The organism is Pseudomonas sp. MCal1, from assembly GCF_026341415.1.
Taxonomy (GTDB): Bacteria; Pseudomonadota; Gammaproteobacteria; order Pseudomonadales; family Pseudomonadaceae; genus Aquipseudomonas.
In genome coordinates, this window is record NZ_JAKUMP010000014.1 from 113,083 (window position 1) to 212,121 (window position 99,039).

A 99,039-nucleotide genomic window follows, 5' to 3' on the forward strand; every position below is an offset into this window, starting at 1 on the left:
TTGGCGTGAACATTAATGCGACCCTGATTGGCCAGTCCGTTGCGTTCCTGATTTTTGTACTGTTCTGCATGAAGTTCGTATGGCCTCCGGTCATCGCAGCTCTGCACGAACGTCAAAAGAAGATCGCTGATGGTCTGGACGCTGCCAGCCGTGCAGCTCGCGACCTGGAGTTGGCCCAAGAAAAAGCGGGTCAGCAACTGCGCGAAGCGAAAGCTCAGGCAGCTGAAATCATCGAGCAAGCCAAGAAACGCGGTAACCAGATTGTCGAAGAGGCCGTTGAAAAGGCCCGCGTCGATGCTGACCGTGTGAAGGTTCAGGCTCAAGCCGAGATCGAACAGGAACTGAACAGTGTCAAAGACAAGCTGCGCGCCCAAGTGGGCTTGCTGGCTGTCGGCGGCGCCGAGAAGATCCTGGGTGCCACAATCGATCAAAACGCGCACGCAGAGCTGGTTAACCAACTGGCTGCTGAAATCTAAGCGAGGGCGATCATGGCAGAACTGACCACGTTGGCCCGACCTTACGCTAAGGCGGCCTTCGAGCACGCTCAGGCCCACCAGCAACTGGCCAATTGGTCAGCCATGCTCGGCCTGGCAGCAGCGGTGTCGCAAGACGACACCATGCAGCGCGTGCTCAAGGCCCCGCGACTGACGAGCGCAGAAAAGGCCGCCACGTTCATTGACGTGTGCGGCGACAAGTTTGATGCCAAGGCACAGAACTTCATCAATGTCGTTGCCGAGAACGACCGTCTCCCGCTTCTGCCGGAGATTGCCGCTCTTTTCGACCTGTACAAGGCCGAACAAGAGAAATCGGTAGACGTTGAAGTGACCAGTGCTTTTGCATTGAACCAAGAACAGCAAGACAAACTCGCCAAGGTTCTCAGTGCACGACTCAGCCGGGTAGTGCGCCTGCAAGTTGCGGAGGATGCTTCCCTTATAGGGGGTGTCGTCATCCGCGCCGGCGACCTGGTTATCGATGGCTCGATTCGCGGCAAAATCGCGAAACTTGCCGAAGCATTGAAATCTTGAGTTTGAAGGGGCAGCAGAGCAATGCAGCAACTCAATCCTTCCGAAATAAGTGAAATTATCAAGGGCCGCATCGAAAAGCTCGATGTGACCTCCCAAGCCCGTAACGAAGGCACTGTCGTCAGCGTATCTGACGGTATCGTGCGGATTCACGGTCTGGCCGACGTCATGTACGGCGAGATGATCGAGTTTCCGGGCGGCGTCTACGGTATGGCCCTCAACCTGGAGCAAGACTCCGTAGGTGCCGTTGTACTGGGCGCATACACGACTCTGGCTGAAGGCATGAGCGCCAAGTGCACCGGCCGCATCCTCGAAGTTCCGGTTGGTAAGGAACTGCTGGGTCGCGTTGTCGACGCACTGGGTAACCCTGTTGACGGCAAAGGTCCACTGGGCAACACCGAGACCGACGCGGTCGAGAAAGTTGCTCCGGGCGTGATCTGGCGTAAGTCGGTAGACCAGCCTGTACAGACTGGCTACAAGGCTGTCGATGCCATGATCCCTGTCGGCCGTGGCCAGCGTGAGCTGATCATCGGTGACCGTCAGATCGGTAAAACCGCTCTGGCGATCGACGCGATCATCAACCAGAAAGACAGCGGCATTTTCTGCGTCTACGTGGCAATCGGTCAGAAGCAATCGACCATCGCCAACGTGGTTCGCAAGCTGGAAGAAAACGGTGCACTGGCCAACACCATCATCGTTGCAGCGAGCGCTTCGGAATCTGCAGCACTGCAATTCCTGGCTCCGTACTCCGGTTGCACCATGGGTGAATTCTTCCGCGACCGCGGTGAAGACGCGCTGATCGTTTATGACGATCTGTCCAAGCAAGCAGTGGCTTACCGCCAGATTTCCCTGCTGCTGCGCCGTCCACCAGGACGTGAAGCCTACCCAGGCGACGTGTTCTATCTCCACTCCCGTCTGCTGGAGCGCGCATCCCGCGTTTCGGAAGAGTACGTAGAGAAGTTCACCAACGGCGCAGTCACCGGCAAAACCGGTTCCCTGACCGCACTGCCGATCATCGAAACCCAGGCTGGCGACGTTTCCGCGTTCGTTCCGACCAACGTGATTTCCATCACCGACGGTCAGATCTTCCTGGAATCGGCCATGTTCAACTCGGGCATCCGTCCTGCAGTGAACGCCGGTGTTTCGGTATCCCGTGTGGGTGGTGCCGCTCAGACCAAGATCATCAAGAAGCTGTCCGGTGGTATCCGTACCGCTCTGGCTCAGTACCGTGAACTGGCGGCATTCGCCCAGTTCGCTTCTGACCTGGACGAAGCGACCCGCAAGCAACTTGAGCATGGTCAGCGCGTTACCGAGCTGATGAAGCAGAAGCAATACGCGCCAATGTCGATCGCCGACATGTCGCTGTCGCTGTATGCCGCTGAGCGTGGGTTCCTGACTGACATTGAAATCGCCAAAGTCGGCAGCTTCGAGCAAGCGCTGATTGCTTACTTCAACCGCGATCACGCCGATTTGATGGCCAAGATCAACGTTAAAGGTGACTTCAATGACGAAATCGACGCTGGCCTGAAGGCTGGTATCGAGAAGTTCAAGGCCACCCAAACCTGGTAAGCCGCAGCGGGAGCCGCAAGGCTCCCGCTTGCTAACCTGATAGGTGTTACATGGCAGGCGCAAAAGAGATTCGCAGTAAGATTGCGAGCATCAAAAGCACGCAAAAAATTACCAGCGCCATGGAAAAAGTGGCGGTCAGCAAAATGCGCAAGGCACAAATGCGCATGGCTGCTAGCCGCCCTTATGCGGAGCGTATCCGCCAGGTAATTGGGCATCTGGCCAACGCCAACCCGGAATACCGCCATCCGTTCATGATCGACCGCGCCGTCAAGCGCGTCGGCTATGTCGTGGTGAGCAGTGACCGTGGTCTGTGCGGCGGCTTGAACACCAACCTGTTCAAGGCCCTGGTCAAGGACATGGCGGTAAACCGCGAAAACGGCGTCGAGATCGATCTGTGTGTCGTTGGTAGCAAGGGTGCGGCCTTTTTCCGCAACTTCGGCGGTAACGTCGTTGCAGCTATCAGCCACCTGGGTGAAGAACCGTCGATCAATGATCTGATCGGCAGCGTCAAGGTGATGCTGGATGCTTATCTGGACGGCCGTATCGACCGCCTGTCCGTGGTATCCAACAAGTTCATCAACACCATGACGCAACAGCCTACCGTGGAGCAGTTGATTCCACTGGTGGCGACCCCGGATCAAGAACTCAAGCACCACTGGGACTATCTCTACGAACCAGACGCCAAAGAGCTGCTTGACGGCTTGATGGTGCGTTACGTGGAGTCGCAGGTGTACCAGGCGGTGGTCGAGAACAACGCGGCTGAACAGGCTGCGCGGATGATCGCGATGAAGAACGCTACCGACAACGCCGGTGATTTGATCAGCGATTTGCAGCTGATCTACAACAAGGCGCGTCAGGCTGCGATCACCCAAGAGATCTCGGAAATCGTCGGCGGCGCTGCCGCGGTTTAACGGTTCAAATATTCAGAGGATCCAGCTATGAGTAGCGGACGTATCGTTCAAATCATCGGCGCCGTTATCGACGTGGAATTTCCACGCGACAGCGTACCGAGCATCTACGACGCCTTGAAGGTTCAAGGCGCCGAAACCACTCTGGAAGTTCAGCAGCAGCTGGGCGACGGCGTGGTTCGTACCATTGCGATGGGCTCCACCGAAGGCTTGAAGCGCGGTCTGGACGTCAACAACACTGGCGCAGCCATCTCCGTACCGGTCGGTAAAGCGACCCTGGGCCGGATCATGGACGTACTGGGCAACCCGATCGACGAAGCCGGCCCGATCGGCGAAGAAGAGCGCTGGGGTATCCACCGCGCCGCTCCTTCCTTCGCTGAACAGGCAGGTGGCAACGACCTGCTCGAAACCGGTATCAAGGTTATCGACCTGGTCTGCCCGTTCGCCAAGGGCGGTAAAGTCGGTCTGTTCGGTGGTGCCGGTGTAGGCAAGACCGTAAACATGATGGAACTGATCCGCAACATCGCCATCGAGCACAGCGGTTATTCCGTGTTCGCCGGTGTGGGTGAGCGTACTCGTGAGGGTAACGACTTCTACCACGAGATGAAGGACTCCAACGTTCTCGACAAGGTTGCCCTGGTCTACGGTCAGATGAACGAGCCACCGGGAAACCGTCTGCGTGTAGCGCTGACCGGTCTGACCATGGCCGAGAAGTTCCGTGACGAAGGTAACGACGTTCTGCTGTTCGTCGACAACATCTACCGTTACACCCTGGCCGGTACCGAAGTATCCGCACTGCTGGGCCGTATGCCTTCGGCAGTAGGTTACCAGCCGACCCTGGCTGAAGAGATGGGCGTGCTGCAAGAGCGCATCACTTCGACCAAGCAAGGTTCGATTACTTCGATCCAGGCCGTATACGTACCTGCGGACGACTTGACCGACCCGTCGCCAGCAACCACGTTTGCTCACCTGGACGCCACCGTCGTTCTGTCCCGTGACATCGCTTCCCTGGGTATCTACCCGGCGGTAGACCCACTGGACTCGACTTCGCGTCAGCTGGACCCGAACGTGATCGGCAACGAGCACTACGAGACCGCTCGTGGCGTTCAGTACGTGCTGCAGCGTTACAAAGAGCTGAAGGACATCATCGCGATCCTGGGTATGGACGAGCTGTCGGAAACCGACAAGCAGTTGGTAGCCCGTGCTCGTAAGATCCAGCGCTTCTTGTCGCAGCCGTTCTTCGTGGCTGAAGTCTTCACCGGTGCTTCGGGTAAATACGTTTCCCTGAAAGACACCATTGCTGGCTTCAAAGGCATCCTCAACGGTGACTACGACCACCTGCCAGAACAAGCGTTCTACATGGTCGGCGGCATCGAAGAAGCGATCGAGAAAGCCAAGAAACTGTAATCCAGGCGCCCGGCAACGGGCGCTAATTTAGGTTGAGGCAATCAGATGGCTATGACAGTCCATTGCGACATCGTCAGCGCGGAAGGAGAAATCTTTTCCGGCCTGGTCGAGATGGTGATTGCGCACGGTGCTCTGGGTGATCTTGGTATCGCTCTGGGCCACGCGCCGCTGATCACTAATCTGAAGCCAGGTCCGATCCGCCTGATCAAGCAAGGCGGGGAAGCCGAGGTGTTCTACATCTCCGGTGGTTTCCTCGAGGTTCAGCCGAACATGGTCAAGGTGCTTGCCGATACCGTGCAACGTGCCGCCGACCTGGATGAAGCTCAGGCTCAAGCAGCTCTCAAGGCTGCCGAAGCTGCTCTGCATGAGAAGAGCGCAGATTTCGACTACGGAGCTGCATCCGCACGTCTGGCCGAGGCTGCAGCTCAGCTGCGCACCGTCCAGCAGATCCGCAAGAAGTTTGGCGGTTAATCCGTCAGCCACTTGTTGTGCGATTGATAAAAAAGGGTAGCCTCGGCTACCCTTTTTTCTTTTTCGACTTTCAAAACCCCGGTCGCAGTTGCTGACCACCCAGGATTGGTAGCCAGTCATGTCTCTTGAAATCGTTATCCTCGCGGCCGGCCAAGGCACTCGCATGCGTTCCGCGCTGCCAAAAGTGCTGCACCCGATTGCCGGCGACTCCATGCTTGGGCATGTTATCCACAGCGCTCGTCAACTTGATCCACAACGGATTCATGTGGTGATTGGCCACGGCGCCGACGTGGTACGCGAACGTCTGGCCGCCGATGACCTGAATTTCGTGCTGCAGGACAAGCAACTGGGCACTGGTCACGCCACGGCTCAGGCTGTTCCGTTCATCACTGCCGATACCGTACTGATTCTCTACGGTGATGTGCCGTTGATCGAGGTCGAAACCCTGCAACGCCTGCTCAAGCACGTTGTGCCCGGGCAGATGGGTTTGCTCACCGTCGAACTGGATGACCCGACCGGTTATGGCCGCATCGTGCGCGACGCCGACGGCAAGGTTACCGCGATCGTTGAGCACAAGGACGCCAGCGAAGCACAGCGGGCGATTACCGAAGGTAATACCGGCATTCTCGCTGTGCCGGCAAATCGTCTGGCGGACTGGATGAGTCGCCTGTCGAACAACAACGCTCAGGGCGAGTACTACCTGACCGATGTGATCGAGATGGCAGTCAGCGATGGCCTGACCGTCGCCACTGAACAACCGCACGACCCGATGGAAGTGCAGGGCGCCAATGATCGCAAACAACTCTCCGAACTGGAGCGTCACTATCAGTTGCGCGCCGGTCGCCGTCTGATGGCCCAGGGTGTCACTCTGCGTGATCCGGCCCGGTTTGATGTGCGTGGCGAAGTGACCGTGGGTCGCGACGTGCTGATCGACATCAACGTGATTCTCGAAGGCAAGGTCGTCATCGAGGATGACGTGGTCATCGGCCCGAACTGCGTGATCAAGGACAGCACTCTGCGTAAGGGCGTGGTGGTCAAGGCCAACAGCCATATCGAAGGCGCGGTGTTGGGCGAAGGCAGCGATGCCGGCCCGTTTGCCCGTCTGCGACCGGGCACCGTGCTGGAGGCCCGTGCCCATGTGGGTAACTTCGTCGAGCTGAAAAACGCCCGCATGGGTGAAGGCGCCAAGGCCGGGCACCTGACTTATCTGGGCGACGCCGAGATTGGTGCGCGCACCAACATCGGCGCCGGCACCATCACCTGCAACTACGACGGTGCCAACAAGTGGAAAACCGTGTTGGGTGAGGATGTGTTCATCGGTTCCAACAACTCGCTGGTGGCGCCTGTGGATATCTCCGCCGGTGCAACCACTGCGGCCGGTTCGACCATCACCCAGAATGTGGATAACGCGCAATTGGCGGTTGGCCGGGCGCGGCAGAGAAATATCGATGGCTGGAAGCGGCCTGAGAAAATCAAAAAGAACTGAGTTATCCACAACGCTTGAATCTGAAAAGACCGCCGCCGGCGGTCTTTTTTTTGGGCGTTGGCTTGACGACTTGCAACTGATAGGTTTTGATTACTTCCGTTATCTTTCGAATCGAAACTTAATCCACCATGTCGAAACGCAATACACCTCAGCGCCGTCACAACATTCTTGCCTTGCTCAATGAACAGGGCGAAGTGAGTGTCGACGAACTCGCGAAGCGCTTCGAAACTTCGGAAGTTACGATTCGCAAGGATCTCGCCGCGCTGGAAAGTCATGGCCTGCTGCTGCGTCGCTACGGTGGAGCCATCACCATGCCGCATGAGCTGGTGGCGGACGCCAGCCTCAGTGTTTCCAAATACAAACAGGCGATCGCCCGGGCTGCGGTTACACGCATCCGCGAGCATGCGCGCATCATCATCGACAGTGGCAGCACCACCGCCGCGATGATTCCCGAACTCGGCCAGCAGCCGGGTCTTGTGGTGATGACCAACTCCCTGCATGTGGCCAACGCCCTGAGCGAACTCGAACACGAGCCTGTGCTGTTGATGACCGGCGGCACCTGGGATCCGCACTCGGAGTCCTTTCAGGGCCAGGTCGCAGAGCAGGTACTACGCTCTTACGACTTCGACCAGTTGTTTATCGGTGCCGATGGCATCGATCTGGTGCGCGGTACCACCACGTTCAATGAATTGCTCGGCCTCAGCCGGGTGATGGCGGAAGTGGCGCGGGAAGTGATCGTGATGGTCGAGGCCGACAAGATCGGCCGCAAGATTCCCAACCTGGAGCTGCCATGGAGCAGCGTCCATACCCTAATTACCGATGATCGCCTGCCTTCAGACGCACGGGATCAGATTCAGGCTCGCGGTATCAACTTGATTTGCGCGACTGTCAGTCAGGAGAAATAAGCATGTGTGGAATTGTCGGCGCCGTTGCTGAACGTAATATCACCGCCATTCTGGTCGAAGGCCTCAAGCGTCTGGAGTACCGGGGCTATGACAGCGCAGGCGTGGCTGTCTTTACCAATGACGCAACCCTCGAACGCACCCGCCGTGTGGGCAAGGTCAGCGAACTCGACGCCGCTCTGGCCGAACATCCGCTGGTCGGCCGTCTCGGTATCGCCCACACCCGCTGGGCGACCCACGGTGCACCGAGCGAACGCAATGCCCACCCGCATTTCTCCGGTGACATCGCTGTCGTGCACAACGGCATCATCGAAAACCATGAGGCGCTGCGTGAACAACTCAAGGCGCAAGGCTATGTGTTCAGTTCCGATACCGACACTGAAGTCATCGCCCACCTGCTGACTGAGAAACTCAAGACGCTGCCGGACCTGACCGACGCCCTCAAGGCTGCGGTCAAGGAGCTGCATGGCGCTTACGGTCTGGCGGTCATCCACGCGCAGCAGCCGGATCGACTGGTTGCTGCCCGCAGCGGCAGCCCATTGGTCATCGGTCTGGGTCTGGGCGAGAACTTCCTCGCTTCCGACCAACTGGCCCTGCGTCAGGTCACCGACCGTTTCATGTACCTGGAAGAGGGCGATATCGCCGAGATCCAGCGTGACAAGGTGCAGATCTGGGACGTGACCGGTAAAGCCGTCGAGCGCCAGACCGTCCAGTACACCGATGGCGCCGAAGCCGCCGACAAAGGCGAGTTCCGTCACTACATGCTCAAGGAAATCCACGAGCAGCCATCCGTGGTGCAGCGCACCCTGGAAGGTCGATTGAGTTCGGATCAGGTGCTCGTTCAGGCGTTTGGCCCACAAGCCGCTGAACTGTTCGCCAAAGTGCGCAACGTGCAGATCGTGGCGTGCGGCACCAGTTATCACGCCGGGATGGTTGCCCGTTACTGGCTCGAAGAGCTGGCCGGCATTCCTTGTCAGGTCGAGGTCGCCAGCGAGTTCCGCTACCGCAAGGTGGTGGTGCAGCCCGACACTCTGTTCGTCACCATCTCCCAGTCCGGCGAAACCGCCGACACCCTGGCCGCCCTGCGCAACGCCAAGGAACTGGGTTTCCTGGGAAGCCTGGCGATCTGCAACGTCGGCATCAGCTCGCTGGTGCGCGAGTCCGACCTGACTCTGCTGACCCAGGCCGGTCGCGAAATCGGTGTGGCCTCGACCAAGGCGTTCACCACGCAACTGGTTGGTCTGCTGTTGCTGACCCTGTCTCTGGGCCAAGTGCGCGGCACATTGGGCAAAGGCGTTGAAGCCTCGCTGGTCGAGGAACTGCGTCGTCTGCCAACCCGTCTGGGCGAAGCGCTGGCGATGGACAGCACGGTGGAAAAGATCGCAGAGTTGTTTGCCGAGAAGAACCACACGCTGTTCCTGGGCCGTGGCGCGCAATTCCCGGTAGCGATGGAGGGGGCCTTGAAGCTCAAGGAAATCTCTTACATTCACGCCGAAGCCTACCCGGCCGGCGAATTGAAGCACGGTCCGCTGGCGCTTGTGGATAACGACATGCCGGTGGTGACCGTCGCGCCTAACAACGAGCTGCTGGAGAAACTCAAATCCAACCTGCAGGAAGTCCGCGCCCGCGGCGGCGAACTGATCGTGTTCGCCGACGAGAAGGCCGGGATGACCAACGGCGAAGGCACACATGTGGTGCAGATGCCGCACATCCACGACATTCTGTCGCCGATCCTCTATACCATTCCGCTGCAACTGCTTTCGTATTACGTCGCGGTGCTCAAGGGAACTGACGTGGATCAGCCGCGTAACCTGGCGAAGTCGGTGACGGTGGAATAAGTTATCCACAGTGGATCACCCCAATAAAATCGCAGCTTCGGCTGCGATTTTTTTATCCGGATCGAGGACACCATGGATCGCTTCCAGGAAATGCAGGTTTTCGCCATCGTCGCCCAGGAGCAGGGTTTTTCTGCTGCTGCGCGGCGCTTGGGTCTGTCGGCAGCCAGCGTGACCCGGGCGGTGGCGGCGCTGGAGCAGCGGATCGGTACGCAGTTGCTGATTCGTACCACCCGCAGCGTGCATCTGAGCGAAGCGGGTCTGCGTTACCTGGAAGACTGTCGGAGAATTCTCGCCGAGGTGCAGGAAGCGGAGGATTCCGCTGCCGGCAGTCATACCCAGCCCCGTGGGCAGTTGACGGTGACGGCGCCCGTTTTGTTCGGCGAGTTGTTTGTCACACCGGTGATGGCGCTTTATCTGACGCAATACCCGGACGTTGCCATCAACGCCCTGTTGCTCGACCGGGTGGTGAGCATGGTCGAGGAGGGTGTCGACGTCGCGATACGTATCGGCGAGCTACCGGACAGCAATCAGCATGCGATCCGGGTCGGTGAGGTGCGGCGGGTGATTTGTGGCTCGCCGGAGTACTTTGCGGTCCATGGCCGGCCGACCCATCCACAGGCTCTGGCAGGGGCGCCGGTGGTGGCGACGTCGGCCATCGGCCAGCAACGTAGCTGGCCATTCATGGAAAACGGTGAACTCATTGGCGTAAGACCGGAGCCGCGTCTGGTGGTCACCGCCAATCAGGCTGCAATCACGGCAGCGTCGCTGGGCCTGGGGCTGACCCGTGTGCTGTCTTATCAGGTGGCCAGCAAGGTGGCTTCCGGCGAACTGGAAATCGTCCTCGCCGAGTTTGAATTGCCTGCGCTGCCGATCCATGTGGTGTATCAGGGCGGGCGCAAGGCGCCGGCGAGGGTGCGCAGTTTTGTCGACTTCATGGTGAACGCATTGCGTGAGCATCCCGCCTTGAAAAATGCCGCTTTATTTCATCCAGAGAAATAATGGATTGCGTTTGCTGGTGATTCTGTTGTTTTCACGATAGGTGGAAGATGGCTCCCACGGCCGCCGTCCACCCTGAACGGCGCCATCATTCAACGGAGTCGACCATGCAAGCGATCAAACTCTACAACTTCCCGCGTTCCGGCCACGCCCATCGCGTCGAGCTGATGTTGTCCCTGCTGCAATTGCCGACAGAGCTGATCTTTGTCGATCTGGCCAAAGGCGAGCACAAACAGCCCGGCTACCTGGCGATCAACAGCTTCGGGCAAGTACCGGCCATTGATGACAACGGCGTGGTGCTGGCCGACTCCAACGCGATCCTCGTCTACCTGGCACAGAAATACGGCAATGGTCGCTGGCTGCCAAGCGATCCGGTCGGCGCCGCGCACGTACAGCGCTGGTTGTCCGCAGCTGCCGGGCCAATTGCTTTCGGTCCCGCCGCCGCCCGCCTGATCACGGTATTCGGAGCGAAGTTCAACGCCGAGGAAGTGATCACCCGTGCGCATAACTTTCTCAAGGTGATGGATCAGGAACTGGGCAAAACCCCGTACCTGGCGGGTAGCGAGCCGACCATTGCCGATGTCTCGGCCTACAGTTACATCGCCCATGCGCCGGAAGGCAATGTGTCGCTGGACGACTACGCTAACGTTCGCGCCTGGCTCTCGCGCATCGAAGCGCTGCCCGGTTTTGTCGGCATGCCGCGCACTGTCGCCGGCCTGCAAACCACCGCCTGACATTGATCATCCACACTGCGCCGAGGGTGCAGGGGAGAGGCCGAGATGGAACGTTCACCGTGGCACGCTGGCGAGCAACAATTGCAGGCCCATGTCGGCGTTGCCGAACGCATGGAGGAATTCGGTCGTAAGGTGATTCGCACCTGGATGCCGGATCAGCACCGCCAGTTCTATCAGCAATTGCCCTTCATGCTGTACGGCGCGGTGGATGCCGAAGGTCGCCCCTGGGCCAGTGTGCTGGAGGGGGAGCCGGGCTTTGCTCACTCTCCGGAGCCGACGCAACTGCAGTTCGCCAGTCTGCCGGCTGCCGATGATCCGGCGCAGTTGCAGGCCGGCGCCGCGATCGGATTGCTCGGCATCGAGCTGCACACCCGCCGGCGCAATCGGCTCAATGGTCATATTGGCAGCTTCGGGGCGGACGGTTTTGCGCTGACGGTAGATCAGTCGTTCGGCAACTGTCCGCAGTACATCCAATTGCGCCAGTTTCAGCGGGTGCCACTGACGGATCCGCAGACTCGCAAGGCCGAACACCGTGACAGCCTCGATGACGCCGCCATTGCGCTGATTGAAAGCGCCGACACGTTCTTTGTCGCCAGTTACGTTGATGTCGACGGTGAGCGTTCGGTGGATGTTTCTCACCGTGGCGGCCAGCCGGGTTTTGTGCGGATCGAAGGCAATCGCCTGACGATCCCGGATTTTGCCGGCAATCTGCACTTCAACACCCTCGGCAATCTGCTGCTGAATCCCTTGGCCGGCTTGCTGTTTATCGACTTTTCCACAGGCGATGTGTTGCAGCTCAGCGGTCGTACCGAGGTGATTCTCGAAGGGCCGCAGATCGAAGCCTTCCAGGGCGCCGAGCGGTTGTGGACATTTGAAGTGGAGAAACTGGTTCGACGTCCGGCGGCCCTGGCTCTGCGCTGGCGCTTCGAGGGTATGTCGCCAACCAGTCTGCTGACCGGTAACTGGGCCCAGGCCGATGCACGGTTGCAGGCCAAGGCATTGGGTGACAGCTGGCGGCCATTGCGGGTGTCCAGGATCGAAATGGAAAGCCGCCACATCCGCTCGATCTATCTGGAGCCGGACGACGGCGCGGGTCTGCCGGTGTTTCTGGCAGGGCAACACCTGCCGCTGCGGTTCAACCTCGATGGCGAGGTGCACATCCGCACCTACAGCCTGTCGGGCGCGCCGTCAGACGATTTCTTTCGGATCAGCGTCAAACGTGAAGGTCGTGTGTCGACGCACCTGCACGAGCAGATTCGCGTGGGCGATGTACTGGAGGCGCGCTTGCCTCAAGGACATTTCACCGTCGCGGCGTTGGAACGCCGTCCATTGGTGTTGCTCGCCGCCGGAGTCGGCATCACGCCGTTGCTGTCGATGCTGCGTGAGGTGGTGTATCAGGGCCTGCGGACTCGGCGGATTCGTCCGACCCTGTTTGTTCAGAGTTCCCGCAGCCTCGCCGACCAGCCGTTTCGCGCGGAGCTGGATCGCTTGCTGGAAGACGCCGGTGACGCCGTGAAGGTGTTGCGAGTGCTCAGCCAGCCAGAGGACGATCTGGTGCAAGGCGAGGATTTCGATATTCGTGGCCGTATCGATGGCGATCTATTGCGCAATCTGCTGACCGACGAGGACTTTGATCAGGTCGACTTTGTGCTCTGTGGTCCCGGCGGTTTTACCCAGGGGATCTACGACACTTTGCGTGAACTGGATGTGCGGGACGGGCAGATCCACGCCGAAACCTTCGGCCCTTCGACCCTCAAGCGCCAAGCCGATCCGGATGCGATCGTGATCGAGCAATTGCCCGCCGCGACCACGTCGGTGCCGGTGGTGTTCGAGCGTTCGGCCAAGGAAGCACGCTGGCAGCCTGACGGCGGCAGTTTGCTGGAGCTGGCTGAAAGCCGCGGTCTGCGTCCGGAATTCAGTTGCCGCGGTGGTTCGTGCGGCACCTGCAAGACACGGCTGATCAGCGGCGCGGTGAATTATCCACAGCCTCCGGCGGACGTGCCGGAGGAGGGGCAGGTGCTGATTTGCTGCGCGGTACCGGCACAAAGTGCCCAGCCGCTGGTGCTGGATCTGTAACGGATCAGGCGAAGGACAATGCCTTTTCTTCCAGCAGCTCCTGATACAACTCGGTCCACTTGCGGCCCATCTCATCGGCTGTGAATAACTGCCGATAACGGGCCTCAGCCTTGAGGCCCATTTCGGCGGCGCGGGCCGGGTTTTCCCACAGGGTGCGCATCGCTTCACGAAACGCCTGTGGATGACTCGGTGGCACCACCAGTCCGGTTTCGTTGTGGATATTGATATAGCTGGTGCCGGTGCCGATCTCGCTGGAGATCATCGGTTTGCCGTACATCGCGCCTTCGAGCAGCGAAATGCCGAACGCTTCCGAGCGCAGGTGCGACGGGAATACGATGGCGTAGCTCAGTTGCAGCAGGGCGACCTTGTCTTCATCGCTCAGACGGCCGAGGAAATGAATGTTGCGCAGGCCCAGCGCGGCGGCCTGGGCGTGCAGTTCCTGCTCCAGCGGGCCGGCGCCGACGATCACCACCGGATAGTCCACGTCTTTCAAGGCGTCGAGCAGGATGTGCAGGCCCTTGTAATAGCGCATTACCCCGACGAACAGGAAAAACTTATCCCCAAGCTGCTGACGCCAGCGGTTCATGCGCTCGACGTCGGGCTGTGGATAACCTGCCTTGTTCAATCCATACGGGATGACGCGGGTCTTGTCCCGGAACTGCTGCAACACATCGCTGGTGTGCAGGTAGTTCGGCGAAGCCGCGACAATCCGGTCGGCGCTGGCGAGAAAGCGGTTCATCAGGGGGCGATAAAGTTTGAGCAGGTGCTTCTGGCGAATGATGTCCGAGTGGTACGTCACCACCGTCGGTTTGTTCACGCCGCTGGCGAAGTGCACCAGATCCATGAACGGCCACGGGAAGTGGTAGTTGATCACGTCGGCTTCGGCGGCCAGGTCGCGAAACCGCTTGAACACGCTCCAGGAAAACCCGGTGGAGGCGAACTGCACGTCCAGTCTGGCCCGATGCACTTCGTGCTGGCCAAGGCGTACCACGGCTGGCTCGGGATTGGCGCTGAGCGTCAGTACCTGGCCTTCGATGCCGTGCTGGGCGCCACTTTCGCAGAGTTGAAAGATGACTTGTTCGATACCGCCGACCGAGTCAGGCAGGTATGTCTTGAAAAAATGGAGAACCCGCATTCAACCTCCCATGGCCTGGTGGTAGGCGCCGGCCGTGGCCTGCGCGCAACGCTTCCAGGAAAAAAGCCGTGCCTGCTGCAATCCGGCTTCCCGGCATGCCTGCCAGTGCGCTTGATCATCGATCAGTCGGCTCATCGCATCACGCAAGCCGTCTGCATCGTCAGCTTCAATATAGTTGCCGGCATCGCCCGCCACTTCCGGCATGGCCGAAGAGCGGGTGAGCACCACCGGCGTGCCGCTGGCCATCGCTTCCAGCACCGGCAGGCCGAACCCCTCATACAGCGACGGAAAAACCAGCGCCCGGGCGCCGGCCAGCAATTGCGCGACTTGCTCGTCGGGCAAATAGCCGAGCAGGCACACGTGCCCGCAAGCCAGCGCCTGATTCAATTCTTCACTGAACTGATCGCGCTGCCAGCCGGCCATGCCGACGATCAACAGCGGGAAACGCTGGCGCACCCGTTCCGGCAGCCGCCCGTGGGCGCGCAGGGCCAGGTTAAGGTTCTTGCGCGGCTCCAGAGTCCCGACACACAGGAAATACTCCCGGTACTCGACCGCATGGGCCTTGAGCACCGCATCGATGTCGTGCGGCTCGCGCGGATGGAAGCGCTCGGCAACACCCAGCGGTGCGACCACGAAGCGCTCGGCAGGCAGTCCGAAATAATCCCGGGCCTCGTCAGCGACGGCTTGCGAGTCAGTCAGAATGATCCGCGCCTGGCGTACGCCGTCGGCGAGCCGCCGTTCGATTTCCCGCAGCCGTGCCGGCGGCTGGGTCTCGGGGAAATGCAGGTGCGTGAGATCGTGCAGGGTGATCACGGTCGGGCCGTCGAAGGCCAGCGGCCACAGGCTTGGTTCGTGATACAGATCGACCGGTTGCGCAGGGCCCTGATCGAAGCGCTTCTGCTCCAGCCAGCGGCGCGCCTGATAGGCGCCTGGGATCTGTCGCAGCAGCGGCGTCAGGCGCGAATAACCGGGCATCGCCGCTTCCGGCAGTTGCGAGCTCCAGCCCCAGCCATGGAACAGCGCCACTTCGATATCGGTTTCCGCGTGCAAGGCATTCACCAGCTCGGCCACGTAATGGCCGATGCCGGTGCGCGGTGCCTGGAGAATCCGGGCGTTAAGGGCTATGCGCATGTTGCCTCGCTGACACCTCAGGTGCCTCCAGCACATGGCGCGCGGTACGCTCGGCCAGTTGCGCGCTGGCTTCGCGCCAGCCGATCCATTGCCAGTCGCTCACATCGCGGGCCGCGGGGAATCGACCGCTGCGTTCAAAGGTCTGCACCAGATCGGCGAGGCTGTGCGGCGATTGCAGATCGAAATACGCCATGAATTCACCGCCGATCTCGCGGAACACCGGTATGTCACTGCCCATCGCCGGCAGCCCGCGCTGCATCGCTTCCACCAGCGGCAGGCCGAAACCTTCGATGAACGACGGAAACACCAGTGCGCTGGCATGGGCGTAAGCGTGTTCCAGGCTGGTGTCGCTCAAGTCGTTGAACATGAACAGACGCCGGTTCAGTTCGGGATGATTGCGGATCCGCGCAAGCAGCGCGTCGCACTTCCAGCCAATGCGCCCGGCAATGCACAAGCGAGCTTTCGAGCCGTTCGCCCAGGCACGGTCGAAGGCATCCAGCAGATAGTCGTGGTTCTTGCGCGGCTCGATGGTGCTGACCATCAGAAACACCGGCTCCGGTGTGGCGAACAGCTGTTGCAAACGTGGTTCGACGCCGGCTTCGACGCTCTGCAGATCCAGCTCCGAACCGAGGTGAAAGTAGTCGAACCAGCGTTTGCCGACTTGCGCCGATCCCAGGCGACGTTGCAGTTCTGCCCGCACCTGATCGCGCACCGTGGCGGAAATCGCCATGAAGCCGTCGGCGTTGCCGGCGATCCAGTCGAACCACTCGCTGTACACCTCGACCAGCCGCGTGTCGTAGAACTGCGGATGGGACAGCGGAATCAGGTCGTAGATCACCGCAACGAGGCCCAGGCCTTCCTGTTTGAGGCGCTCGGCATGCAGGAAAAAGTCCGAATGCCATGACGAATCCAGCAGCACCAGTTGATCGCCTGGCTGGTGTTGCAGTGGTTCACAGCGTTGAGGCATTTGATAGCGATTGACCTGCTCGACCAGCCGCAGCGGTAGCCCGAATGCACCGAACGAGGTCAGGCGATAGCCGACGTACAACACGCGTCGTGCCAGTTTTGTGCGGCAACGGGTGTCCAGCCGTTGATGCAGCTGCCAGAAACGATGAGCCAGCCGTTCCAGGCGTTCGCCAAATGTGACGATGGCATTGAACAGCGGCGAATCCAGCGGCGCCAGACGCTTCACACGGTATAACTGGCCCTTGAGCAGAACCACCGGCACGCATTCGACGCCTTCGGCACTCGGCGGCAGCTGTTTGATGACGTTGCGCACCACCCGCTGAATCCCCGAATTGACCTTCGGGTGTTTGAAGACGTGGGTGCATTCGACCAGCAGGCGGGTCATGGCGCACGCTCCGCGAGGTTGTCCGCATGGCGGGTGATCGAGGTGTGGGCGCCCAGCCAGGAACAGCCGACGAAATCTTCCTTGCGGTTGTTGATTACGTGAAATACCAGACCGTAGTCGCGCCATTCGAAGTTGCGGTCCAGGTGCGAGTCCAGTCGCGACAGGCTCAGGGCGACTGAATAGTTGCCCTTGCCCAGGCCCATGACGAAGGCGAAGCGATAGGTGATGCGCTCACCCGCCCGCAGGTCTTCCAGCGCCTGGTTCTGGCGGTGGGTATTGATGCCGTACATGGCCTGGCCCAGGCGATCCTTGATCAGAAAGCCGAGCACCAGCCGTTCGATGTCCTGACGAATCTCCACCTCGACTTCCAGTGTCACCGGCTGACCGACTTCGGCGGCGTCGATAGAGCGTTCGCGTTCATCGAGCAGACGCACGCTGAGGATCCCGGCCTCGCCGGTGCCGGACACGGTGCGTACCTGGCCGCCGTCGAGCAGTTCCTGGCGCACGGTCTGGCCTTCGCGCTCGGCGAGCAGGGCATTGTAGTAATCCATCACCGCTTCGGGCTTGTCGTGCATGACCATGTGGCCGCCCTCGAGCAGGATCGCCGAGTCGCAGATCGACTGGATCGCCGAACGGTCGTGGGACACGATCAACAGCGTGGTGCCGGCCTTGCGGAAGCTGCGGATGCGGTCGAAGCTTTTGTGCTGAAAGTAGGCGTCGCCCACCGACAGTGCTTCGTCGACGATCAGAATGTCGGGGCGTCGCGCGGTGGCGACGCTGAAGGCCAGACGCATCTGCATGCCGCTGGAGTAGGTGCGCACCGGGTGATCGATGGCCTCGCCGATTTCCGCGAAGCGTTCGATGTCCGGCATCAGTGCTTCGATGTCTTCGACCTGCATGCCCAGCAGTTGCCCGGCCATGATTGCGTTCTGTCGGCCGGTGAAGTCCGGATGAAAGCCCATGCCCAGTTCCAGCAGCGCGGCGACCCGGCCCTCGAGTTGGATCTGGCCGCAGGTCGGCTGAGTGGTGCCGGTGATCATTTTCAGCAGGGTGCTTTTGCCGGCGCCGTTGACCCCGACAATGCCCACCGCTTCGCCGGGGGCGATCTCGAAATTCACGTCTTGCAGCACCCAGTGCTGGCGATGGCGCATTGGCGAAAACGGTATCAGCCATTCGGCCAGGCGACTCCAGCGAGTGGGGTACTGCTTGTAGGCCTTGCCCAGGCCGGTAACGCGTATGTACCCCATCAGAGTTCATCCACCATTTCGCCGACCCGCCGGCGAAACAGGCGCAGGCCGACCGCACACAACAGCAGGCCGATCACGAAGATCGGCAGCAGCGAATTCCACACCGGCCACTGACCGTAGAGAAACAGGTTCTGATAACTGCCGATCAGATTGGTCAGCGGATTGAGCTGCAACAGGTGCTGCACCCACTCGGGCAGGATGCTCAGCGGGTACACGATCGGGGTCAGCCAGAACCAGAATTGCAGGCAGATGGCGAATAGCTGTCCGACATCGCGAAAGAACACGTTGAGCACGCCGAGGATCATGCCCAGCCCGGCGCAGAACAGCACTTGCAGCGCCAGCAGCGGCACCAGTGCCAACAGGGCCATGCCCGGCCAGCGTCCGGTGATCAACAGAAAGCCGAGGAACAGGCCGATGATGATCGCGAAGTTGATCCCGGCATTGAGCAGCACGATCACCGGCAGGCACAGGCGCGGGAAGCTGATTTTCTTCAGCAGGTTGGCGTTCTCCAGAAACATGTTCTGGCTGCGCAGGGTGATTTCCGAAAACAGGCCCCAGGTCAGCAGCCCGGCGCACAGGTAGACGCTGTAGGCCATGCCGTCGTCCACGCCGGGCAGACGGGCGCGCATGATGTGGGAAAAGATCACCGTGTACACGATGATCATCGACAGCGGGTTGAGTACCGTCCACAGCGCGCCGAACAGCGAATTGCGATACCGCGCTTGAAACTCCCGCTTGACGCTACCGAGGATGAAACCCCGGTAGTCATGCAGCGAGCGGTACAGGGAAAGCAGCATTCACACCGTCCTGCCGTATTGGTCTTCGAAGCGGACGATGTCGTCCTCTCCCAGGTATTCGCCACTTTGCACTTCGATGATCACCAGGTCGATGACGCCGGGGTTCTCCAGGCGATGCTTGTGACCGGCGGCGATAAACGTTGATTCGTTCTTTGCCACCAGGGTCGTGCCGCTGCCGTTGTTGGTGACCTTGGCCATGCCTTCGACCACCACCCAGTGTTCATTGCGGTGATGGTGCATCTGCAACGACAGCTTGCCGCCGGGTTTGACCACGATGCGCTTGATCTTGAAGCGCGGACCTTCCTCAAGCACTGTGTAGGTGCCCCACGGACGGCTGACCGTGCGATGCAGACGATAGGCTTCGTGAGATTTGTCCTTGAGCTGTTTGGCCACCCGCCGCACATCCTGCGCACGGTCGGCGTGGGCCACCAGCACGGCGTCGGCGGTGTCGATGACGATCAGGTCTTCAACACCTACTGCGGCCACCAGCCGGCCTTCGCTTTGAACGAAGTTGTTGCGGCTGTCGATGAAGATCGCCTCGCCGCTGGCGCGATTGTTATCGGCGTCGGCCGGCACCAGCGCGGCGACTGCGCCCCACGAACCGATATCGCTCCAGTCGAAACCGGCGGGCACCACCACGACTTTCTCGGAGCGTTCCATTAACGCGTAGTCGATGGAAATGTCGGTGATCTCGGCGAACAGTTGCGGCGACAGTTCCTGTTGCAGGTAACCCGTGGTTTCCAGCGGTTCGCTGGCGGCCATGCAGGCGCGGGTCTGTTCCAGCAGCTCGGGGGCGTGCAGCTCCAGCTCGGCGATCAGGGTGGCGGTGGTGAAGCAGAACATTCCCGAGTTCCACAGGAAGTTGCCGCTTTCCAGGTAATGGGTGGCGGTTTGCAGGTCGGGCTTTTCCACGAAACGCTGGACCTTGGCTGCGCCTTTTGCATCCAGCGGGGCGCCGGTCTCGATGTAGCCGAAGCCGGTTTCCGGGGCGGTCGGCACCACACCGAAGGTCACCAGATAACCGTCTTTCGCCAGATTGACCGCGTGCTCGACCGCGCTTTTGAGTGCGTCTTCGTTGACGATCAAATGGTCGGCGGGCATCACCACCATGATCGCTGCATCACCGTGCAAGGCTTGCAGCGACAGTGCCGCCGCCGCGATGGCCGGTGCAGTGTTGCGCCCGGTGGGTTCAAGCAGGAAGTGCCCGCGATGGCGTGAAAGGCGCGCGGCCTGATAGTGATCCTTGCTCTGGAAGTAGTACTCGCGATTGGTCACCGTGACGATGTCGCCCCAGCCGTCCAGCAGCGCGGCGGCGCGGCGGTAGGTCTTGCCCAGCAGCGACTGGCCGTCGGGCAGGGCCATGAACGGCTTGGGATGGCCCTCGCGGGACACCGGCCACAAACGGGTGCCGGCACCGCCGGACAGAATCACGGGGATCAGCATGGCCTACTCCTTGGCGACGCGTTTCATGTCCGCATCCATCATCATGCGGATCAGGGTGTCGAGGTCGGTCTTGGGTTTCCAGCCGAGCACGCGCTGGGCCTTGGCCGGGTTGCCGAGCAGCACTTCGACTTCGGCCGGGCGGAAGAACGCCGGGTCGATCTTCACGTAGTCGCGGTAGTTGAGGCCGACGTGATCGAAAGCGATGCGGCACATCTCGCGCACGGTGGTGGTCACCCCGGTGGCGACCACGAAGTCGTCAGGCTTGTCCTGTTGCAGCATCAGCCACATGGCCTCGACGTAGTCACCGGCAAACCCCCAGTCTCGCTTGGCGTCGATGTTGCCCAGGGCCAGCTCCTGCTGTTTGCCCTGCTTGATGCGGGCGGCCGCGTCGGTGACCTTGCGGGTCACGAATTCGATGCCGCGCAGTGGCGATTCATGGTTGAACAGGATGCCGCTGCTGGCGTGTAGATTGAAACTTTCGCGGTAGTTGACGGTGATCCAGTGGCCGTAGAGTTTGGCCACGCCGTAAGGGCTGCGCGGGTAGAACGGGGTGTTTTCGTCCTGCTGCTCGGCCTGGATCAGGCCAAACATCTCGCTGGTGGACGCCTGATAAAAACGCGTGTGCGGACTGAACTGACGGATCGCTTCGAGCAAATGAGTCACGCCCAGGCCATCGACGATGCCGGTGGTCACCGGTTGATCCCAGGAGGCAGCGACGAAGCTCTGGGCCGCCAGGTTGTACACCTCGTCCGGTGCCGATTTGATCACCGCACGCTGCACCGAGCAGGCGTCGGCCATGTCGCCGTCCAGGTAAACGATATCGGCTTCAACGCCCATCTCGCGCAGGCGCCAGCGTGAGTCGCTGCTGCGCCGTGCCACCAGGCCGTGAACCTTGTAGCCCTTGTCGAGCAGCAGTCTGGCCAGATAGGCGCCGTCCTGGCCGGTGATCCCTGTGATCAATGCACTTTTTGTCATTCTTGTCGTACTCGCGTCTCCCAGTCGGACAGGATCGCCCGCAGGGATTGTTGTGTAGTGATTTGCGGCGTCCATCCTGTGGTCCGGGCCAGCCGTTGATGGCTGCCGCAGACGCGACGCTGATCGGCGCGGCGCATGCGTGCCGGATCCTGAACCAGTTGCAACTCGACCTCGGCCAGATCGCCCAGCTGTTCGATGAGGCTGCGGATGCTTTGCTCATGTCCGGAGCAAATGTTGTAGACCTGCCCCGGCGTGCCTTTTTCCAGCAGCGCGAAATAGGCCGAGACCACGTCGCCGACATCAAGGAAGTCGCGGGTGACATCGATGTCACCGACTTCCAGCTGCGGTGCCTGCAGCCCTTGCTTGATGCGATTGATCTGCCGCGCGGCGCTGGCGATGACGAAGCTGTCCTTCTGCCCGGTGCCGATGTGGTTGAACGGACGCGCCACCAGCACCGGCCAGCCTTCACTCAGTCCCCATTGCAGGCTGAGGAATTCGGCCGACAGCTTGCTCACGGCATAAGGATTGCGCGGGCAGGGCGGTTGTTGTTCGGTGATCGGCAGTGCGGCTTCTTCAACCTGGCCGTAGACGTCGCCCGAGCTGACATACAGGAACGTGCCCTTGAAGCCACGGGTCTTGAGTGCCTGCAACAGGTTCAGGGTGCCGAGCAGGTTGATGTCGATCGTACGTGCCGGGTCGCGGAAGGCTTCGGGGACAAAGGTCTGGCCAGCCAGGTGAATGACCGCATCGGGCAGCTGCGGCCACAGATCGATGAGGCTGTCCGGTTTTGTCAGGTCATAGGCAGAGGCGGCAGGCAGCAGTTGCCACGACGCGTCTTCCCCATGCAGACGTGACTGGATGTGTTGTCCTACGAACCCGCTGAGGCCCGTGATGAACAGACTCTTTTTCAAACAGCGACCCCTCGGTCTTTAACTTTCACCTCTTCCCACAGGTTTTAAGGGGATGTCTGTCAGACCGAGAGAAAAACCATGTCAGAAGACGGGTGAAGTCGTTGTTGTATTTGTTTGGTTGCCAATCTGTGCCAATTGCGCAGCAATTTCAACCGGGCAAATCGTGACCGGTCAGTTCTCGTCAGAGTAGTCGGGTTTTTCTCGCCGGGCGGTTCCCGAATCCTTGGGGGATGTGTTTAGAATGCCCCTCGGCGCGATCTCCTGCGGCATTTCGCAAGGATCGTGCGACAGGGTAAAACCGAACATTAAAACAAGAACAGAGACGTGCCCGATGACGCAGGACGAACACCGCTGATACCGGTTCGATCCGACGCCTGGCCGTCATAGCGTGAAGCGGCCGGGATGGTGGTTTCACCGTGGGATGCCATGAATTTCATTCTCTACTCGGATGTCAACGACCGCTCCATCAGCCAGAGTCTCGGGCGTCCCGAATACAGCTACTACTTTGTGCTCAAGGCCTATCGCCCGGTGCTGGAAAGCCTGGGGCGGGTGCATGTGGTGTCCAGCCGCGCCGAGGTCGATCCACTCTATCGAACACTGCTCGGCGCCGGGGAAAGCAGCGTTTTCCTGTCCTTCACGCCGCCACAAAATACGCCGACCGACCTTGAATGTCCGACGATCTGCGTGATCGCATGGGAGTTCGATTCAATCCCTGATGAGTCGTGGGATGACGATCCGCGTCACGACTGGACGCAGATGCTCGCACGACAGGGACGGGTGATTACGCTGTCGAGCCATACCGCCCGCGCGATCCGCCGCGCCATGGGCGAAGACTTTCCGGTACTCGTGCTGCCGACACCCTTGTGGGAAAACTTCGCCGCCATTCGTGAGCAGCCTGCCAGTGCGCCGATCAATACCGGCGCGACCCTGGCAATCAAGGGCTGCATTTTCGACAGCCGCACGCTGGGACTGTCTGCCGATGACTTGCTGCCAAAACCGCTGACTGCCGAGCAACTGGCTGAAATCGAGGCTCTGCGCCCGCCACCGCTGACGGTCAAACGGCGCCTGGTCATTGCCCGTCATTATCTGCGCCTGTGGATGCTGGGCGCGGGTGAAGAACGGGTGAAATACCTGCACAACTGGTACTGGGAAGGTGTGCAGGATCTGCTGTCGGACAGCGCACACGCCTGGCTTGAAAAACGTTTCCCGGCCATCGCCGCGCCGCATGCGGTGGCTGTGGCCGAGCCACCTCCGCTGGATTTGCCGGATACCTCTTCGGTAGTCGAGGCTGCGGTGGAAGGCGTGGTCTATGTCACTGTGTTCAACCCCAAAGACGGCCGCAAGAACTGGCACCATCTGATCACCGCGTTCTGCTGGGCCTTTCGCGAAACGCCTGACGCGACCCTGGTGCTGAAGATTACCCAGAACGATCTGGCGTCCTACTACAGCGAACTGATGACCTTGCTCGCGCAATTGACACCGTTCGCCTGCCGGGTGCTGGTGATGCACGGTTATCTGGACGACGAGCAATACGCGCGGCTTTACCGGGCTGCCAGTTTTTACGTCAACGCCTCACGTTGTGAGGGCTTGTGCCTGCCGCTGATGGAGTTCATGTCCAGCGGCAAACCGGTGATCGCCCCGGACCATACGGCGATGGAAGACTACATCGACGACACGGTGGCCTTCGTCGTGCAGTCCAGCGAAGAGCTGACGATCTGGCCCCAGGACACCCGAATCATCTACCGCACCCTGCGCTATCGGCCCGACTGGGCTTCGCTCAAACGCGCCTATGAGAACAGTTACCGGATGGCCAAGTCGCAGCCGCAGGATTACGCGCGCATGTCCGCCGCTGCTGTCGAACGCATGCACGACTACTGCGCGTTCGCTCCGGTGCAACGGCGCATGGCGGACTTTTTCGGTCTCGTGCCGCTGGCTGCCGATGCCGCCCCCGTGACGGATAACGCCTCATGCTGATCATCATTCACTCGGAAACCAACCAGCACACCATCGCGCAGAATCTGGGGCGGTCGGAGTACAGCTATTACTTCGTGCTCAAGGAATACCGACCGGTGCTCGAACGCCTTGGGCGTGTGGTGGAAGTCGTCGACCCGGTGCGCGAAGTCGATGCGCTGTATCTGGAATGCCTGTCCCGTGGCGAGCCGTGCGTGTTTCTGTCGTTCTCGCCGCCGCACCGCACGCCGATTCATCTGGCATGCCCGACGCTGCCGGTGTTCGCCTGGGAATTCAGCACCATTCCCAACGAACCCTTCGACAACGAGCCGCGCAATGACTGGCGCATGGTGCTCCAGGCCTGTGGTGCGGCGATCACTCATTCCAGCTACACGGTCAATGCGGTGCGCGAAGCCATGGGTGCCGATTACCCGATTGTCGCGGTGCCGGCGCCGGTGTGGGATCGCTTCGCGGCCCGCGGCACGCAGCCTCAGGGGCAGCCCTCGACAGGACCGGTTCGACTGACGATCAAGGGTTTGGTCGCCGACAGTCGTCAGCTCAATCTCGACGCGTTCGGCCCGAAACACTTGCGCCGTGGCGAGGGCATCGATTTCCAGGCGCCGGTGCGCGAGCAGGAGCTGCTGCTGGACGGTGTCGTCTACACATCGGTGTTCAATCCCGGTGACGGACGCAAGAACTGGGAAGACATGCTCAGTGCATTCTGCGTGACGTTCCGCGACATCGAAGACGCGACGCTGGTGCTCAAGCTCACGCATCACGATGCCGAAGAGGCGCTCGGCGACATTCTTCATCACCTGTACAAAAACCAGTCCTACCGCTGCCGCATCGTGCTGATTTATGGCTACCTCGCGGACGCGGACTACGAGCGTCTGGTGCAGGCCACCCGATACGTGGTGAACACTTCCTACGGCGAGGGCCAGTGCCTGCCGCTGATGGAATTCATGTCCTGCGGCAAACCAGCGGTGGCGCCGCGCACCACGGCAATGATCGATTACCTGAGCACCGACAACGCGTTTCTGGTCGAGTCCACCGATGAACTCACCGCCTGGCCTCACGATCCGCGCAAGGCGTTCCGCACATTGCGCTACATGACCAACTGGGCGTCGGTCTGTGTGGCCTATCGCGACAGCTATGAGGTGGCGAAGAACGACCCCGGGCGTTATGCGCAAATGTCGGCGCAGGCCGTTTCCAGTCTCCAGGCGTTCTGCAGTCAGGCGGTGGCCGAGCAGCGTTTGCGTGATTTCCTTGCTCAAGTGCAGGAATCTCGCGCTGTCGCTGCAACGGAAGCCACAGGCACATGATCCGCGCATTGCTGAGGCGTTTGCGTCCGGTTGCGCGATCGGTGCCGGACTCTTCGCCGGTTGCTGCGCCTGAACCGCTGGCCGCCAGTGTTTCGCCGCGAGACGTCGGCCTGCGCGATGCCATGCTCGACGGCTGGTTTCACGGCGACAGTGGCGAGCTGCTCAAGGGCTTTGTCATCGATGCGGACGACACTTTGCTCGATGTGGGTTGTGGCGAGGGCGTGGCGACATTGTTCGCCGTGCGCCAAGGCGCCTCGGTGATCTTCACCGACAGCGAGCACGACAAGGTGCGCGACCTCGCCCGGCAAGTCGAAGCGCAGAGCCGCAAGGCCAGCCTCGGTCTGGTCAGCAACAGCCTGCCACTGCCGTTGAGCGACGGCTGTGCAAGCAAGGTCGTGTGCATGGAAGTGCTGGAGCACATCGACCAGCCCGAGCCGTTCATGGCCGAACTGGTGCGCATGGGCCGTCCCGGCGCGTTGTATCTGCTCAGTGTGCCGGCACCGGTAGGCGAGCATTTGCAGCAAGGCATCGCTCCGGCGGGTTATTACCAGTCACCCAATCATGTGCAGATCTTCACCCCGGAGCGCTTCGCGGCCCTGGTGGAGGATGCCGGTCTGGTGATCGAGCATCGTCAGGCCACGGGTTTTTTCTGGGTGATGGGCATGATCTTTTTCTGGGCCAGCGAACGGGCTGCCGGACGTGACCTCGACGGTGCCGTGCGCGACCGGATCCAGGCACCGTATCCACCGTTGATGGAGAGTTGGGCCAGGACCTGGCAGGAATTGCTGGCGCAGCCCGATGGATTGGCGATCAAACAGATGCTCGACCGGTTCATGCCCAAGAGTCAGGTGATCATCGCCCGCAAACCGATTGATACAGGACGTGTGTCATGAGCGGCAAACGGATCATGGACATCGAAGTCTTGCGAGCTGTCGCGGTACTCGGCGTGTTGTTTCATCACTTGCAGGGCAGCCTGTTCACCGACCCGGTACCGCTGCTTGAAAGGATCCATGCCGTAGCGCAACCGTGGTGGGGCGTCGACCTGTTTTTTGCCATCTCCGGGTTTGTTATCGCCCGCAGCCTGATCCCGGCGCTGCGCGGTTGCAGCAATCGCCAGGAATACTGGGAGCAGACGCGCAATTTCTGGCTGCGCCGGGTCTTTCGCCTCTTGCCGTCGGCCTGGCTGTGGCTGGCGCTGATGCTGCTGGCGTGTGTGTTTCTCAACCGTTCGGGGGCATTCGGCACATGGTCGGCCAACGTTCAGGCCACCCTGGCAGGCGTGCTTCAGTACGCCAACTTCCGCTTTGCCGATGCGTTCTTTCATTACGAATACGGCAGCAGTTTCGTCTACTGGAGTCTGGCGCTGGAGGAGCAGTTCTACCTGTTGTTTCCGCTATTGATCCTGCTGTGCCGCAAGCGTCTGGTGTGGGCATTGCTGGCACTTGTAGCGGTGCAATTGTTCACCGTGCGTACGCCGTTGCTGATGGTGATCCGTACCGACGCGCTGGCGCTGGGTGTGCTGTTGGCGATAGGGAGCGTGCAGCCGGGTTACCGCCGTTGGGAGCCCGTATTCCTGCGTCGGCCATGGGCCGGATTGTCCGCGCTGATCGGTCTCGGAGCGCTGCTGAGCTTCATGGCTACCGACCGTTTCACCTTTGCCGGCTACCGCATCGGGTCTATCGCCGTGCTCAGCGCCGTGCTGGTGTGGATCGCCTCGTACGATCGCAATTACCTGTTGCCGGCCGGTGGCCTGCAACGGCTGATGGCATGGATCGGCAGCCGCTCCTACGGCATTTACCTGATCCACATCCCGGCCTATCAACTGGTGCGGGAAATGACCTTCCGTTTGCAGAGCGCCGGTCTGCCGAGCCCGGCAGGGCATCCGATTGTGACGCTGCTGATCGCCGGTGGCCTGATCGTTCTGCTCAGCGAACTCAACTACCGCTTTATCGAAATGCCCATGCGCAATCGAGGCGCCACGCTGGTGAAACGCCTCGGCACTTCGCGAACCGTCGTCTCGTCCTCTGGAGCCACCTCATGCTGAGCCTTTTGAAAAAACTCACGGCGGCTCCGGCCCCCGTACAAGCTGTCGCACCGGTCGCCGACAAGGTAGACCCATATATGCTCGGCCTGCACGATGCGATGCTCAGCGGCTGGTTCAATCAGGAAACCGGTGAGCTGTTCAAAGACTTTCCGGTGACCGCCGACGACACCTTGCTGGACGTTGGCTGCGGAGACGGTGGCAACGTGCATTTCTGCGGCATGCGCGGGGCGAAGATCATCATTGCCGACATCGACGGCGCCAAGGTCGAAGCGACTCGTAAGCGCCTGAGCGATACGCCGGCGCGTGGCGTCGAATGCCATGTGACCGATTGCAATCCGCTGCCGATCGCCGATGGCACCGCCACTCGCGTGGTGTCCACTGAAGTCATCGAGCACGTCGACGACCCGGCGCAGTTCCTTGCCGAACTGGTGCGGGTCGGCCAGTCGGGCGCGCTGTATTTGCTCAGCGTGCCGCACCCCAGTTCCGAGGACCTGCAAAAGGACATCGCCGCACCGGAGTATTTCCAGAAGCCCAACCACATTCGCATCATCAGTGAGGAACAGTTCAAGGCGATGGTCAGCGAGGCGGGGCTCGAGATCATCAGTCACAGCCAGTACGGCTTTTACTGGTCGATGTGGATGTTGCTGTTCTGGGAAGCCAAGGTCGAATTCAGCAATCCGGATCATCCGCTGCTCAATCACTGGGCCGAGACCTGGCAAGCGGTGCTGGACTCGCCGCGCGGCGCGCAGATCAAGCAGGCGCTGGATGCGGTGGTGGCCAAGAGTCAGGTCATCATCGCCCGCAAGCCCTGAGCGCTTTTGTGTAACCTTGCAGCCTGATGTCTCAGGGATCTGCAAGGTATGCGCTTTATCATCGGGTGTTCAGCCGTGGTGGCTGTGTTGTTGCTGTGTGCTTGCGAACGGCAGGACGCAGCGCCGCTCGATCAGCAGCTTTATGTCTGGCAACGGCAATGGACGCCAGCCCATGAACCTGCCCTGAACGACAGTCGCAGTGACTTTTCGACGTTGCGGGTATTGGCGCTGCAGGCTTTCCCGAATGCGGGATGGAGTCGGGCACGAATCGATACCGCACTGCTGAAACGCGATGCCCGGCCGTTGATCGCAGTAATTCGCCTCGACGGCCAGCTCAAGGCGCTCGACCCGCAAGCGGTCACTGCGCAAATCCTTCAAGTACTTGCCGACTGGCAAGGGCAGGGGCTGAACCTGAGCGGCGTCGAGATCGACCATGACGCCGGCAGTGCCCGACTGCCCGCTTACATCGAATTCCTCACCCACTTGCGCGGCGCATTGCCGGCCAGCCTGCCCCTGAGCATCACCGCATTGCCCGCCTGGCTCGACAGCCCGCAATTGCCGGCGCTGTTGGCGACCGTCGACAGCAGCGTGTTGCAGGTGCACGCCGTCAGCGATCCGCGTCTCGGTCTGTTCGATCCCGAGCAGGCGCAGCACTGGGCCAAGGCCTGGGCGCGGGTGACCGACAAGCCGTTTTATCTGGCGCTGCCGGCCTACGGCGTGGCGTTGTTGGCGGATGCCAATGGCACCCCGGTGGTGGAAAGTGAAGTGCCGCTCGAACGTGGCGGCCAGCGACGTGAATTGCTGGCCGATCCACAACAGTTGGGCCGGTTGGCCAAAGCATTCCGCGAGGATCGCCCGGCGCATCTGGCCGGTCTGATCTGGTTTCGGCTGCCGTTGGCCAACGACCGCAGAGCCTGGAGCCTGAGCACGCTGCGTGCGGTCGCCCGAGGCGATGCGTTGAACAGCCAGCTCGGCTTGGTGTTCACCGAGCAGAACGATGTGAATGACATCACCTTGCGTAACGTCGGTAACCTCGACAGCGCCTGGCCCGCCCGCATCACCATCAAGGCCCGGGGCTGTGAAGGGGCTGACGCGCTCGCCGGTTACACGTTGCAACAGACGGCGGATCTGCTTACCTTCACCCGCCTGCGCGACGGCCGATTGCCGGCGGGCGGGCAGAGGGCGATCGGTTGGGCACGCTGCGCAAATATTGATCAAGGAGGTTCGCATGTTGACCCGTAACTGGCCCCGCCATCTGCTTTGTCTGAGTCTCAGCCTGCCGCTGGGATCGGCCCTGGCCTGCGGCCCTGATTTCCCGATGCGTCTGCTCGACGATCGCGGGCAATCGCTGGCGGAACTGCCGGAGGGCAACTTCAGGTTCGAGATCAGTCGTCTCGGCAAAACCATTGCCGGGCTGAAGAACGTCACCGCCGCCACCCATAATCCGGATGACATCTACGCCGAGGCGCCAGAACCCGCCGAGGTGCGCAACAAGGCCGAGCAGATCGGTCTGACACCTGAACAGCAGGCATTGGTCAAACGACTGCGCAGCCTGACCGATGCGCGTCAGGTCGACGTGCAGGGCGCGAGCCTGCCGGCGGAACTGCGTCTATATGTGGCGGGCGCCGTGGCGTTCGGCGCCGGTGACCATCAACTGGCTGTCGAGTATTTCCGTCAGTTGCTGGCGCTGCCGGCCGATCAGCGCGCGTTGCGCAGCACCTGGGCGGCTTATTCACTGGGCCGGGCATTCTTTGCCATGAGCAGCGAAGCCGGGGATGCGCTACAAGCCTTGGAAAACGCCATCGAAGCCTTCCGCCAGACCCGGCAATTGAGCATCGACGGTTTCAGCGATCCGCTGGAACTCGGCGTGGCCAGCCTCGGCGAAGAGGCGCGGGCGCTGCGCACGGCAGGTGACTGGAACAACGCCATCAAGCTCTATGCCGCGCAGAATCTGCACGGCTCGAACGTCGGTTACACCTCGCTCAAACAATTGATGAACGAGCTGGCCGAGGAGCCCGAAGACCGACTGGCGAAATTGCTGCGCGGCGAAGCGGTGCAGCAACTGGTGACCGCCTCGCTCATCAGCCGGATGGGCTGGTCGTTTGGCGATGAGCCGCCGAACGAGAAGAAGCTGGTCAAGGCCCTGCAAGCGAGCACGCGCGGCAGCCTCGACAACGCTGATCGATTGGCGGCGATGAATTACCAACAGGGCGATTACGCCAGCGCCAAGGCGTTCCTCGAACACGCTGGCGACAGTGGCCTGGCGTGGTGGTTGCGGGCAAAACTGGCGGTGCGCGACGGCGACAGGAACGCAGCAGCTGCGGCCTACGCAAAAGCCGCGCAAGCGTTCCCGCAGGACGAATCCTGGGGTGAGCGGCGCACCGCCGACTGGAATCTCGAAAGCGTGCAGCCCAAGTGCCGGGTCGAGGGTGAAAGCGCGATTCTCGCGCTGCAACGTGGCGAGTATCTGCAGGCTTTTGACCAGTTGTATCGCAGCCGGAATATTTACTGGTTCGACGCCGCGACCGTGGCCGAGCGGGTGCTGACGGTCGAAGAACTGAAAAACTACGTCGATACCAATGTTCCGGCACCGCCCGCGCTGAGCCAGCAGGATCGCGACAATTACGTGCCGCTGCCGGTGGCCGCAAGCCTGCGCAATCTGCTGGGGCGGCGGTTGCTGCGTGAGGGGCGTTATGAAGAGGCGGTCGGCTATTTCGACAGCGCCGATCTGCAGAACAAGGCCCGGCTCTATGGTGAGCAACGCCTGAAGGCGGATTCGGCATGGTGGCCAACCAAGCGTGCCAGCGCGCTGTTCAATGCCGCGTGGACGGCCCGTGAGTGGGGCATGGACATTCTGGGCTACGAAATGGCCCCGGATTACGCGACCTTCGGCGGCAACTACAGCCTGGAAAGTGCCGAGCTCAAAGTCGGGCCGCTGGTGAGCGAAGCCGAAGTGCAACGTCAGAAAGCCAGTGAGGCGCAGCCGGATGAGCGTTATCACTATCGGTTCGTCGCGACGGCGCTGGCCAGTCGGGCGGCGGATAATCTGCCGCACACCAGTCAGGCATTCGCCGCCGTATTGTGCTCGGCGGCGGGCTGGAACAGCAGCCTGGAAGAGCAGAGCGCCTTGTACAAACGCTATATCGACGAAGGGCCCTACGTACCGTGGGCCGTGGATTTCGGCCATCAATGCCCTTATCCGGACTTCGAAAACGCCGACAAGCGCTACGTCACTCAGGTGACCGATTCGGTGCGTTCGACACTGCGGCCGTACAAGTGGCCGGTCCAGATCGGCGCGATTGTGGCCTTCACTGCCGTGGCGTTGTTGCTGATTGCTCGCCGCCAACGCAAGGCCCGCAAACCTTAAGCCTGCTGGACAAACGTCAGGCGAACGGCGAAGCCGATCAACAGGCTGCCGAACAGCCACTGTTGCACTCGCTGGGCTGTCGGGCTGTGTTTCAGCCAGCGGCCCAGCGCGGCGCCGGTCAGGGCGTAGGCGCTGTCGAACAGCAGACCTGCGCCCACCAACATCGCGCCGAGCAGCGCAAACTGCGTCAGCACCGGTGCGCCATTCGCCACGATGAATTGCGGCAGCAGCACCGAACAGAACAGCAACGCTTTCGGGTTGAGCAGATTGGTCAGCAGGCCGCGACGGATGGCTGCGTACCACTGCGCATGACTGTCCGTTACGGTGTCGGCATTCAGATCCGGCAACAGCGTGGTGCGCAGACATTGAACGCCGATCCACAGCAAGTACGCCGCCCCGGCGATCCGCACGGCATCGAACGTCCACGGCGCCGCCTTGAACAGCGCCGCCAAACCCAACGCCGCCAATGCGACGTGGCAACCTCGGGCAATCGCCAGGCCCATCGCCGTGGCCAGCGCTGCGCCGCGTCCCTGGCGGGCGCCGGTCTGCAACAGCAGGATCATGTCCGGGCCGGGCAGCAGGTAGACCACCCCCAACGCCAGGAAAAACAGCCAGAGACTCGCCATGTCGCACCCCTCTCGTTGTCGATTCGGTCGCCTCAGTCTAGGGCCGAAGGGCAGGGCAGGTGGTTGCGTAATCGGCTTCTAAGGGCGGATGAATTGGCATAATCTGCGCACTTTCACCGCCTAAACCATCAGGATCTGCCAACCATGAAACTGGATGCCTTCGACCGCAAGATTCTCGCCGCGCTGCAACGGGACGGGCGCCTTAGCAATGTGCAGCTGGCTGATGAAATCGGTCTGTCGGCATCGCCGTGCCTGCGCCGGGTGCGCATGCTCGAAGAGGCCGGAGTCATTCGCGGTTATCAGGCCAATCTGGATCGTGATGAAGTGGGGTTGGGGCTGACGGTGTTTGTCGGGGTCAAGGTCGAGCGCCACAACGATGAACAGGCTGAGGCGTTCCACCGGGCGGTGACGGCGTTGCCGGAGGTGATTTCGGCGTTCCTGGTGTCCGGAGAATCAGACTTTCTGCTGCAAGTGGTGGTGCCGGACCTGCGCGCTTATGACCGCTTCCTCACCGGATGTCTGTTGAAGCTGCCGGGGGTGAGCGATATCCGCAGCAATTTTGCGATCCACACAGTGAAGACGCCCGGCGCGTTACCGCTGGGGCATCTGCCGTCCTGATACTTCCCGCATTGCGCGGGAAGTATTCGCACAGTGCTTACATCTGCGTCGCCATCCCCTCGACATTCATTGCCGCCTGACGCAACGCTTCGGAGCGGGTTGGATGCGGGTGACAGGTCAGCGCGATGTCTTCGGCCGAGGCGCTGAATTCCATGGCCACGCAGAACTCACCGATCATTTCACTGACGCTCGGCCCGACCAGATGCACGCCGAGGACTTCGTCGGTGCGCTCATCGGCGATGACCTTGGCAAAGCCCTCGGTCTCGTGATTGATCTTCGCCCGGCTGTTGGCGGTGAACGGGAATTTGCCGACCTTGTACGCCCGGCCTTCGGCCTTCAGTTGCTCTTCGGTCTTGCCGACGCTGGCCAGTTCCGGGCGGGTGTAGATCACGTTGGGAATCAGGTCGTAATTGACCTCGCCGGCCTTGCCGACGATCTGCTCGATGCAGGCCATGGCTTCGTCTTCGGCCTTGTGCGCGAGCATCGGCCCGGACGTCACGTCGCCAATCACCCACACGCCGGGTGCTTCGGTGCGATGCTGTTTATTGGCGAGCATGCCGCGTTTGTCGGTGCTCAGGCCGACATTTTCCAGGCCCAGGCCCTGGGTGTACGGACGCCGACCGATGGCCACCAGCACGTAATCGGCTTCGAGGATTTCCGCGCTGCCGCCAGCGGCGGGTTCGACGCTGAGCTGTACGCCAGTGGCCGAGGAGGTGGCGCTGGTCACTTTCGAGCTCAACTTGAAGCTGATGCCCTGTTTGCTCAGCGAGCGTTGCAGGGTTTTGCCGGCTTCGCCGTCGACGCCGGGGCAGATGCGGTCTAAGTATTCCACCACGGTTACCTGCGCGCCGAGCCGGCGCCAGACCGAGCCAAGTTCGAGGCCGATCACGCCCGCGCCGATCACTACCAGATGTTTGGGTACTTCATTCAGGGACAGCGCGCCGGTTGAGTCGAGGATGCGCTTATTGTCGATCTCCACACCGGGCAGGGGAGTGGGCTCGGAGCCGGTGGCGATGACGATGTCCTTGGCGGTGAGCTCGATCCGGCTGCCCTGATCGCCGGTCACGCTGACTTTTCCGGGGCCGTCGATATGGCCCCAGCCCTTGATCCAGTCGACTTTGTTTTTGCGGAACAGAAATTCGATGCCTTTGGTCAGGCCGCTCACGCTTTCGTCTTTCTGCTTCATCATTTGCGCAAGGTTGAGCGTGGGTTTGACCTCGATGCCGAGGTTGGCGAACTCCGCACCCAGCGCCGCTTCGTACAGCTCGGACGCGTGCAAAAGCGCCTTTGACGGCATGCAGCCGACGTTCAGGCAGGTGCCACCCAGCGTGGCGCGGCCCTCGACACACGCGGCCTTGAGGCCCAGCTGGCCGGCGCGGATCGCTGCGTTATAACCGCCGGGGCCGCCGCCCAGAATCACCACGTCATAGTTGCTCATGCTCTCACTCCTGGCTTAAGGATGCGGATCGGTAAAAGTAGTTCCCACTGAAAATTACGAACGTAATATGTGCGTTTCCAGACATTTCGGTCAAGGCTTCAGGCAAGCGACAGGTTGCGCATCTTTGAATGGCGCAAATGAGTACAAATATTTCACGACTTTCGTTATATCGTAACGATGTGTGTGGAAAGCCAAGGGTTTTGGGGGGATATGCAAGTCGATCTGGATGAAGGCACGCCGGTGACCGCGATGCCGCGCTTTCAGCAAGCGGCGACGCAGGGCCGGCGTTTGCGTCGCCTGGCGATCGGTCTGGGCGTGTTGGCCGGGGCGGGATGGGGGCTGGCATTTTTCGTCGGCCTGTTTGCGCCGCAATCGCTGTGGCCCGCATTGCTGGTCAATCAGAGCGCGGCGTTGCTGGTGCTGGTGGCCGGGTTGCAATCGGCGTGGTGGGTGACGCGCTGGCGGGCGCGGGTGATCAATCCCGTCGTGCCGGTGACGGCTGCTGAGGAACCAGCGCCGGAAGGCTGGTACGAGCGCCTGCTGGATCGCATGAGCCAGCGCAGTCTGCACCTGCTCAGGCAGATTGGCGCGGCCACATTGTGGTTGGGCGGGTGGTCGGTACTGGTGCTGTTGAGCATCGAGCAAATATGGAATCTGGCGTTGCCGGCGGCGGGTGTGGGCTTGTCTGCCACGGTTGGCGCGGCCATCGCTTTGCTCCTGGCATTCGCTCTGCTGGTGCTGGAGCGGCAACTGGCGCAGGAAAACCCGGCGCAATGGCCCGAGGCCGGAGCGCTGGCGCAACTGACGCGAGTGGCGATCATCAGTCTGGTGTTGGGCGCGTTGTGCCTGCTTTTCGCCAGTGAGAGTGCAATCTGGCCGGTGCGTCTGGCAGTGTTTATCGGCATTCTGCCGGGACTGGTTGCCCTGGAATTACTGCTGCGTGCGCTGTTGTCGCTGTTCAGCCCGCGCCGCGATCAACTCGAACCGGCGTTGCTGGCGCGCAGTTTCGTCGCCAATTTGCTGCGCTGGCCGCCACAACCGTTGCTCGCATTGCAGCACGAATTGCACAACCGTTTCGGCATCGATCTGCGTCAGATCTGGGCCTTCAGTTACATGCGTCGCGCCTTCTTGCCGGTGTTGCTGCTGGTGGCAGCGGTGGGCTGGCTGCTCACCGGCCTTCACGAAATTCCGCTGCAAAGCCGTGGCATCTACGAGCGCTTCGGCAAACCGGTGCAGGTTTTCGGTCCGGGTTTGCACGCCGGTTTACCCTGGCCGCTGGGGCGCGTGCTGAATGTTGAAAATGGTGTTGTGCACGAACTGGCGACCAGCGTCGGCGAGAACCCGACGCCCGCGCAGTTGGATCCGGCAGAAGGGCCGGCGCCTCTCACCGCGAATCGTTTGTGGGACGCCAGCCACGTCAACGACAAGTCTCAGGTTATCGCCAGCAGCCGTGGCGATCAGCAGAGCTTTCAGATCGTCAACATGGATGTGCGCTTCGTCTATCGCATAGGACTGAGCGATCAAGCCGCGCTTGCCGCCACCTACAACAGCGCCGATGTGCCGACGCTGATCCGCAGCACCGCCAGCCGGATTCTGGTGCATGACTTTGCCTCGCGTACTCTCGACGGATTGCTTGGCGAGGACAGGACCGGGCTCGCCGAAGAAATCGGCCGCGCCGTGCAAAGCGATCTGCAGAAACTCGACAGCGGCGTGGAAATTCTCGCCACGGTGGTCGAAGCGATTCACCCGCCGGCAGGGGCGGCCAATGCCTATCACAGCGTGCAAGCGGCACAGATCGGCGCTCAGGCATTGATCTCCCGCGAGCGCGGCGCTGCTGCCGAAGCGAGTAACCAGGCGCAATTGCAGGCCAGTCTCGCTCGGGATCAGGCCAGTGCCAACGCCCACGAAATCAATGCCACGGCACGGGCGGCGGACCTGAAATTCAGCGCCGAACAAAAGGCCTACGCCAGCGCCGGCCAAGCCTTCGTGCTGGAGCAATACCTCAGCCAACTCAGCCAGGGTTTGAGCAAAGCCAAACTGTTGGTACTCGACCATCGCCTGGGCGGCAGCAGTAACGCACCGACCATCGACCTGCGTACGTTCACGCTGCCGGCAGACCCGGCGCGCACCACCGCTCAGCCAGGAGCCACCCATTGAGCCAGTCGCACACTCACGATCACCATGACCACAGCGGCCACGATCATGCTCATGGCGGCGGTCATCACCATCACGGGCATCATCACCATCACCACGGCGCGCCGGAAGAGGCGGGGCCTTTTCCCTGGAAACGCATGGGTTGGGCAGCGTTACTGGTGGCCTTTGCCATCGCGGCGGCAAGCCTGGTGCAAGTGCGCTCCGGTGAAGCCACGGTCATCACGCGGTTTGGCAACCCGTCCCGCGTGTTGCTGGAACCGGGTCTGAGTTGGCGCTGGCCGGCACCGTTCGAAGCGGCGATTCCGGTAGACCTGCGTTTGCGCACGACCTCCAGCGGCTTGCAGGACGTCGGCACCCGCGATGGTTTGCGCATCATCGTTCAGGCATACGTCGCCTGGCAGGTACAAGGCGACCCCGACAACGTGCAGCGCTTCATGCGCGCCGTGCAGAACCAGCCGGACGAAGCGGCGCGGCAGATTCGGACGTTTGTCGGCTCGGCGCTGGAAACCACGGCCAGCAGTTTCGATCTGGCTAATCTGGTGAACACCGATGCCAGTCAGGTTCGCATCGCCGATTTTGAAGCGCAGCTGCGTCAGCAAATCGATCAGCAACTGCTCGCCACTTACGGGGTGCGCGTGGTGCAGGTGGGCATCGAACGGCTGACATTGCCATCGGTGACCTTGACTGCAACGGTTGACCGGATGCGTGCCGAGCGTGAAACCATCGCCACCGAACGCACCGCTGTCGGCAAGCGTGAAGCGGCGCAAATCCGCTCCGCCGCTGAACGCGATGCGCGAATCGTGCAAGCCGATGCCACGGTGAAAGCCGCCGATATCGAAGCCCAATCGCGGGTGGAAGCGGCGCAGATTTACGGACGTGCTTACGCCGGTTCGCCGCAGCTGTACAACTTGCTGCGTTCGCTGGACACCCTGGGCACCATCGTTTCGCCAGACACCAAGCTGATCCTGCGCACCGACGCCGCGCCATTCCGGGTGTTGGTCGACGGTCCGCCCAATCTCGACAGCAAAAGCGGAACGCAGCCATGAATGAAGTTCCACGTGGAACACATTCGCTGAACAGTCCCTGGATTCAAGCGGGACGTCTGGCGTTTTTCGCCCTGTACGCGGTAACCGTGCTCGCGGCGTTGGCCTGGGCATTTTCCAATGTGCGGCAGATTGACCCGCAAAATCGCGCGTTGGTTTTGCATTTCGGAGCGTTGGATCGCATTCAGAATGCCGGGTTGCTATTGGCGTGGCCGCAGCCGTTTGAACAGGTAATTTTGTTGCCGGCGGCGGATCGGGTCATTGAGCGACGGGTGGAAAATCTGCTGCGCAGTGATCAGGCCGTGCGGGCGGATCGCGTCGCGACCTTCGCCACACCGCTGAGTGACGCGCTGGCCGGTTCCGGTTATCTGCTCACCGGTGATGCCGGCGTTGTGCAGCTGGATGTGCGGGTGTTCTACAAGGTCACCGATCCCTATGACTTTGTGCTGCAAGGCGAACATGTTTTGCCGGCACTGGATCGAGTGGTGACGCGAAGCGCGGTTGCGCTGACGGCTGCGAGGGATCTGGACACCATTCTGGTGGCGCGGCCCGAGTTGATCGGTGCTGATAATCAGGCCGCCGAACGTCGCGAACGGTTGCGCGGTGATCTGGTGCAAGGCATCAACCGACGTCTCGCCGAGTTGAAGGCGAGCGGTCAGGGCATCGGCATCGAAGTGGCGCGGGTCGATGTGCAATCGAGCCTGCCGGAGCCGGCGGTGAGTGCTTTCAACGCCGTCCTCACCGCTAGCCAGCAAGCCGACAAGGCGGTCGCCAATGCCCGCACGGACGCTGAAAAGCTGACCCAGTCCGCCAACGAACAGGCCGACCGCACGCTGCAAGTCGCCCACGCCCAGGCCGGTGAGCGCCTGGCCAAAGCCTCCGCCGACACGGCGACGGTGCTGAGTCTGGCCAAGGCGCAACAGCAGGGCACTGACCCACAAATGCTGTTGCGTCTGTACCGCGAGCGGATGCCGAAGATTCTCGGCCAGGCCGGTTCGGTGACCACGGTCGATCCGAAAGACGATTCACGCCTGATCATTCAGGGAGCCAGCCAATGACTGCCACCACCTCCGCTCCGAGCCTGTTGTCCTCGGCCGAACAACGCCGCGCCGCGCGCCAGTTGACCCTGGCGATGCTCGCCCTAGGCTTGCTTGGTCTTGGACTGATCTGGCGCTGGTTGATGCCGGAACAGACCGGCGTCAGTCAGTTGTTGCTCGGATTTGCTTCTTTGTTGGTCGCGGTGCCGGTGATGCGTTCGGCGTGGTTCAGCCTGCGTTATCCGAGCCTGCACGGCATCACTGATCAATTGATCGCCCTGGCGATGATCGGGGCCTGGGCCACGGGCGATCTGCTCGCCGCTGCGCTGTTGCCGATCATCATGATCTTCGGCCATGTGCTGGAAGAGCGCAGTGTGATCGGCTCCCAGGAAGCGATTCATGCCCTCGGCCAACTGACGCGCAGCCATGCGCGCAAGGTGCAGGCGGACGGCTCGGTCATCGAAGTCGACAATGGTGCGCTCAAGGCCGGCGACAAAGTTGAAGTGCGCGCCGGCGATCGCGTGCCGGCGGACGGTCGGGTGGTGTCCGGTCAGGCCAGCCTCGATACGGCGTCGATCACCGGTGAGTCGGTGCCGGTGGAGGCGGTTGTCGGCATGGCAGTGTTCGGCGGCGCGATCAACCTCGACGGGTTGCTGCGAATTGAAGTGACCCGTACCGGGGATGAGTCGACCCTCGGCAAGGTCATCGCGCTGATGCAAAACGCCGAACGCTCCAAGCCGCCGATCACCCGTTTGCTCGAACGCTATGCCGGCAGTTACATGGTGCTGGTGTTGTTGCTTGCGGCAGTCACTTGGTTCATCACCAACGATGCACAGGCGATGCTCGCGGTGCTGGTGGCGGCATGCCCTTGCGCGCTGGTGTTGTCGGCGCCGGCCACGGCGATTGCCGGAGTGGCGGTAGCCGCTCGGCACGGGATTCTGATCCGCAGTTCGGCGTTCCTGGAGGAATTGGCTGATCTCACTTCGCTGGTCGTCGACAAGACCGGCACCCTGACTTACGGCACGCTGCGCTTGCAGTCGATCAGCAGCCCGCGAGCGGATCACGGATCGGTAATGGCACTGGCCGCGAGCCTGGGCGCGGCGAGCAGCCATCCTGTCAGCCGCGCGCTGGCCGGACTGGTCAGCGCGGAAGAGGTGTTGGTGCTGACCGATATTCATGAGCGGCAGGGGTTGGGCGTAGTGGCCCAAACCGCGCAAGGCGAGGCCGCACTCGGGCGCCCGGAGCTGTTTGCGCAGTTGGGCATCCCGACCACCGCGATCCCCGAACACGATGGCCCGATTGCCGGATTGGCATTGAATGGCGAATTTCTCGCCTGGCTGTTGCTGGCCGACACCGTCAAACCGGAAGCGCGATTTGCGTTGAGCGAGCTGCGTGACCTCGGGCTGGGGAGGCAACTGTTGTTAACCGGTGACCGGCAGAGCGTTGCGCAAACCCTGGCCAAGGACGTCGGCCTGCACGAAGTAGAAGCCCAGGCGTTGCCCGAAGACAAACTCAACCGAGTGCTCAAGGAAATCGATAACGGCTTCCGGCCGATGGTGGTCGGCGACGGGATCAACGATTCGCTGGCGCTCAAGGCAGGTGTCGTCGGGGTGGCGATGGGCGCGGGCGGCGCGGACATTGCGTTGGCGTCAGCCGACATCGTGCTGATCGGCAGTGACCTGCGTCGGCTTGGCACCTGTGTGCGCCTGAGTCGTCAGTGCCGGAAAACCTTGCAGGTGAACGTGATCATCGGTCTGGGCTGGACGCTGGCCATCGTGGTATTCGCGGCCTTCGGCTGGCTCGGTGCGGCGGGCGCGATGATCGCTGCATTGCTGCACAACCTGAGCACGCTGCTGGTGCTGGGCAATGCTGGCCGGCTGCTGCGTTTTCAGGAGCCGCTGCTGAAACTGAAAGCGTCGGACTGATCATTTTTCGAACTGTGCGCCGCTCTCGCAGTCATTTGAGAAGGCGCACTGAAACACGGATGACCGCGCGGTGACAGCCGCTGTGGCTGATAGTCGGCGACTATCAGATCGATAGCCTGCTAATTTTCAAGGATGGTCTACCCTCAGATCAGACGTCTGAAACCAGGGGGATATTCCATGCTCGCGCAACTTCCACCGGCCTTACAGAATCTGCAGCTTCCGCTTCGCCTGCGACTCTGGGACGGCCATGAATTCAATCTGGGCCCGACGCCCAGCGTCACCATCGTGGTCAAGGACCCGTTGATGGTGTCCCAGTTGACCCATCCAAGCCTCGACGCGCTGGGGGCGGCGTTCGTCGAGGGCAAACTCGAACTGGAAGGGTCGATCAGCGAGGTCATCCGGGTGTGCGATGAGTTGAGCTCCGCGCTGCTTGATGAAGACGAAGACAGTCACCCGGTGCGCACGCTCCACGACAAGGAAACCGACGCCAAGGCCATCTCCTATCACTACGATCTGTCCAACGCGTTCTACCAGCTGTGGCTGGACAGCGACATGGCGTATTCCTGCGCGTATTTCGAAACCGGCAGCGAAACCCTTGAGCAGGCGCAACAGGCCAAGTTCCGGCACCTGTGTCGCAAGCTGCGTTTGCAGCCGGGTGATTACCTGCTGGACGTCGGTTGCGGCTGGGGCGGTCTGGCGCGTTACGCCGCCCGTGAGTTCGGCGCCAAGGTCTTCGGTATCACCCTGAGCAAGGAACAACTGGCGCTGGCTCGTGAGCGGGTCAAGGCTGAAGGCCTGGAAGACCAGATCGAACTGCAGCTGCTTGACTACCGCGATCTGCCTCAGGACGGGCGTTTCGACAAAGTGGTCAGCGTCGGCATGTTCGAACACGTCGGCCACGCCAACCTCGCCGAATACTGCAAAACCCTGTTCGGCGCGGTAAAAGAGGGCGGTCTGGTGATGAACCACGGCATCACCGCCAAGCACACCGATGGCCGTCCGGTGGGGCGCGGTGCCGGGGATTTCATCGAGAAGTACGTGTTCCCCAACGGCGAGCTGCCGCACCTGGCGATGATCTCGGCCGAGATCAGCGAAGCGGGTCTGGAGATTGTCGACGTCGAAAGTCTGCGTCTGCATTACGCGCGCACCCTGGACCACTGGAGCGAACGGCTGGAGGACAATCTTGAAGCCGCCGCGAAACTGGTGCCGGAGCAGGCGCTGCGTATCTGGCGTCTGTACCTGGCGGGCTGCGCTTACGCATTCGCTCGCGGCTGGATCAACCTGCACCAGATTCTCGCCGTGAAAGCCCATGCCGACGGCGGCCATGAACTGCCGTGGACCAGGGACGACATCTACAACCCTTGAACCTAGAGAATCGGTGAAATCAGCCGGGCGATCCGCATGCCGACCTGTTGCAGGCGATGGATCTCCCGGCTTTCTTCTTTGGCGACCTCGTAGGCTTGGGCAAAGTCGTCATTGAGCATCTGTTCCACGCTGGCGGCGAATTCGCTGTCGACGGTCAGCAGCATCACTTCGAAATTCAGCCGGAACGAGCGGTTGTCCAGATTGGCGCTGCCGATGGCGCTGATTTCGCTGTCGATCAACACCACTTTTTGATGCAGGAATCCCGGTTCATAGCGGAATACCCGCACGCCGGCGCGCACCGCTTCGAACGCGTACAGGCTGGATGCGGCGTAGACGATGCGGTGGTCGGGACGCGAAGGCAGCAGCAGACGCACGTCGACCCCGCGCAATACCGCGAGGCGTAATGCGGCGAACACGGCTTCGTCGGGAATGAAGTAGGGGCTGGTGATCCACACGCGCTCGGTGGCGGCGTGGATGGCTTCGACGAAGAACAGCGAGCAGGTTTCGTAGGCATCCGCCGGGCCACTGGCGAGTAATTGGCAAAGTACGCCGTCCTCCGGGTAGGCGTCCGGCAGGATCAGCGGCGGCAATGACCGCGCGGCCCAGAACCAGTCTTCGGCAAATGACTCCTGCATGCACGCGACCACCGGGCCGCGCACCTGGACGTGGGTATCGCGCCACGGTGCCAGCGGTGGTTTTTCACCCATGTACTCGTCGCCGACGTTGTGGCCGCCGACAAACCCGATCAGCCCGTCGACCACCACGATCTTTCGGTGGTTGCGGAAATTCACCTGGAAACGATTGAGCCAGCCGCCGCGGGTGGCAAATGCTTTGACCTCGACGCCGCCATCGCGCAGCGCCTGCACGTAGCTGTGGGGCAGGGCGTGGCTGCCGATGCGGTCATAGAGCAAATGGATCACCACGCCTTCGGCCGCTTTTTTCAGCAACAGGTCACGCAGGCGCTGACCGAGTCGATCGTCGTGAATGATAAAAAACTGGATCAGCACGGCTTCCCGCGCCTGGTCGATTGCGTGGAAAATCGCCTCGAAGGTGGCGGCACCGTTGATCAGCAATCGCACTTCATTGTTGGCCAGGCACGGCATGCGCCCCAGTTTCGGCATCGCCCGCAACGAGTCATACGCATTCGAGGCGCGGGCGGTCAAGGCTTCTTCCACCCACGGCCGCCAGTTGAGTTCGGAAATCGCCTGGCGCATCTGTTCGTTGGCCTGGCGGCGGGCCTTGATGTAGCCATCGAAGGTGCTGCGGCCGAACACCAGATACGGGATGAGGGTGAGGTAGGGAATGAAGATCAGCGACAGCGCCCAGGCAATCGAGCCTTGTGCGGTGCGTACGGTCAATACGGCATGGATCGCAGCGATCGAGCCGAGAGTGTGTATCAGGGCGATCAGGTAACCGAAGATGTGCGGTCCGAAATAATCCATGGGGCAACCTTGCTCCTGAAGATTCAATGCTTAACAGACCATGTTCCAGGGCGATTGTCGCTATTTGTTTTCAAGTCGCCAGCGTCCGCCATGAACCGAAACAGGCGGCCGGCGTCTAACGGCCACTACTGATCAGGAGTTTTTCAATGAACGTTCGTCTGCTGGGTTTGGCGCTGGGCCTGGGTTTGGCCTTGCCGGTGGTTGCTCAGGCGCAAATGCTGCAGCCGGGGTTGTGGGAAATGACGTCGAGCAATGTGAAGGTCGATGATCAGGTGATGGATGTGCAGTCGATCCTCGGCCAGATTCAGGGCCAGATCACTCCGCAACAACGGGCTGAACTGGAGAAGCAGGGGATCAACATCGGCGGCAAGGGCATTCGCGCCTGTCTGACGCCGCAGCAGGTGGCGACCAACGATATTCCACTGGCGGATCCACAGTCGGGCTGCAAGCAGCAGATCACCGAGCGTGTCGGCAACCAGTGGAAATTCCGCTTCAGTTGCCCGAAAGCCCAAGGCACCGGTGTTGCGACGTTCCTCAGTGACCGCGAGTTCACCACCGTCGCCAACGGTACTTTCAACGCCATCGGGATCAACCAGAAGGGCAGTCTGGAAACCCGGGCAGTCTGGCTGGGTCAGGATTGCGGTACGGTCAAACCGAGAGCGTAACGTTACTGTCGAAACCGCCTCCACATCGAGTGGAGGCGGTTTTTTTCAGCGCATGAACCGCAGCGGCAATCCCTGACAGTTGTCATGGATCCGATGGTCATGCCACGCAATCTGCCCCGATACCACCGTCGTGCTGACCCGATGCCGAAAGCTGCGCTGAGCGAACGGCGTCCAGCCGCATTGCGACAGAACCGGCTGGCGTGACACCGCGACACCCTTGGGCTCCGGTTGCACCAACACCAGATCCGCCCAATACCCCTCACGCAAATAGCCGCGATCCGGAATGGCAAACAGATCCGCCACCCGGTGACTGGTCTTGGCCACCAGTGTGGTGATCGGCAGCACGCCATCCGCCACCAGTTCCAACAACGCCGGCAGCGCGTGTTGCACCAGTGGCAGCCCGGACGGCGCCTGTTCATACGCTTGCTGTTTTTCCGCCCAGGTGTGCGGCGCATGATCGCTGCCGATCACGTCCAGCCGATTGCTTAGCAGTGCCTGGCGCAGGGCGTCGCGATCGCTTTGGGACTTGATCGCCGGATTGCATTTGATCAGGTTGCCGAGGGTCGGATAGTCACGGTCATCGAACAGTAGATGGTGCAGGCAGACTTCGGCGGTGATGCGTTTTTGCGACAGCGGCTTGTCTTCGAACAACGCCAGTTCGCGGGCCGTGGTCAGGTGCAGGACGAGCAGACGAGTGCCATGACGTTTCGCCAGATCCACTGCCAGAGACGACGAACGAAAGCAGGTATCCGCATTGCGGATCAGCGCGTGGGCATCGGCTGGCAAATGATTGCCGTAGCGCTCACGCAGACTCCTGGCATTCACTTCGATGCTCGGCGTGTGTTCACAGTGGGCCAGCAGAATCGTCGGCACTTGCGCGAACAGGCGCTCGAGGGTGTTCGGGTCGTCCACCAGCATGTTGCCGGTGGACGCGCCCATGAACACTTTCACACCGGCCACTTCACAGGGATTGAGCGCCGCGACGGTGTCCAGATTGTCGTGACTGACCCCGAAGTGAAAACCGTAGTTGGCCACCGAGGTGATCGCTGCCCGGCGCTTTTTGTCGGCCAGCGCTTCAAGGGTCAGCGTGGCAGGGTTGGTGTTGGGCATGTCCATGAAACTGGTGATGCCCCCAACCACGGCTGCACGGGATTCGGTGTGGATGCTGCCCTTGGCCGGCGCACCCGGCTCGCGAAAATGCACCTGGTCGTCAATCATTCCCGGCAGCAACCATTGGCCGTTGGCGTCGATTTCACGGGTCGCGTTTTCACCTTCGATGCTGCCGGCGATCTTGATGATACGCCCGTTGCTGACCAACAGATCGGCGTCGAACTGACGACCTTCGTTCACCAGCCGCGCATTGCGAATCAACACACTGCTCATGATTCAGAACTCGTTCTGCAAGGCTTTGTAGCCGCGCACCAGGTCGACGTTGGTACGCGCCACGTCTTCGGAAAACTCCGAGGCGCTGACGCTCACCGGCGGGAATTGCGAGAGGTCGGTACCCGGGCCGATGCGGGTGGTGGAGGGCACGTAGAACGCGTCCGGCAGGTCCCGGCCGTCGACCACCGAGTTGTGCCGCACCACGCAACCGTTACCGACCACGCAGTTGAACAGCACGCTGTTGAAGCCGATGAAAACGCGGTCGCCGACCGTGCACGGGCCATGCACGATCGAACGGTGGGCGATGGAGCTGAATTCGCCGATGGTCACCGCTGCGCCGGATTTGGAGTGGATCACCACGCCGTCCTGGATGTTCGAATTGGCGCCGATGGTGATCGGTTCCATCTCGCCCGTGGCGTCCACTTCATCAGCGCGGATCACCGCGTAAGGGCCGACGAAAACGTTTTCGCCGATCACCACTTTGCCGCAAATGATCGCGGTTTTATCGACGTAGGCAGACTCGGCAATCTGCGGCAAATCACCGGAAGGATTTTTTCGGATCATGGCTGGCTCAGGGCTTGGTAGAGAGTGTTGAGGTTGTATTCGAACAGCCCGGTGAAGGTACTGGCCGGACCGTTGGCGGCGAGGGCGTCGGAGTACAGCGTGCCGCCGATGTGTGCGCCGCTTTCGTCGGCGATCTGTTTCAGCAGGCGCGCGTCCTTGATGTTTTCCATGAACACCGCTTTGACCTTGGCCTGGCGGATCTGGGTGATCAGCGCGGCGACTTCGGCAGCAGAAGGTTCGCGTTCGGTGGACAGTCCTTGTGGCGCCATGAAGTCGATGCCGTAGGCCTGACCGAGATAACCGAAGGCGTCATGGCTGGTGACGATCTTGCGGTTGCCCGGCGGCAGTGAACCGAGCTTGGTTTTCGCTTGGGCGAGGAGGGCGTAGATCTGTTTCAGGTAGGCCTGTCTGTTGCGCTCGTAGTCGGCTTTGTTGGCCGGATCAGCAGCGATCAGCGCCTTGGTAATGTTGGCAACGTACAGCTCGGCGTTTGCCAGGTTGTGCCAGGCGTGAGGGTCGGGGACGGTTTCGCCGTCCTCATCCAGCGAGCGCGGAATCACGCCGCGACTGGCACTGATCACTGGGGCTCTTGTGTTGGTGCTGGCGACCAGCCGATCCAGCCAAGGCTCGAAACCCAGCCCGTTCTTGACGATCAGTTTCGCCTTGAGCAGGGCCTTGGCGTCATCCGGAGTGGGTTCGTAAGTGTGGGCATCAGCGTCAGGGCCGACCATGTTGGTGATCTGGATATGCTCACCGCCGACCTGATGCACCATGTCGGCAAGGATGCTGAAACTGGTGACCACCGGCAGTTTTTCCGCCGCCGATAACGACATCGACAGCATCAGGCTGAACAGCACGAGTAGAGCGCGCATCGGGAAACACCTCATTGGGATGTGAGCAAAGGCGGGCGGCGCAACAGACCGTGAACCGGTCCGAACACCACGGAAAACACATAGCCGCCACCGGCGACCAGCACGATGGCCGGGCCGCTGGGCAGCGAGTAGTAGAACGACAGCAACAGACCGAGCCATACCGATGCGCAGCCAATGAGCGCGGCGATGGCGATCAGGATCGGCAGGCGTCGACTCCAGAAGCGTGAGGCGGCGGCTGGCAGCATCATCAGACCGACCACCATCAGGGCGCCGATGGCCTGGAAACCGATCACCAGGTTGAGCACCACCAGCGTCAGGAACACGCCATGGGCGACGGGGCCGAGTCGGCTGACCGTACGCAGGAAAAACGGATCGAGCGTGTCGAGGAGCAAGGGTTTGTAGATTAATGCCATGGCCATCAGGCTAAGCGCTGATACCCACAACATGCCGTTAAGGGTTGGCCCGTCGACCGCCAGTGCAGAGCCGAACAGCAGGTGCAGCAAATCCAGTCGCTTGCCGGCGATGCCGAGAATCAGCACGCCGCTCGCCAGCGAGATGGGATAGATGGCCGCGAGGCTGGCGTCTTCGCGCAGGCCGGTGCGTCGAGTGATCCACGCGGCGAGTCCGGCCATGCTCAGCCCGGCACCGAGTCCGCCGAGGGTCAGCGCGGGAAGACTCAGCCCGGCGAACCAGAACCCCAATGCGGCGCCGGGGAGAATGCCGTGGGCGACGGCATCACCGATCAGGCTCATCCGCCGCAGGATCAGGAAAACGCCCAGTGGTGCAGTGCTGCACGCCAATACCAGACCGCCCAGCAAGGCCCGACGCATGAAGACGAACTCGTGGAACGGCTGCCATAAATGACTGAGCGTGAGCATCAGGCCACCTGCGTGTGAGGCGTTTGCTGGATGAGGTCGACGCTGCTGCCGAATGCGCAGCCGCTCGGTTTGATCAGCAAGGTTTGTGGAATGTGTTGGCGTACGGCGGCAAGGTCATGGCAAACCACGACCAGGGTTCGTCCCTGCTCATGCCAGGCGTGCAGGTGTTGCCACAGCAATGTCTGGCCCAGTTCGTCGAGTGCGGCATGAGGTTCGTCGAGCAGCAGCAACGGTGTGTCGGCCAGGCTCAATCGGGCGAGCAGGGCGCGTTGCAGTTCTCCGCCGGAGAGGGCCATCAGGGGACGATGTTCCAACCCACTGAGGTGCCAATCTTCGAGTGCGGATTCAAGACGTTGAGCCCTGAGTTGCGATGACAGTCGGCGTCCCCAAAAACCTGCAGCCACCAATTCCTGGAGGCTGATCGGGAACTGTCGATCCAGATGCTGCTGTTGAGGCAGGAAGGACAAACCGCTTTGGCGTGGAACACTCAGTTCGACCTTGCCGGCCAATGGTCGCTGTAACCCGGCGATGACTTTGAGCAGGCTGCTTTTGCCGCTGCCGTTGACGCCGATGATTGCCGTCAGGCTGCCGCTTTCCAGCTTTAGGTCAAGCGGCGCGGTAAGCGGTTGGCCGGGTGCTCCCCAGCTCAGATTCTGGCAACGAATCATGGCTGCTCCCGGCTCCAATGACTCTCGGCGACGGCGTCGTGAGCGTGAAGGCTTTCGGCGTGGATAACTCGAACATGGAATTCGCTGACACCCGGTGAGCGGCGCAGTGTCTGGTTCAGGCGGCGGGCAGCATCTTCGCAGAACATCAGGTTCTGGCCGTTTGCGAGGGCGAAGGCTTGTTCGTCGGCGCGTTTTACAGCGGTTTGTACAGCGGTGCCGAGGGCTGCTTCGGCGTCGTTGATGATGGATGTCAGCGGCAGTTCATCAATGAATTCATCCAGATGTAGATGCAACTGCGCAGTACTGCGTTGACTGTGAGGTGTGGCGACAATGCCTTGGGTCGAGCCCAACCACGCCAACACATCGGCGTGTTGCAGCGGTTTGTTGGCGAAATCGTCGACGAATTGTTGCTGGATCAACTGCCTCGCCAATGCCGCGGAACAGGGGCAAGTTGAGGAGTACGCGACGTTAATTTTCAGTTCCACGTGGAACACTTTGTTTTTTAGCTGGGCTGAAACAGTGACCGGATAGGTTTTCCATCCTGCCAACGGGCTGACCAATGCCGGCCTTCTGAGCAGTAAATCAGCGTGGATATTGAGATAGGCGGCGTCGGAGAGCTCTTCGTGGCTGTCGAGGAAGCGTTGCAGAACTTGTCGCAGAAGGGCCGGCGAAAGATTCTGCTGCTCCAGCGTTTCCAGCCCCAGATACAGTCGCGACATGTGAATGCCGCGTGCGTCTCCATCATCAAGACTGACGCCTGCATCCGCTTTTGCGGCCAGGCGCTGGCCTTCGATAAACACAGGTAAAGCGATGCCGCACATCCCCACCCATTCGAGAGGCAGGGCCTGGCGAGCGGCTTGAGCCGCGACATCCGGCAAAGTCAGCGCGTTCATGAGCAGTTCCATGATGGTTATTGGATTTGATGTTACATTATAACAATTCAAACCACGATGCCTTTTTCATGAACAGGCTTTCATATGCACAGACGCCACTTGCTCAACTTGATGCTGGCCAGCGCGGCCTTTGTTTTGCCTTTTTCAGTGCCCGCCGCGCAGATACGGAATGCTCGGCTTTGGCGTTCGGATGAAAAGCTTCGGCTGGTATTCGATCTAAGCGGGCCTGTGAGCTACAAGACATTCACTTTGAGTACGCCTGAACGCTTGATTATCGATTTGAGCGGGGCGAGCCTGGATGGCGATTTCAGCCAATTAGCGTTATCCGGCACCCCGATTCGCTCGATTCGCTCCGGCCATTTTGGCCAAGGAAACACCCGGATCGTGCTGGATTTAAGCAGTCCGGTTCAGCTTAATTCTTTCTTGCTGGCGCCTCAGGATGGACAAGGTCACCGCTTGGTTTTGGACTTGATGGGAGCTCCGGCAGAGCTTCCGGCAAGCGTTCCACGTGAAACACCACAAGAAAAATCCCATCCCAAGCGCGACATCATGGTGGTAGTCGACCCGGGTCATGGCGGGAAAGATCCAGGTGCAATCGGCGCCAAAGGCGAGCGGGAAAAGGATGTAGTTCTGTCCATTGCGCGACTGCTCGCACGAAGACTCAAGCGAGAGAAAGGCTTTGATGTGAAGCTGGTCCGTAACGACGATTTCTTCGTCCCGTTGCGCAAACGTGTAGAGATAGCCCGTCAGCACAAGGCCGACATGTTCATTTCGGTACACGCCGATGCTGCGCCACGTCTGACGGCTTCCGGGGCGTCGGTGTATTGCTTGTCCGAAGGCGGTGCTACGTCCGCCACCGCACGGTTCATGGCGCAGCGTGAGAACGGCGTGGATCTGCTCGGTGCAACCAGCCTGCTCAATCTCAAGGACAAGGATCCGATGCTTGCTGGCGTGATTCTCGACATGTCGATGAACGCGACCCTCGCTGCCAGTTTGCAACTCGGAAGCACAGTGCTGAGCAGTCTGGCCGGCATCACCACGCTGCACCAAAAGCGCGTGGAACAGGCTGGATTTGCTGTTCTGAAATCACCGGACGTGCCGTCAATTCTTGTGGAAACCGGGTTCATTTCCAACGCGCGGGACAGTCAGCGCCTGGTGACGGCGCGTCATCAACAGGCCGTGGCTGATGGTTTGTTTGACGGCTTGCAGCGCTATTTCCAGAAAAATCCACCCATCGACAGCTACATGGCCTGGCAACAAGAGCAGAAAGGATCACGGGTTTAACACCCGATGATCCGGCTGCAGGTGAACTTCGCACTGCTGCCGCCGGAGCTGGAGAACCGATTGATCGTCGTCCAGCCTACGCGCCGGTTGTAGCCAACCCAGGCTTCTCCATCAGAAGCGATGCCGGTGAAGAACGTGAGTTGCCCATAACGGCTATTGGTTTGTGCCCAGTAGCGGTTGCCCGCTTTCTCGAATCCGCGCACGTAAATTGTGCTGCCGACGGTGTTGACGCTATAGGCGTTGCCGTTGGCATCAATGCAAGCCAACAGGTTTGCGCTGCGTGTGCAGTTGGCGAGCCCCGGCACTTGTGCTTCGGCACTCAGCGTCAGCATTGCCAGGCAGATAAGCGAGTACTTCAGCACGGTTTCCATGACGTCACTCGGCGACAAACTGATTGCAGCTTCCGGCCCTTTGTCACTTTGGGCAAGAAGAGAGTAGATTGAATTAGTTGTTATACTATAACATTATTCAGACAAGGCTTTTCGTGGCTTCTTTTTCAAGCGTCCGCTTCCCAGGTGATCTTATCGAAGCCCAAGAACGCTAGCCCCGAGAGCTTTCAGCGCTGTTTAGCGAACGTCTGATGAGGTTTATCCAATGTCTTCCCGACTTCCCGTGACCGTTTTGTCCGGCTTCCTCGGCGCCGGAAAAAGTACACTTTTGAATTACGTACTACGTAACAGAGACGATCTGCGCGTTGCCGTTATTGTCAACGATATGAGCGAGATCAATATCGATGGCAGCGAAGTCCAGCGTGATGTCAGCCTGAATCGTGCCGAAGAGAAGCTCGTGGAAATGAGCAACGGCTGTATCTGCTGTACGTTACGCGAAGACCTGCTTGAAGAGGTCAGCCAGCTGGCTCGTGAAGGCCGTTTCGATTACCTGCTGATCGAATCCACTGGAATCTCCGAGCCATTGCCAGTGGCCGAGACGTTCACCTTCCGCGATGAGCAGGGGCAAAGCCTTGCCGACATCGCTCGCCTCGACACTATGGTCACTGTAGTCGACGGCATGAATTTCCTGCCGGACTACCAGGCTGCTGAAAATCTCGCTTCCCGTGGCGAATTTCTCGGTGAAGAGGATGAGCGTTCGATCACCGATCTGCTGATCGAACAGATCGAGTTCGCCGACGTTCTGTTGATCAGCAAGATCGACCTGATCAGCAGTCGCGAGCGGGAGGAGCTGATGGCCATTCTCAGACGTCTCAACGCTCAGGCCGAGATCATCCCGATGGTCATGGGTGAAGTACCGCTGGAGAAAATTCTCAATACCGGTCGTTTCGACTTCGAAAAAGCCGCCCAGGCCCCGGGCTGGCTGCAGGAACTGCGTGGGAAACATGTGCCGGAAACCGAGGAGTACGGCATCGCATCCACAGCCTATCGGGCGCGTCGGCCCTTTCATCCACAGCGCTTTTTCGACTTCATCGATCGCCCTTGGGTAAACGGCAAACTGCTGCGCTCCAAAGGCTTCTTCTGGCTGGCCAGCAAACCCACCGACGCCGGCAGCTGGTCCCAGGCCGGAGGCCTGATGCGCCACGGTTTCGCCGGGCGCTGGTGGCGCTTCGTGCCAAAAGAACAATGGCCACAGGATCAGGAAAGTACCGCCGCGATCATGGAAAACTGGATCGCCAGCGTAGGCGATTGTCGCCAGGAGCTGGTGTTTATCGGGCAGAACATAGATTTCGCACAGCTGTCGTCGGAACTGGATGATTGCCTGCTGACCGATGCCGAAATGGCGCTCGGTACTCAAGGCTGGCGACAACTGCACGATCCCTTTGGCTCCTGGCACGACGAGGTGGCCTGATGCTCGCCCTGAAACCGCTGCCCGGCTGCACGCGTCATCAATCGTTCGGCCAGACCCCGCAGACGCTGGCGGACATTCTTGACGACGAGACCAACCTCGCGGTCTGGCAACGCCAGCTTCCGCTGCACATTTCCGAATTTGCGGACCTGTTACTTTCTCTGAACGAACCTTACGCAGAGGCGCTGTGCCTGGAATTGCCGGACGATGACGCAGAGCCGGATCTCACGGGACTGGCCAGCGGTTTTCGTGATCTGGAGGGTTACGAAGGGTTTATCGCCGACCTGAAATGGTTGATCAGTGCCTTCGCCTGCCTGTTGGGTGCACGGCGGATCGGTTTGCGTCTGCGGGTATTGGACAAGGCCATGTGTCCGCGTTTTCACGTCGATCATGTGCCGGTGCGATTGATCACGACGTATGCAGGTGTCGGCAGTGAATGGCTAAGGGAAGGGCAGATGGACCGTCGGCAACTTGGCCAACCGCAAGCCGAGCTGCAGGAAACGTCACGTATTCAGCAATTGAATCGGGGCGAGGTGGCATTGCTCAAAGGCGAAAAATGGCACGGCAACGAAGGTTTCGGGCTGATCCACCGCTCGCCGCAGCCGGCGCCCGGTGAGCGGCGGCTGATGCTGACCCTCGACTGGCTCGGCTAGCACCTCAGGGCTTGAGCCATTTCCCCTGGCTCTGAGCCTCGCAATAGGGCTGCAAATACGCCGCATCGGTGGCAACGCCGTAATAGTGGATATCCTGGCGATAAGGCATATTGGCGACTTGCGCGTTGCTGCACACGCCGAATGCGCCGACGGGGCAATGGTCGACGTATTGAACTTCGACTTTCTGCCCGGCCAGGGTCGGCTGGCAGAAGCCGTCGTTGAAGAGTTTTTCCGGGATGTTGCGATTTTGCTGGCAGACTTTCACGTCAAGCCGCTCCGCCTGGCTGTGCACCACGCAGGCCTGTGCCAAAGCCTCGCCGGACATCAGCATCAACAGCAACGACCACCCCATCCACCGCATCTTCGACCTCCAGAAAACCTTGATCATGTTGCAGAACATTCCCACCCACGTCATCGCCGGCCCCTTGGGCGCGGGCAAGACCAGCCTGATCCGCCAGCTCATGGCTCAGCGACCGGCGGGCGAGCGCTGGGCGGTGCTGATCAATGAGTTCGGCCAGATCGGGCTCGACGCTGCGCTGTTGACCCGCGACGCCGATGGTATCGCACTGGGTGAAGTGGCCGGGGGCTGTTTGTGTTGCGTGAACGGGGCGCCGTTCCAGATTGGTCTGGGGCGTTTGTTGCGCAAGGCGCGGCCGGATCGGTTGTTCATCGAGCCCTCGGGGCTCGGGCATCCGGCGCAGTTGCTGAACCAGCTGAACGAGGCGCCGTGGCAAGGCGTACTCGCCGTACAGCCTTGCGTGCTGGTACTGGACGCCAAGGCTCTCGCCGCAGGCAAACCGTTGCCGGACGCGCAGCAAGAGGCTTTGGCCAGTGCAGGCCTGCTGCTGTTGAACAAGGCGGAAAACCTCGACGAGACCACGCGCGAGCGAATCAGCCGACAGTTGCCGCCTGCCCGACTGATCTGGACGCAGCAGGCAATGTTGCCGCTCAGCGAATTGCCGGGTCTGGCGGTACAGGCGCAAGCAGGTGTGGATAAGTTGATCGTGCCCCAAGGGCTGGCGCAGATGCCGGCCATCTGGAGCGATCCGGCGTTGCCGATCTGTCTGAGTCAGGGGCAGGAAGGTGGCTGGAGTATCGGTTGGCGCTGGCATCCGAGCCAGGTATTCGATGTATCGGGGATTACCCAATGGCTGAAAAGTCTGAACTGGCGCCGGGCCAAACTGGTGATTCACAGCCCGGACGGCTGGCAGTCAGCCAATGCGCTGGACAATGCCGAGCTCAGCTGGCTGCCCAGTGAATGGCGCAAGGACTCCCGGATCGAGCTGATTTTCGACGAGCCACAAGCGGTCGGTGAATTACAGGCTGCGCTGGCTCAGTGCCGGCTTCAGACGAGCTGATTCAAGGCTTCCACTTGGTGTGTTCCTGACGCCATTGGCTCAGCTCGATCACTTCACCACGCGGCTTGGTCACTTCCACCACGGGCGGTGAGTCATCGAACGGCGCCGGGTAGGGCGCCAGCTCGATCTGGGCGCTGTGTGCTCCGAACTGGGTGATGGTGCCGTTGTGCCGGGTTTCGCCGGTCACGGTAAATTCGAAATTGTAGACCCGGGCCAGGCGTCGCCGGCCACTGGCGTCCTTGATCAGGCCGATCTTCTTCAGCGCCACGTTACCGTCGAGCAACTCGACGCCGACATTCACGCAATGCTGTTTGACCCGCTCCAGCGCCCGCTCGCGCAAGCCGTGGTTGTGCCAAAGCCACGCACCGGCGACGGCGAACAGCATCAGCACGAAAATGTTTTCCAGGGTGAGCATCAACACGAAACTCCAAATGATGGCGTCAGCTTAACTGCGTCGCCGGTCTGTCGTACAGGCTGCGTTTCGTCGCATACTGCGCGGCTTGAATTTCAATCGTTTTACGGAAAAACCCGAATGAAACGTACGCCTCATCTGCTCGCCATCCAGTCCCATGTGGTGTTCGGCCACGCCGGCAATAGCGCTGCGGTTTTTCCGATGCAGCGGGTCGGGGTGAATGTCTGGCCGCTCAATACCGTGCAGTTCTCCAACCACACCCAGTACGGCCAGTGGGCCGGAGAAGTGCTCGTGCCGCAGCGGATCCCCGAGCTGGTCGAAGGCATCGCCGCCATCGGTGAGTTGGGTAATTGCGACGCGGTGCTGTCCGGCTATCTCGGCAGTGCGGCGCAGGGCCGGGCGATTCTCAGTGGCATCGAGCGGATCAAAGCGGTTAACCCGAAAGCCCTTTACCTGTGCGACCCGGTGATGGGGCATCCGGAAAAGGGTTGCAGCGTTCCTGCCGAGGTCAGTGAGTTTCTGCTGGAAGAGGCCGCCGCCGTTGCGGATTTCATGTGTCCGAACCAGTTGGAGCTGGACAGCTTCGCCGGGCGCAAGCCGCAGTCGCTGTTCGATTGCCTTGCGATGGCGCGGGCGCTGCTGGCACGTGGGCCGAAAGCGGTGCTGGTCAAACATCTGGATTATCCGGGCAAGCCGGCGGATGGCTTTGAGATGCTGCTGGTGACGGCCGAGGGCAGCTGGCATCTGCGGCGTCCGCTGCTGGCGTTTCCGCGTCAGCCGGTGGGAGTGGGCGATCTCACGTCCGGCCTGTTCCTGGCGCGCGTGCTGCTCGGCGACAGTCTGGTGGCGGCGTTCGAATTCACCGCAGCGGCGGTGCATGAGGTGCTTCTGGAAACTCAGGCTTGCGCCAGTTACGAGTTGCAATTGGTGCGGGCGCAGGACCGGATTGCGCATCCTCGGGTGAAATTCGAGGCTACGCCGATCAGTCTCTGATCATTGCCGCGCTCGCGGACGGGGTCCGCGAGCGCGCTTTCAATCAGGCGTCGCCCTTGATTTCCTGATAGCGCTTTTCCAGCTCCTGACGGATCTGCCGGCGTTGCTGCGCCTGCATGTAGCGACGTTTGTCTTCGCTGTTCTGAGGTTGCAGCGGCGGTACGGCGGCGGGTTTGCGCTGATCGTCCACCGCAACCATGGTGAAGAAGCAGCTGTTGGTGTGGCGCACCGAGCGCTCGCGGATGTTTTCGGTCACCACTTTGATGCCGACTTCCATCGAGGTATTGCCGGTGTAGTTCACCGACGCCAGGAAGGTCACCAGCTCGCCGACGTGGATCGGCTCGCGGAAAATCACCTGATCCACCGACAGGGTCACCACGTAGCGGCCGGCATAGCGGCTGGCGCAGGCGTAGGCCACTTCGTCGAGGTATTTGAGCAGGGTGCCGCCGTGGACATTGCCAGAGAAGTTGGCCATGTCGGGGGTCATCAGTACCGTCATCGACAGCTGGGCGTTTCCGGGTTCCATAACGTTCTCACGGGTCAAGGCAGGGTTGCTGAAAGAAACACCTCTGCGGGTGCCTGGTCGCTTTTCAAAAGCACCGTTATCGGGACGCCAGGCAACTGGCCGCCGTCACGCCCGAATCGATCTGTTTCCATATATTGCACCGCCTTTCAGCCGGAAGTCGCGGTGTTACCCTGCAAAAGCGCCTCTCCAAGGGCGATTCCTACACCCAAAGCGGATTTTTACTCAGCTCGCCCAGACATTTCCCATGCCTGCGTGAGACTCGTCATTCAAGGAGCCCACACCATGCATGCCATCAGCTTTATTCAGGATCTGGCGGTGATCATGTTGGTCGCAGGTGTGGTGACCGTTCTGTTTCACCGCTTCAAGCAGCCAGTAGTGCTCGGCTACATCGTCGCCGGCTTCATCATCGGCCCGCACACGCCGCCGTTCGGCCTGATCCACGACGAGGAAACCATCAAGACCCTCGCCGAGCTCGGGGTGATTTTCCTGATGTTCTGCCTGGGCCTGGAGTTCAGCCTGCGCAAGCTGTTCAAGGTCGGCGCCACGGCATTTATCGCGGCGTTCCTGGAAATTGTCCTGATGATCTGGATCGGCTACGAAATCGGCCGCTGGTTCGACTGGAACACCATGGATTCGCTGTTCCTCGGCGCAATCCTGGCGATTTCCTCGACCACCATCATCGTCAAGGCGCTCAATGACCTGAAGATGAAAAACGAGCGCTTCGCGCAGCTGATCTTCGGCGTGCTGATCGTCGAGGACATTCTCGGCATCGGCATCATCGCCTTGCTGTCGAGCATTGCGGTCAGCGGCACGGTAAGTTCCGGTGAAGTGTTTTCCACAGTGGGCAAGCTCTCACTGTTCATGATCGTCGCGTTGGTCGTCGGCATCCTGTTGGTGCCACGACTGTTGGCCTACGTGGCGAAGTTCGAAAGCAACGAAATGCTGCTGATCACCGTGCTGGGCCTGTGTTTCGGCTTCTGCCTGCTGGTGGTCAAGCTCGAGTACAGCATGGTGCTCGGGGCGTTCCTGATCGGCGCAATCATGGCCGAGTCGCGGCAACTGCTGAAAATCGAGCGCCTGATCGAGCCGGTTCGCGACCTGTTCAGTGCGATCTTCTTCGTCGCCATCGGCCTGATGCTCGACCCGATGATTCTTCTGCAATATGCGTGGCCGATCGCGGTCATCACGGTAGCCGTGGTGCTGGGCAAGATGCTGTCCTGCGGCCTCGGTGCCTTTATCGCCGGTAATGACGGACGCACCTCACTGCGCGTCGGGATGGGGCTTTCGCAGATTGGCGAATTCTCCTTCATCATCGCGGCGCTGGGGATGACGCTGCAGGTCACCAGCAACTTCCTTTATCCGGTGGCCGTGGCGGTTTCGGTGATTACCACGTTGCTGACGCCGTACCTGATCCGGGCTGCCGATCCGCTGTCGATCAAGCTGTCCGCCGCGATGCCGCAGCGTCTCGGTCGCGTATTCGGAATGTACGGCGAATGGTTACGCAGTATTCAGCCGCAGGGTGAGGGCGCGATGCTGGCCTCGATGATCCGGCGAATCCTGCTGCAGGTCGGGGTCAATCTGGCGCTGGTGATCGCGATCTTCTTTGCCGGCGCTTTCTTTGCCGGGCGCCTCTCGATCTGGATGCAGGACTGGATCAGCGATCCGAGTTGGCAAAAGGCGTTGATCTGGGGCGGGGCATTGCTGGTGTCGTTGCCGTTCCTGATCGCGGCCTATCGCAAGCTCAAGGCGCTGTCGATGCTGCTGGCGGAGATGGGCGTGAAGCCGGAAATGGCCGGGCGTCACACACAGCGAGTGCGCCGGGTAATCGCCGAAGTGATCCCGATCATCTCGCTGCTGGTGATTTTCCTGCTGCTGGCAGCCTTGTCGGCCAGTATCTTGCCGACCAACAAGTTGCTGGTCTTGGTCGCCGTGGTCGCGGCCGCCGTGGCGGCGCTGCTCTGGCGCTGGTTCATCCGGGTGCACACGCGGATGCAGGTGGCCTTGCTGGAAACCCTCGACAACCACAAGGAGTCGTCGGGGCATTGACCTCCCAGGGTGAGGGGCGTTTCAGCTTTCCAGCCAGACGTCCCGCGCCCAGTGCCAGACCGATTCCCAGGACTCTTCGGTAATCAGTTCTTCTTCGCCGGACCACAGCACCACGGTGCCGTCTTCTTCGACGCAGTAGTAGTCGTCACCGTCCTGGCAGATCGGGATCAGGTCACGCGGCACGCCGGCATCCCAGGCATTGGCGGCTACGTCCGGCAGGTAGGTGTGGGATTGCGGGTCAGTGACGGTCACCGGCTCCAGGCTGCCGTAAACCACGTCGCTGACGGTCAGCAGAAACTCTTTGAAGACGAACGGGATGTTGATGAAGAGCTCTTCTTCGATTTCCACCAACTGGTCTTCGTCAGGCAACTCCAGGGGAACCGGTACGGGTTCGTTGGCTTCGCGCAGTTGTTCGATGATTTCTTCCACGTCCGGGATCCTCTTGCTTGAATGGCGCGGTTCATATGGGCCGGTTTATACAGTAGCTCGCTACAGATGCAACCGCGAAATAGAAAACCCCGGCCGAGGCCGGGGTTTTCATTACTGCGCGTAAACGTCGGAGGTGATCAGCCGTTCTGGCGGATACCGGCGACCAGCCAAGGCTGGTTGTCGCCCTGTGGACGTTCCATGTTCCAGCTTTCGCTGAACACTTCGCCCTGCTGATCGAAACGCGAGGTCTTCGACACGCCGTTGAAGGTTAGGGTAGCGATGGTCTTGTCCGCGCGGTCATCCACGCCATCCAGTTGTACCTGGAGGTTGTCGATGTAGGTGGACTGGAACGCGTCGCCCAGCTCCGCGCGCTCGCGCTTGAGGAACTCGAGCATTTGCGGGGTCACGAACTCGGCGATCTTGTCCATCTCGTTGGCGTCCCAGTGCTGCTGCAGCGCCTGGAAGTGGCTGCGGGCGGCTTCAAGGAAGCGCTGTTCGTTGAACCAGGCCGGTGCGTTGATCACCGGACGGGCGGCAGCAGGCGCGGCCGAACCACCGAAGATCGAACCCATGGCTGCTGGCTTCTGTTCGAACACTTCACGCTGCATCGGCGCGCCGGCCGGAGCGAACTGCTCCTGCTGCTTGCGGCGACGGGCGGCGATGAAGCGGAAGATCACGAACGCGATCACGGCCATGATCAGGATGTCGAAGAACTGCATGCCTTCGAAGCCGCCGCCCATGAACATGGAAGCGAGCAGGCCACCGGCCGCGATGCCCGCCAGAGGGCCGAGCCATTTCGAAGCACCGCCGGCCTTGGCCGCAGCGCCCGCGGCACCGGCAGCACCAGCGGTCGCCGCAGCGCCGCCCATGCCTGGAGAAGAAGGAGCCATCTGGCTGGTCTGGTGCGTCGGCGCAGCGCCGGCGCTTTTGCCACCACCAAAGCGCTTGGCGTTGGCGTCGAGGCTCATCGTCAGGCCGATGCACAACGCCATGGCGATGCTAAGAAAACGTTTCATAAAGGGAATTCCCGTTTGTGGAGACACGCGCGCCATGTTGCACAGCTGAAGTGTTACTGGCTAGCGAGAGAGTGTTTCGGGCTTTTGCCTGACAGGTTACGTTCAGCTCGGTCGGGGCAATAAGGCCATGTACTTTTGTCTGTAGGAAAAGGAGATAGGTTCAGCAGGAAATGGATCAACGCCGCAAGGCCAGCATCACCACTCCGGCGGTGATCAGGCCGATGCCGCTCCATTGTCGCAGGTCGAGTTTCTCACCCAGCAGGATCACACCGAGCACCGCCACGAAGACCACGCTGAGCTTGTCCACCGGCGCGACCAGCGACGCCGGGCCGACTTTCAACGCCCGGAAGTAGCACAGCCACGAAGCACCGGTGCCCAGGCCCGACAACAACAGAAACAGGTAGCTCTTGGCGGAGATCGATCCCAAGGACTGATATTGGCCCGTGACGTACAAAATCAAGGCCAGGCTGATCAATACGACGATTGTGCGCAGGAGGGTGGCAAAGTCGGAGTTGACGTTTTCGATGCCGATCTTGGCGAAGATGGCTGTCAGCGCGGCAAAAGTGGCCGAGAGCAGGGCCCAGAATGTCCAGGAGGAAAAAAATCCCGAGCCCATGGATGTTGCCTCCAGTGTCCGTTCCCGTGCTCAGCGCGGGAACGGACGTTGACTTATATGGCTTCCAGCTTCGCGTACCCGAGCATCAGCCACTTGCTGCCTTCGGCGAAGTTAACCTGCACCCGGGCCTGGGCGCCGGCGCCTTCGAAGTTGAGGATCACGCCGTCGCCGAAGATCGAGTGACGCACAGCCTGGCCAAGGCTCAGGCCGGTTTCCGGAATCTCGCTACCGCTGAACAGGTTGCTGCTGCCCATCGACGGGTTGCCGCCGAACGGTCGGCTGACGCTGTTCGAAAGGCGTACTTCCTGAATCAGGCCTTTCGGTACTTCCCGTACGAAACGCGACACCTTGTTGTAGGTTTCGCTGCCGTACAGGCGTCGGGTTTCAGCATAGGTCATCACCAGGTTTTGCATCGCCCGGGTAATGCCGACATAGGCCAGACGCCGCTCTTCCTCAAGGCGTCCAGGTTCTTCCAGGCTCATCTTGTGCGGGAACAGGCCTTCTTCCATGCCCACCAGGAATACGTAAGGGAATTCCAGGCCCTTGGCGCTGTGCAGGGTCATCAACTGAATGCTGTCTTCGTGTTCGTCGGCCTGAGTGTCGCCGGCTTCCAGCGAAGCGTGGCCGAGGAACGCGGCCAGTGGCGTCAGCTCTTCGTCTTCTTCAGTGTTCTCGAAGTTGCGCGCGGCGCTGACCAGTTCCTCAAGGTTTTCTACCCGGGCCTGGCCTTTCTCGCCTTTTTCCGCTTCGTGGTAGGCGATCAAACCGGACTGCTCGATGACGGTCTGGGTCATCAGGTGCAACGGCATCTCGGCGCACTTGGCGGCGAGGTTTTCGATCAGCTCGATAAACGCGCCCAGCGCACCGGCAGCGCGACCGGTCAGGCCTTTGTTGGCCACCAGCTGGCGCATGGCTTCCCACATCGACACATCGCTGTGGCGTGCATGGTCACGGATCGCCTCGACGGTTTTCTCGCCGATGCCACGAGCCGGGACGTTGATCACCCGCTCCAGAGCCGCATCGTTGCCACGACCTTCCAGCAAGCGCAGGTAAGCCATGGCGTTCTTGATTTCCGCCCGTTCGAAGAAGCGCTGGCCGCCATAGATGCGGTACGGAATGCGTTCACGCAGCAACGCCTCTTCCAGAACGCGCGATTGGGCGTTTGAGCGGTAGAGAATCGCGATATCGCTGCGCGCCAGGCCGGTTTTCAGCGCACTTTCGATGGTTTCGACCACGTAGCGCGCTTCATCGTGTTCGTTGAACGCGGCGTAGAGGTTGATCGCTTCGCCATCGCCGCCGTCTGTCCACAGCTCTTTGCCGAGACGTCCGGTGTTGTTGGCGATCAGGGCGTTGGCGGCCTTGAGGATGCCGGCCGTAGAGCGGTAGTTCTGCTCCAGACGGATGGTCACCGAGTCCGGGAAGTCCGACGAGTACTGGTGGATGTTCTCGATTTTCGCGCCGCGCCAGCCGTAGATCGACTGATCGTCGTCGCCGACCACCATCAGGCTGTCGCTACCCTTGCCCAGCAGACGCAACCAGGCGTACTGCACGGCGTTGGTGTCCTGGAATTCGTCCACCAGAATGTGTCGGAAACGCTTCTGGTAGTGCGCCAGCAGGCCCGGGTGATCGCGCCACAGGTCGAGGGCGCGAAGCAGCAGTTCGGAGAAATCGATGACACCGGCACGCTGGCACGCTGCCTCGTACGCTTCATAAATGCCGCGCATGGTCGCCAGGAACAGATCGCCGCTGGCCTGAATGTGTTGCGGACGCAGACCTTCGTCTTTCTGCCCGTTGATGAACCACTGGGCCTGACGGGCCGGCCAGCGTTGCTCGTCCAGCCCCAGCTCGCGGATTACCCGCTTGACCAGTCGTTGCTGGTCGTCGCTGTCGAGAATCTGGAAAGTCTGGCTCAGCCCGGCTTCCTGCCAGTGCGCCCGCAGCAAGCGGTGCGCCAGGCCGTGGAAGGTGCCGACCCACATGCCGGCCGGGTTGATGCCCAGCAATTGCTCGATGCGGTGACGCATCTCGGCAGCGGCCTTGTTGGTGAAGGTCACCGACAGAATCGAGTGCGGCGAGGCGTTTTCGACCTGGATCAACCAGGCGATACGGTGCACCAGCACTCGGGTTTTGCCGGAGCCGGCACCGGCCAGGACCAATTGACGACCAACGGGAGCCGCTACGGCCTGGCGTTGGGCATCGTTGAGGGAGTTCAGCAGAAGGGAGAGATCATCGCGCATCGGGGCATTCTAGGGTGCGCCGCAGGCCCGGGCAAACCGAGCTTTGCATTAGCCGATGAAAGTGCTGTCGATGACGACCGGTCGGTCACCGGCTACAGGCGTTGACCCGCCTGGCGTCGGGGCTTTGGAGGGGGACGAGCGGTGGAAAAGTTTCGGTGAAATTATGATCTGGGGCAGTTTGGCAAGTGGTTCGGCTTGTGTATGCTCCGTCCACGTTTCCGGGCGCATGCTCACACTTATAAGAACAAGAACGTTGCCTATGACCCTCAGCTTCGACCTGTCGGGCCCCTCCGTGGAGCCTCGGGTGATCCGCAAGCTTTACGCCACCCAGATGGCGGTCGAGCGCACGCGCCTTCTTTATCAGGGTTCGCTGTTACCCACCCTGTTCATGTTGATCAATGGTCTGGTCTGCGCCGGTCTGCTCTGGAGTCCGCAGCGTTATTTCGTGGTCAGCGTCTGGCTGGTGTGGCTGTTGTCGCTGGTGGCCCTGCGAGTGATTCAGGTCGCCGCGTTCGACTCGGCGATCCCTGATCGTCAGGCCCAGCCGATCTGGGGGCGGATGTTCCTGCTCGGCTCGACCATGACCGGCCTGACCCTGGCCGGCGCCGGCATCGCCCTGGTGCCCGCCGACAATTTCATGCAGCAGGCCTGGGTATTCGGCCTGATCGGCGCCGCGACCCTGTCGGCGAGCGTGGCCTACGCCGTGAGCATTCCGGCGTTTCTTTCCTTTACCTTGCCGTGCCTGTTGCCGGCCATCGGCTACCTGTTCTGGGGCGGTGACGAACTGGCGCGCGGCTGGGGCTGGCTCGGGCTGATCCTGCTCGGGTCGCTGAGCGTGGTGGCGTGGCAGGTCAACCGGCTGATCGATCGTGGTTTGCTGCGGCGCTTCCAGAACCAGCACCTGATCGAGCACCTGCAACAAGCGCAAACCCGCAGCGAACAGCTCAATCTGGAACTGGCGAAGGAAATCGAACACCGTCGTTGCGCCGAGGGCAAGCTGCGTGAAGCTCAGGTCGAGCTGGAAGACCGGGTCGCTCAGCGCAGCCGGGAACTGGACGTCGCCAACCAGGCGCTGAGCAAGAGCGAGGCGCGCCTGGCGCTGGCGTTGAAGGCCAGTGAGCTGGGACTGTGGGACTGGAACCTGCAGACCGACGAAGTTCACCACACGCAAATCCAGGAACTGTTCGGTCTGGATCCGGAATACGTCACCGGACTGCTCAGGCATCTGCGGCCGCGCCTGCATCCGGAGGATGTGCCACCACTCAAGCGGGCGTTGATCGAGCACTTGAAGGGCCGCACCGAGGATTATCAGATCGAATACCGCGTGCGCCATGGCGACGGTCACTGGGTCTGGATCGAAGACCGTGGCCGGGCAGTGGAGCGCGACGAGGACGGCCGGGTCATCCGCATGGTCGGCACCCGCCGCGACATCAGCGTCAGCAAAAGCCTGGAAGCCCAGCAGCAACTGGCGGCGACGGTGTTCGAGGCCGCCAGCGAAGGCATCGTGATCCTCGACCCGAATTATTCGCTGATCGCCGTCAATCAGGCTTTCAGCCGGGTCACCGGTTACGACATCGACGACATGCTCGGGCGCAATGTCGTTGAGTTGCCGTGCAGTCGCGATGCCCGCAGACATTACGTCGCGATCCGCCACGCGCTGGAGCAGAACGGCAGCTGGCAGGGTGAACTGGTGGAAACCCGCAAGAACGGCGAGCTCTATCCGCAGTGGCTGCAATTGAATGCCGTGCGCGACAGTCGGGGAAGTGTGAGCCATATCGTCGGCTTCTTCGCCGATCTGTCGGCGCGCCGCGAATCCGAGGAGCGCATGCGCTACCTGACCCACTACGACGAACTCACCGGTCTGGCCAACCGCTCGCTGTTCCGCGAACGCCTGCACGAAGCCCATCAGCGCGTGCGGCAGGGCGGGCGCCGGAGTCTGGCGTTGCTGCACATCAATCTGGATCGCTTCAAGCTGCTCAACGACAGTCTCGGCCATGAGATTGCTGACCAATTGCTGCAAAAGATGTCCCGTCGTCTGGTCAGTGCTCTGCCGGAGGCCGACACCATTGCCCGGTTGTCCGGTGATGAGTTTGCGGTACTGTTCGACGCCTACGGCAACCTGTCGAGCCTGGCGCGGGTCGCCACGCGACTGTCGACCAAGCTGCGTTTGCCGTTGACTGTGGAAGGACATGAACTGGTGGTCAGCGCCTCGATGGGCATCAGCATGCTGCCGGACAATGCGCGGGAGATTTCCGCGCTGGTCAGCCAGTCGAACATGGCCATGCAGCATGCCAAGCACCTGGGCGGCAACAATTTTCAGTTCTACACCGACAGTCTGCAGGCCAGCACGCTGGAGCGTTTGCAGCTGGAAAACCAGCTGCGCAAAGCCATCGAAGACAAGCAGCTCAACGTCTTTTATCAACCGAAACTGTGCCTGGCGACCGGTCGTCTCAATGCGGCAGAGGCGCTGGTGCGCTGGGACCACCCGACCATGGGCCGGGTGCCGCCGGGGGACTTCATCGGTCTGGCCGAAGAGACAGGGCTGATCGGGCCGATCGGCGAGTTTGTACTGCGTCAGGCCTGCTGGCAGGCGTGCGAATGGCAGCGTCAGGGACTGGCGCCGATCCGGGTATCGGTGAACCTGTCGGTGCATCAGCTGCGTCAGGGCAAACTGGTCAGTCTGGTGCGTCAGGTGCTGGAGGAAACCGGCCTGGCGCCGCACTACCTCGAACTGGAGCTGACCGAAAGTCAGTTGCTCGACAGCGTCGAATACATCATCGCCGCGTTCCAGCAGTTGCGGGATCTGGGAGTGAAACTGGCCATCGACGATTTCGGCACCGGCTATTCATCGCTGAGCTATCTGAAACGGATTCCGGTGGACTACGTGAAGATCGATCAGGCCTTTATTCGCGGGTTGGGTGAGGGAAGCGAAGACGCAGCGATCACCCGGGCGATCATTGCGATGGCTCATGGACTGTCACTGAAAGTTGTCGCCGAAGGTGTCGAGCGATCCGAGCAGTTGGCATTTCTGAAAGCTGAAGGTTGCGACGAAGTGCAGGGCTATCTGATCAGCCGTCCGGTGGAGGCGGTCGGCCTTGCCGCGTTGCTGCGTGAACAGGAAAAACCGCTGTAAGGGCTACATACAGCGCATGTCGCCTGATCCGGGGGTATCGAGTTACGCATTGAGCAGGCAAAAAGCCGATTCATGTAGTATAACTACAAGCTTGCTACATCCCTGGCATCTGGCCACAGCACATCTTTCCATAACAAGAGTCCAGCCCCTTGAATCTGCTGCAACACATCGCCCAGTCACGTCACCTGTTACGCAAGTCGGAGCTCAAGGTCGCCGACCACGTGCTGCTTGACCCTGCGGCAGTGATGCACAGTTCCATGGCCGACCTGGCCCACAGCGTCGGCATCAGCGAGCCGACCATCGTGCGCTTCTGCCGGGCCATCGGCTGTTCCGGTTTCCAGGATCTGAAACTCAAGCTCGCGCAAAGCCTCGCGGCCGGCGCCAGCTTCGGTCAGTTCGCGATCCATGAAGACGACTCTGTCGCCGACTACAGCCTGAAGATTTTCGACACCACGTTGCACACGCTGATGGAGGTTCGCGAGAAGCTCGATCCTCTGGAGCTGCAACGGGCGGTGACGCTGATGTCCCAGGCCCAGCGTGTCGAGTTCTACGGCTTTGGTGCGTCAGGCGCGGTGGCGGCGGATGCGCAGCACAAGTTCTTCCGTCTGCTGCTGACGGCGGCGGCATATTCCGACCCGCACATGCAGGCAATGTCGGCGGTGACACTGAAGCCCACCGACGTGGCGATCTGCATTTCCCAGTCCGGCCGTTCCAAAGACCTGCTGATCACCGCCAACCTCGTTCGCGAGAGTGGTGCGTCGCTGATCACCTTGTGCCCGAGCCAGACACCGCTGGCTGAGCTGTCGACCGTCAACCTGGCGATCGATGTTCACGAAGACACCGAAATCTATACCCCTCTGACCTCGCGTATCGCTCATCTGGTGGTGATCGACGTACTGGCGATGGGCGTGGCCATGGCGCGCGGGCCGAGCCTGGTCAACCACCTCAAGAGCGTCAAGCGCAGTCTGCGCAGCCTGCGGCTGTCGCCAAAGTCGGTGAAAGCACTGGATGACTGACGTCATCGCAAGGTCGTTCCGACCTTGATCGCGAGCAAGCTCGCTCCCACATTTGATTTCGATATGACACAGAGTTTGTGTACGTAAAACATCCCTTGTGGGAGCGAACTTGCTCGCGATGGCGGCCTCAAAAACGCCATCGCCATTTGCAAGTTCATCGCACTGTCATCCCCCCGCAGCCAAATCGTCATCCACCGCGCCTATCGTGAAACTCCCGTACTCGCCTTGGGAGACTCGAAATGGCTCAGCCCTACGAAGAACGCAACAGCGCCGCGAAAACCCGCCGTCAGCAGGAAGACCAGCGCCGCATGGAATTTCGCCGCGCCATCGAAGATCGCTTCGAACTTCGCCAGCTTCAGAGCGAGATCAGCGATTTTCCCGAGGACATCGAACTCAACTACTGGCAGGCAGCGCCAGCAGCTTCCCGTCGAAGCGCTCAACCAGCGCGCTGATTTGCACCCGTTCGCTGCGGATAAACGCCAGGAAGGCGTGGGCCACCGGTGACAGCCGTTTGGCTTTGGCTTGCACCAGGCACCAACTGCGAAACAGCGGCAATTCTTCGACCGGCAGCTCCACCAGGCCGCCGGTCGCCAGCTCCAGGTTCAGGGCGTGGCGCGTCAACAGCGCCAGGCCCAGACCTGCGACTACGCATTCACGCTGGGCTTCGGCCGACGCCACTTCCTGGGTCTGGGTGAAGTGCACGCGCTTCTCCTTGAAATACTCTTCGCAGGCCAGTCGCGTACCCGAGCCGGGTTCGCGGATCAGCAAGGTGTAAGGTTCCAGATCCTGCAAGCGCAGCGGGCCCATGTGCGCCAGCGGATGATCCGGGCGTGCCACGGCGACGATCGGGTTGTTGAGGAACGGCAGAAATTCCAGGCCCATGTCCTGCGGCACCATCGACATGATCACCAGATCGTCGCGGTTGTCGGAGAGGCGGCGGATCACCTGGCCACGGTTGACCACCGTCAGTTGCAGGTTCACTTCCGGATGCTGGCGCTTGAACGCTGCGAACAGGTGCGGCACGAAGTATTTGGCGCTCGATTCCACCGCCAGTTTCAACTGGCCCTGCAGTGAGCCCTGCATGTCCGACAGCTGCATGTCGAGGTTTTCCAGTCGGCCGAAGATGTCCCGGCTGGCACGCTGGAGTGCTTCGGCCGCTTCGGTCATGTAGAGTTTTTTGCCGACGTAATCGAACAATGGTTGGCCGATCAGCTCTTCAAGCTGACGAATCTGTAGGCTGACGGCCGGTTGTGTGAGCGACATTTCGTCGGCTGCGCGGCTGTAGGAGCGTAAATCACACACTTCGTTGAAGATCTGCAATTGACGCAATGTCATACGCATCAAGGACTTACGCATTTTCTACCGACTCTGGCCGTTGGCTGATGAGTTGACTATAAGTCTTTACTTATGCCTGACCCAATTTTTATTCATTTTTGTTAATCCCTTGTCAGCGCTAGTGTGGAGCCGAGACCAGATTGAAACATTTGGTCACGTGCCGACCTGGGTCTAGCAGGTCGTGGTGCCACCGGCTCAAGGGAACCTCCAAGTGATAACAAAGATCCTGATCGCCAACCGTGGTGAGATTGCCGTACGAATCGTGCGTGCCTGCGCCGAGATGGGCATCCGCTCGGTCGCGATCTATTCCGACGCCGACCGGCACGCCTTGCATGTGAAGCGTGCGGACGAGGCCCACAGCATTGGTGCCGAGCCGCTGGCCGGTTACCTGAACCCGCGCAAGCTGGTGAACCTGGCCGTGGAAACCGGCTGCGATGCGTTGCACCCCGGCTACGGTTTCCTCTCGGAAAACGCTGAGCTGGCAGACATCTGCGCCGAACGCGGCATCAAATTCATCGGTCCGGCGGCGGAAGTCATCCGCCGCATGGGCGACAAGACCGAAGCGCGCCGCAGCATGATCAAGGCTGGCGTGCCGGTCACGCCGGGCACCGAAGGCAACGTCTCGGGCATCGAGGAAGCGTTGAGCGAGGGCGACCGCATTGGTTACCCGGTGATGCTCAAGGCCACTTCCGGTGGTGGCGGGCGCGGTATCCGTCGCTGCAACAGCCGAGAAGAACTCGAACAGAACTTCCCTCGCGTCATTTCCGAAGCCACCAAGGCCTTCGGTTCGGCGGAAGTGTTCCTGGAAAAGTGCATCGTCAATCCCAAGCACATCGAAGCGCAGATCCTCGGCGACAGCTTCGGCAACGTCGTGCATCTTTTCGAACGTGACTGCTCGATCCAGCGCCGCAACCAGAAGCTGATCGAAATCGCCCCGAGCCCGCAGCTGACCCCGGAACAGCGCGCCTACATCGGCGACCTGTCGGTGCGCGCAGCCAAGGCCGTGGGTTACGAGAACGCCGGCACCGTGGAGTTCCTGCTCGCCGAGGGCGAGGTGTACTTCATGGAGATGAACACCCGGGTGCAGGTGGAACACACCATTACCGAAGAAATCACCGGGATCGACATCGTTCGCGAACAAATCCGCATCGCTTCCGGCCTGCCGCTGTCGGTGAAGCAGGAAGACATTCAGCATCGCGGTTTTGCCCTGCAGTTCCGGATCAACGCCGAGGACCCGAAAAACAACTTCCTGCCGAGCTTCGGCAAGATCACGCGCTACTACGCCCCCGGCGGCCCCGGCGTGCGCACCGACACGGCAATCTACACCGGCTACACCATCCCGCCGTTCTACGACTCGATGTGCCTGAAACTGGTGGTCTGGGCACTGACCTGGGAAGAGGCGATGGATCGTGGCCTGCGCGCCCTCGACGACATGCGTCTGCAAGGCGTGAAGACCACCGCCGCGTACTACCAGGAAATCCTGCGCAACCCGGAATTCCGTAGCGGCCAGTTCAATACCAGCTTCGTCGAAAGCCACCCTGAATTGACCAACTACTCGATCAAGCGCAAACCCGAAGAGCTGGCCCTGGCCATCGCCGCCGCCATCGCCGCCCACGCAGGCCTGTGAGGAATACAAGAATGAGCAAGAAAATCTTTGTCACCGATACCATCCTGCGCGACGCTCACCAATCGCTGCTCGCCACCCGCATGCGCACCGAAGACATGCTGCCGATCTGCGACAAGCTCGACAAGGTCGGCTACTGGTCGCTGGAATGCTGGGGCGGCGCGACCTTCGACGCCTGCGTGCGCTTCCTGAAAGAAGACCCGTGGGAGCGTCTGCGCCAGCTGCGTGCGGCGCTGCCCAACACTCGTCTTCAGATGCTTCTGCGCGGGCAGAACCTGCTGGGCTACCGCCACTACAGCGATGACGTGGTCAAGGCGTTCGTTGCCAAGGCCGCGGTCAACGGCATCGACGTGTTCCGCATCTTCGACGCGATGAACGACGTGCGTAACCTGCGCGTGGCGATCGAAGCGGTGAAAGCTGCCGGCAAGCACGCTCAGGGCACCATCGCCTACACCACCAGCCCGGTGCACACCATCGACGCGTTCGTCGCTCAGGCCAAGCAAATGGAAGCCATGGGTTGCGACTCGGTGGCGATCAAGGACATGGCCGGTCTGCTGACCCCGTATGCGACCGGTGAACTGGTGCGTGCACTGAAAGCCGAACAGTCGCTGCCAGTGTTCATCCACTCCCACGACACCGCCGGCCTGGCCGCAATGTGCCAACTCAAGGCCATTGAAAACGGTGCCGACCACATCGACACCGCGATCTCCAGCTTCGCTTCGGGCACCAGCCACCCTGGGACGGAATCGATGGTTGCTGCGCTCAAAGGAACCGAGTTCGATACCGGTCTGAACCTGGAGCTGCTGCAAGAGATCGGCCTGTACTTCTATGCCGTGCGCAAGAAGTACCACCAGTTCGAAAGCGAATTCACTGCCGTCGACACCCGCGTTCAAGTCAATCAGGTGCCGGGCGGGATGATTTCCAACCTGGCCAACCAATTGAAAGAGCAGGGCGCTCTGAACCGCATGGGCGAAGTGCTGGCAGAGATTCCGCGCGTGCGTGAAGACCTCGGCTTCCCGCCGCTGGTGACCCCGACTTCGCAGATCGTCGGCACCCAGGCGTTCTTCAACGTGCTGGCCGGCGAGCGCTACAAGACCATCACCAACGAGGTGAAGCTCTACCTGCAAGGCGGCTACGGCAAGGCGCCGGGCACCGTGAACGAGAAGCTGCGTCGCCAGGCCATCGGCAGCGAAGAGGTGATCGACGTACGTCCGGCCGATCTGCTCAAGCCGGAGATGACCAAGCTGCGCGCCGATATCGGCGCTCTGGCTACATCCGAAGAAGACGTGCTGACCTTCGCCATGTTTCCGGACATCGGCCGCAAGTTCCTCGAAGAGCGTGCCGCCGGCACCCTCACCCCGGAAGTGCTGCTGCCGATCCCGGAAGCGGGCAAGGTGGCTTCGGCCGGCGGCGAAGGTGTACCGACCGAGTTCGTCATCGACGTCCACGGCGAAACCTATCGCGTGGACATCACCGGTGTCGGCGTCAAGGCTGAAGGCAAGCGTCACTTCTACCTGTCCATCGACGGCATGCCGGAAGAGGTGGTGTTCGAACCGCTCAACGAATTCGTCGGCGGCGGTAGCAGCAAGCGCAAGCAGGCTTCGGCACCGGGCCACGTCAGCACCACCATGCCGGGCAATATCGTCGATGTGCTGGTCAAGGAAGGCGACACCGTCAAGGCGGGCCAGGCCGTGCTGATCACCGAAGCGATGAAGATGGAAACCGAAGTCCAGGCCGCGATTGCCGGCAAGGTCACCGCCATCCATGTTGCCAAGGGCGACCGGGTGAATCCGGGCGAAATCCTGATCGAGATCGAAGGCTGAGATAACGGCCTCGATACAACGCTTTAAACCTCGGGGGGGCATGTGCTCCCCTTTTTTTTGCTTTTCAGGCACTGCCGCAAGGTGCGGCAGCGCCTGGCCGGAACTCAGAACGCCATTCGCCACTGGCCCGAAATGCCGTGGTTGCGGCTGTCGGTACCGATCTCACCCGACAAGCCAACACCGAGTGTGTGGTTGGACGAGACGGCCAGATCAAGACCGGTGTCGAGCGTCAGGCTATTGCGATCCAGCTCTGCGCCGTAAACGGTGTAGTCATGGCCGCCGGTGACCAGACGTTGCCGGGTGCTGGTATAGGTCTCGCCGTACACGTGTTTCCACCCAGCGCTGAATCGTGGCGTGAGGCGCATGCCGTTATCCAGCGTGCTGACTTTCGCCATGCGCAGGCCGACGGTGGTGTTGAAGTTGCCTTGGGATTGAGCGTGAACCTTGAGCGCCGCCGCTCCGCCTTTCTCTGTGTAGCCGTCACGCTGGTAGCGTTGGTAGCCGAGGCCGACAAACGGTTCGATGCTGACGTTGGCCCTCCCCAGGTTGTATCCCGACTCGATGAACGCTTGTTGGGTACTGGCCTGGTAGTTGCCTTTGAGTCGGTCATGGAAGCGGCCGAACGCGACTTCGCGACGGGTGTTGCCTTCATGGTTGCTCCAGGCTGCGCCGAGCCGAAGTGATAGCGGGCCGGCCTGGCGCAAGGCGTAGGCACCGAGGTGCCAACTGTCGAGATCGCCGTCCAGCTCCTTGCTGTCGATGCGCGTGTCGGAGGTGCCGCCCATCAAGCCCAGGTGCCATGTTTCATCGAGGCGCCAGTCGGCGCCGAGCAGCAGCCCTTTGGTGGAGTGCTGCATCGGTTCAAATTCGCGATCGAGTTTCCCGCTGTGACCGATGGCTTGCAGCCACACCCTGCCGGTGTCTGCGTTGCCGGCCACATGGCGTGGTGAGTTTCCCGTCGAGTCGTGGGCATTGTCGAGTTGATGCATGGCCGACAGCAGGCTGGCGCTGACCGGCGTGACGCTGTTCAGGGTCGCATTGGCGAGTTTGGCATTGCTGCCGCCCGCCAGTTGAAAGTAGGCGAGGGTGGCCGTGTATTCGTCGGCAGCGAGCAGGGCGTCGATGGCTGCGTTGCCTGAAGTGGACACCTCTTTGGATTCGGGGGTTGCTGGCGCTTCGCTCAGAACGGGTTGTGCTGGAGGCGTTGGTTTTTCAATGCTTGCTTCAAGTGCACTGCCGCTCTTTGTAGTGGCGACTCTCTTGGCGTGGAGGTCATCGGCTGCATGAAGTGGCGCGGTTGGAGTCTCAGTGCTGGTAGGGAGGGCTTGCGGTGGTGGAGCAATCTTTTCCTCACTCACTGTTTCTGCCATGAGAAGCGGAGCAGGTTTCACCTTAGGAGGTGTGCGCGGGCTCCTGGTTTTCACCTCTTTCGCGACGGGCGCGTCCGGCTCCGGCTGCTCCGCTAGAGAAAATTCCACGCAACCGACTGCCAGCGCAACCGCCAGGACAAGATGTTGGAGCTTGTATTTGCATTGAATGGGCATTCAGTTCGTCTCATGTGAAAAGAGAACAAACTGTAAAAGTCGGTGCCAATGCGCCGATGCCGGGCAATTCCGAACCGTGTGCAGGTGATGGCGTCTGCGTTTGTAGCTCGGTCGTCGGCGGGAGGCGAGCCCGCCATGATTACCCAACCATCCAGACGCCTTTACCTACAACGCCCGCTGAAATCCGGATTGGCGAAATCTCAAAAACTCATCTGCCACTGCCCGACCAACCCGTGATTGCGACTGTTGTTGCCAATCTCGCCGCTGTAACCAAACCCCAGCGTATGCCGCGCCGAAACGCCCAGATCCAGCCCCGCTTCCAGCACCAGACTGTCCCGATCCAGAGAGCTGCCATCGACGCTGAACGCCGTGCCGCCGACGACGAATGCCTGGCGGGTCGAGCTGCTGACATCGCCGTAGGTGTGCTTCCAGCCAGCGGCCATCCGTGGGGTCAGGCTCATGCCATTGTCCAGCGAGCTGAGGTGCGCCAGGCGAACGCCGAAGGTGCTGCTGAAGTTGTCCTGGGTCTGGCTGTCGACCTGCAAGGCCGCCGCGCCGCCCTTTTCCTGATAGCGGTCGCGGTGATAGCGCTGGTAGCCGAGGCTGGCGAACGGTTCGGCGCTGAGGCGGCCGCTGCCCATGGCGTAGCCGAGTTCGGCGAAGGCTTGCTGGCTGTCGGCATCGTAATCACCTTTGGGACGATCACTGAAACCATTGAACGCGATGGTGCGTTTGCTTTCGCCCTGATGGCCGCTGTATGCGGCGCCCAGACGCAGGGCCAGCGGGCCGTTTTGATGCAGCGCATAAACGCCGGCGTGCCAGCTCTCGACATTGCCGTCGACACCGGTGGCGTCCAGGTCGGTCTTCGAGTAACCGCCGAGCACGCCCAGTCGCCATTGTGGATTCAATGCCCAGTCGGCACCGAGCACGCTGCCCTTGGTGCGTTGTTCCAGACCGCTGCTGCCGTGCTCGCCATCGAGCTTGCCGTAGCCGCCGATGGCCTGCAGCCAGAGCCGGCCCCGGGCGTTCGGATCATTCAGGTTGCGCGCTTCGGACGGTACGCCGTTGGCGGCGAGGATCGGGGTGTTGCGCTGATCGAGGCCGACCATCAAGCCGGGACTGCCGCCCATCTGCTGCATCGCCGAGAGCATGCTGCTGCCGATCTGGCTGCTGGCGCCGAGGGTGGCGCTGGTCAGATTGGCGTTGCTGGCGCCGGCCAGTTGCTCGATGGCCGCGCCCGCGGTGGATTGGGTGGTGTTGAGCAAGGCGTTGTACAGCGCGTTGTTCTTGCTCATTGAGGCCAGGCTGTTGGCGGCGTTGCTGGCGTTGCCGGTGGCGGCGAATTCATTGAACGCCACGTCATTGCGGGTGTAGGTCAGGTCGACCTGAGTCGGCGTGTAAGCGAGGGTCGGCGTGAGGAACGCGTAGTCGCTGGTGACCGCGCCGAACGTGCCGTTGACCCGCGCAGCCTGCAGCACCGTGTAGTGGCTCTGCCACGGATAGGCTCCGCTGCCGGGATTGACCGCCAGCGTCGCGCCGTTGAGGTTGGCCGTGCCGCCGACCTGGACCGGTGCGCTGCTGCCATCGGCGTTGACGCCGTAGGCGAGGGTCGAGGCGCTGCCCATGTTCAAGTCGTGCACGACGGTCGCGGTACCGAGGCGGGTGTCGGTGCGCAACGTGCCATTCAGGTTGAGGTTGCCCACCGACCCGCCGCCGGCATACACACCACCGGCGTCCACGGTCAGATTGCCGGCGATACCGCCCTGGTTGATCAGTGTGGCGCCGTTGCGCACGGCACCGCCGTCGCTGAAGTCGCCGCTGCCGGTGAGTGTCCAGGCGCCTTGTTTGACCTCCAGCCATTCAAAGTTGCGGCTGGCACCGAAGCTGCCGCCTGCCGCATCCTCCATCACTACGCGGTCATAACCGCTGCCACCATCGACCATGCCGACAAAGCGGCTGCCGCTGCGCAGGGTCAGATTGTCGTTACCGCCACCCAGGTCCAGCGCCAGGCCATTGCTGCCGCTGAAGGTGCCGCCGTTGATCACGTTGTCGGCGAACTCACCGACTAACTTCACGCCGAAACCGTCGAGGCCTTGAATGGTGCCGTAGTTTTCCAGCGTGGTGGCCGCCAGCCCTGAACCGCCGCTGCCGTCGTCCACCAGAATGGCGCTGTTGGCGCCGCTGATCAGGGCGCCCTTGGCGTTGAGGATATAACCGCCGCCCAGCGCGATGCCTTCACTGCCATTGGCAAAACCGCCCTTGTCCACACCGCCGGCGCCGACGCCCTGGATCGTGCCGTAGTTTTCGATGTGGGCGATCTTGTCGATGTCCACGCCGTCGCCGTCGCCATTGGGTTGCAACCCGGAATACGCGCCGGTGATGGTGCCGTGGTTGATCACCGTGCCGTCGCCATCGGAGCCGAAACCGGAGCCATTGCGCCCGGTGATCTGCCCGTAGTTGACCAGCGTCGCCCCCAGGTCAGTGGTGATGCCGTGCCGGCCACCGGAAATCACGCCGTAGTTGGTCACGCTGACGCCGGTCGCGGTGTCGATATCGATGCCGTCGAACTTCTGGTCGGCGTTGCGCGAGTCTCCGGTCGAGATCTCGCCGTAGTTGCTGATGGTGGCATTGGCGCCGGTCTTCATGCCGTCGCTGGCGTCGCCACGAATCAGTCCGCCCGCACGGTTGATGATCGTGGTTTTCACCCCGTCACTGCGCAACGCATCCAGATCCAGGCCCTGGCCGCTGGTCGAGCGAATGGTGCCGCTGTTGTCGATCAACAGGCTGCCGCTGATGAAGTTGCTGTCGATGCGAATCGCATCATTGGAGCCGAGAATCTGCCCGCCGCTGCGGTTATGGATCGCGTAATTGCGTGCCTGGGTCAGATCGCCGCTGCTGTCGATGGCCCGGCCGCCGGTGGAGATGATCTTGCCGGCGTTATCGATGATCACGCCGACACCGCTGGTGCTGTCCTTGAGGCTTACGGCCTTGCCGCTGTTGGTGATGCTGCCCGGCGCCGAAATCGTCAGCGTGTCGCTGCCGCCCAATGTCTGCGACGCGGTGGTGGCGGTGTCGATCTGCACGGTCTTGCCGTGGGCGGCGCTGGTGGCGATCAACAGGGCGATGGCAAGCGACAGACGCTGGGGCGGGAAGGGCATGGTGAGAACGTCCTTTTTGTTATAAGCGGGGCGTCCTGTATAGCGGAGGGTTTTTACAGAATGATGTCCGTGGCGGACTCAGCGGCATCTGCATTATTTTGCGTTTATTTGGAGGTTTAAATCCTGCATCTGCACTTTACTGCAGATCACTGAGTTTCTCGATCTTCCGAGATGCACTATATTGCATTTTTGGTCAGCCAAACGACCGCAACAATGCATTTAATTGCAGATGAGAGCCGCATGCACAACCTGACATTGCAAATATTCGACGCCGGCAAATGGCACGACGCGATGGTGTTGAGTTTCGACTCGCCCGAGAAAGGCTTCGAAAGCCGTTGCAGCTTTGGTTACGAGTCGGCGTATCTGGTCGAAAACATTGAGTTTATTGGCTCTCCATTTTCCAAAGCCGTGAGTGCGTTGTATCCCCTGGATTGGGAGGGTCGGCGATCCATCACGCCTGCATTCGTGCATGACATTGCACCGGCAGGCGCCGCTAGAAGGTTTCTCCTCGCACGTATGGGGCAGGAGAAACCTGCAGACATCAGTGCTGACCTTTATCTGCTCGGACGCTGCACTCCGGCTCCGATCGGCAACATGCGGATAAAAGAATCAGCCGAGACTGTCGACGAGCGCAAACCCATCGGGTTTCAACGCCAGGATGTCATCAGCCGTGACTACCGGTTTCTTGAATACGCGTATGAAATGGGGGCTGCGATTGGTGGTGCGACAGGGGCTGGAGGCGAAGCGCCCAAGATTCTTCTGGCTGAAGATCGTGCCGGACTTCTTTACCCCGATGCTGTGCTGGACGATGAAAACGTCCGTCAGCACTGGTTTGTGAAGTTTGCCCGGAATAAAGGCAGTCAAACCGATCAAGACATCCTGCGCAGCGAATACCACTACTATCAGGCGCTTCAGGCGCTTGGTATCGAAACCGTCGCTGCGGAAGGTCTGGCGTTAGAGGAAGCGAACAAACCCAGCTTGTGGATGCGGCGTTTTGATCGCCAAGTGACTGAGCGAGGTGTAGAGCGTTTTGCCGTGGAGTCGATCTACTCGCTGGCCGAGGTGACGACGCCAGGGAGCGCTATGAATCATATGGATGTCATTCGCATGCTTGCCAGGCTTTGGCGGGAAGCGGGGCAAGCGCACGAGATTCCGGCACTTGTCGCAGACTATTTGCGTCGGGACCTGATCAACAAGATTCTTGGCAACTCGGATAACCACGGTCGCAACACCGCAATCATTCGTGACGCCGACTCGTACCGTTTGGCCCCCATTTATGACTTGGCCCCCATGGTCATGGATGACGAAGGTGTGACTCGCACGACCAAATGGCCAAAAGAGCTGGAGAGGGCGGGAGATGTCGATTGGCGGGGTGTTTGCCGCGCATTGGCGGATATTTCCGATCCGGATGACCCATTGGCAGCGATGTCCGATGCACCGGAATCTTTCGAGCGGTTGCGTGAAGATGCGCAGTGCCTGGCCGAGTTGCCGGACATATTGAACGCGGGTGGTTTGCCTGAGCGGACAATGAATCATCCGGGCGTCCACCTGAAAAACCTGGAGCAACGTTTGAAAGAGTGGGATTTGAAATGAGCATGACCGTTGCCGAACGCACAGTGCTCATCGAAAGCATCCAGGAAGCGCTGGCTGAAGGAACCGTAGAAATCGGTGAAGCCGTTCGCCGTTTGCGCGTTGAGGTCACCGGGCTGCATCAGACCCAGTTCGCGAAGATGTGCAAAATTTCGGTACGTACGCTGGTGCACATCGAACACGGCGAGGGCAATCAGACGCTCAAATCGCTGAACGCCGTGTTTCGCCCGTTCGGGCTGAAGATGGGGGTGGTGCGGGTTCGACGCGATAACAGCTGAACCCGCAACACACTTAATCTCTATTGAGCTTTAAGCGCGGCACTCAACCAACCCCTTCACCTGCCCCTCGGCCGTCTGATTCTCATCGCTCAACCAGCGCTCGAACCCTGCCGCAATCGCCGGCCATTCCGAGTCCAGAATCGAGTACCACGCGGTGTCGCGGTTCTGGCCCTTGACCACCATGTGCTGGCGAAACACGCCTTCGAAGCTGAAGCCCAGGCGCTCGGCCGCGTATTTGGAGCGGGCGTTGCCGTTGTTGCATTTCCATTCAAGACGACGGTAGCCGAGGGCGAAGGATTCCTTGGCCAGCAGGTAGACCGCCTCGGTGCTTTTCGGCGAACGCTGCATCGGGGCGCCGAAGGTGACGTGGCCGATTTCGATGCGGCCCTGGGCCGGGACAATCGACATCAGGCTGAGGATGCCTTGCACCTGGCCGCTGGCGCGGTCGATGACGCTGAAGAAATACGGATCGCTGTGGGCGGCGTGATTGTTCAGCCAGTCGTTGAAGGCGCTGCGCTCCGGAAACGGGCCGTAGGGCAAATAATCCCAGAGTTTCGGATCGGCGCCGGGGCCTTGCAGAGCGTTGAACAGGTCGTCGCCGTGGCGCGCCGGGTCGAGTTTTTCCAGGCGGATGAAGCGGCCTTCGATCAGGGTGGTGGAGGGCGGCGGCACGCCTTTCCAGTCAGCGAGAGAAATCGTCATGCACGTGGCTCCTTAAATGGCTTTGCGAAACTGGATGAAGCCCGGGCGCTCGGCGATGCGCTCGTAGAGCTGGATCGCGGTGGCGTTGGTTTCATGGGTCAGCCAGTGCACCTTGCAGCAACCGTCGGCCCTGGCGGTGGCGTAGACGTGTTCGATCAGCAGCCGGCCGACGCCGGTGCCACGGGTTTGCGGCTCCACCAGCAGGTCTTGCAGGTAGCAGGAGTTTTCGATGCTCCAGTTCGAACGATGGTAGATGAAGTGCACCATGCCCACCGCTTTGCCGTCGGCCCAGGCGAGGGCGGCGTGGGTCGGTTCGTTCGGGTCGAGAAAACGCTGCCAGGTGCTTTGGCTGACGGTGTCCGGCAGCTCGGTGTTGTAGAAGCGCAGGTAGGCCTGCCACAGCGGCAGCCAGGCCGCGTGATCGGCAGCACTGACCGGACGGATGTCGATCTGACTCATGGTGATTTCCTTAACGCATCAAGTGAGCGAGGGTTTGATCGTTGATGTCGGGGCTGGCAGCCAGGCCTTCGCGCACGCCGGCGATATCTTCGGCGCTGCGGTTCTGGCTGAGCTTGCGCTTGCCTTCGAGGCGCTCGATCGGAATGGCGAAACCGACGATGGCCTTGAGCATGCCGTCGATGTAATCGGCCGGGGCATCGTCGACCGACCACGGTTGGGCGCGGCCCGCTTCATGGCGATCGGTGAGGGTGCTGACGATGTCCAGCAGCCGACCGCCATCGCTGAAGGTTTCGGCGTGACCGTAGGCGTGCACGGCGACGTAGTTCCAGGTCGGCACGACTTTGCCGTGCTCGGCCTTGCTCGGGTAAAAGCCCGGGCTGACGTAGGCATCGGCACCGGGAAAAATCAGCATGGCCTCGGCGCCGTCACGCAGGTCTTTCCACTGCGGATTGGCCTTGGCCAGATGCCCGTACAGCGTGCCGTTCGGACCTTGCTCGCGATGCAGCAGCACCGGCACATGACTGGCCTGCAAGCCTTGTTCGCCGTGGGTCACCAGGATGGCGAGGCGGGTGGCGAGGATCAGTTCGTGCAGTTGGGACAAGTCGTCGATGGCAAAGGCGCGGGGCGTGTACATGGAGAAAATTTCCTTGGCGAATGCCTGCATCGTAGGCAGGCTATTGGTCTGTTGTAAGAGCCATTGATGACCAATTTCATAGGTCCATTTTCATGCCCGATTCGCCCACGCTGTCGCTGCCGTTCAACCCCGCCGGTATCGAACTCGACCGCCGCAAAGGCCTGAGCTGTCAGCTCTACCAGGCCTTGCGCATGCGGGTGCTGGACGGGCGACTGGCCAGCGGCACGCGCCTGCCGGCCAGCCGCGATCTGGCGACAGCGTTGGGGATTTCCCGAAACAGCGTGGTGCGCGCTTACGATCAGCTGTATGCCGAAGGTTTCATCGAAGGCCGTGTCGGGGACGGCACTTATGTGGCGCAGTTGCCGCAATCGGTGACACCGGCACGAAAATTATCCACAAAAGTATCCACAGGGTTTTCAACAACCTTACCCACAGCCTTATCCACAATTTCGCTTAATTCCACTGGTGATTTATCCAGAGAAGTTATCCACAGCTGTGCGTTGCAACGGCTTGAGCGCAACCATTTGCCGACGCCACCCAGTGGTCCGCCACGAGCATTCCGGGTCGGTGTTCCGGCCTTCGATCTGTTTCCGTTCGACGTCTGGGCCAAGCTGAACGCGGCCTTCTGGCGCAAACCCGACTTGCAGCAACTGTGTTACGGCGACCCGGCGGGCGATGCGCGTCTGCGTGGTCTGATCGCCGCTTATTTGCGCAGTTCGCGCGGCATGCAGTGTTCCGCTGAGCAAATTGTGATCACCAGTGGCGCACAACAGGGAATCAGCCTTTGTGCACAGTTGCTGGTTGAACCGGGCGCCGGGGTGGGCATCGAGAATCCCGGCTATCGCGCAGCGGGTCATGCCTTCGCGCTGGCCGGTGGTCGGCTGCATGGCATTGCCGTGGACGAAGAGGGCATCGACTGCGCGGCACTGGCGGCTGCCGAAGATTGCCGGGTGGCGTATGTCACGCCGTCTCATCAGTACCCGACCGGGGTAGTGATGAGCCTGGCGCGACGTCTGGAACTGCTGGACTGGGCCGAGCGCACCGGGGGCTGGATCGTCGAGGACGACTACGACGGCGAATATCGCTACACCGGCGCGCCCTTGGCCCCGTTGGCTGCGCTCGACCGCCAGGGTCGTGTGTTGTACGTCGGCACCTTCGGCAAAGTCGCGTTCCCGGCGCTGCGTCTGGGTTATCTGGTGCTGCCTCCGGGGTTGGTGAAAGCGTTTGCGCAACGACGTGCGGTGGATGTCCGGCATTCTGAAGTCAGCACCCAGGCGGTGATGGCCGAGTTCATGGCGGCCGGGCACTTCCAGCGGCACATCCGGCGGATGCGTCGCGCGGCTGTGAATCGGCGCAATGCCTTGATCAACGGCTGGCCTCAAGGCCTGGCGGGCGTCGGCGAATTGCCGGCTGTGTCGGCCGGACTGCATCTCACGGTGGCAGTCGACAGCGTGGCCCGTGAGCAGCAGTTGATAGAGCAAGCCGCCAGTGTGGAGGTGGAAGTCCAGGGCCTGAGCAAGTATTGGCTGCCGGATTCGGTGACGCCGCTCGATCAGCGGGCCGGTCTGGTGCTGGGCTTTGCGGCGGTGCCGGAGCCGGCAATCGAGTCGGCTCTGGCCCGCCTGCGCTCTGTCTGGTGTGAATAGTTATCGGGTGCCCGCCGGCTGTGGCTTGAGGAACAGGTCACGCACCGTCGGGTCGACGATGCGGCGCATTGCATTGTCGACGGCATCGAAGGTGCTCAATGTCTGACGGGTCTTTTCATCGAGGGTCTGCAGATAGGCATCAGCGAATTTCAGGTGGGCGATGGTGTACTGGGCATCCGCGTCACTCTTTCGTTCGTAGTGGAAATGCGCCACCCACATCGGTCGTCCTCCTTTGGCCTTGTCGAGAATCCGGTATTCCTGAAAGTAATCACCCCGCTGTCGGGTTCGGATGCGACCGCGTTCGTCCTTGACGACGTCGACCTGACCGTTGTCGTACAGCCAGTGGAAATAGGTTTCCCGGGGCTTGCGCTGCTTGAGCATCTCCCCGTAGACGGCGTTGCCTTCGGTGCGTGTGATGGTCGCGCCGGCACGCAGATCCGGACTGAGAGCGGCAACCGGCCAGGAATCCAGTTTGGCTGCGCGCCTTTTGGCAAATACCGTGTCCACGTCATTGGCCGCCTGTTCCAGGCGTGCGGCCTGCTGGTCGAACATGTCTCTGATATCAGCGGGAATGCGCCCCGGACGCCGGGCACTTTCGCGAGTCCTCGTGATGAAGTCGTTGATGTCATAGCTCAGCTCCTGCGCTTTGTTGATCAGGTCACTGTCCTCGACTGACTGTGCCGGTTTCGGTGGTCGAGCGGAAATTTTCACGAACGGTGATTCTTCGTCCGACTGGGTCGTACCGGGCAAGCGGGCCTGTTCGGCGGTATTCTGGCGCGGACGGGTTTTGCTGACTTTGACCTTCGGTTGCGAAGTCGAGGGCTGCGGATCCTGTCTGGCGGGTGTCGCGATGGGCTCGACTTGAGGCTCGGGGACTTCGGCGATCAGGCGCTCGCGGGCCAGCTCGCGGAACTCGCCGATCAGTTCGCGAATCCTGTCGATCCTGGCCTGGATGAACTGTGCAGGGTGTTTGGCGGGCAACTGTTCCATCTGATCGTCGAGACTGGAGAGAAGGTCATTCCAGTGTGAAAACTGCTCGATACGCGCGGCTTTTCCGTCCGCAGTGGCGGTTGTGCGTGAAAGTCCGAGCAGCTCGTGAGCGGCATCTGCAGCCTTGACGGTGATGATGCCGATGTCCTGCCGGGCGGCGTCCATTTCCGGTCCGGGATGTTCGACGACGCAGCGTTCAAAGGACATGCCGATTTCGTTGGCCTTCAGATCAAGTTCGCCGTAAGCGGGCATCAACCGTTTCAAGTCTGCGGCCAGTTTTGCGCTTTTGCCGGAATGCTTGACCAGTACAAGCAGAGAGCGATTCAGCGTCTGAAGGGTGGCGATCATTTCGTCACTGAGTGCTGTGGCTCGGGTCGCGATGTCGATCTGTTCACTGCGTGACAGGGGAGAACTGTTGTCAAAGCTGTCCGCGATCCTTTTGGACGTCATCGCATACAGGCGTATCTTCACCCGCAGCCATGAACCCAGGCAGCGATGCTGCTCGGCGGTCATGCGCATCAGTTGTGCCTGGTAGAAAACACCGCCGCCACCGTTCTGGTGCCAGGTCGCGAGCTGTTCCAGCGCCTGGGTGTAGCCCGTCCCATTCGTCATGGCCAGGTCCAGGTAACGTGGCGCAGCGCGCGAATAGGTGGCTTCGCTGTTGTCATTGGGCAAGGCGAGCAATTCGGTCAGCATGTCGCGCTTGTTTGCCGGTTCACGTGAGAAGAACAGTTGCAGGGCTTGCCACGCGGCGTCCTTCTCTTGTTCCTTGGCGCGCCGTAGCGCGTCGAGGCGACCGGTCGGACCGCCCCCACGCAAGCGCAGTTTCGGGTCCCAGTGCCATTGTCCGGATTTGTCGTCATATTTCAGGGGCATGCCGGTGCGTAGCGGGTCGTGCGGATGAATGATGTACACCGGCTCGTCCTTGCGGGCACTGACTTGAAACCAGCGGCTGCCGACCTGGGCATAGGTCTTGTCCGCGACCGTATAGAGGTGGTTGGTCGATGACACCTGTTTGTCGTGCAGGTCAGGGGCCTCGACCTTGAAACTGTCGAGCATCGCAGTGAAGCGCTCGCTGGAGTCCGGTCGCGGGAGGAGCGCAGGTTCCAGCAGTGTGAGATGGCCGGCGGGGATGTCTCCGGTGAGGGTGACAGGATCGTGGGTGACAGCCTTCGGGGCAGGTGACAACTCCGTTGGCTGGTTTTCGAAAGGTTCTTCGGCTTCCCGCAAGGTTTGCGGCGTTTCATGGGTCGCGCTCAATTGCGGATTCAGCGAGCGGTTGCGCCGTGCGACGACCCGGTGGGTCAACAGAATGCCGAGTGTCATCAGAATGTCGGCAGTCGATTGCCAGGTCATCAGGTCATCGCCGCGTTCATGGGCATCGATGGCTTGCTGAATCTGTTCGATGGTCTGCCAGACCCATACGGCGGCACCTGCCGCTCCGCTCATGAAACTGGAGGCGATACTGAAGATCGCCCAGCCGCTTTCGGCCAGCAATGCCCAGCGCCGCTCGCTGTTGGACACTGATTGGCGGTCGGCGAGTTCGATCAATGCCCGACTATTGGCTGCATGCAAGGTGCCCAGAATGTCTCCCGTCAGAGGCTGGTTCGCCAGTTTGATGGGGCCGGTCAGGTCCAGATGCATGAAGGGTTCGAACACCAGTTGGGTCACCGTCCACGGGGAAGGGAGCCCTGTTGCAAAAACATACTGCGAGTATTCGAAACTCAGCGAAGGCGAGCCGAGCCAGGCCAGTACGGAACTGCGCAATTCTCCGGGCTGGTACAGCGCGTACATCAGATTTTGCAGGGATGCGAACTGCATCAGTGGCATGTCCGTCATCGGTCGATACAACAGGCAAGGCCCCTGGCGATGATCGCGGGGGGCAATGATGAACATGTTGGTCACGGTGTCTGACTGACCGCTCAGGCGGCGAACGGGGGTAAACGCCAGTGGGCGGATGGTCACCGGATGCTCCTGCGACGGTTGATCGCCTGTGATGGCGTCCATCAACTGACGGATGCAGGCGTGACCCCGTTCATCGACGCCACCCAGATGTCGGAGTTTGCATTCCAGCGCCAGCAACGGCAGGAGTATGGGCAGTTGGCGCGTGTAGCGAGTCTTCTGTTCGGCAGCACGGACCGGGTCGTCGATAAGGTTGCGCTTGATCAGTTTCGGGTAGTGGAGGCCAATGTCGACCTGCTCTGCCAGGGCACTCAGGTAATCGACCGTCAGCCACGCCGGTAAGGCCCGGCCATCGTCGAAGTCGATGCTTGCCTGATACGGCGGGGTGTTTTGCAAGGCGAATTCACCCAGCGTCTCGCGAACCCGACTCAAGGGATTGGCGAGGGTGAAGCCAGCCGTTTCCATGCTGTCGGTCACGGTGATTCGCAAGCGGTCCAGCGGCAGGTCGGCGGCCCCCTCCGCGCGGGTATCGGCCAGTATTGCCTCCTGCATTTTTTGCTCGGCGTAGGGTTTGATTGCAGGAAGGTCATCGACCTTGAACGCGCCGTCCGCAGCCTCCTGACGCAACGCGCCGAGGTCGACCAGGTAGCGGCTGTAGGTTTGCAGGTCCGTCGCCGACGCCGCTTTCAACCAGTCTGGAATTGCCTTTTCCAACTGGTTGATCCGGTTTCGTTCCGGCGGGCTGAGTCGGTTGGTGTTCTGTGAGCCAGCCATGACCCGGTTGTCGAGGTGCTGACTGGCGGGATCCATTGCCGCGATGGCGACCAATTGATTGGCAACGAGTGCCTGGGCAACAGCGTCGAAGATATTGCCGTCGGGTTCGATCAGGCGCCACTGCAGCGGTGGTTGTGGGTGTTCGGGATCGATACGTTCCGGCAGGGAGTCTCCCAGTTGTTCCAGTGAATCGAACGATTCATAGCCGTCGTCAATGGTGTGCAGCAGAATTCGCTGCCGTTTGCCGAGGGTTGCCGTGATGACCAGGGCGCCGGCGACAAGCGCATGCGAGACGGTGCTGCCATCGACCTGGTCGATGTCCATGATGCAGGCTCGCAGTGCGGTGAAATGATCGCTGGCGGTCGGGCGTTCGGCTTTGTCCGGGTACTGCGCGACGAAGCGCGCCAGCAGGCACGCGTCGCTATCCCAGCCACTGGCGGTCTGAACATCGACAGCCGAGCGCAGTTGGTCGGACAGTACTCGCCAACGGGGCTGGTCCTGTTCGGTTTCATTCCAGTAATCCAGCTGGCGCTGCTGAAATGCGACGAACAGCAGAGGGGCATGTTCGTTCATCAATAAGGTGAGTTCATCCATGCTCACTGCCAGATGGAGCGGTGGATTGGAGAGGGGCATGCCTGTCAGGAAGTGTTCACCTTCGATGAACTCGGCGGTGGTCTTGTGCAGGCTTTGTTGTATCAGGACGTGGGTCAGCGTTTCGAAGTTGCAGGCTTCGACGGTCATCTGCGGCGCATCCATGTTGCGTACCGGTGTGGCGAGCAGGGTGTTATCCGGATCGAGGTGCTGGTCGGGGTAGCGTTCGCTCAATACTGTACGCAACAGTGTCGAGGCGATCTGATGCAGCGAATAGCCTTGACTGGCCATTTCGACCAGTCGGCTCTGTTTCAGCAAGGGAGGGGACACGTCGTGTGTCACTGCAGGTGTATTCACGGGCCTGTTCCATGGGTGAAGAAGGTAGCGGGATTGCTACTTCGATTCCGGTCCACGGTAAGCCGGGTTTTTGCCTGTGCGGTGGTAGATAGATAAGGGCGCCGGCGACACGGTGCGGTACAGGGATAGCGCAAAAAAAGACCCGCGAAGGCGGGTCTTTTTCAATGGCTGGTTTCAAGTGCCGGACTTGATCCTGGTCCACGCCCGGGTCCGCGCCCGTTCTGCATCCCGTGGTAACGGTTGCAGGGTGTAGAGCGTGTTCATCGCCGCATCGGTCGGGTACAGATTCGGGTTGTTGCGAATCGCCGGGTCGACACGTTCGGTGGCGTCCTTGTTCGGGTTCGGATAACCGACGAAGTCACTCACCGGCGCAATCACCTGTGGTTGCAGCAGGTAGTTGATGAAGGTGTAGGCGTCCTGCGGGTTCTTCGCGCCTTTGGGGATGGCGAGCATGTCGAACCAGATCGGCGCGCCTTCCTTCGGCAGGCGCATGTCCACCACCACGCCGTTCTTCGCTTCCCTGGCGCGGTTGGCGGCTTGCGAGAAGCTGCCCGAGTAACCGACCGCGACGCAGATGTCACCGTTGGCGATATCGGCCATGTACTTGGACGAATGGAAGTAGGTCACGTACGGGCGGATCTTCAACAGCAGCGCTTCAGCCTTGGCGTAGTCCGCCGGGTTCTTGCTGTTGGGATCCAGGCCGAGGTGTTGCAGGGCCAGCGGCAGGATTTCCGACGGCGAGTCGAGCAGGGCCACGCCGCACTGCTTGAGCTTGCTGATGTTCTCCTCTTTGAAGATCAGCTCCCAGCTGTCCACCGGCGCGTTGTCGCCCAGCGCTGCCTTGACCTTGGCCGGGTTGAAGCCGATCAGGATGGTGCCGTACATGTAGGGCACGGCGAATTTGTTGCCCGGATCGTTGGCCTCGATCAGCTTCATCAGTTTCGGGTCGAGGTGATTCCAGTTCGGCAACTGACTACGATCCAGCGGCTGGAATACCCCGGCCTCGATCTGCTTGGCGAGGAACACGTTGGACGGCACCACCACGTCGTAGCCCGAATTGCCGGTCAGCAGTTTGGCCTCCAGTGCTTCGTTGGTGTCGAAGATGTCGTAGACCAGTTTGGTCTGGCTGTTCTGCGCCTTGAAGTCTTCCAGTGCTTTGGGGGTGATGTAGTCGAACCAGTTGTAGACGCGCAGGGTGCGTTCCTCCGCCTGCGCCGCGCCGCTCAGCAGCGCTGCGCACAACACCGGCGCGATGAGGTGCTTGAGTCTGCTCATTGTTCGAAACCTTCAAGCACGTTCACCGCGTTGATGCCGATTTCTTCCACCGCGTAGCCACCTTCCATGACGAACAGGGTCGGTTTGCCGAGAGCCGCGATGCGCTTGCCCATCGCCAGGTAATCGGGGCTGTCGAGCTTGAACTGCGAGATCGGGTCGTCCTTGAAGGTGTCGACGCCCAGCGACACGACGATGATGTCGGCGCCGTAGTTGTCGATCTCCTGGCAGGCCTGATCCAGCGCCGCGCTCCAGACATCCCAGCCGGAACCGGCCGGCAGCGGATAGTTGAAGTTGAAGCCTTCACCGGCGCCTTCGCCGCGCTCGTCTTCGTAGCCGAGGAAGAACGGGAACTCCGCTTCCGGGTGGCCGTGGATCGAGGTGAACAGCACGTCGCTACGCTCATAAAAAATCGATTGGGTGCCGTTGCCGTGGTGGTAGTCGACGTCGAGGATCGCGACCTTCTTGTGGCCCTGATCAAGGAAAGCCTGCGCGGCGATGGCGGCGTTGTTGAGGTAGCAATAACCGCCCATCAAATCGCCGGCGGCGTGGTGTCCCGGCGGACGGCACAGGGCGAAGGCGCCACGGGCGCCGCGCTGGATTTCCGCTTGAGCGGTCAACGCCACTTGGGCTGCGCTGTAGGCGGCTTGCCAGGTACCGGCGGTGATCGGTGCGCCGCCGTCGAAGCTGTAATAGCCGAGCTGGCCGTGCAGGCTGGTCGGTTTGACCTGGCGCAAGGTGCGCGCCGGCCAGGTGTAAGGCAGCAAGTCGCCGTCGGTGTTGAATTCGGTCCAGCGCGCCCAGGCGCCTTTGAAGAAGTCGAGGTAGTCGCGGCTGTGGATGCGCTCGATCGGCCCGAGGCCGAAATCCTTCGGCGCCTCGACCGGGCCGAGGTTTTGATGTTTTACCCGTTGCAGCACGTGGTCGGCGCGCGACGGCATCTCGAAGCAAGGCTTGAGTTGCCCGTCGATCAATTCGCAGCGGCCATGGTGCAGGTGGTGATCGTCAGAGTAGATCGTCAGCATTTGTTGTTCTCCGCAGGGGCTGATTCGGTTGATCCCAGTGTTGCGGCGCGGAGCGAATCGGAGAACGGCCAGAGAGGCCAAAAGGGGATCGATGTGGCCAAAAATGCTGACCTGATATCGCCCCTGGACGGTTTAACCGTGTGGACGGAACTGACTCGGCGCCACGCCGCTCCAGCGCACGAACGCATGGCGGAAGCTCGCGGTTTCGCTGAAACCCAGGGTTTCGGCGATGCGGTAGATCGGCAACTGGTCCTCGCACAGCATCTGTTTGGCTCGCTCGAAACGCAGTTCGTCGAGCAGTTCCTGATAACTGCAACCCATGTCCTTCAGATGCCGGCGCAAGGTACGCGGCGAGCAGTTCATCTGCTGCGCCAGACCTTCCAGCCCCGGTGCGGCGTTGAGTTGCGCGCTGAGCAACTGACGGATCCGCCCCAGCCACGCCTGACGACCGGTGAACTCGGTGTTCTGCTTGCGGCAGCGCTCGGCCATGGCCTGGTGGGTGATGATGTCGGCCAGCGGCAGCGGTTGGTCGAGCCAGCGCCGGTCGAAGGCGAAAGCATTGTCCTTGGCGCCGAAGTGCACAGGTGCCTTGAAGTGTTCGGCGTAGCTGTCGCGATAATCTGGCGCGGTGTGCTCGAAGCGGGTGGCGAGCAGCGGTAGCGGATGACCGAGCAAGTCATCGCAGATGACTTTCAGCGACACCAGGCAGAACTCGGCATTGAACACCGCCATTGCCGGGCTCTCGCGGTAATCGGCGGCGACGAACCAGACGCGCTCGCCGTCGTCTTCCAGGCTCAGTTCGAAAAGTGTTCCCAGCAGCGCCGGATAACGGATCGCCAGCCGCAAAGCGTCACCGAAGGTGGCACAGGTCAGCAGCGCGTAACCGAGGATGCCGTAGCAGGAAACATGCATGCGCCGGCCCAGTTCCAGGCCAATGTCGTGCTTGAGCGCGACCGCGTTGGCGCAGACCTGCATCTCCTGATTGGTGGTGATGCGGGTGTCGGCCCGGCTCAGATCCGCCGCGCTGATACCGCTGCCGGCCAGCAGCGCTTCGCTGGACAGGCCTTGATCCCTGAAGGTGTTGAGCACCAGGGCGACGGCGTTGAGGGTGGTGAGGTGGGAGTGGAGCATCGAGGACTTCCAGCCTTGGGGATACCGGAATAATGAGCAAATTGTGTGCCGCCAGCATGCCTGCATTAATCAAGCGATGGCCCGGTTAATAACTTGTCGATGTTGATAACTGAAGTTTTATTTTTCGGTTAAGTTGAAGTTATTGCTGTTGGCACTTGAAACTTAAAATAAAAACAATCATTCGACAACTGTCAAAGTTGACAGGTTTTTCGCGAAAACGCTGCCGTTCGTCAGTTATATTGGCTGATTGAAAACATTTTTTTATTTGTCGTGTTGATATTTGACTGCCAGTGGGTCTGTTGCTAGTTTCGATTGTAAGTGCACTTGTTGTTTTGAGGTTCCAATAAATTTCGGAGAACGGCTATGGATAACAATGGTTCGCAGGTCAACAACACCCGATCTTCAGCGGCTTCCCTGCCGAAGGGCATGATCAGAGGGCTTTTGGATGGTGGGAACTTTGCGCTACCTGGATTGCGCCTCGATAAAGAAGGCGTTGCTCTAGTGTTTGCTGACTATGACGGCCAAAGTTTCAAGAACAAAATTACGCTGCTGGTAAAACAAGAATACCTGGGCACGGAAGTTAAAATTCCGGAGCACGCACATTTCGAGATTACGACGGACGATGTTTTGTATCTCGATGGGTTAGGGACAGTAAAGCTGGAGCGTGTAACGGGGTTTCCGTGGATGGCGTTCAAAGGTATCGTCAGTGTTGATTTCGACAATGGAAAAAGGAAGTTTGCGGGAAGTTTTGATTTGGCTGAAGAGTAATTGTTGGTGCAGGCTCTCCCTGGGGAGGGCCTGCTTGTTTCAGGCATCAGATCGCAGGTCTGTGTTACTCAGAGCAGCTCCCCGCACAAGTCCAGTTCCATCAACCGGCGAACCTGCGCGACATCCAGCCCTGCGCCGAGCAATGCATTCAACTTGCCGAATGCCGCCTCACGGGTCATCCCGCCGCCGGACAACACGCCAACCCCGCGCAGACGGCTGCCGGCTTCGTAGACATCCAGCTCCACACCGCCCTCATGGCACTGCGTAACCGCAACCACGACCACGCCGTTATTGCGCGCCCGATCAAGGCTGGCCAGGAACGCCGGGTTATCGCTCGGTCCGGTGCCGCTGCCGTAGCACTCCAGCACCAGACCCTGGATGCCGCTATCGAGCAGGCCGTCGATGATCTCGGCGCCGATGCCCGGGAACAGCGGCAGCACGGCAACCCTGGCCAGTTGCTTCGGCTGGTTGTAGTTCAGCGCGGCCGGCAGGGAAGTGGCTTTCACGCCACCGCCCTGACGCTCCAGACGTTTGAACGGATGACGGCCGAAGCTGCGCACTTTTGCGCAACGGGTCGGGACCAGCAGTTCGCCGTGGAAATACAGATGCACGCCCGGCGCCAGGCCCTGGCCGAGGGCGACCAGCGCGCCGCTGAGGTTTTCCCAGGCGTCGCTGTCGGTGACGCCGGCCGGCAGCATCGAGCCGGTGAAACACACACGGGCATGCAGGCCGAGCAATTGGAAGCTCATGGCGGCGGCGCTGTAGGCCAGGGTGTCGGTGCCATGCAGGATCAGCACGCTGTCGCAGCCCTGCACATCAACGGCGTCGACCACCGCTTCACGCAGTTGCTGCCAGTAGGCCGGGGTCATGTTGGCGCTGTCGATCAGCGGCGACATCTCGCGAAAGCGCCACTGCGGCACCACCAGCTCAGGCTGGCTGTGCAGGTAGTCGCGCATCCGCGCTTCGAAACCGGAGGCCGGGGCCAGGCCATTGGCGCTGGCTTGCATGCCGATGGTGCCACCGGTGTACAGCACCATGACGTGCTGGGCGGCAGGGTAGGTCGAGGAATTCATGGGGAGTTCTCCTGAGCGAGGACAGCAGGCGGTCGAGCATGACGCCGACCGCTGCCTGTGTCACGCCGGGCGCAAGAGCTGCGCCCGGTTTTTACCCGATCAGCGTTGCGCTGCCGGGATGCCTTGCGGCTGAGTGTTGGCCTGGGTGTCGGCCGACGGATTGGCAGGCCAGGCTTTGAGGTCCAGATCCAGGTCGCTGAACTTGCTGGAGTCGAACACTGGTTGGTCGACGCCGGCGCGGCGCTGCGCATCGTAGTCGCGCATCACGCGCATGCCGACCTTGAACAGCATGGCCAGTGCCATCAGGTTGACGAAGGCCAGGCAGGTCATGGTGATGTCGGCGAAGGCGAACACGGTCGACAGATCCTGCATCGAACCCCAGACCACCAGGGCCAGCACCAGACCGCGGAACGTCATCAGCACAGCGCGGTTGCGGGTGAGGAATTGCAGGCTGTTTTCGCCCAGATAGTAGTTGTAGAGGATGCAAGTAAAGACGAACAGCGACAGCGCGACGCTGACGAACAGGCGGCCCCAGTCACCGACCACGGCGGCCAGCGAGTTCTGGGTCAGGACGATGCCGTCACCTTCGAACCCCGGGGTGTAGAAGCCCGACAGCAGGATCAGCAGCGCGGTGCAGGTGCAGATCACGAAAGTATCGAGGAACACGCTGAACGCCTGAACCACGCCTTGAGCGCCAGGGTGCTTCACGGCGGCCACGGCGGCGACGTTCGGCGCACTGCCCAGACCGGCTTCGTTGGCGAATACGCCACGCTTCACGCCCATGACGATGGCGCTGCCAAGCAGGCCGCCGAAAGCCGGGTCGAGGCCGAAGGCACTCTTGAAGATGGTTTCCAGCATGGCTGGCACGTGTTCGATCTGGGTGCCGATCACGTACAGGGTCACGCCGATGTAGGCCAGGGTCTTGATCGGTACCAGCAGGTCGGACACCGAGGCAATACGCTTGATGCCACCGATGAAGGTAATGGCCAGCAGCACAGCCAGGACGATGCCGGTGTGTTGCGGGTCAAAGGCAAAGGCGTTTTGCAGCGAGTGGGTCACGGTGTAGGACTGCAGGCCGATGAAGGCGAAGCCGTAGGTGACCAGCAGCAGAATCGAGAACACCACCGCCATGCCTTTGAGTTTCAGGCCGTGCTGGATGTAGTAAGCCGGACCGCCACGGTACAGGCCGTCGCCGTCGGCGCGCTTGTAGACCTGGGCCAGGGTGCATTCGAAGAAGCTGCTGGACATGCCGACCAGAGCGGTCACCCACATCCAGAACACCGCACCCGGACCACCGAGGGTCACGGCGATGCCGACACCGGCGATGTTGCCCGCACCGACGCGGCCGGCAAGGCTGAGCATCAGGGCCTGGAACGAACTGAGCTGCCCGGCGTTGCCTTTGAGGCTGTCGCGGAACACCGCGAACATGTGGAAGAAGTGGCGCAATTGAACGAAACGCGAGCGAATCGTGAAGTAGCTACCGAGCCCGACAATGAGCACGATCAGTACTTTCCCTGAGAGGAAGTCGTTGATGACTTCGAGCATGGATTTTTCCTCGCTGTTTATTGTGTAAGCAAATGCTGGATGGTCGGAAACATCGCGTTACACCGGTGTGCGCGCGGCACAACGGGCGAGGCGAGGGTTTCGTCCCGGATCCATATCGCGGGTTTGTTATTAGTTCGGGTTTCGCATGGGTTATGGCCTCGTTACCGACGACCGCTCACGCGAAGAGGGGCGGCACTATACCGATCAGTGCGGCGCCCGTCTGCACGGTTGTGGTGCAAGCGACGAAACGAAGCTTTGAAACACCCGACGTTACCGGCGTCGGGCTTGTCTGGGAGCCGGTTTGCGGCCAGCTTCCATACATACGGTTCTCAGGTTCAAACAGTTAAAAAAAAGGGCTCGGGGAATGCTCCCCAAGCCCTCAAAAGGTGAGAGGTGTCTAGTCCCTCGACCTGGTGAGCGGTGCTACAAGTAACGCGTCGGATCAGGCCTTCAGAGGTACCAGACGCGGAGCAATCATGTTTTCCGGGCGCAGGATGTCGGCGAGCATGGCTTCGTCGAGCAGACCTTCTTCGCGCACCAGTTCCAGCACGCCGCGGCCGCTTTCAAGGGCGATACGGGCGATGCGGGTGGCGTTTTTGTAGCCGATGTACGGGTTCAGTGCGGTGACCAGACCGATCGAGTGTTCGACCAGTTCACGGCAGCGCGCTTCGTTGGCGGTGATGCCGACGATGCAGTGCTCGCGCAGCATGTCCATGGCGCGTTGCAGCAGACGGATCGAGTCGAGGATCTTGAAAGCGATCAGCGGCTCCATCACGTTCAGTTGCAGTTGGCCGCCTTCGGCTGCCATGGTCAGCGCCAGATCGTTACCGATGACCTGGAAGGCCACCTGGTTCACGGCTTCCGGGATGACCGGGTTGACCTTGCCTGGCATGATCGAGCTGCCTGGCTGACGCGCCGGCAGGTTGATTTCGTTGATGCCGGTGCGCGGGCCGCTGGACAGCAGACGCAGGTCGTTGCAGATCTTCGACAGCTTGACCGCGGTGCGCTTGAGCATGCCGGAGAACAGCACGAAGGCGCCCATGTCGGAGGTGGCTTCGATCAGGTCGGCGGCTGGAACCAGCGGCTGACCGCTGATCAGCGCCAGACGCTTTACGGCCAGGGCCTGATAGCGCGGGTCGGCGTTGATGCCGGTGCCGATCGCGGTGCCGCCCAGGTTCACTTCGGTCAGGACTTCCGGAGCCAGTGTTTTGAGACGGGCCAGGTCTTCGCTCATGGTGGTGGCGAAGGCGCGGAACTCTTGACCCAAAGTCATCGGCACGGCGTCTTGCAGCTGGGTACGACCCATCTTCAGGACGTGGTTGAATTCTTCACCCTTGGCCGCGAATGCCTGAATCAGGCTGTCGAGGCTGGCCAGCAGCGCGTCGTGACCCAGCAGCAGACCCAGACGGATTGCGGTCGGGTAGGCGTCGTTGGTCGACTGCGCCATGTTCACGTCGTCGTTCGGGTGCAGGTACTGGTACTCGCCCTTCTGGTGACCCATCGCTTCCAGCGCGATGTTGGCGATCACTTCGTTGGCGTTCATGTTGGTGGAGGTACCGGCGCCACCTTGAATCATGTCGACCACGAACTCTTCGTGGAAATCACCGCGGATCAGACGTGCACAGGCTTCGCTGATGGCAGCGTGCTTGGCTTCGCTCAGGTGGCCCAGCTCACGGTTGGCGTCAGCGGCGGCCTGTTTGACCATCGCCAGACCGACAACCAGCTTCGGGTAGTGCGAAATCGGAACGCCGGAGAGGCGGAAGTTGTTCACCGCTCGCAGGGTCTGGATGCCGTAATACGCTTGAGCAGGGACTTCGAGGGCGCCAAGCAGGTCGTTTTCTGTGCGGAATGATGCAGCGGAGGACATGATAGAAATCATCTCGATATGGACCCGGTCTGTGCCGGAACGCTGCGAATGCTAGGCTTGTGGGAGTTTTTGGGCCAATGCTGTTAAACACTGCCCTATGCACATTCGGCATAATGCCCGTGTGACGCCGCGTGCGCGGCAGACGTGTGACCTGTTTTGGTGCGTGTCCGGGAGGACGTGATGAATCTGGAAAGCAAATGGCTCGAGGACTTCAGTGCTCTGGCCGCCACCCGCAGCTTCTCGCAGGCGGCCGAACGGCGCTTCGTGACCCAGCCGGCGTTCAGTCGGCGGATCCGCAGCCTGGAAGCGGCGCTCGGGCTGACGCTGGTCAACCGCTCGCGTACGCCGGTCGAGCTGACAGCGGCGGGGCAACTGTTCCTGGTGACCGCGCGCACCGTGGTCGAGCAGCTCGGTGAAGTGCTGCGCCATCTTCATCATCTGGAAGGCGGGCAGGGCGAAGTGATCCAGGTCGCGGCGGCGCACTCGCTGGCCCTCGGTTTTTTCCCTCGCTGGATCGCGCAACTGCGCAACGAAGGCCTGAACATCGCCACGCGGCTGGTGGCGACCAACGTCGGCGACGCAGTGCACGCGCTGCGTGAAGGTGGCTGCGATCTGATGCTGGCCTTCTATGACCCGGACGCGGCCATGCAGATGGACCCGGAAATCTTCCCGTCGCTGCACCTGGGCCACACCGAAATGCTTCCTGTGTGTGCGGCGGATGCCAACGGCAAACCGCTGTTCGATCTGGAAGGCGAGGGCAGTGTGCCATTGCTGGCGTACAGCGCCGGGGCGTTTCTCGGGCGTTCGGTAAACGGATTGCTGCGTCAGCGTCAGCTGCGCTTCACCACCATCTATGAAACCGCTATGGCTGACAGCCTTAAAAGCATGGCCCTGGAAGGCCTCGGCATTGCCTGGGTTCCGCAGTTGAGTGTGCGGAACGAACTGGCCCGGGGCGAACTGGTGATCTGCGGCGGTCCGCAATGGCATGTGCCACTGGAGATTCGCCTCTACCGCTGTGCGCTGGTGCGCAAGGCCAATGTGCGGTTGTTGTGGCGCAAGCTGGAAGGCGGTGCGGCACAATCTTCCTGAATGCGCTGGCGCTGACCTTTGAGTCAATAAAACCGGGGCTTTGGCTCATTTGACAGATGGTCGCAACGGGGGCTGTTTATTGCTTTCTTTGCGGTATACTGCGCGGCCTTCGGCCGGTTCGTCCGGCCATTTTTCCTACAACAAGCCACGCATCCTGCGTGGCTTGTTGTTTTTGACGCGCCTGCGGGCGCCCAGAGAGAAGAGGCGCGACGATGAGTGCACTGGTTGGCGTGATCATGGGCTCCAAGTCCGATTGGTCCACCCTTAGCCACACCGCCGATATGCTGGAAAAGCTCGGCATCCCTTACGAGGTCAAGGTGGTTTCCGCCCATCGCACCCCGGATCTGCTGTTCCAGTACGCCGAAGAGGCTGAAGGCCGCGGCATCGAGGTGATCATCGCCGGTGCCGGTGGCGCAGCCCACCTGCCAGGCATGTGTGCGGCCAAGACCCACCTGCCGGTGCTGGGCGTGCCGGTGCAGTCGGCCATGCTCTCGGGCGTCGACTCGCTGCTGTCGATCGTGCAGATGCCGGCCGGTATTCCGGTTGCCACTCTGGCCATCGGCAAGGCGGGCGCGATTAACGCCGCGCTGTTGTCGGCGAGCATCCTGGGCGCCAAGCATCCACAATTCCACGCGGTACTGAAGACCTTCCGTGCCGAGCAGACAGACAGCGTCCTGGACAATCCAGACCCACGTATTGCCTGAGGTTGTTGAGATGAAGATCGGTGTAATCGGTGGCGGCCAGTTGGGTCGCATGTTGGCCCTGGCGGGCACCCCGCTGGGCATGAACTTCGCTTTCCTCGACCCTGCGCCGGACGCTTGCGCCGCTGCGCTGGGCGAACACCTGCGGGCCGATTACGGCGATCAGGATCATCTGCGCCAATTGGCCGATGAAGTCGATCTGGTGACCTTCGAGTTCGAAAGCGTCCCGGCCGAAACCGTGGCCTTCCTTTCGCAATTCGTACCGGTCTACCCGAGTGCCGAAGCCCTGCGCATCGCTCGCGACCGCTGGTTCGAAAAGAGCATGTTCAAGGACCTCGGGATTCCGACCCCGGCATTCGCCGACATCCAGTCGCAAGCCGACCTGGACGCCGCCGTTGCTTCGATCGGTCTGCCGGCCGTGCTGAAAACCCGTACCCTGGGTTACGACGGCAAGGGCCAGAAAGTCCTGCGCAAGCCGGAAGACGTGGTCGATACCTTCGCTGAACTGGGTAGCGTGCCTTGCCTGCTGGAAGGCTTCGTGCCGTTCACCGGCGAAGTGTCGCTGATCGCCGTGCGTGCCCGCGATGGCGAGACCAGGTTCTATCCGCTGGTGCACAACACTCACGACAGCGGCATCCTCAAGCTGTCGGTCGCCAGCTCCGATCACCCGCTGCAGGCGCTGGCCGAAGACTATTCCAGCCGCGTGCTCAAGCAGCTGGATTATGTCGGCGTGATGGCGTTCGAGTTTTTTGAGGTCGACGGTGGCCTCAAGGCCAACGAAATCGCTCCGCGCGTGCACAACTCCGGGCACTGGACCACCGAAGGCGCCGAGTGCAGCCAGTTCGAAAACCATCTGCGAGCCGTTGCCGGTCTGCCGCTGGGTTCGACTGCCAAGGTCGGCGAGAGCGCGATGCTCAACTTCATCGGCGTCGTGCCGCCGGTGGAGAAAGTCATCGCCATCGATGATTGCCATCTGCATCACTACGGCAAGGCCTTCAAGGCCGGGCGCAAGGTCGGTCACGCCAATCTGCGCTGCAAGGACAAGGCGACTCTCGAGCAGCAGATCCTCAAGGTCGAAGCACTGATCGCCGAGTAACGACAGTTTCATCTGGCAGCGGCGGAACCATTAGGGGGCCGCCGCTCTCTCATGGCAGGATGCCAAAGTCTGACTAGGCTTGGGCATATCTACTATTCAGAGGGAAATGCCATGGGAATTATCGGAACCATCTTTATCGGCCTCATCGTCGGCCTGCTGGCGCGGTTCCTGAAACCGGGCGATGACAGCATGGGCTGGATCATGACCATCCTGCTCGGTATCGGCGGTTCGCTGGCAGCCACTTACGGCGGCCAGGCCCTGGGCATTTATCAGCCGGGTGAAACAGCAAGCTTCATTGGCGCGCTGGTTGGCGCGATTGTGCTGCTGGTGATCTACGGCCTGATCAAAAAGAACTGATCCAAAGCGACAAAGCCCTCTCTGCCAATCCGGCGGGGAGGGCTAGAATGCTCGGCGATTCAGCGTTCCCTCCTTATTCGAGCATCCTTTACCGAGCACCTCCATGCGCCGTCTTCTATTGACTCTCCTTTTGCTGGGCAGCGGTCTGGCTCACGCCGGTGATCTGCCGGAAACCGACTGGCTGGAACTGATGCCCAAGTCGGATCAGAAAGCCCTTGAGGCCATGCCTGAAATCGACCACAACTCCCCGGAAGCCACCGGCACCTTCACCCAGAAAGGCGGGATGAAGCAGGCCAAGGGCTTGCCGGCGGTGATGTATTCGACCAAGACCGTGGCGTCGATGAACGACAAGCACATCCGTATCGGCGGTTATCCGGTGCCGCTGGAGTCCGACGCCAAGGGGCGCAGCACGTTGTTCTTCCTCGTGCCGTATCCGGGCGCGTGCATTCATGTGCCGCCACCGCCGCCGAATCAACTGGTGCTGGTGCGTTATCCAAAAGGCTTGAAGCTGGATGACATCTACACGCCGCTGTGGGTGACCGGCACGCTGAAGATCGAAAAGGTCAGCAATGACCTGGCCGATGCGGCGTATGCGCTGGACGCGGACAAGGTGCGGGTGGTGCAGGAATCGGATCTGTAATTGCGACCCGCAAAAAAAAGGTTCTTCACGGATTACCGGGAAAGACGCTCTTGATCTTCATGAAAAAGAATTCGCTATCCCGGTAAC

84 protein-coding genes are annotated in these 99,039 nt (G+C 61.0%); 46 read left to right on the plus strand and 38 right to left on the minus strand.

Going from position 1 to position 99,039, the window contains the following annotated elements; genetic code table 11:
• Nucleotides 1-5: 5 nt before the first annotated feature.
• The 12 genes from MKZ87_RS22565 to MKZ87_RS22620 all read left to right on the plus strand — a co-directional run bounded on the left by MKZ87_RS22565 (nucleotide 6) and on the right by MKZ87_RS22620 (nucleotide 13,409).
• Nucleotides 6-476 (plus strand): F0F1 ATP synthase subunit B, encoded by a 471-nt coding sequence (locus tag MKZ87_RS22565; RefSeq protein ID WP_007954149.1) that lies wholly within the window; start codon nucleotides 6-8, stop codon nucleotides 474-476.
• A 12-nt stretch (nucleotides 477-488) separates the two neighbouring features.
• A complete protein-coding gene (locus tag MKZ87_RS22570; protein WP_085696633.1) occupies nucleotides 489-1,025 on the plus strand; it encodes a F0F1 ATP synthase subunit delta in 537 nt (178 codons plus the stop codon).
• Between the two features lie 21 nt (nucleotides 1,026-1,046).
• On the plus strand, nucleotides 1,047-2,591 hold the full coding sequence (atpA, locus tag MKZ87_RS22575) for a F0F1 ATP synthase subunit alpha (RefSeq protein WP_085696635.1): 1,545 nt from the start codon (nucleotides 1,047-1,049) through the stop codon (nucleotides 2,589-2,591).
• A 50-nt stretch (nucleotides 2,592-2,641) separates the two neighbouring features.
• Entirely contained in the window at nucleotides 2,642-3,502 is an 861-nt protein-coding gene (atpG, locus tag MKZ87_RS22580; RefSeq protein ID WP_040071850.1) for a F0F1 ATP synthase subunit gamma, read from the plus strand.
• A gap of 27 nt (nucleotides 3,503-3,529) precedes the next feature.
• Complete coding sequence (gene atpD, locus MKZ87_RS22585) at nucleotides 3,530-4,906, plus strand: F0F1 ATP synthase subunit beta (RefSeq protein WP_065260117.1); 1,377 nt, start codon at nucleotides 3,530-3,532, stop codon at nucleotides 4,904-4,906.
• Nucleotides 4,907-4,951: 45 nt separating this feature from the next.
• Nucleotides 4,952-5,377 carry a F0F1 ATP synthase subunit epsilon gene (locus tag MKZ87_RS22590; protein ID WP_007954164.1) on the plus strand — a complete coding sequence of 142 codons (426 nt, stop codon included), beginning with the start codon at nucleotides 4,952-4,954 and terminating at the stop codon, nucleotides 5,375-5,377.
• Between the two features lie 118 nt (nucleotides 5,378-5,495).
• The gene (gene glmU, locus MKZ87_RS22595) at nucleotides 5,496-6,863 is read left to right on the plus strand and encodes a bifunctional UDP-N-acetylglucosamine diphosphorylase/glucosamine-1-phosphate N-acetyltransferase GlmU (protein ID WP_085702247.1); all 1,368 of its coding nucleotides are present in this window, start codon (nucleotides 5,496-5,498) and stop codon (nucleotides 6,861-6,863) included.
• Between the two features lie 128 nt (nucleotides 6,864-6,991).
• The gene (locus tag MKZ87_RS22600; protein ID WP_085696639.1) at nucleotides 6,992-7,768 is read left to right on the plus strand and encodes a DeoR/GlpR family DNA-binding transcription regulator; all 777 of its coding nucleotides are present in this window, start codon (nucleotides 6,992-6,994) and stop codon (nucleotides 7,766-7,768) included.
• Nucleotides 7,769-7,770: 2 nt separating this feature from the next.
• On the plus strand, nucleotides 7,771-9,603 hold the full coding sequence (gene glmS, locus MKZ87_RS22605) for a glutamine--fructose-6-phosphate transaminase (isomerizing) (protein WP_085696641.1): 1,833 nt from the start codon (nucleotides 7,771-7,773) through the stop codon (nucleotides 9,601-9,603).
• A 72-nt stretch (nucleotides 9,604-9,675) separates the two neighbouring features.
• A complete protein-coding gene (locus tag MKZ87_RS22610) occupies nucleotides 9,676-10,602 on the plus strand; it encodes a LysR family transcriptional regulator (RefSeq protein ID WP_266202008.1) in 927 nt (308 codons plus the stop codon).
• Nucleotides 10,603-10,706: 104 nt separating this feature from the next.
• A complete protein-coding gene (locus tag MKZ87_RS22615) occupies nucleotides 10,707-11,333 on the plus strand; it encodes a glutathione S-transferase family protein (protein ID WP_266202009.1) in 627 nt (208 codons plus the stop codon).
• Nucleotides 11,334-11,378: 45 nt separating this feature from the next.
• The gene (locus MKZ87_RS22620; protein ID WP_266202010.1) at nucleotides 11,379-13,409 is read left to right on the plus strand and encodes a pyridoxamine 5'-phosphate oxidase family protein; all 2,031 of its coding nucleotides are present in this window, start codon (nucleotides 11,379-11,381) and stop codon (nucleotides 13,407-13,409) included.
• 4 nt (nucleotides 13,410-13,413) lie between these two features.
• Here MKZ87_RS22620 and MKZ87_RS22625 read toward each other — a convergent pair whose 3' ends face one another.
• Genes MKZ87_RS22625 through MKZ87_RS22660 form a run of 8 tightly spaced genes read right to left on the minus strand, consistent with a single transcriptional unit; the run spans nucleotide 13,414 to nucleotide 22,399 of the window.
• Nucleotides 13,414-14,544 (minus strand): glycosyltransferase family 4 protein, encoded by a 1,131-nt coding sequence (locus MKZ87_RS22625; RefSeq protein WP_085696647.1) that lies wholly within the window; start codon nucleotides 14,542-14,544, stop codon nucleotides 13,414-13,416.
• A complete protein-coding gene (locus MKZ87_RS22630; protein ID WP_266202011.1) occupies nucleotides 14,545-15,675 on the minus strand; it encodes a glycosyltransferase family 4 protein in 1,131 nt (376 codons plus the stop codon). It lies immediately after the preceding gene.
• A complete protein-coding gene (locus MKZ87_RS22635; RefSeq protein ID WP_266202012.1) occupies nucleotides 15,659-17,026 on the minus strand; it encodes a glycosyltransferase family 4 protein in 1,368 nt (455 codons plus the stop codon). Before MKZ87_RS22635 ends, MKZ87_RS22630 begins: the two co-directional genes overlap by 17 nt.
• Complete coding sequence (locus MKZ87_RS22640; RefSeq protein WP_085696652.1) at nucleotides 17,023-18,273, minus strand: ABC transporter ATP-binding protein; 1,251 nt, start codon at nucleotides 18,271-18,273, stop codon at nucleotides 17,023-17,025. The genes MKZ87_RS22635 and MKZ87_RS22640 overlap by 4 nt, the downstream gene beginning before the upstream one ends.
• Entirely contained in the window at nucleotides 18,273-19,070 is a 798-nt protein-coding gene (locus MKZ87_RS22645; RefSeq protein WP_266202013.1) for an ABC transporter permease, read from the minus strand. The genes MKZ87_RS22640 and MKZ87_RS22645 overlap by 1 nt, the downstream gene beginning before the upstream one ends.
• Complete coding sequence (locus MKZ87_RS22650; protein ID WP_085696654.1) at nucleotides 19,071-20,513, minus strand: mannose-1-phosphate guanylyltransferase/mannose-6-phosphate isomerase; 1,443 nt, start codon at nucleotides 20,511-20,513, stop codon at nucleotides 19,071-19,073.
• A gap of 3 nt (nucleotides 20,514-20,516) precedes the next feature.
• Nucleotides 20,517-21,488, minus strand: a complete 972-nt coding sequence (gene gmd / locus MKZ87_RS22655) for a GDP-mannose 4,6-dehydratase (RefSeq protein WP_007954189.1) — start codon at nucleotides 21,486-21,488, stop codon at nucleotides 20,517-20,519.
• The gene (locus MKZ87_RS22660; RefSeq protein WP_266202014.1) at nucleotides 21,485-22,399 is read right to left on the minus strand and encodes a GDP-mannose 4,6-dehydratase; all 915 of its coding nucleotides are present in this window, start codon (nucleotides 22,397-22,399) and stop codon (nucleotides 21,485-21,487) included. Before MKZ87_RS22660 ends, gmd begins: the two co-directional genes overlap by 4 nt.
• Nucleotides 22,400-22,825: 426 nt before the next feature.
• On the opposite strand from MKZ87_RS22660, the gene MKZ87_RS22665 reads away from it, so the two are divergent.
• From MKZ87_RS22665 to MKZ87_RS22695, 7 genes are read left to right on the plus strand one after another with little or no spacing between them, the layout of a single operon-like run.
• Nucleotides 22,826-24,373, plus strand: coding sequence for a glycosyltransferase (locus MKZ87_RS22665; RefSeq protein ID WP_266202015.1), 1,548 nt, complete (start codon nucleotides 22,826-22,828; stop codon nucleotides 24,371-24,373).
• On the plus strand, nucleotides 24,367-25,671 hold the full coding sequence (locus MKZ87_RS22670) for a glycosyltransferase (protein WP_266202016.1): 1,305 nt from the start codon (nucleotides 24,367-24,369) through the stop codon (nucleotides 25,669-25,671). The genes MKZ87_RS22665 and MKZ87_RS22670 overlap by 7 nt, the downstream gene beginning before the upstream one ends.
• Complete coding sequence (locus tag MKZ87_RS22675; RefSeq protein ID WP_266202017.1) at nucleotides 25,668-26,564, plus strand: class I SAM-dependent methyltransferase; 897 nt, start codon at nucleotides 25,668-25,670, stop codon at nucleotides 26,562-26,564. Before MKZ87_RS22670 ends, MKZ87_RS22675 begins: the two co-directional genes overlap by 4 nt.
• Nucleotides 26,561-27,715, plus strand: coding sequence for an acyltransferase family protein (locus MKZ87_RS22680; protein WP_227233987.1), 1,155 nt, complete (start codon nucleotides 26,561-26,563; stop codon nucleotides 27,713-27,715). Before MKZ87_RS22675 ends, MKZ87_RS22680 begins: the two co-directional genes overlap by 4 nt.
• On the plus strand, nucleotides 27,709-28,527 hold the full coding sequence (locus MKZ87_RS22685; RefSeq protein ID WP_085696665.1) for a class I SAM-dependent methyltransferase: 819 nt from the start codon (nucleotides 27,709-27,711) through the stop codon (nucleotides 28,525-28,527). The genes MKZ87_RS22680 and MKZ87_RS22685 overlap by 7 nt, the downstream gene beginning before the upstream one ends.
• 48 nt (nucleotides 28,528-28,575) lie before the next feature.
• Nucleotides 28,576-29,769: a DUF3142 domain-containing protein gene (locus MKZ87_RS22690; RefSeq protein WP_266202018.1), complete on the plus strand. Its 1,194-nt coding sequence runs from the start codon at nucleotides 28,576-28,578 to the stop codon at nucleotides 29,767-29,769.
• A complete protein-coding gene (locus MKZ87_RS22695) occupies nucleotides 29,756-31,894 on the plus strand; it encodes a hypothetical protein (RefSeq protein WP_266202019.1) in 2,139 nt (712 codons plus the stop codon). Before MKZ87_RS22690 ends, MKZ87_RS22695 begins: the two co-directional genes overlap by 14 nt.
• On the opposite strand, the gene MKZ87_RS22700 is transcribed toward MKZ87_RS22695, so the two are convergent.
• The gene (locus tag MKZ87_RS22700) at nucleotides 31,891-32,520 is read right to left on the minus strand and encodes a LysE family translocator (protein WP_227233982.1); all 630 of its coding nucleotides are present in this window, start codon (nucleotides 32,518-32,520) and stop codon (nucleotides 31,891-31,893) included. The two genes, MKZ87_RS22695 and MKZ87_RS22700, sit on opposite strands and share 4 nt — an antisense overlap.
• A 144-nt stretch (nucleotides 32,521-32,664) precedes the next feature.
• On the opposite strand from MKZ87_RS22700, the gene MKZ87_RS22705 reads away from it, so the two are divergent.
• Entirely contained in the window at nucleotides 32,665-33,138 is a 474-nt protein-coding gene (locus MKZ87_RS22705) for an Lrp/AsnC family transcriptional regulator (RefSeq protein WP_007954205.1), read from the plus strand.
• A 37-nt stretch (nucleotides 33,139-33,175) separates the two neighbouring features.
• On the opposite strand, the gene lpdA is transcribed toward MKZ87_RS22705, so the two are convergent.
• A complete protein-coding gene (gene lpdA, locus MKZ87_RS22710; protein ID WP_085696672.1) occupies nucleotides 33,176-34,576 on the minus strand; it encodes a dihydrolipoyl dehydrogenase in 1,401 nt (466 codons plus the stop codon).
• A 210-nt stretch (nucleotides 34,577-34,786) separates the two neighbouring features.
• Here lpdA and hflK (MKZ87_RS22715) point away from each other — a divergent pair, with 210 nt between their 5' ends.
• From hflK (MKZ87_RS22715) to cfaB, 5 genes are all read left to right on the plus strand, one after another.
• The gene (hflK, locus tag MKZ87_RS22715) at nucleotides 34,787-36,733 is read left to right on the plus strand and encodes a protease modulator HflK (RefSeq protein WP_266202020.1); all 1,947 of its coding nucleotides are present in this window, start codon (nucleotides 34,787-34,789) and stop codon (nucleotides 36,731-36,733) included.
• Nucleotides 36,730-37,776 carry a protease modulator HflC gene (gene hflC / locus MKZ87_RS22720; protein ID WP_085696676.1) on the plus strand — a complete coding sequence of 349 codons (1,047 nt, stop codon included), beginning with the start codon at nucleotides 36,730-36,732 and terminating at the stop codon, nucleotides 37,774-37,776. Before hflK (MKZ87_RS22715) ends, hflC begins: the two co-directional genes overlap by 4 nt.
• Complete coding sequence (gene hflK, locus MKZ87_RS22725) at nucleotides 37,773-38,831, plus strand: protease modulator HflK (RefSeq protein WP_266202021.1); 1,059 nt, start codon at nucleotides 37,773-37,775, stop codon at nucleotides 38,829-38,831. The genes hflC and hflK (MKZ87_RS22725) overlap by 4 nt, the downstream gene beginning before the upstream one ends.
• Nucleotides 38,828-40,735 (plus strand): heavy metal translocating P-type ATPase, encoded by a 1,908-nt coding sequence (locus MKZ87_RS22730; RefSeq protein ID WP_266202022.1) that lies wholly within the window; start codon nucleotides 38,828-38,830, stop codon nucleotides 40,733-40,735. The genes hflK (MKZ87_RS22725) and MKZ87_RS22730 overlap by 4 nt, the downstream gene beginning before the upstream one ends.
• 177 nt (nucleotides 40,736-40,912) lie before the next feature.
• Nucleotides 40,913-42,100, plus strand: coding sequence for a C17 cyclopropane fatty acid synthase CfaB (gene cfaB, locus MKZ87_RS22735; RefSeq protein ID WP_085696682.1), 1,188 nt, complete (start codon nucleotides 40,913-40,915; stop codon nucleotides 42,098-42,100).
• A 2-nt stretch (nucleotides 42,101-42,102) separates the two neighbouring features.
• Here cfaB and cls read toward each other — a convergent pair whose 3' ends face one another.
• Nucleotides 42,103-43,542: a cardiolipin synthase gene (gene cls, locus MKZ87_RS22740; RefSeq protein WP_085696684.1), complete on the minus strand. Its 1,440-nt coding sequence runs from the start codon at nucleotides 43,540-43,542 to the stop codon at nucleotides 42,103-42,105.
• A 146-nt stretch (nucleotides 43,543-43,688) separates the two neighbouring features.
• Here cls and MKZ87_RS22745 point away from each other — a divergent pair, with 146 nt between their 5' ends.
• The gene (locus MKZ87_RS22745) at nucleotides 43,689-44,207 is read left to right on the plus strand and encodes a DUF3617 domain-containing protein (protein WP_007954220.1); all 519 of its coding nucleotides are present in this window, start codon (nucleotides 43,689-43,691) and stop codon (nucleotides 44,205-44,207) included.
• 45 nt (nucleotides 44,208-44,252) lie between these two features.
• Here the strand turns inward: MKZ87_RS22745 and MKZ87_RS22750 are convergent, their stop codons facing one another.
• The 6 genes from MKZ87_RS22750 to folE2 are packed head-to-tail and all read right to left on the minus strand — an operon-like array spanning nucleotide 44,253 to nucleotide 49,465.
• The gene (locus MKZ87_RS22750) at nucleotides 44,253-45,590 is read right to left on the minus strand and encodes a dihydroorotase (protein WP_266202023.1); all 1,338 of its coding nucleotides are present in this window, start codon (nucleotides 45,588-45,590) and stop codon (nucleotides 44,253-44,255) included.
• A 3-nt stretch (nucleotides 45,591-45,593) separates the two neighbouring features.
• Nucleotides 45,594-46,154, minus strand: a complete 561-nt coding sequence (locus MKZ87_RS22755; RefSeq protein ID WP_011336655.1) for a carbonate dehydratase — start codon at nucleotides 46,152-46,154, stop codon at nucleotides 45,594-45,596.
• Nucleotides 46,151-47,026 carry a metal ABC transporter substrate-binding protein gene (locus MKZ87_RS22760; RefSeq protein ID WP_266202024.1) on the minus strand — a complete coding sequence of 292 codons (876 nt, stop codon included), beginning with the start codon at nucleotides 47,024-47,026 and terminating at the stop codon, nucleotides 46,151-46,153. Before MKZ87_RS22760 ends, MKZ87_RS22755 begins: the two co-directional genes overlap by 4 nt.
• Nucleotides 47,027-47,037: 11 nt before the next feature.
• Nucleotides 47,038-47,904: a metal ABC transporter permease gene (locus MKZ87_RS22765; RefSeq protein ID WP_085696690.1), complete on the minus strand. Its 867-nt coding sequence runs from the start codon at nucleotides 47,902-47,904 to the stop codon at nucleotides 47,038-47,040.
• Complete coding sequence (locus MKZ87_RS22770) at nucleotides 47,904-48,572, minus strand: metal ABC transporter ATP-binding protein (RefSeq protein WP_085702270.1); 669 nt, start codon at nucleotides 48,570-48,572, stop codon at nucleotides 47,904-47,906. Before MKZ87_RS22770 ends, MKZ87_RS22765 begins: the two co-directional genes overlap by 1 nt.
• Nucleotides 48,569-49,465, minus strand: a complete 897-nt coding sequence (gene folE2, locus MKZ87_RS22775; protein ID WP_085702271.1) for a GTP cyclohydrolase FolE2 — start codon at nucleotides 49,463-49,465, stop codon at nucleotides 48,569-48,571. The genes MKZ87_RS22770 and folE2 overlap by 4 nt, the downstream gene beginning before the upstream one ends.
• A gap of 84 nt (nucleotides 49,466-49,549) precedes the next feature.
• Here folE2 and MKZ87_RS22780 point away from each other — a divergent pair, with 84 nt between their 5' ends.
• On the plus strand, nucleotides 49,550-50,749 hold the full coding sequence (locus tag MKZ87_RS22780; protein WP_085696696.1) for an N-acetylmuramoyl-L-alanine amidase: 1,200 nt from the start codon (nucleotides 49,550-49,552) through the stop codon (nucleotides 50,747-50,749).
• Here the strand turns inward: MKZ87_RS22780 and MKZ87_RS22785 are convergent.
• Nucleotides 50,746-51,120 (minus strand): glutamine synthetase, encoded by a 375-nt coding sequence (locus MKZ87_RS22785; RefSeq protein ID WP_085696698.1) that lies wholly within the window; start codon nucleotides 51,118-51,120, stop codon nucleotides 50,746-50,748. The genes MKZ87_RS22780 and MKZ87_RS22785 overlap by 4 nt on opposite strands.
• Before the next feature lie 223 nt (nucleotides 51,121-51,343).
• On the opposite strand from MKZ87_RS22785, the gene zigA reads away from it, so the two are divergent.
• Together zigA and MKZ87_RS22795 are read left to right on the plus strand one after the other, a co-directional pair.
• Nucleotides 51,344-52,549 carry a zinc metallochaperone GTPase ZigA gene (zigA, locus tag MKZ87_RS22790; protein WP_266202025.1) on the plus strand — a complete coding sequence of 402 codons (1,206 nt, stop codon included), beginning with the start codon at nucleotides 51,344-51,346 and terminating at the stop codon, nucleotides 52,547-52,549.
• On the plus strand, nucleotides 52,549-53,199 hold the full coding sequence (locus MKZ87_RS22795; protein ID WP_266202026.1) for a DUF1826 domain-containing protein: 651 nt from the start codon (nucleotides 52,549-52,551) through the stop codon (nucleotides 53,197-53,199). Before zigA ends, MKZ87_RS22795 begins: the two co-directional genes overlap by 1 nt.
• A 4-nt stretch (nucleotides 53,200-53,203) precedes the next feature.
• Here the strand turns inward: MKZ87_RS22795 and MKZ87_RS22800 are convergent, their stop codons facing one another.
• Nucleotides 53,204-53,560 carry an NADH:ubiquinone oxidoreductase gene (locus MKZ87_RS22800; protein WP_085702275.1) on the minus strand — a complete coding sequence of 119 codons (357 nt, stop codon included), beginning with the start codon at nucleotides 53,558-53,560 and terminating at the stop codon, nucleotides 53,204-53,206.
• 25 nt (nucleotides 53,561-53,585) lie between these two features.
• Here MKZ87_RS22800 and MKZ87_RS22805 point away from each other — a divergent pair, with 25 nt between their 5' ends.
• Complete coding sequence (locus MKZ87_RS22805; RefSeq protein WP_266202027.1) at nucleotides 53,586-54,557, plus strand: CobW family GTP-binding protein; 972 nt, start codon at nucleotides 53,586-53,588, stop codon at nucleotides 54,555-54,557.
• A 1-nt stretch (nucleotide 54,558) separates the two neighbouring features.
• On the opposite strand, the gene MKZ87_RS22810 is transcribed toward MKZ87_RS22805, so the two are convergent.
• Entirely contained in the window at nucleotides 54,559-54,972 is a 414-nt protein-coding gene (locus MKZ87_RS22810; protein ID WP_085696709.1) for a DUF3301 domain-containing protein, read from the minus strand.
• Between the two features lie 117 nt (nucleotides 54,973-55,089).
• On the opposite strand from MKZ87_RS22810, the gene pdxY reads away from it, so the two are divergent.
• The gene (pdxY, locus tag MKZ87_RS22815) at nucleotides 55,090-55,962 is read left to right on the plus strand and encodes a pyridoxal kinase PdxY (protein ID WP_085696711.1); all 873 of its coding nucleotides are present in this window, start codon (nucleotides 55,090-55,092) and stop codon (nucleotides 55,960-55,962) included.
• A gap of 43 nt (nucleotides 55,963-56,005) precedes the next feature.
• Here the strand turns inward: pdxY and MKZ87_RS22820 are convergent, their stop codons facing one another.
• On the minus strand, nucleotides 56,006-56,488 hold the full coding sequence (locus MKZ87_RS22820) for an acyl-CoA thioesterase (protein WP_003229693.1): 483 nt from the start codon (nucleotides 56,486-56,488) through the stop codon (nucleotides 56,006-56,008).
• Between the two features lie 282 nt (nucleotides 56,489-56,770).
• On the opposite strand from MKZ87_RS22820, the gene MKZ87_RS22825 reads away from it, so the two are divergent.
• Complete coding sequence (locus MKZ87_RS22825) at nucleotides 56,771-58,534, plus strand: cation:proton antiporter (protein WP_085696713.1); 1,764 nt, start codon at nucleotides 56,771-56,773, stop codon at nucleotides 58,532-58,534.
• Between the two features lie 21 nt (nucleotides 58,535-58,555).
• Here the strand turns inward: MKZ87_RS22825 and MKZ87_RS22830 are convergent, their stop codons facing one another.
• The 4 genes from MKZ87_RS22830 to uvrD form a co-directional block, all read right to left on the minus strand.
• A complete protein-coding gene (locus MKZ87_RS22830) occupies nucleotides 58,556-58,963 on the minus strand; it encodes an SMI1/KNR4 family protein (protein ID WP_007954245.1) in 408 nt (135 codons plus the stop codon).
• A 137-nt stretch (nucleotides 58,964-59,100) separates the two neighbouring features.
• The gene (locus MKZ87_RS22835; protein WP_085686042.1) at nucleotides 59,101-59,979 is read right to left on the minus strand and encodes a Tim44 domain-containing protein; all 879 of its coding nucleotides are present in this window, start codon (nucleotides 59,977-59,979) and stop codon (nucleotides 59,101-59,103) included.
• Nucleotides 59,980-60,154: 175 nt separating this feature from the next.
• On the minus strand, nucleotides 60,155-60,595 hold the full coding sequence (locus MKZ87_RS22840) for an EamA family transporter (protein WP_085702277.1): 441 nt from the start codon (nucleotides 60,593-60,595) through the stop codon (nucleotides 60,155-60,157).
• A gap of 53 nt (nucleotides 60,596-60,648) precedes the next feature.
• Complete coding sequence (uvrD, locus tag MKZ87_RS22845) at nucleotides 60,649-62,832, minus strand: DNA helicase II (protein ID WP_085702278.1); 2,184 nt, start codon at nucleotides 62,830-62,832, stop codon at nucleotides 60,649-60,651.
• A gap of 259 nt (nucleotides 62,833-63,091) precedes the next feature.
• Here uvrD and MKZ87_RS22850 point away from each other — a divergent pair, with 259 nt between their 5' ends.
• The 3 genes from MKZ87_RS22850 to MKZ87_RS22860 all read left to right on the plus strand — a co-directional run bounded on the left by MKZ87_RS22850 (nucleotide 63,092) and on the right by MKZ87_RS22860 (nucleotide 67,433).
• Nucleotides 63,092-65,965: a putative bifunctional diguanylate cyclase/phosphodiesterase gene (locus MKZ87_RS22850; RefSeq protein ID WP_085702279.1), complete on the plus strand. Its 2,874-nt coding sequence runs from the start codon at nucleotides 63,092-63,094 to the stop codon at nucleotides 65,963-65,965.
• A gap of 149 nt (nucleotides 65,966-66,114) precedes the next feature.
• Nucleotides 66,115-66,981, plus strand: a complete 867-nt coding sequence (gene hexR / locus MKZ87_RS22855) for a transcriptional regulator HexR (protein ID WP_007954250.1) — start codon at nucleotides 66,115-66,117, stop codon at nucleotides 66,979-66,981.
• 239 nt (nucleotides 66,982-67,220) lie between these two features.
• Nucleotides 67,221-67,433: a PA3496 family putative envelope integrity protein gene (locus MKZ87_RS22860; protein ID WP_007962241.1), complete on the plus strand. Its 213-nt coding sequence runs from the start codon at nucleotides 67,221-67,223 to the stop codon at nucleotides 67,431-67,433.
• Here MKZ87_RS22860 and MKZ87_RS22865 read toward each other — a convergent pair.
• Nucleotides 67,375-68,337: a LysR family transcriptional regulator gene (locus MKZ87_RS22865; RefSeq protein ID WP_085702280.1), complete on the minus strand. Its 963-nt coding sequence runs from the start codon at nucleotides 68,335-68,337 to the stop codon at nucleotides 67,375-67,377. The genes MKZ87_RS22860 and MKZ87_RS22865 overlap by 59 nt on opposite strands.
• Nucleotides 68,338-68,527: 190 nt before the next feature.
• Here MKZ87_RS22865 and MKZ87_RS22870 point away from each other — a divergent pair, with 190 nt between their 5' ends.
• Together MKZ87_RS22870 and oadA are read left to right on the plus strand one after the other, a co-directional pair.
• On the plus strand, nucleotides 68,528-69,943 hold the full coding sequence (locus tag MKZ87_RS22870; RefSeq protein ID WP_085696723.1) for an acetyl-CoA carboxylase biotin carboxylase subunit: 1,416 nt from the start codon (nucleotides 68,528-68,530) through the stop codon (nucleotides 69,941-69,943).
• Nucleotides 69,944-69,954: 11 nt separating this feature from the next.
• On the plus strand, nucleotides 69,955-71,763 hold the full coding sequence (gene oadA, locus MKZ87_RS22875) for a sodium-extruding oxaloacetate decarboxylase subunit alpha (RefSeq protein ID WP_085696724.1): 1,809 nt from the start codon (nucleotides 69,955-69,957) through the stop codon (nucleotides 71,761-71,763).
• Nucleotides 71,764-71,867: 104 nt separating this feature from the next.
• Here the strand turns inward: oadA and MKZ87_RS22880 are convergent, their stop codons facing one another.
• Both MKZ87_RS22880 and MKZ87_RS22885 read right to left on the minus strand, forming a co-directional pair.
• The gene (locus MKZ87_RS22880) at nucleotides 71,868-72,911 is read right to left on the minus strand and encodes an autotransporter outer membrane beta-barrel domain-containing protein (protein ID WP_371918962.1); all 1,044 of its coding nucleotides are present in this window, start codon (nucleotides 72,909-72,911) and stop codon (nucleotides 71,868-71,870) included.
• A 596-nt stretch (nucleotides 72,912-73,507) separates the two neighbouring features.
• Nucleotides 73,508-76,465: an autotransporter outer membrane beta-barrel domain-containing protein gene (locus MKZ87_RS22885; RefSeq protein ID WP_085702282.1), complete on the minus strand. Its 2,958-nt coding sequence runs from the start codon at nucleotides 76,463-76,465 to the stop codon at nucleotides 73,508-73,510.
• Between the two features lie 240 nt (nucleotides 76,466-76,705).
• Here MKZ87_RS22885 and MKZ87_RS22890 point away from each other — a divergent pair, with 240 nt between their 5' ends.
• Entirely contained in the window at nucleotides 76,706-78,058 is a 1,353-nt protein-coding gene (locus MKZ87_RS22890; RefSeq protein WP_085702387.1) for a HipA domain-containing protein, read from the plus strand.
• A complete protein-coding gene (locus MKZ87_RS22895) occupies nucleotides 78,055-78,333 on the plus strand; it encodes a helix-turn-helix domain-containing protein (protein ID WP_085702283.1) in 279 nt (92 codons plus the stop codon). Before MKZ87_RS22890 ends, MKZ87_RS22895 begins: the two co-directional genes overlap by 4 nt.
• Before the next feature lie 30 nt (nucleotides 78,334-78,363).
• On the opposite strand, the gene MKZ87_RS22900 is transcribed toward MKZ87_RS22895, so the two are convergent.
• The 3 genes from MKZ87_RS22900 to MKZ87_RS22910 are packed head-to-tail and all read right to left on the minus strand — an operon-like array spanning nucleotide 78,364 to nucleotide 80,128.
• Nucleotides 78,364-79,035 carry a GNAT family N-acetyltransferase gene (locus MKZ87_RS22900; RefSeq protein WP_085702284.1) on the minus strand — a complete coding sequence of 224 codons (672 nt, stop codon included), beginning with the start codon at nucleotides 79,033-79,035 and terminating at the stop codon, nucleotides 78,364-78,366.
• Between the two features lie 12 nt (nucleotides 79,036-79,047).
• The gene (locus MKZ87_RS22905; protein ID WP_085702285.1) at nucleotides 79,048-79,494 is read right to left on the minus strand and encodes a GNAT family N-acetyltransferase; all 447 of its coding nucleotides are present in this window, start codon (nucleotides 79,492-79,494) and stop codon (nucleotides 79,048-79,050) included.
• 10 nt (nucleotides 79,495-79,504) lie between these two features.
• A complete protein-coding gene (locus MKZ87_RS22910) occupies nucleotides 79,505-80,128 on the minus strand; it encodes an FMN-binding negative transcriptional regulator (protein WP_085702286.1) in 624 nt (207 codons plus the stop codon).
• A gap of 92 nt (nucleotides 80,129-80,220) precedes the next feature.
• Here MKZ87_RS22910 and MKZ87_RS22915 point away from each other — a divergent pair, with 92 nt between their 5' ends.
• A complete protein-coding gene (locus MKZ87_RS22915) occupies nucleotides 80,221-81,774 on the plus strand; it encodes a PLP-dependent aminotransferase family protein (protein WP_234206167.1) in 1,554 nt (517 codons plus the stop codon).
• Here the strand turns inward: MKZ87_RS22915 and MKZ87_RS22920 are convergent, their stop codons facing one another.
• The 4 genes from MKZ87_RS22920 to MKZ87_RS22935 form a co-directional block, all read right to left on the minus strand.
• On the minus strand, nucleotides 81,775-86,388 hold the full coding sequence (locus MKZ87_RS22920; RefSeq protein WP_234206166.1) for a dermonecrotic toxin domain-containing protein: 4,614 nt from the start codon (nucleotides 86,386-86,388) through the stop codon (nucleotides 81,775-81,777).
• A gap of 174 nt (nucleotides 86,389-86,562) precedes the next feature.
• A complete protein-coding gene (locus tag MKZ87_RS22925; protein ID WP_085702289.1) occupies nucleotides 86,563-87,663 on the minus strand; it encodes a polyamine ABC transporter substrate-binding protein in 1,101 nt (366 codons plus the stop codon).
• The gene (locus MKZ87_RS22930; RefSeq protein ID WP_085696733.1) at nucleotides 87,660-88,685 is read right to left on the minus strand and encodes a histone deacetylase family protein; all 1,026 of its coding nucleotides are present in this window, start codon (nucleotides 88,683-88,685) and stop codon (nucleotides 87,660-87,662) included. The genes MKZ87_RS22925 and MKZ87_RS22930 overlap by 4 nt, the downstream gene beginning before the upstream one ends.
• Before the next feature lie 132 nt (nucleotides 88,686-88,817).
• Nucleotides 88,818-89,816, minus strand: a complete 999-nt coding sequence (locus MKZ87_RS22935) for an AraC family transcriptional regulator (RefSeq protein ID WP_085696734.1) — start codon at nucleotides 89,814-89,816, stop codon at nucleotides 88,818-88,820.
• A 363-nt stretch (nucleotides 89,817-90,179) separates the two neighbouring features.
• Here MKZ87_RS22935 and MKZ87_RS22940 point away from each other — a divergent pair, with 363 nt between their 5' ends.
• Complete coding sequence (locus MKZ87_RS22940) at nucleotides 90,180-90,584, plus strand: hypothetical protein (RefSeq protein ID WP_085702290.1); 405 nt, start codon at nucleotides 90,180-90,182, stop codon at nucleotides 90,582-90,584.
• 68 nt (nucleotides 90,585-90,652) lie between these two features.
• Here MKZ87_RS22940 and MKZ87_RS22945 read toward each other — a convergent pair whose 3' ends face one another.
• The 3 genes from MKZ87_RS22945 to aspA form a co-directional block, all read right to left on the minus strand.
• Entirely contained in the window at nucleotides 90,653-91,657 is a 1,005-nt protein-coding gene (locus MKZ87_RS22945; RefSeq protein ID WP_085702291.1) for an asparaginase, read from the minus strand.
• A gap of 99 nt (nucleotides 91,658-91,756) precedes the next feature.
• Nucleotides 91,757-93,202: an alanine/glycine:cation symporter family protein gene (locus MKZ87_RS22950; protein WP_085696737.1), complete on the minus strand. Its 1,446-nt coding sequence runs from the start codon at nucleotides 93,200-93,202 to the stop codon at nucleotides 91,757-91,759.
• 442 nt (nucleotides 93,203-93,644) lie between these two features.
• The gene (gene aspA / locus MKZ87_RS22955) at nucleotides 93,645-95,069 is read right to left on the minus strand and encodes an aspartate ammonia-lyase (RefSeq protein WP_085696738.1); all 1,425 of its coding nucleotides are present in this window, start codon (nucleotides 95,067-95,069) and stop codon (nucleotides 93,645-93,647) included.
• Between the two features lie 180 nt (nucleotides 95,070-95,249).
• Between aspA and MKZ87_RS22960 the strand changes: the two genes are divergently transcribed.
• From MKZ87_RS22960 to MKZ87_RS22980, 5 genes are all read left to right on the plus strand, one after another.
• Nucleotides 95,250-96,158: a LysR substrate-binding domain-containing protein gene (locus MKZ87_RS22960; protein WP_085702292.1), complete on the plus strand. Its 909-nt coding sequence runs from the start codon at nucleotides 95,250-95,252 to the stop codon at nucleotides 96,156-96,158.
• A gap of 212 nt (nucleotides 96,159-96,370) precedes the next feature.
• On the plus strand, nucleotides 96,371-96,862 hold the full coding sequence (gene purE, locus MKZ87_RS22965; RefSeq protein WP_007954291.1) for a 5-(carboxyamino)imidazole ribonucleotide mutase: 492 nt from the start codon (nucleotides 96,371-96,373) through the stop codon (nucleotides 96,860-96,862).
• A 10-nt stretch (nucleotides 96,863-96,872) separates the two neighbouring features.
• Nucleotides 96,873-97,955, plus strand: coding sequence for a 5-(carboxyamino)imidazole ribonucleotide synthase (locus MKZ87_RS22970; protein WP_085702293.1), 1,083 nt, complete (start codon nucleotides 96,873-96,875; stop codon nucleotides 97,953-97,955).
• Between the two features lie 111 nt (nucleotides 97,956-98,066).
• A complete protein-coding gene (locus tag MKZ87_RS22975) occupies nucleotides 98,067-98,312 on the plus strand; it encodes a GlsB/YeaQ/YmgE family stress response membrane protein (RefSeq protein WP_085702294.1) in 246 nt (81 codons plus the stop codon).
• A 103-nt stretch (nucleotides 98,313-98,415) separates the two neighbouring features.
• Nucleotides 98,416-98,952 carry a DUF3299 domain-containing protein gene (locus MKZ87_RS22980; RefSeq protein ID WP_085696744.1) on the plus strand — a complete coding sequence of 179 codons (537 nt, stop codon included), beginning with the start codon at nucleotides 98,416-98,418 and terminating at the stop codon, nucleotides 98,950-98,952.
• Nucleotides 98,953-99,039 lie beyond the last annotated feature (87 nt).

Excerpts from the sequence above, each read along its gene's own strand:
- MKZ87_RS22570 (WP_085696633.1), top strand. The coding sequence starts at position 489 with ATGGCAGAACTGACCACGTTGGCCCGACCTTACGCTAAGGCGGCCTTC.
- atpA (WP_085696635.1), top strand. The coding sequence starts at position 1,047 with ATGCAGCAACTCAATCCTTCCGAAATAAGTGAAATTATCAAGGGCCGC.
- atpG (WP_040071850.1), top strand. The coding sequence starts at position 2,642 with ATGGCAGGCGCAAAAGAGATTCGCAGTAAGATTGCGAGCATCAAAAGC.
- atpD (WP_065260117.1), top strand. The coding sequence starts at position 3,530 with ATGAGTAGCGGACGTATCGTTCAAATCATCGGCGCCGTTATCGACGTG.
- MKZ87_RS22590 (WP_007954164.1), top strand. The coding sequence starts at position 4,952 with ATGGCTATGACAGTCCATTGCGACATCGTCAGCGCGGAAGGAGAAATC.
- glmU (WP_085702247.1), top strand. The coding sequence starts at position 5,496 with ATGTCTCTTGAAATCGTTATCCTCGCGGCCGGCCAAGGCACTCGCATG.
- MKZ87_RS22600 (WP_085696639.1), top strand. The coding sequence starts at position 6,992 with ATGTCGAAACGCAATACACCTCAGCGCCGTCACAACATTCTTGCCTTG.
- glmS (WP_085696641.1), top strand. The coding sequence starts at position 7,771 with ATGTGTGGAATTGTCGGCGCCGTTGCTGAACGTAATATCACCGCCATT.
- MKZ87_RS22610 (WP_266202008.1), top strand. The coding sequence starts at position 9,676 with ATGGATCGCTTCCAGGAAATGCAGGTTTTCGCCATCGTCGCCCAGGAG.
- MKZ87_RS22615 (WP_266202009.1), top strand. The coding sequence starts at position 10,707 with ATGCAAGCGATCAAACTCTACAACTTCCCGCGTTCCGGCCACGCCCAT.
- MKZ87_RS22620 (WP_266202010.1), top strand. The coding sequence starts at position 11,379 with ATGGAACGTTCACCGTGGCACGCTGGCGAGCAACAATTGCAGGCCCAT.
- MKZ87_RS22625 (WP_085696647.1), bottom strand. The coding sequence starts at position 14,544 with ATGCGGGTTCTCCATTTTTTCAAGACATACCTGCCTGACTCGGTCGGC.
- MKZ87_RS22630 (WP_266202011.1), bottom strand. The coding sequence starts at position 15,675 with ATGCGCATAGCCCTTAACGCCCGGATTCTCCAGGCACCGCGCACCGGC.
- MKZ87_RS22635 (WP_266202012.1), bottom strand. The coding sequence starts at position 17,026 with ATGACCCGCCTGCTGGTCGAATGCACCCACGTCTTCAAACACCCGAAG.
- MKZ87_RS22640 (WP_085696652.1), bottom strand. The coding sequence starts at position 18,273 with ATGGGGTACATACGCGTTACCGGCCTGGGCAAGGCCTACAAGCAGTAC.
- MKZ87_RS22645 (WP_266202013.1), bottom strand. The coding sequence starts at position 19,070 with ATGCTGCTTTCCCTGTACCGCTCGCTGCATGACTACCGGGGTTTCATC.
- MKZ87_RS22650 (WP_085696654.1), bottom strand. The coding sequence starts at position 20,513 with ATGCTGATCCCCGTGATTCTGTCCGGCGGTGCCGGCACCCGTTTGTGG.
- gmd (WP_007954189.1), bottom strand. The coding sequence starts at position 21,488 with ATGACAAAAAGTGCATTGATCACAGGGATCACCGGCCAGGACGGCGCC.
- MKZ87_RS22665 (WP_266202015.1), top strand. The coding sequence starts at position 22,826 with ATGAATTTCATTCTCTACTCGGATGTCAACGACCGCTCCATCAGCCAG.
- MKZ87_RS22670 (WP_266202016.1), top strand. The coding sequence starts at position 24,367 with ATGCTGATCATCATTCACTCGGAAACCAACCAGCACACCATCGCGCAG.
- MKZ87_RS22675 (WP_266202017.1), top strand. The coding sequence starts at position 25,668 with ATGATCCGCGCATTGCTGAGGCGTTTGCGTCCGGTTGCGCGATCGGTG.
- MKZ87_RS22680 (WP_227233987.1), top strand. The coding sequence starts at position 26,561 with ATGAGCGGCAAACGGATCATGGACATCGAAGTCTTGCGAGCTGTCGCG.
- MKZ87_RS22685 (WP_085696665.1), top strand. The coding sequence starts at position 27,709 with ATGCTGAGCCTTTTGAAAAAACTCACGGCGGCTCCGGCCCCCGTACAA.
- MKZ87_RS22690 (WP_266202018.1), top strand. The coding sequence starts at position 28,576 with ATGCGCTTTATCATCGGGTGTTCAGCCGTGGTGGCTGTGTTGTTGCTG.
- MKZ87_RS22695 (WP_266202019.1), top strand. The coding sequence starts at position 29,756 with ATGTTGACCCGTAACTGGCCCCGCCATCTGCTTTGTCTGAGTCTCAGC.
- MKZ87_RS22700 (WP_227233982.1), bottom strand. The coding sequence starts at position 32,520 with ATGGCGAGTCTCTGGCTGTTTTTCCTGGCGTTGGGGGTGGTCTACCTG.
- MKZ87_RS22705 (WP_007954205.1), top strand. The coding sequence starts at position 32,665 with ATGAAACTGGATGCCTTCGACCGCAAGATTCTCGCCGCGCTGCAACGG.
- lpdA (WP_085696672.1), bottom strand. The coding sequence starts at position 34,576 with ATGAGCAACTATGACGTGGTGATTCTGGGCGGCGGCCCCGGCGGTTAT.
- hflK (WP_266202020.1), top strand. The coding sequence starts at position 34,787 with ATGCAAGTCGATCTGGATGAAGGCACGCCGGTGACCGCGATGCCGCGC.
- hflK (WP_266202021.1), top strand. The coding sequence starts at position 37,773 with ATGAATGAAGTTCCACGTGGAACACATTCGCTGAACAGTCCCTGGATT.
- MKZ87_RS22730 (WP_266202022.1), top strand. The coding sequence starts at position 38,828 with ATGACTGCCACCACCTCCGCTCCGAGCCTGTTGTCCTCGGCCGAACAA.
- cfaB (WP_085696682.1), top strand. The coding sequence starts at position 40,913 with ATGCTCGCGCAACTTCCACCGGCCTTACAGAATCTGCAGCTTCCGCTT.
- cls (WP_085696684.1), bottom strand. The coding sequence starts at position 43,542 with ATGGATTATTTCGGACCGCACATCTTCGGTTACCTGATCGCCCTGATA.
- MKZ87_RS22745 (WP_007954220.1), top strand. The coding sequence starts at position 43,689 with ATGAACGTTCGTCTGCTGGGTTTGGCGCTGGGCCTGGGTTTGGCCTTG.
- MKZ87_RS22750 (WP_266202023.1), bottom strand. The coding sequence starts at position 45,590 with ATGAGCAGTGTGTTGATTCGCAATGCGCGGCTGGTGAACGAAGGTCGT.
- MKZ87_RS22755 (WP_011336655.1), bottom strand. The coding sequence starts at position 46,154 with ATGATCCGAAAAAATCCTTCCGGTGATTTGCCGCAGATTGCCGAGTCT.
- MKZ87_RS22760 (WP_266202024.1), bottom strand. The coding sequence starts at position 47,026 with ATGCGCGCTCTACTCGTGCTGTTCAGCCTGATGCTGTCGATGTCGTTA.
- MKZ87_RS22765 (WP_085696690.1), bottom strand. The coding sequence starts at position 47,904 with ATGCTCACGCTCAGTCATTTATGGCAGCCGTTCCACGAGTTCGTCTTC.
- MKZ87_RS22770 (WP_085702270.1), bottom strand. The coding sequence starts at position 48,572 with ATGATTCGTTGCCAGAATCTGAGCTGGGGAGCACCCGGCCAACCGCTT.
- folE2 (WP_085702271.1), bottom strand. The coding sequence starts at position 49,465 with ATGAACGCGCTGACTTTGCCGGATGTCGCGGCTCAAGCCGCTCGCCAG.
- MKZ87_RS22780 (WP_085696696.1), top strand. The coding sequence starts at position 49,550 with ATGCACAGACGCCACTTGCTCAACTTGATGCTGGCCAGCGCGGCCTTT.
- MKZ87_RS22785 (WP_085696698.1), bottom strand. The coding sequence starts at position 51,120 with ATGGAAACCGTGCTGAAGTACTCGCTTATCTGCCTGGCAATGCTGACG.
- zigA (WP_266202025.1), top strand. The coding sequence starts at position 51,344 with ATGTCTTCCCGACTTCCCGTGACCGTTTTGTCCGGCTTCCTCGGCGCC.
- MKZ87_RS22795 (WP_266202026.1), top strand. The coding sequence starts at position 52,549 with ATGCTCGCCCTGAAACCGCTGCCCGGCTGCACGCGTCATCAATCGTTC.
- MKZ87_RS22800 (WP_085702275.1), bottom strand. The coding sequence starts at position 53,560 with ATGCGGTGGATGGGGTGGTCGTTGCTGTTGATGCTGATGTCCGGCGAG.
- MKZ87_RS22805 (WP_266202027.1), top strand. The coding sequence starts at position 53,586 with ATGTTGCAGAACATTCCCACCCACGTCATCGCCGGCCCCTTGGGCGCG.
- MKZ87_RS22810 (WP_085696709.1), bottom strand. The coding sequence starts at position 54,972 with ATGCTCACCCTGGAAAACATTTTCGTGCTGATGCTGTTCGCCGTCGCC.
- pdxY (WP_085696711.1), top strand. The coding sequence starts at position 55,090 with ATGAAACGTACGCCTCATCTGCTCGCCATCCAGTCCCATGTGGTGTTC.
- MKZ87_RS22820 (WP_003229693.1), bottom strand. The coding sequence starts at position 56,488 with ATGGAACCCGGAAACGCCCAGCTGTCGATGACGGTACTGATGACCCCC.
- MKZ87_RS22825 (WP_085696713.1), top strand. The coding sequence starts at position 56,771 with ATGCATGCCATCAGCTTTATTCAGGATCTGGCGGTGATCATGTTGGTC.
- MKZ87_RS22835 (WP_085686042.1), bottom strand. The coding sequence starts at position 59,979 with ATGAAACGTTTTCTTAGCATCGCCATGGCGTTGTGCATCGGCCTGACG.
- MKZ87_RS22840 (WP_085702277.1), bottom strand. The coding sequence starts at position 60,595 with ATGGGCTCGGGATTTTTTTCCTCCTGGACATTCTGGGCCCTGCTCTCG.
- uvrD (WP_085702278.1), bottom strand. The coding sequence starts at position 62,832 with ATGCGCGATGATCTCTCCCTTCTGCTGAACTCCCTCAACGATGCCCAA.
- MKZ87_RS22850 (WP_085702279.1), top strand. The coding sequence starts at position 63,092 with ATGACCCTCAGCTTCGACCTGTCGGGCCCCTCCGTGGAGCCTCGGGTG.
- MKZ87_RS22860 (WP_007962241.1), top strand. The coding sequence starts at position 67,221 with ATGGCTCAGCCCTACGAAGAACGCAACAGCGCCGCGAAAACCCGCCGT.
- MKZ87_RS22865 (WP_085702280.1), bottom strand. The coding sequence starts at position 68,337 with ATGCGTAAGTCCTTGATGCGTATGACATTGCGTCAATTGCAGATCTTC.
- oadA (WP_085696724.1), top strand. The coding sequence starts at position 69,955 with ATGAGCAAGAAAATCTTTGTCACCGATACCATCCTGCGCGACGCTCAC.
- MKZ87_RS22885 (WP_085702282.1), bottom strand. The coding sequence starts at position 76,465 with ATGCCCTTCCCGCCCCAGCGTCTGTCGCTTGCCATCGCCCTGTTGATC.
- MKZ87_RS22890 (WP_085702387.1), top strand. The coding sequence starts at position 76,706 with ATGCACAACCTGACATTGCAAATATTCGACGCCGGCAAATGGCACGAC.
- MKZ87_RS22895 (WP_085702283.1), top strand. The coding sequence starts at position 78,055 with ATGAGCATGACCGTTGCCGAACGCACAGTGCTCATCGAAAGCATCCAG.
- MKZ87_RS22900 (WP_085702284.1), bottom strand. The coding sequence starts at position 79,035 with ATGACGATTTCTCTCGCTGACTGGAAAGGCGTGCCGCCGCCCTCCACC.
- MKZ87_RS22905 (WP_085702285.1), bottom strand. The coding sequence starts at position 79,494 with ATGAGTCAGATCGACATCCGTCCGGTCAGTGCTGCCGATCACGCGGCC.
- MKZ87_RS22910 (WP_085702286.1), bottom strand. The coding sequence starts at position 80,128 with ATGTACACGCCCCGCGCCTTTGCCATCGACGACTTGTCCCAACTGCAC.
- MKZ87_RS22915 (WP_234206167.1), top strand. The coding sequence starts at position 80,221 with ATGCCCGATTCGCCCACGCTGTCGCTGCCGTTCAACCCCGCCGGTATC.
- MKZ87_RS22925 (WP_085702289.1), bottom strand. The coding sequence starts at position 87,663 with ATGAGCAGACTCAAGCACCTCATCGCGCCGGTGTTGTGCGCAGCGCTG.
- MKZ87_RS22930 (WP_085696733.1), bottom strand. The coding sequence starts at position 88,685 with ATGCTGACGATCTACTCTGACGATCACCACCTGCACCATGGCCGCTGC.
- MKZ87_RS22935 (WP_085696734.1), bottom strand. The coding sequence starts at position 89,816 with ATGCTCCACTCCCACCTCACCACCCTCAACGCCGTCGCCCTGGTGCTC.
- MKZ87_RS22940 (WP_085702290.1), top strand. The coding sequence starts at position 90,180 with ATGGATAACAATGGTTCGCAGGTCAACAACACCCGATCTTCAGCGGCT.
- MKZ87_RS22945 (WP_085702291.1), bottom strand. The coding sequence starts at position 91,657 with ATGAATTCCTCGACCTACCCTGCCGCCCAGCACGTCATGGTGCTGTAC.
- MKZ87_RS22950 (WP_085696737.1), bottom strand. The coding sequence starts at position 93,202 with ATGCTCGAAGTCATCAACGACTTCCTCTCAGGGAAAGTACTGATCGTG.
- aspA (WP_085696738.1), bottom strand. The coding sequence starts at position 95,069 with ATGTCCTCCGCTGCATCATTCCGCACAGAAAACGACCTGCTTGGCGCC.
- MKZ87_RS22960 (WP_085702292.1), top strand. The coding sequence starts at position 95,250 with ATGAATCTGGAAAGCAAATGGCTCGAGGACTTCAGTGCTCTGGCCGCC.
- purE (WP_007954291.1), top strand. The coding sequence starts at position 96,371 with ATGAGTGCACTGGTTGGCGTGATCATGGGCTCCAAGTCCGATTGGTCC.
- MKZ87_RS22970 (WP_085702293.1), top strand. The coding sequence starts at position 96,873 with ATGAAGATCGGTGTAATCGGTGGCGGCCAGTTGGGTCGCATGTTGGCC.
- MKZ87_RS22975 (WP_085702294.1), top strand. The coding sequence starts at position 98,067 with ATGGGAATTATCGGAACCATCTTTATCGGCCTCATCGTCGGCCTGCTG.
- MKZ87_RS22980 (WP_085696744.1), top strand. The coding sequence starts at position 98,416 with ATGCGCCGTCTTCTATTGACTCTCCTTTTGCTGGGCAGCGGTCTGGCT.